Source organism: Pseudomonas sp. GW821-FHT01D09 (assembly GCF_059422465.1).
Map to the genome: position 1 here is coordinate 57,672 of NZ_JBWKWY010000009.1, position 92,432 is coordinate 150,103.

The 92,432-nt window shown below is 62.4% G+C and carries 85 protein-coding genes (1 of these 85 only partly in view); 49 read left to right on the forward strand and 36 right to left on the reverse strand.

All coding sequences use genetic code 11. From position 1 onward, the window contains the following. The 8 genes from AC07W7_RS11520 to AC07W7_RS11555 all read right to left on the reverse strand — a co-directional run. Positions 1 to 1,514, reverse strand: the 5' portion of a protein-coding gene (locus AC07W7_RS11520) for a membrane-targeted effector domain-containing toxin (RefSeq protein WP_495039345.1). Its footprint begins 4,210 nt before the window's first position; the window shows 1,514 of its 5,724 coding nt (coding positions 1–1,514); it begins with the start codon at positions 1,512 to 1,514; its stop codon lies beyond the left edge, outside the window. Between the two features lie 188 nt (positions 1,515 to 1,702). Further along, complete coding sequence (gene nagE, locus AC07W7_RS11525) at positions 1,703 to 3,400, reverse strand: N-acetylglucosamine-specific PTS transporter subunit IIBC (RefSeq protein ID WP_076962097.1); 1,698 nt, start codon at positions 3,398 to 3,400, stop codon at positions 1,703 to 1,705. Between the two features lie 26 nt (positions 3,401 to 3,426). Further along, the gene (gene ptsP / locus AC07W7_RS11530) at positions 3,427 to 5,937 is read right to left on the reverse strand and encodes a phosphoenolpyruvate--protein phosphotransferase (RefSeq protein WP_495039346.1); all 2,511 of its coding nucleotides are present in this window, start codon (positions 5,935 to 5,937) and stop codon (positions 3,427 to 3,429) included. 36 nt (positions 5,938 to 5,973) lie between these two features. Further along, the gene (locus AC07W7_RS11535; RefSeq protein ID WP_495039362.1) at positions 5,974 to 6,984 is read right to left on the reverse strand and encodes an SIS domain-containing protein; all 1,011 of its coding nucleotides are present in this window, start codon (positions 6,982 to 6,984) and stop codon (positions 5,974 to 5,976) included. After that, positions 6,977 to 8,083 (reverse strand): N-acetylglucosamine-6-phosphate deacetylase, encoded by a 1,107-nt coding sequence (gene nagA, locus AC07W7_RS11540; protein WP_076962100.1) that lies wholly within the window; start codon positions 8,081 to 8,083, stop codon positions 6,977 to 6,979. The genes AC07W7_RS11535 and nagA overlap by 8 nt, the downstream gene beginning before the upstream one ends. 9 nt (positions 8,084 to 8,092) lie before the next feature. Then, positions 8,093 to 8,851: a GntR family transcriptional regulator gene (locus tag AC07W7_RS11545; RefSeq protein WP_076962101.1), complete on the reverse strand. Its 759-nt coding sequence runs from the start codon at positions 8,849 to 8,851 to the stop codon at positions 8,093 to 8,095. A 261-nt stretch (positions 8,852 to 9,112) separates the two neighbouring features. Continuing rightward, positions 9,113 to 9,616, reverse strand: a complete 504-nt coding sequence (locus AC07W7_RS11550; protein ID WP_076962102.1) for a L,D-transpeptidase family protein — start codon at positions 9,614 to 9,616, stop codon at positions 9,113 to 9,115. 23 nt (positions 9,617 to 9,639) lie between these two features. Beyond that, positions 9,640 to 10,188, reverse strand: coding sequence for an NUDIX hydrolase (locus AC07W7_RS11555; RefSeq protein WP_076962103.1), 549 nt, complete (start codon positions 10,186 to 10,188; stop codon positions 9,640 to 9,642). A gap of 146 nt (positions 10,189 to 10,334) precedes the next feature. Between AC07W7_RS11555 and AC07W7_RS11560 the strand changes: the two genes are divergently transcribed. The 5 genes from AC07W7_RS11560 (at position 10,335) to purT (ending at position 13,573) form a co-directional block, all read left to right on the forward strand. Further along, on the forward strand, positions 10,335 to 10,937 hold the full coding sequence (locus tag AC07W7_RS11560) for a CoA pyrophosphatase (protein ID WP_029296164.1): 603 nt from the start codon (positions 10,335 to 10,337) through the stop codon (positions 10,935 to 10,937). 36 nt (positions 10,938 to 10,973) lie between these two features. After that, positions 10,974 to 11,498, forward strand: coding sequence for a gamma carbonic anhydrase family protein (locus AC07W7_RS11565; RefSeq protein WP_076962104.1), 525 nt, complete (start codon positions 10,974 to 10,976; stop codon positions 11,496 to 11,498). Beyond that, positions 11,495 to 11,710, forward strand: coding sequence for a DUF1289 domain-containing protein (locus AC07W7_RS11570; protein ID WP_495039347.1), 216 nt, complete (start codon positions 11,495 to 11,497; stop codon positions 11,708 to 11,710). Before AC07W7_RS11565 ends, AC07W7_RS11570 begins: the two co-directional genes overlap by 4 nt. 144 nt (positions 11,711 to 11,854) lie before the next feature. Then, positions 11,855 to 12,322 carry a preQ0 transporter gene (locus AC07W7_RS11575; protein WP_495039348.1) on the forward strand — a complete coding sequence of 156 codons (468 nt, stop codon included), beginning with the start codon at positions 11,855 to 11,857 and terminating at the stop codon, positions 12,320 to 12,322. Positions 12,323 to 12,391: 69 nt separating this feature from the next. After that, positions 12,392 to 13,573, forward strand: coding sequence for a formate-dependent phosphoribosylglycinamide formyltransferase (purT, locus tag AC07W7_RS11580; RefSeq protein WP_076962107.1), 1,182 nt, complete (start codon positions 12,392 to 12,394; stop codon positions 13,571 to 13,573). Between the two features lie 78 nt (positions 13,574 to 13,651). Here the strand turns inward: purT and AC07W7_RS11585 are convergent, their stop codons facing one another. The 3 genes from AC07W7_RS11585 to AC07W7_RS11595 form a co-directional block, all read right to left on the reverse strand. Continuing rightward, positions 13,652 to 14,962 carry an MFS transporter gene (locus AC07W7_RS11585; protein ID WP_197880974.1) on the reverse strand — a complete coding sequence of 437 codons (1,311 nt, stop codon included), beginning with the start codon at positions 14,960 to 14,962 and terminating at the stop codon, positions 13,652 to 13,654. A gap of 358 nt (positions 14,963 to 15,320) precedes the next feature. Beyond that, positions 15,321 to 16,559, reverse strand: coding sequence for a transporter associated domain-containing protein (locus AC07W7_RS11590; protein ID WP_169866825.1), 1,239 nt, complete (start codon positions 16,557 to 16,559; stop codon positions 15,321 to 15,323). A 12-nt stretch (positions 16,560 to 16,571) separates the two neighbouring features. Beyond that, entirely contained in the window at positions 16,572 to 17,384 is an 813-nt protein-coding gene (locus AC07W7_RS11595) for a cytochrome C assembly family protein (RefSeq protein ID WP_029296177.1), read from the reverse strand. Between the two features lie 234 nt (positions 17,385 to 17,618). Here AC07W7_RS11595 and ffh point away from each other — a divergent pair, with 234 nt between their 5' ends. The 11 genes from ffh to AC07W7_RS11650 all read left to right on the forward strand — a co-directional run bounded on the left by ffh (position 17,619) and on the right by AC07W7_RS11650 (position 31,187). Next, positions 17,619 to 18,995, forward strand: coding sequence for a signal recognition particle protein (gene ffh / locus AC07W7_RS11600; RefSeq protein WP_076962110.1), 1,377 nt, complete (start codon positions 17,619 to 17,621; stop codon positions 18,993 to 18,995). A 250-nt stretch (positions 18,996 to 19,245) separates the two neighbouring features. Continuing rightward, positions 19,246 to 19,497, forward strand: coding sequence for a 30S ribosomal protein S16 (gene rpsP / locus AC07W7_RS11605; RefSeq protein ID WP_003175899.1), 252 nt, complete (start codon positions 19,246 to 19,248; stop codon positions 19,495 to 19,497). 5 nt (positions 19,498 to 19,502) lie between these two features. After that, on the forward strand, positions 19,503 to 20,039 hold the full coding sequence (gene rimM / locus AC07W7_RS11610; RefSeq protein ID WP_010565276.1) for a ribosome maturation factor RimM: 537 nt from the start codon (positions 19,503 to 19,505) through the stop codon (positions 20,037 to 20,039). Next, positions 20,021 to 20,794 (forward strand): tRNA (guanosine(37)-N1)-methyltransferase TrmD, encoded by a 774-nt coding sequence (gene trmD / locus AC07W7_RS11615; protein WP_154220461.1) that lies wholly within the window; start codon positions 20,021 to 20,023, stop codon positions 20,792 to 20,794. Before rimM ends, trmD begins: the two co-directional genes overlap by 19 nt. Positions 20,795 to 20,839: 45 nt before the next feature. Then, complete coding sequence (gene rplS / locus AC07W7_RS11620; RefSeq protein WP_003175895.1) at positions 20,840 to 21,190, forward strand: 50S ribosomal protein L19; 351 nt, start codon at positions 20,840 to 20,842, stop codon at positions 21,188 to 21,190. A gap of 182 nt (positions 21,191 to 21,372) precedes the next feature. Next, positions 21,373 to 22,269: a site-specific tyrosine recombinase XerD gene (gene xerD / locus AC07W7_RS11625; RefSeq protein WP_076962111.1), complete on the forward strand. Its 897-nt coding sequence runs from the start codon at positions 21,373 to 21,375 to the stop codon at positions 22,267 to 22,269. Positions 22,270 to 22,410: 141 nt separating this feature from the next. Continuing rightward, positions 22,411 to 23,142, forward strand: a complete 732-nt coding sequence (gene dsbC / locus AC07W7_RS11630) for a bifunctional protein-disulfide isomerase/oxidoreductase DsbC (RefSeq protein WP_076962112.1) — start codon at positions 22,411 to 22,413, stop codon at positions 23,140 to 23,142. A gap of 127 nt (positions 23,143 to 23,269) precedes the next feature. Then, positions 23,270 to 24,574: a homoserine dehydrogenase gene (locus AC07W7_RS11635; RefSeq protein WP_495039349.1), complete on the forward strand. Its 1,305-nt coding sequence runs from the start codon at positions 23,270 to 23,272 to the stop codon at positions 24,572 to 24,574. Between the two features lie 66 nt (positions 24,575 to 24,640). After that, the gene (gene thrC, locus AC07W7_RS11640; protein WP_076962114.1) at positions 24,641 to 26,050 is read left to right on the forward strand and encodes a threonine synthase; all 1,410 of its coding nucleotides are present in this window, start codon (positions 24,641 to 24,643) and stop codon (positions 26,048 to 26,050) included. Positions 26,051 to 26,303: 253 nt separating this feature from the next. Next, entirely contained in the window at positions 26,304 to 29,885 is a 3,582-nt protein-coding gene (locus tag AC07W7_RS11645) for a transporter substrate-binding domain-containing protein (RefSeq protein ID WP_495039350.1), read from the forward strand. 72 nt (positions 29,886 to 29,957) lie between these two features. Next, the gene (locus AC07W7_RS11650) at positions 29,958 to 31,187 is read left to right on the forward strand and encodes an EAL domain-containing response regulator (protein WP_495039351.1); all 1,230 of its coding nucleotides are present in this window, start codon (positions 29,958 to 29,960) and stop codon (positions 31,185 to 31,187) included. Between the two features lie 6 nt (positions 31,188 to 31,193). Here the strand turns inward: AC07W7_RS11650 and AC07W7_RS11655 are convergent, their stop codons facing one another. Continuing rightward, a complete protein-coding gene (locus tag AC07W7_RS11655; protein ID WP_099168195.1) occupies positions 31,194 to 31,856 on the reverse strand; it encodes a response regulator in 663 nt (220 codons plus the stop codon). A 170-nt stretch (positions 31,857 to 32,026) separates the two neighbouring features. Between AC07W7_RS11655 and AC07W7_RS11660 the strand changes: the two genes are divergently transcribed. Continuing rightward, positions 32,027 to 32,311 carry a DUF3509 domain-containing protein gene (locus AC07W7_RS11660; RefSeq protein WP_090412780.1) on the forward strand — a complete coding sequence of 95 codons (285 nt, stop codon included), beginning with the start codon at positions 32,027 to 32,029 and terminating at the stop codon, positions 32,309 to 32,311. A gap of 170 nt (positions 32,312 to 32,481) precedes the next feature. On the opposite strand, the gene AC07W7_RS11665 is transcribed toward AC07W7_RS11660, so the two are convergent. Continuing rightward, positions 32,482 to 33,378: a TIGR02285 family protein gene (locus AC07W7_RS11665; protein WP_236309057.1), complete on the reverse strand. Its 897-nt coding sequence runs from the start codon at positions 33,376 to 33,378 to the stop codon at positions 32,482 to 32,484. A gap of 13 nt (positions 33,379 to 33,391) precedes the next feature. Next, positions 33,392 to 34,591, reverse strand: a complete 1,200-nt coding sequence (locus tag AC07W7_RS11670; protein ID WP_099168196.1) for a CaiB/BaiF CoA transferase family protein — start codon at positions 34,589 to 34,591, stop codon at positions 33,392 to 33,394. 148 nt (positions 34,592 to 34,739) lie between these two features. Here AC07W7_RS11670 and AC07W7_RS11675 point away from each other — a divergent pair, with 148 nt between their 5' ends. The 3 genes from AC07W7_RS11675 (at position 34,740) to AC07W7_RS11685 (ending at position 38,479) form a co-directional block, all read left to right on the forward strand. Beyond that, entirely contained in the window at positions 34,740 to 35,282 is a 543-nt protein-coding gene (locus tag AC07W7_RS11675; protein WP_032858231.1) for a YaeQ family protein, read from the forward strand. A 207-nt stretch (positions 35,283 to 35,489) separates the two neighbouring features. Beyond that, on the forward strand, positions 35,490 to 37,199 hold the full coding sequence (recJ, locus tag AC07W7_RS11680; RefSeq protein WP_495039352.1) for a single-stranded-DNA-specific exonuclease RecJ: 1,710 nt from the start codon (positions 35,490 to 35,492) through the stop codon (positions 37,197 to 37,199). A gap of 170 nt (positions 37,200 to 37,369) precedes the next feature. Continuing rightward, positions 37,370 to 38,479 carry an NADH:flavin oxidoreductase/NADH oxidase gene (locus AC07W7_RS11685; protein ID WP_076962120.1) on the forward strand — a complete coding sequence of 370 codons (1,110 nt, stop codon included), beginning with the start codon at positions 37,370 to 37,372 and terminating at the stop codon, positions 38,477 to 38,479. Positions 38,480 to 38,507: 28 nt separating this feature from the next. On the opposite strand, the gene AC07W7_RS11690 is transcribed toward AC07W7_RS11685, so the two are convergent. Then, a complete protein-coding gene (locus tag AC07W7_RS11690; RefSeq protein ID WP_495039353.1) occupies positions 38,508 to 39,689 on the reverse strand; it encodes a DUF418 domain-containing protein in 1,182 nt (393 codons plus the stop codon). A gap of 2 nt (positions 39,690 to 39,691) precedes the next feature. Next, positions 39,692 to 40,288: a TetR/AcrR family transcriptional regulator gene (locus AC07W7_RS11695; RefSeq protein WP_076962122.1), complete on the reverse strand. Its 597-nt coding sequence runs from the start codon at positions 40,286 to 40,288 to the stop codon at positions 39,692 to 39,694. 253 nt (positions 40,289 to 40,541) lie between these two features. Here AC07W7_RS11695 and AC07W7_RS11700 point away from each other — a divergent pair, with 253 nt between their 5' ends. Beyond that, a complete protein-coding gene (locus AC07W7_RS11700) occupies positions 40,542 to 40,727 on the forward strand; it encodes a hypothetical protein (protein ID WP_076962123.1) in 186 nt (61 codons plus the stop codon). Positions 40,728 to 40,775: 48 nt separating this feature from the next. Here the strand turns inward: AC07W7_RS11700 and AC07W7_RS11705 are convergent, their stop codons facing one another. Next, entirely contained in the window at positions 40,776 to 42,401 is a 1,626-nt protein-coding gene (locus tag AC07W7_RS11705) for a glucan biosynthesis protein D (protein ID WP_495039354.1), read from the reverse strand. Positions 42,402 to 42,736: 335 nt separating this feature from the next. On the opposite strand from AC07W7_RS11705, the gene AC07W7_RS11710 reads away from it, so the two are divergent. The 16 genes from AC07W7_RS11710 to AC07W7_RS11785 all read left to right on the forward strand — a co-directional run bounded on the left by AC07W7_RS11710 (position 42,737) and on the right by AC07W7_RS11785 (position 59,518). After that, a complete protein-coding gene (locus AC07W7_RS11710; protein ID WP_076962125.1) occupies positions 42,737 to 43,447 on the forward strand; it encodes a tellurite resistance TerB family protein in 711 nt (236 codons plus the stop codon). 177 nt (positions 43,448 to 43,624) lie between these two features. After that, positions 43,625 to 45,247: a methyl-accepting chemotaxis protein gene (locus AC07W7_RS11715; RefSeq protein WP_099168198.1), complete on the forward strand. Its 1,623-nt coding sequence runs from the start codon at positions 43,625 to 43,627 to the stop codon at positions 45,245 to 45,247. Further along, a complete protein-coding gene (locus AC07W7_RS11720) occupies positions 45,247 to 45,768 on the forward strand; it encodes a chemotaxis protein CheW (protein ID WP_076962127.1) in 522 nt (173 codons plus the stop codon). The genes AC07W7_RS11715 and AC07W7_RS11720 overlap by 1 nt, the downstream gene beginning before the upstream one ends. Continuing rightward, positions 45,768 to 47,036 (forward strand): CheR family methyltransferase, encoded by a 1,269-nt coding sequence (locus AC07W7_RS11725; protein ID WP_495039355.1) that lies wholly within the window; start codon positions 45,768 to 45,770, stop codon positions 47,034 to 47,036. Before AC07W7_RS11720 ends, AC07W7_RS11725 begins: the two co-directional genes overlap by 1 nt. Further along, entirely contained in the window at positions 47,033 to 47,731 is a 699-nt protein-coding gene (locus AC07W7_RS11730; RefSeq protein WP_076962129.1) for a chemotaxis protein CheW, read from the forward strand. The genes AC07W7_RS11725 and AC07W7_RS11730 overlap by 4 nt, the downstream gene beginning before the upstream one ends. Beyond that, positions 47,728 to 50,025 (forward strand): hybrid sensor histidine kinase/response regulator, encoded by a 2,298-nt coding sequence (locus AC07W7_RS11735; protein WP_169900276.1) that lies wholly within the window; start codon positions 47,728 to 47,730, stop codon positions 50,023 to 50,025. The genes AC07W7_RS11730 and AC07W7_RS11735 overlap by 4 nt, the downstream gene beginning before the upstream one ends. Continuing rightward, entirely contained in the window at positions 50,022 to 51,032 is a 1,011-nt protein-coding gene (locus tag AC07W7_RS11740; RefSeq protein WP_076962131.1) for a chemotaxis response regulator protein-glutamate methylesterase, read from the forward strand. The genes AC07W7_RS11735 and AC07W7_RS11740 overlap by 4 nt, the downstream gene beginning before the upstream one ends. A 51-nt stretch (positions 51,033 to 51,083) precedes the next feature. Beyond that, positions 51,084 to 52,085, forward strand: coding sequence for a diguanylate cyclase (locus tag AC07W7_RS11745; protein WP_169865341.1), 1,002 nt, complete (start codon positions 51,084 to 51,086; stop codon positions 52,083 to 52,085). A gap of 177 nt (positions 52,086 to 52,262) precedes the next feature. Further along, positions 52,263 to 53,358 (forward strand): peptide chain release factor 2 gene (prfB, locus tag AC07W7_RS11750; RefSeq protein WP_099168202.1). Its coding sequence is split into 2 segments (ribosomal slippage): positions 52,263 to 52,334 and positions 52,336 to 53,358, totalling 1,095 coding nucleotides; the frame shifts between segments, so codons are not numbered across the junction. 83 nt (positions 53,359 to 53,441) lie between these two features. Next, entirely contained in the window at positions 53,442 to 54,941 is a 1,500-nt protein-coding gene (gene lysS / locus AC07W7_RS11755) for a lysine--tRNA ligase (RefSeq protein WP_076962133.1), read from the forward strand. 108 nt (positions 54,942 to 55,049) lie between these two features. After that, positions 55,050 to 55,766 carry a TetR/AcrR family transcriptional regulator gene (locus AC07W7_RS11760; protein ID WP_169865343.1) on the forward strand — a complete coding sequence of 239 codons (717 nt, stop codon included), beginning with the start codon at positions 55,050 to 55,052 and terminating at the stop codon, positions 55,764 to 55,766. Positions 55,767 to 55,825: 59 nt separating this feature from the next. Continuing rightward, positions 55,826 to 56,374, forward strand: coding sequence for a hypothetical protein (locus AC07W7_RS11765; protein WP_076962134.1), 549 nt, complete (start codon positions 55,826 to 55,828; stop codon positions 56,372 to 56,374). Positions 56,375 to 56,395: 21 nt separating this feature from the next. Further along, the gene (locus AC07W7_RS11770) at positions 56,396 to 57,673 is read left to right on the forward strand and encodes a flavohemoglobin expression-modulating QEGLA motif protein (protein ID WP_076962135.1); all 1,278 of its coding nucleotides are present in this window, start codon (positions 56,396 to 56,398) and stop codon (positions 57,671 to 57,673) included. A gap of 174 nt (positions 57,674 to 57,847) precedes the next feature. Further along, a complete protein-coding gene (locus AC07W7_RS11775; protein ID WP_076962136.1) occupies positions 57,848 to 58,759 on the forward strand; it encodes an alpha/beta hydrolase in 912 nt (303 codons plus the stop codon). After that, the gene (locus AC07W7_RS11780) at positions 58,759 to 59,085 is read left to right on the forward strand and encodes a PA3694 family proteiin (RefSeq protein ID WP_038446400.1); all 327 of its coding nucleotides are present in this window, start codon (positions 58,759 to 58,761) and stop codon (positions 59,083 to 59,085) included. The genes AC07W7_RS11775 and AC07W7_RS11780 overlap by 1 nt, the downstream gene beginning before the upstream one ends. A gap of 97 nt (positions 59,086 to 59,182) precedes the next feature. Then, the gene (locus tag AC07W7_RS11785; protein WP_495039356.1) at positions 59,183 to 59,518 is read left to right on the forward strand and encodes a hypothetical protein; all 336 of its coding nucleotides are present in this window, start codon (positions 59,183 to 59,185) and stop codon (positions 59,516 to 59,518) included. Positions 59,519 to 59,606: 88 nt separating this feature from the next. Here the strand turns inward: AC07W7_RS11785 and lptF are convergent, their stop codons facing one another. Next, positions 59,607 to 60,389, reverse strand: a complete 783-nt coding sequence (gene lptF / locus AC07W7_RS11790; RefSeq protein ID WP_076962138.1) for a lipotoxin F family OmpA-related lipoprotein LptF — start codon at positions 60,387 to 60,389, stop codon at positions 59,607 to 59,609. 53 nt (positions 60,390 to 60,442) lie between these two features. After that, positions 60,443 to 60,868, reverse strand: a complete 426-nt coding sequence (locus AC07W7_RS11795; RefSeq protein ID WP_076962139.1) for a DUF4398 domain-containing protein — start codon at positions 60,866 to 60,868, stop codon at positions 60,443 to 60,445. Positions 60,869 to 61,277: 409 nt separating this feature from the next. Here AC07W7_RS11795 and ppc point away from each other — a divergent pair, with 409 nt between their 5' ends. The 5 genes from ppc (at position 61,278) to AC07W7_RS11820 (ending at position 67,011) form a co-directional block, all read left to right on the forward strand. Continuing rightward, positions 61,278 to 63,923, forward strand: coding sequence for a phosphoenolpyruvate carboxylase (ppc, locus tag AC07W7_RS11800; RefSeq protein ID WP_495039357.1), 2,646 nt, complete (start codon positions 61,278 to 61,280; stop codon positions 63,921 to 63,923). Positions 63,924 to 64,216: 293 nt separating this feature from the next. Beyond that, entirely contained in the window at positions 64,217 to 64,864 is a 648-nt protein-coding gene (adk, locus tag AC07W7_RS11805) for an adenylate kinase (protein ID WP_029300155.1), read from the forward strand. A gap of 90 nt (positions 64,865 to 64,954) precedes the next feature. Further along, a complete protein-coding gene (gene tsaB / locus AC07W7_RS11810) occupies positions 64,955 to 65,638 on the forward strand; it encodes a tRNA (adenosine(37)-N6)-threonylcarbamoyltransferase complex dimerization subunit type 1 TsaB (RefSeq protein WP_076962141.1) in 684 nt (227 codons plus the stop codon). 192 nt (positions 65,639 to 65,830) lie between these two features. Further along, complete coding sequence (locus AC07W7_RS11815) at positions 65,831 to 66,151, forward strand: hypothetical protein (protein ID WP_076962142.1); 321 nt, start codon at positions 65,831 to 65,833, stop codon at positions 66,149 to 66,151. Further along, positions 66,151 to 67,011, forward strand: coding sequence for a DUF72 domain-containing protein (locus tag AC07W7_RS11820; protein ID WP_099168205.1), 861 nt, complete (start codon positions 66,151 to 66,153; stop codon positions 67,009 to 67,011). The genes AC07W7_RS11815 and AC07W7_RS11820 overlap by 1 nt, the downstream gene beginning before the upstream one ends. A gap of 10 nt (positions 67,012 to 67,021) precedes the next feature. Here the strand turns inward: AC07W7_RS11820 and AC07W7_RS11825 are convergent, their stop codons facing one another. Then, positions 67,022 to 67,642, reverse strand: coding sequence for an energy transducer TonB (locus tag AC07W7_RS11825; protein WP_495039358.1), 621 nt, complete (start codon positions 67,640 to 67,642; stop codon positions 67,022 to 67,024). A gap of 95 nt (positions 67,643 to 67,737) precedes the next feature. Between AC07W7_RS11825 and AC07W7_RS11830 the strand changes: the two genes are divergently transcribed. Then, positions 67,738 to 68,532: a class I SAM-dependent methyltransferase gene (locus AC07W7_RS11830; protein WP_076962145.1), complete on the forward strand. Its 795-nt coding sequence runs from the start codon at positions 67,738 to 67,740 to the stop codon at positions 68,530 to 68,532. On the opposite strand, the gene AC07W7_RS11835 is transcribed toward AC07W7_RS11830, so the two are convergent. Continuing rightward, positions 68,510 to 69,145 carry a TetR/AcrR family transcriptional regulator gene (locus AC07W7_RS11835; RefSeq protein WP_099168207.1) on the reverse strand — a complete coding sequence of 212 codons (636 nt, stop codon included), beginning with the start codon at positions 69,143 to 69,145 and terminating at the stop codon, positions 68,510 to 68,512. The two genes, AC07W7_RS11830 and AC07W7_RS11835, sit on opposite strands and share 23 nt — an antisense overlap. A gap of 93 nt (positions 69,146 to 69,238) precedes the next feature. On the opposite strand from AC07W7_RS11835, the gene AC07W7_RS11840 reads away from it, so the two are divergent. From AC07W7_RS11840 to AC07W7_RS11850, 3 genes are all read left to right on the forward strand, one after another. Continuing rightward, complete coding sequence (locus tag AC07W7_RS11840; protein ID WP_076962147.1) at positions 69,239 to 70,342, forward strand: efflux RND transporter periplasmic adaptor subunit; 1,104 nt, start codon at positions 69,239 to 69,241, stop codon at positions 70,340 to 70,342. 6 nt (positions 70,343 to 70,348) lie between these two features. Then, a complete protein-coding gene (locus AC07W7_RS11845) occupies positions 70,349 to 73,414 on the forward strand; it encodes an efflux RND transporter permease subunit (protein WP_076962148.1) in 3,066 nt (1,021 codons plus the stop codon). A 138-nt stretch (positions 73,415 to 73,552) separates the two neighbouring features. Next, complete coding sequence (locus tag AC07W7_RS11850) at positions 73,553 to 73,744, forward strand: hypothetical protein (RefSeq protein ID WP_076962149.1); 192 nt, start codon at positions 73,553 to 73,555, stop codon at positions 73,742 to 73,744. An 83-nt stretch (positions 73,745 to 73,827) separates the two neighbouring features. Here AC07W7_RS11850 and AC07W7_RS11855 read toward each other — a convergent pair whose 3' ends face one another. Genes AC07W7_RS11855 through plsB form a run of 3 tightly spaced genes read right to left on the reverse strand, consistent with a single transcriptional unit; the run spans position 73,828 to position 77,494 of the window. Continuing rightward, positions 73,828 to 74,514 carry a DUF4197 domain-containing protein gene (locus AC07W7_RS11855; protein ID WP_076962150.1) on the reverse strand — a complete coding sequence of 229 codons (687 nt, stop codon included), beginning with the start codon at positions 74,512 to 74,514 and terminating at the stop codon, positions 73,828 to 73,830. A gap of 25 nt (positions 74,515 to 74,539) precedes the next feature. Then, the gene (locus AC07W7_RS11860; protein ID WP_076962151.1) at positions 74,540 to 74,941 is read right to left on the reverse strand and encodes a YbaY family lipoprotein; all 402 of its coding nucleotides are present in this window, start codon (positions 74,939 to 74,941) and stop codon (positions 74,540 to 74,542) included. A 51-nt stretch (positions 74,942 to 74,992) separates the two neighbouring features. Continuing rightward, positions 74,993 to 77,494 carry a glycerol-3-phosphate 1-O-acyltransferase PlsB gene (gene plsB, locus AC07W7_RS11865; protein ID WP_076962152.1) on the reverse strand — a complete coding sequence of 834 codons (2,502 nt, stop codon included), beginning with the start codon at positions 77,492 to 77,494 and terminating at the stop codon, positions 74,993 to 74,995. 180 nt (positions 77,495 to 77,674) lie between these two features. Between plsB and AC07W7_RS11870 the strand changes: the two genes are divergently transcribed. Beyond that, complete coding sequence (locus tag AC07W7_RS11870; RefSeq protein ID WP_003189131.1) at positions 77,675 to 77,884, forward strand: cold-shock protein; 210 nt, start codon at positions 77,675 to 77,677, stop codon at positions 77,882 to 77,884. A 178-nt stretch (positions 77,885 to 78,062) separates the two neighbouring features. Here the strand turns inward: AC07W7_RS11870 and AC07W7_RS11875 are convergent, their stop codons facing one another. The 4 genes from AC07W7_RS11875 to AC07W7_RS11890 all read right to left on the reverse strand — a co-directional run bounded on the left by AC07W7_RS11875 (position 78,063) and on the right by AC07W7_RS11890 (position 83,298). After that, a complete protein-coding gene (locus AC07W7_RS11875; RefSeq protein WP_169865364.1) occupies positions 78,063 to 78,440 on the reverse strand; it encodes a hypothetical protein in 378 nt (125 codons plus the stop codon). A gap of 72 nt (positions 78,441 to 78,512) precedes the next feature. Further along, complete coding sequence (locus AC07W7_RS11880) at positions 78,513 to 79,322, reverse strand: putative RNA methyltransferase (protein ID WP_076962154.1); 810 nt, start codon at positions 79,320 to 79,322, stop codon at positions 78,513 to 78,515. Further along, on the reverse strand, positions 79,322 to 80,473 hold the full coding sequence (gene dapE / locus AC07W7_RS11885; RefSeq protein ID WP_076962155.1) for a succinyl-diaminopimelate desuccinylase: 1,152 nt from the start codon (positions 80,471 to 80,473) through the stop codon (positions 79,322 to 79,324). The genes AC07W7_RS11880 and dapE overlap by 1 nt, the downstream gene beginning before the upstream one ends. 233 nt (positions 80,474 to 80,706) lie before the next feature. After that, positions 80,707 to 83,298: a glycosyltransferase gene (locus AC07W7_RS11890; protein ID WP_076962156.1), complete on the reverse strand. Its 2,592-nt coding sequence runs from the start codon at positions 83,296 to 83,298 to the stop codon at positions 80,707 to 80,709. 208 nt (positions 83,299 to 83,506) lie between these two features. Between AC07W7_RS11890 and tcdA the strand changes: the two genes are divergently transcribed. Further along, complete coding sequence (tcdA, locus tag AC07W7_RS11895; protein ID WP_065938764.1) at positions 83,507 to 84,316, forward strand: tRNA cyclic N6-threonylcarbamoyladenosine(37) synthase TcdA; 810 nt, start codon at positions 83,507 to 83,509, stop codon at positions 84,314 to 84,316. 52 nt (positions 84,317 to 84,368) lie between these two features. On the opposite strand, the gene AC07W7_RS11900 is transcribed toward tcdA, so the two are convergent. The 6 genes from AC07W7_RS11900 to AC07W7_RS11925 all read right to left on the reverse strand — a co-directional run bounded on the left by AC07W7_RS11900 (position 84,369) and on the right by AC07W7_RS11925 (position 88,168). After that, positions 84,369 to 84,782: a SufE family protein gene (locus AC07W7_RS11900; RefSeq protein ID WP_076962158.1), complete on the reverse strand. Its 414-nt coding sequence runs from the start codon at positions 84,780 to 84,782 to the stop codon at positions 84,369 to 84,371. Further along, positions 84,779 to 85,984, reverse strand: a complete 1,206-nt coding sequence (locus AC07W7_RS11905) for an aminotransferase class V-fold PLP-dependent enzyme (protein WP_495039359.1) — start codon at positions 85,982 to 85,984, stop codon at positions 84,779 to 84,781. The genes AC07W7_RS11900 and AC07W7_RS11905 overlap by 4 nt, the downstream gene beginning before the upstream one ends. A gap of 70 nt (positions 85,985 to 86,054) precedes the next feature. Then, the gene (gene dapD / locus AC07W7_RS11910) at positions 86,055 to 87,089 is read right to left on the reverse strand and encodes a 2,3,4,5-tetrahydropyridine-2,6-dicarboxylate N-succinyltransferase (protein ID WP_076962160.1); all 1,035 of its coding nucleotides are present in this window, start codon (positions 87,087 to 87,089) and stop codon (positions 86,055 to 86,057) included. Positions 87,090 to 87,121: 32 nt separating this feature from the next. Further along, a complete protein-coding gene (locus AC07W7_RS11915; RefSeq protein ID WP_076962161.1) occupies positions 87,122 to 87,484 on the reverse strand; it encodes an ArsC family reductase in 363 nt (120 codons plus the stop codon). A 104-nt stretch (positions 87,485 to 87,588) separates the two neighbouring features. Next, on the reverse strand, positions 87,589 to 87,891 hold the full coding sequence (locus AC07W7_RS11920) for a helix-turn-helix domain-containing protein (RefSeq protein WP_076962162.1): 303 nt from the start codon (positions 87,889 to 87,891) through the stop codon (positions 87,589 to 87,591). A gap of 10 nt (positions 87,892 to 87,901) precedes the next feature. Beyond that, a complete protein-coding gene (locus AC07W7_RS11925) occupies positions 87,902 to 88,168 on the reverse strand; it encodes a type II toxin-antitoxin system RelE/ParE family toxin (protein WP_495039363.1) in 267 nt (88 codons plus the stop codon). A 266-nt stretch (positions 88,169 to 88,434) separates the two neighbouring features. Between AC07W7_RS11925 and AC07W7_RS11930 the strand changes: the two genes are divergently transcribed. After that, on the forward strand, positions 88,435 to 90,078 hold the full coding sequence (locus AC07W7_RS11930) for a Na+/H+ antiporter (RefSeq protein ID WP_495039360.1): 1,644 nt from the start codon (positions 88,435 to 88,437) through the stop codon (positions 90,076 to 90,078). 171 nt (positions 90,079 to 90,249) lie between these two features. Here AC07W7_RS11930 and AC07W7_RS11935 read toward each other — a convergent pair whose 3' ends face one another. Then, positions 90,250 to 90,990, reverse strand: coding sequence for a M12 family metallopeptidase (locus tag AC07W7_RS11935; protein WP_169900293.1), 741 nt, complete (start codon positions 90,988 to 90,990; stop codon positions 90,250 to 90,252). Positions 90,991 to 91,112: 122 nt separating this feature from the next. Then, on the reverse strand, positions 91,113 to 92,312 hold the full coding sequence (gene dapC, locus AC07W7_RS11940; RefSeq protein ID WP_099168212.1) for a succinyldiaminopimelate transaminase: 1,200 nt from the start codon (positions 92,310 to 92,312) through the stop codon (positions 91,113 to 91,115). Between the last annotated feature and the right edge of the window lie 120 nt (positions 92,313 to 92,432).

Below are 92,432 nucleotides of genomic sequence, written 5' to 3' on the forward strand. Positions count from 1 at the left end.
AAGTCATCCTCACTGAGGTGCCCTTGCAGCAGTGCGGTGTAGGCCAGTGCGTTGATCCGCTGGTCGAGCATCCGTTCAATCGCGAGGCTGACAGCGGGCTTGGCGTGCATCTGCTGTTGCGCATCGGCAAAGTCGATACGCGGTTGCAGGGTGCCGATCAACTGTGCGAGCCAGGCAGGAGTCAGCTCCTCGTAGGCCTTGGGCAGCGGCGCGCCTTGATAGGTGAGCGTGGTTTTGTTCAGGAAGTCCGAGCCCGTCAGGGCATCGCCGGCTTGCAGTCCGCGCAGGGCCAGGTCGACCAGGGTGCGGACATGCTCGTACTCGCCGATGGGATCTACGTAGCGCCGGGTGTTGACCTCCAGATGCTCTGGTGCCAGGTCGTGGATATCCAGTTCATCGCTCAAGCGTTCGAGCAGTTGATAGCGGGCCAGGGTTTGCGGGGTGGTGACCGGGCCCAGCAGGTCCAGCAGGGCTTGGCGGGCGTCGTTATAGCCCGCCAGGTGTTCGGCCAGCAGGGCGCGGCGGGTTTCGCTGGCGCTGCGGTACCAGTCCGGCGCGCTGTGGCGCAGGTGGCGTTCCAGCAAGCGCTGGGCGCGCCATTGCAGGCGCGCGCTGATGTCGGGCAAGGCCGCCGCAATGGCATGGTCCAGGGCGTCGATCAACTGAGCGGCGTCCTGTCCGGGGTTGTCCACCAGGCTCAAGGCTCGCTCGATGTCCTGGGTACGTTTGTCGATCAGGGCATTGTAGGTGTGTTCAAACAGCGGTTTGTCGTGGATCGGGGCCAGCGCCAGCGGCCAGATTGCCCCAGGCGTTATGTCGCGATAACGCACAGGCAGCAGCTGCATGAAGGCCCGCCGCTGTGCGACCGCGTCCATGGCTTGCAGCAAATGCGTGTTCAGTTGTGCCAGGGAGCCGAAGGATTCGATCCCCCGCGCAGGGGTGAACAACATGACTTCACCCACCGGTGGGGCTGAGGTCAGGTCGCTAGCCCGTGGGCTGGCGTGTTCGGTCAGGACAAAGGCGCCGGCCAGTTCGACAGTCCGTTCCTGATAAACAAAGCTCAGGGCGTACAGGCCGGGGCGCAGCGTGCTGCCCTGGGGGACACGCTCAAGCATGGCCTGTTGTTGCGGGTGCAGCAGGCGGTCGTGGGCGCTGAGGGCGGTTTCATTGGCCAGGGCGGTGAAACCGGCTTCAAAGATCATGAAGGATTTGCGCGGCTTGCCGTCGATCTGCTCGTTGCGATCAAGCGCCAGCAGATAAGGATTGAGGGTGCTCTTGAGGGTCGCCACCCGGGCGGGCAGATCGCCCTGGGTTATCCCTTGATAAAGGGCCCGGCTCTTGCTCAGAAACTGCTGCCGGTAACGGCTCAGGATGCCGTTGAGTTTTTCCAGGTAAGCCAGTTCTGCAGCGGGTTTGTGTGCGGGCAATAGCGCTGCTTCGACCTGGAGCAGGTGATGCCCGATTTGGTTGAGATGGCCCTTGATACCTTCAAAGGCCTGGGGGGTGGTGCTCACAGGCACGCTCTCCATGCTGGGGATTAGAACCCACAGCATGGGCAGGCGTGTCTTTGGCCGGGCGGTAGATAAGTAGCGGTACGCCGATCGTTCCCACGCTCTGCGTGGGAATGCCGCTTTGGACGTTCTGCGTCCGCTCCTGACGCGGAGCGTCAGAGGATGCGTCCCCACGCAGAGCGTGGGGACGATCAGGCGTCGATCGGGCGGCTAACCAAGCGCTCCAGTGCTTGACCCATCCCCGCCGCCTTGTCGCCCATCAACAGGTGCCAGACACCGTTATCCAGCCGGCTCATGCCTTGGCAACCGAGCGCGGTCAGCTGGGCTTCAGACACCGCCGAGTCATCCCCCAGTTGCACACGCAACCGTGTTATCGCCACCGCTTCCAGCCGGTGGACATTCCCTCGGCCGCCCAAGGCACTCAGCCATTGCTCGGCTTCTTGCACATTCACCGTCACGGGCTTATCCACCGGCGCAACCGCCGCAGGCGCAGTGGCCACAAACGACGGCATGGCCAGGCGAATCTCATCGGCAATGCTGTCGGCCATCGGCCCCACCACCACCTGCAAGCTGCCGCCATTGCCGGGGCGGACCACGGCCATCGCCCCCAGGGCCTTGAGCTCGGCGTCCACGGCCTTGTTGCGGTCCACCATGTCCAGGCGCAGGCGCGTGGTGCAGGCGCCGATGCTGAGCAGGTTGTCGGCACCGCCCAGGGCCCGGATATAGGCGGCGGCGCGCTGGTTGTCGGTCAGGGCCTCGCTCTGCACCACCTGGATATCTTCACGCCCGGGGGTCTTGAGGTTGAAGCGCCGGATGCAGTAGTTGAACACGCTGTAGTAGATCACTGCGTAAGCCAGGCCCACCGGGAACACCAGCCAGCCATTGGTGGACTTGCCCCAGCCCAGCACCATGTCGATGAATCCCCCGGAGAAGGTAAAGCCCAAGTGGATATTCAGCAGGTTGGTGACCGCCATCGACAGGCCGGTGAGCAGCGCATGCAGCAGGTACAGGAATGGCGCGAGGAACATGAAGGCGAATTCGATCGGCTCGGTGACCCCGGTCAGGAACGAGGTCAGGGCCATCGACAGGAAGATCCCGCCCATGATCTTGCGCCGTTCCGGCAGGGCGTTGCGGTACATCGCCAGGCACGCGGCAGGCAGGCCGAACAGCATCACCGGGAACATGCCGGTCATGAACTGGCCGCCTTTGGGGTCGCCGGCAAAGTAGCGGGTCAGATCGCCGGTGACCACCGCGCCGGTGGCCGGGTCGGTGAAGCTGCCGAACACAAACCAGGCCATGTTGTTGAGGATATGGTGCAGGCCGGTGACGATCAGCAAGCGGTTGAACACGCCGAATACAAAGGCGCCGAGGCTGCCGCTTTCCATCAGCAGTACGCCGAAGCTATTGATACCGTGCTGCACCGGTGGCCAGACCAGCCCGAAGATCACCCCCAGGCCCACCGCCGAAAACCCGGTGACAATCGGCACAAAGCGTCGCCCGCCAAAAAACGCCAGGTACTCCGGCAGCTTGATGTCCTTGAAGCGGTTGTACAGCGCCCCGGCCATCAGGCCACTGACGATCCCGGCGAGCATGCCCATGTTGATGGTGCTGTCCATCACCTTGAGGGTGGAGACCATCACCAGGTAGCCAATGGCCCCGGCCAGCCCGGCCGTGCCGTTGTTGTCGCGGGCAAAACCCACGGCGATGCCGATGGCGAAGATCAGCGCCAGGTTGGCGAAGATCGCTTGCCCGGCGTCGTGCATGACGGCGATGTTCAGCAGGTCGGTGTCACCCAGGCGCAGCAGCAGGCCGGCAATCGGCAGGATGGCGATGGGCAGCATCAGCGCACGGCCCAGGCGTTGCAGGCCTTCGATAAACAGTTGGTACATGGCGAGTCTCCTTTTTCTTGTTGTTGTCAGCTCAACGGCCAGTGCTGTTGACAGGCTTGGCGCACGGCCCTGGCGCTGCTCAGGTTGAGCAGGCCCTGGCTCAGTTGTCGGCATTGCGCGGCGTCCAGGTGGCGCACGCGGTCTTTGATTTCGGCAATTTGCGGCGGGCTGACGGACAGCTCCAGCACCCCCAGGCCGACCAGTACGGGAGTAGCCAGCGGGTCAGAGGCCAGGGCGCCACACACGCCGACCCAGCGCCCGTGTTTGGCCGCCCCGGCGCAGGTCTGGGCGATCAGGCGCAGCAGCGCCGGGTGCAGGGCATCGACCCGCGCGGCCAGGCCGGCGTGGTCGCGGTCCATGGCCAGGGTGTACTGGGACAGGTCATTGGTGCCGATCGACAAAAAGTCCGCATGCTCGGCCAGTTGCTCGGCCAGCAGCGCAGCGGCCGGTACTTCGATCATCACTCCCAGTTCCGGGCGCTGGGTCAGTTCCAGTTCGGCGCACAGCTCATCGAGGCGCTGGCGGATATGCAGCAACTCGTCGACTTCACTGACCATCGGCAACAGGATCCGGCAGCGTTGCAACGGGCTGACCTGCAACAGGGCGCGCAGCTGCTGGTCGAGCAGTTCCGGGCGCACCTGGGCCAGGCGAATGCCGCGCAGGCCCAGCACCGGGTTGGCCTCGGCGGGCAGGGGCAGGTAGTCGAGCTGCTTGTCGCCGCCCACATCAATGGTGCGGATGATCACGGACTTATCGCCCATGGCATCCAGGACGGCTTGATAGGCCTGGCGCTGTTCCTGCTCATCGGGTGCGGTGCGGCGGTCGACAAACAGAAACTCGGTGCGCAACAGACCCACGCCATCGGCGCCGTTTGCAAAGGCAAGCTGCGCCTCGCTGCTGGAGGCGACATTCGCCGCCACTTCAATGCTCACGCCATCGAGGGTATTGGCGGCGGCCTGGGCCTGGGCCTGTTGCTGCTGGCGGCGCAGCCGTTGCGCGTCACGGAACTGATGGACCTGGGCGTGCCGTGCCTCATCCGGCATGAGTTCCAGGCGCCCATTGCTGGCGTCCAGCACCACCCGTTGGCCTTGGGGCACATCCAGGACTTCACTGCCCAGGGCGACCACACAGGGCAAGCCTTTGCCCCGCGCCAGGATTGCCACATGGGAGGTGGCGCCGCCTTCGGCCATGCAGATACCGGCCGCGTCTTGCGCGCTCAATTGCAGCAGGTCCGAGGGGGTCAGTTCATGGGCGACGACAATCGCGCCCGCAGGCAATTCAAACTGCCAGGCCTCACCCAGCAGGGCGCGCAGCACCCGTTGCTGCAAATCCCGCAGGTCGTTGGCGCGTTCGGCAAACAACGGCTTGCCCAAGCCCAGCAACACCGCGCATTGGGCCTGGATCGCATCGCGCCAGGCGTGGGTGGCGGCGCTGCCTTGCTCGATGGCGCCGGTGGCGGCTTCCAGCAGGGTCGGGTCTTCCAGCAGTGCCAGGTGGGCGGCGAAGATCTCTTCTTCCTCCACGGCCTTGCGCTGGCGGGCGTGGTCCAGGGTGTTGCGGATTTCGCCGCGTACCTGTTCCAACGCACTGTCCAGGCGCTGCAATTGCTCATCGCGCCCATGGTTGCCCGGGTCTTGCGGCAATTCGATGGTATTGAGGCGCAACAGCGGCCCGCAGACCAGCCCGGGAGCGGCACACACGCCCTGCAAGACGCCCGCTTCGCTATGGAGCGGGCGCGCAGCGGCGATCACCGGGGCCTGCACGTGTTCGCCGGGGGTGACCGACAGGGCCGCGACCAGTGCCTGCAACGCCGCGTCGCAATCTTTGCCCTGGCAGGTGACCTGTACCTCGTCCTGCTCACCAATGCCCAGCCCCATCAGGCCGATCAGGCTGGCGCACGACGCCGATTTACCGGCGAAATGCAGCTGCGACTGGCTGCTGAAACCCTGGGCGGTCTTGCGGATCAGGGCTGCGGGGCGCGCATGCAGGCCGCCGCGATGGGTGATGCGCACGCTGGCGCTGGCATGGGCCTGGGAGTGGTCGGACACAGGCTGCACGGCGGCAGGCTGACGCGCGACGATGCGCAACAGGGCTTCACCGACCTTGACCGTCTTGACGGCCACCGGGCGCAACTCGAACTGCTCGCCATTGGTGAGGATGATCAGGCTGACCAGGCTTTTGCACTGGCGAGCGATGCGGTCCAGGTCAAAGCGCACCAGGGGCTGCCCATTGCTGACCCGCGCACCTTGCTTGACTAGCAAGGCAAAGCCTTCGCCATTCAATTGGACGGTATCGATGCCCACATGCAGCAGCACCTCGGCGCCATTGTCGGCGCGGATCGTCAGGGCGTGGCCGGTACGGGCGACATGGATCACCACACCGGCGCACGGCGCATGCAGGCAGTCGTTGAGGGGGTCGATGGCAATCCCGTCGCCCATGGCGCCACTGGCGAACACCTCGTCAGGCACGTTGCCCAGGGTCAGCACCGGTCCGCTGAGGGGGGCGCTGAGGGTGAGGTCATTATTATTGTCGGGCATGGGCACGGTACTCATCAGGAAACGACAGAAATCAACTCAGTGGGTGCGGGTGACTTTGCTCAGGTGGCGGGGCTGGTCCGGGTCCATGCCCCGGGCCTGGGCCAGGCCTGCAGCCATCACATAGAAGCTCTGGATCGCCAGGATCGGGTCCAGGGCCGGGTGTTCGGCGCGGCTGAGGGTCAGGTCGCGTTCGGCAATATCGTCGGGCGCGGCCAGCAGCACCCGGGCCCCGCGTTGGCGCATCTCCGTGGCCAGGCTCAGCAGGCCCGGCTGCTCGGCGCCACGCGGGGCGAATACCAGCAACGGGTAGTTGTCATCGATCAGTGCCATCGGCCCGTGGCGCACTTCGGCGCTGCTGAAGGCTTCGGCCTGGATCGCCGAGGTTTCCTTGAGCTTGAGCGCGGCTTCCTGGGCGATGGCAAACCCGGCGCCACGGCCGATGACCATCAGGCGCTGGCAATCGCGCAGGGCGTCGATGGCCAGGTTCCAGTCCTGGGTCGCCGCTTCGCGCAGGCCGGCGGGCAGGGCGTGGCAGGCTTCGAGCAGGCCGTCTTCCTGGTTCCAGTGCCCGACCAACTGGGCGCTGGCGCTCAAGGTGGCGATAAAGCTCTTGGTCGCGGCCACGCTGCGTTCGGGGCCGGCGCACAGCGGCACATGGAATTCGCAGGCGGCTTCCAGGGGCGAATCTTCGGCATTGACCATCGACACACTCAAGGCCCCGCGCTTGCGCAGCAGGCGCAGGCTGTTGACCAGGTCCGGGCTTTGCCCCGACTGGGAGAAACCGAAGGCCACCTGGCCGCTGACTTTCAGCGGCGCCTGCGCCAGGGTCACCACCGACATCGGCAGCGACGCCACGGGCACGCCCACGTGCTGCATGGTCAGGTAGGCGAAATAGCTGGCGGCGTGGTCCGAACTGCCACGGGCCACGGTCATCGCCACTTGCGGCGGCTGGCGGCGCAGGCGCCCGGCGACCTCGGCCAGCAGCGGGCCAAGGCATTGCAATTGGGCCGCGACGGCCTCACAGGAGGACAGGGCCTCTTCAAGCATTTTTGAAGTCAATGGTTTCTCCTTCGACCATTACGTCGGTGAGGTGCAGGGAGCGGTCCAGGCGCACGCAGTCGGCAAAGCTGCCGGGGTGCAGGCGGCCGCGTTGTTCCAGGCCCAGGTAATCCGCAGGAAATTGCGACAGGCGCTGTGAGGCTTCGCTGATGGGCAGGCCGATTTTCACCAGGTTGCGCAGCGCCTGATCCATGGTCAGGGTGCTGCCGGCCAGGGTGCCGTCGGCCAGGCGTACGCCGCCCAGGCATTTGGTCACGGTGTGGCTGCCCAGCTTGTATTCGCCATCGGGCATGCCGGCGGCGGCGGTGGAGTCGGTGACGCAGTACAGGCAGGGAATCGAACGCAAGGCCACGCGCATGGCACCGGGGTGCACGTGCAGCAGGTCCGGGATCAGTTCCGCGTAGGTCGCGTGGGCCAGCGCGGCACCGACGATGCCCGGTTCGCGGTGATGCAGCGGGCTCATGGCGTTGTACAAGTGGGTAAAGCTGGTGGCGCCGGCCGCCAGGGCGGCGACGCCTTCCTCATAGCTGCCCAGGGTGTGGCCGATCTGCATGCGCACACCGCGTTGGCTGAGGGCGCGGATCAGGCCGTCATGCCCGGCGATTTCCGGGGCAATGGTGATCACCCGGATCGGCGCCAGGCCCAGGTATTGCTCGACCTCGGCCATCAAGGCGGTGTGGGCGAAGTTGGGCTGTGCGCCGAGTTTTCCCGGATTGATGTAGGGCCCTTCCAGATGCACCCCCAGTACCCGGGCGCTGCCGGCCGGGCGCTGTTCGCAGAACTGGCCGAGTTCGCCGAGTACGCGGGAGATTTCCTCGACCGGCGCAGTCATGGTGGTGGCCAGCAGTGAGGTGGTGCCGAAGCGCACATGGGTGCGGGTGATGGTCTCGAAGGCGCTGCTGCCTTCCATGATGTCCTTGCCGCCGCCGCCGTGCACATGCAGGTCGATAAAACCCGGCAGCAGGTAGGGCAGGTCGTTGTCGGCTGGGTCGCAAGGCACGCCTTCGATGGCCGTCACCTTGCCTTTGTGGTGCACCAGGCGGCCGCGGATCCAGCCGTGGGGCGTGAGGATATTGTCTTCGGACATGGCAGTTCTCTAAGGCCGCAGTTCGGCGGCAAAGTCATAGCGACGCAGCTCTGCGACAAAGTCGTAGTAGTCGTTGCGGCAGTAGGTGTCGGTGATCTCGATCGGCGTGTTGTCGGCGGTGTAGCCGACCCGGGTCATCAGCAGCATGGCGGTGCCAGGGGCGATACCCACCAGGGCGGCGAATTCGTCCGAGGCGTTGATGGCCTGGATGTGTTGCAGGGCCCGCACCACCGGTTTGCCGATGCCTTCGAGGTATTCGTAGAGCGAGCTGCCGATGGCCTGGGGGTTGGGAATGATCGAGGCGGGCAGGGTGCTCATTTCAATGGCCATCACGGTGTCATCTGCCTTGCGCAGACGCTTGAGCCGCGCCACTTTGGCGGTGGGCGACAGGCACAGGCGGATCAACTCCTCATGGGTCGGCGGGGTGATTTCCCGCTCCAGCCATTGGGAGCTGGGCACAAAGCCTTTGAGCCGCAGCATCTCGCTGAACCCCGAAAGGCGCGACAACGGCTGCTCCAGGCGCGGCGTGATAAAGGTGCCGGAGCCCTGGTTGCGACGAATCAGGCCTTGGGCGAACAACACTTCCAGCGCTTTACGGGCCGTCACCCGGGAAATGCTCAACTGCTCGCTGAGCGCGCGTTCGGAGGGCAGGGCCTGCTCGGATTTCCACTGGCCGGCATGGATCGCCGCTTCCAGGCTGCGGGCCAATTGCAGGTACAGCGGGGTGGATTGCTTGTCGTCGGGGCGCAGGGCCTGGATAGGATTCATCTGTGGGTTTCCGATGCGGTTATTGGAGTGTTGTCGCCCGGTAATGGCTGGAAATTAATACCACTTAAATACCATGTCAATGCCGCCAAAAGCGTGCAAAGCCGGGTTTTATGGGGCTTTTTCAGGGGGTGCTATCAAGTGGTATTAGAGAGGTCTGTGTCGGGCGCAGAAATGCACAGCCCCTGCCGATGAAATGGTATTCACCGGCAGGGGCTGGAGGGGGGGCAGGTTTTTTTTGAATTATTTTACGAACGGTCGCGGTTACGGGCGGATCTCGATCATCGTGCCGTCCTTGACCAGGTTCCACACTTCGCGCATGTCGACATTGCGCATGCCGATGCAGCCGTCGGTCCAGTCCAGGGTATGGAGCCACTGTTCCGGGTATTCCTCACTGTCTGGCGTGCCGTGGATCATGATCATGCTGCCGGGCTTGACCCCTTCGCGACGGGCGCGGGCAGCATCGCTGATATTGGGGTAGGAGATATGCATGGACAGGTTGAAGCGATCGCTGGTCTTGCGCCAGTCGATCCAGTAGAAGCCTTCCGGGGTGCGGCGGTCGCCTTCGATCAGTTTGTGGCCCTTGGGGTTCTTGCCCAGGGAGATGCGGTAGGTCTTCAGCGGTTTGCCATCGTTGATCAGTTGCAACTGATGGGCGGACTTGAGCACCAGGATCTTCTCGACGGTTTTACCGCCCAGGGTTTGCAGGGAGGTAGCGCACGACAGCGTGGCGAACGACAGGCAGAGCAGAGCAAGCAACCAACGCATTGCAGCGATATTCCTTTCGATTGTTATTGTGCCGGGTGAGTCAAGGGTGGCACCGATTCGCTGCGCACGGGAAACACCTGTTGCCGACGGTCGGCGAAAAAGCATTCTAAGGTACGCCTGACCGTGCGAAAAGCCAGCTCGGACCAAGGGATGTCCGCTTCATCGAATAGTCTGACTTCCAGGCTCTCGGGGCCGGCGGCAAAGTCCAGGTCGATCAGTTCGGCGCGGTAGAAGATATGCACCTGGCTGATGTGCGGGACGTCGATCAGCGTGTAGATCGTCAGGTTGCGCACCCTGGCGCAGGCTTCTTCCAGGGTTTCGCGCAGGGCGCCCTGTTCGACGGTCTCGCCGTTCTCCATAAAGCCCGCCGGCAGGGTCCAGTAGCCCAGGCGCGGCTCGATGGCACGCCGGCACAGCAGCACCTGGTTGCCCCAGACGGGCAGGGTGCCGGCGACGATATTGGGATTCTGGTAGTGAATGGTCTGACAGTGGTCACACACATAACGCAGGCGCGCGTCGCCTTCGGGAATGCGCTGGGTGACCGGTTTACCGCACTGGCTGCAGAAATTCATGCTTGGGTTCCTGGGGACTGCGCCTATCTTGGCGTGCAGGGCAGTGGCCTGCAAGTTGTCGTTTAGCGACACCGCCGGGGTTTTGGGGTTGGGCCCCCGTACGCTTTGGTGCATGATGCAAGGTAGCCAACAGATCGAGATGACTCATGCTGGACGAGCTACTTCGCCGGGTAAGCAATCACACGCCACGCACGCTGGAAACTGACGGCCGTTTCCCCGAGGCCGCCGTGCTGGTGCCGATTACCCGTAGTGACGAACCCGAGCTGATCCTGACCCTGCGTGCCAGTGGCCTGTCGACCCATGGCGGCGAAGTGGCGTTCCCGGGGGGGCGCCGCGACCCCGAAGACCCGGACCTGGTGTTCACCGCGCTGCGCGAGGCCGAAGAAGAAATCGGCCTGCCACCGGGCCTGGTGGAAGTGATCGGGCCTTTGAGCCCCCTGATTTCCCTGCACGGCATCCGCGTGACCCCGTATGTGGGGGTGATCCCCGATTATGTCGAATACCTGGCCAACGATGCCGAAATTGCCGCCGTATTCAGCGTGCCCCTGGAGTTTTTCCGCCAGGACCCGCGCGAGCATACCCACCGTATCGATTACCAGGGCCGCAGTTGGTATGTGCCCAGCTATCGCTTTGGTGAATACAAGATCTGGGGCCTGACGGCGATCATGATCGTCGAGTTGATCAATCTGCTCTATGACGATGCCGACATCAGCCTGCACCGTCCGCCGAAAAGCTTTATCAATACTTAAAGCCATCGTTTAAATGGCAAGCCGTGAGGGAAGACCATGAAATACCGCCTGGGCGATGCCCGCGTCGAGACCCATCCCCACAGCTGGGTGGCCCCCAATGCCACGCTGGTGGGCAAGGTCAAGCTGGAGGAGGGCGCCAACGTCTGGTTCAACGCGGTGTTGCGTGGCGACAACGAACTGATCCTGATCGGCAAGAACAGCAACGTGCAGGACGGCAGCGTGATGCACACCGACATGGGCTACCCGCTGACCCTGGGCACGGGGGTGACGGTGGGGCATAACGCCATGCTGCATGGCTGCACCGTCGGCGACTACAGCCTGGTTGGCATCAATGCGGTGATTCTCAACGGTGCAAAAATCGGCCGGCACTGCATCATCGGCGCCAACTCGTTGATCGGCGAGGGCAAGGAAATCCCCGATGGCTCGCTGGTGATGGGCTCGCCGGGTAAGGTGGTGCGGGAATTGACCGAGCAACAGAAAAGAATGCTGGAGGCCAGTGCGGCGCACTATGTGCATAACTCGCAGCGTTATGCCCGTGACCTGGCCGAGCAGTCGGAATGAACCCGGTTGAACGTCCCGTCGCCTCGCCCTGTGTGAGCATTTGTGCGCTGGACGACGACGATATCTGCACCGGTTGCCAGCGCACTGTCGATGAAATCACCCGTTGGAGCCGCATGGACAATGCCGAGCGCCGGGCGGTGCTGGGGTTGTGTCATGAGCGGGCGAAGGCCAGTGGGGTGTTGTGGATGATTCCTGGAAAATCCGGCGCCTGAACCACTGCTATCGCAGGCAAGCCAGCTCCCACCTTTGAAGTGCATTTCAACAGGTGGGAGCTGGCTTGCCTGCGATGAGGCCCCTCCAGACGACATCCCTTTAATTGTGTACCCTGTGCGCATTACCCACAGGTCCCTCGCCCCATGCTCTTCCTGATTGCCTATATCAGCAGCGTCGTGCTGATCAACTTCGCCTTTTCCACCGCCCCGCACCTGGATGTCATCTGGTCCGCCTGGGGTGGCCTGGTGTTTATCCTGCGGGACATGGTGCAAACGCGCTTCGGCCACGGGGCGATTATCGCCATGCTCGCGGCGCTGGTGCTGTCCTATCTCACCTCCGACCCGTCCATCGCCCTGGCCAGCGCCACGGCGTTCGCGGTCTCCGAGTGCATCGACTGGCTGGTCTTCAGCATCACCAAGCGCCCATTGCACGACCGGCTGTGGATCAGCTCGGCACTGAGCATTCCCCTGGATACCTTTATCTTTTTTGGCCTGATCGGCGCGTTGACGCCGGCCGTGGTCGGCACCGCCCTGGCCTCGAAATTTGCCGGGGTTACGGTGGTGTGGCTGGCCATGGCCTGGCGTTTGCGGCGCCAGCGTGTCGCCAACTGAGGCCAATGCGTGCCGTTCATGTAAAATGCCGGCCTTTCTCCCCCTGATCCGCTCCCCTGAGGACCTGAGATGACCCGAATCGGAACTCCATTGTCGCCAACCGCGACCCGCGTATTGATGTGTGGCTGCGGTGAGCTGGGCAAGGAAGTGGTAATCGAACTGCAACGCCTGGGCGTTGAAGTGATTGCCGTGGATCGCTACGCCAACGCGCCGGCCATGCAGGTGGCGCATCGCAGCCATGTGATCAACATGCTCGACGGCGCGGCCCTGCGTGCGGTGATCGAGGCGGAAAAACCGCACTTTATCGTCCCGGAAATCGAAGCCATCGCCACCGGCACCCTGGTGGAGCTGGAGGCCGAAGGCTTTACCGTGATCCCCACCGCCCGTGCGGCGCTGTTGACCATGAACCGTGAAGGCATCCGCCGCCTGGCCGCGGAAGAGCTGGACCTGCCGACCTCGCCGTACCACTTTGCCGACACCGTGGAAGACTACCGCAAGGCCGTCGAAGACCTGGGCTTCCCGTGCGTGGTCAAGCCGGTGATGAGCTCGTCGGGCAAGGGCCAGAGCCTATTGCGCAGCGTCGATGACGTGCAGAAAGCCTGGGACTACGCCCAGGAAGGCGGGCGTGCCGGCAAGGGCCGGGTGATCATCGAAGGGTTTATCGACTTTGACTACGAAATCACCCTGCTGACCGTGCGTCACGTGGGTGGCACCACCTTCTGCGCGCCTGTGGGCCATCGTCAGGAGAAGGGCGACTACCAGGAATCCTGGCAGCCCCAGGCCATGAGCCCGGCGGCCCTGGCTGAATCCGAGCGCGTGGCCAAGGCCGTGACCGAGGCCCTGGGTGGCCGTGGCCTGTTTGGTGTCGAGCTGTTTATCAAGGGCGACCAGGTGTGGTTCAGCGAAGTCTCGCCGCGCCCCCACGACACCGGACTGGTGACCTTGATTTCCCAGGACTTGTCGCAGTTTGCCCTGCACGCACGGGCGATTCTGGGCTTGCCGATCCCATTGATCCGTCAGTTCGGGCCTTCGGCTTCGGCGGTGATCCTGGTGGAAGGGCAGTCGACCCAGACCGCATTCGCCAACCTCGGCGCGGCCCTGAGCGAGCCGGACACGGCATTGCGTCTGTTCGGCAAGCCAGAAGTGAATGGCCAGCGCCGCATGGGCGTGGCGCTGGCGCGGGATGAGTCGATCGAGGCTGCCCGGGCCAAGGCGACCCGTGCTTCCCAGGCGGTGGTTGTAGAGCTGTAAAAGCATCGCGGGCAAGCCCGCTCCCACATTTGGAATGCGTTCCAATGTGGGAGCTGGCTTGCCTGCGATAGCGATCTATCAGGCGACACGATTCAAGTCGTTATCCCGCGTCTCTTTCAGGCACAGCACCGCAATCAAGCTGAGCAACGCTGCCGCCGACACATACCCGCCGACATAACTGAGCCCACCCATCGCCACCAGTTTGGTCGCGAAAAACGGTGCGGCCGAAGCGCCAACGATCCCGCCCAGGTTATACGCCGCCGACGCCCCGGTATAACGCACGCGCGTGGGAAACAGTTCCGGCAACAACGCCCCCATCGGCGCAAAGGTCACGCCCATCAGGAACAGTTCCAGGCACAGGAACAGTGCCACCGCCCAGGTCGAGCCGTGAGTCAGCAACGGTTCCATGGTGAAGCCCGAAAGAATCGCCAACACCGCACCGACGATCAGCACCGGCTTGCGCCCATAACGGTCACTGGCCAGGGCTGCCAGCGGCGTGGCCGCGCCCATGAACAGCACGGCAAAGCACAGCAGGGCGAGGAAGGTTTCGCGGCTGTAGCCCAGGGTGCTCACGCCGTAGCTCAGGGAAAACGCCGTGGTGATATAGAACAGCGCATAACACACCACCATCGCTGCCGCGCCGAGCAGTACCTGCAACCAATGCTGGCTGAACAGCTCCACCAGCGGCACTTTCACCGGTTTTTCCTTGGCCACGGCGTTGGCGAACACCGGGGTTTCATGCAGTTTGAGGCGCGCATACAGGCCCACCATCACCAGCGCGGCGCTGAGCAGGAACGGAATGCGCCAGCCCCAGCTGCGGAATTGCTCATCGTCCAGGTTCATCGCCAGGATCAGGAACAGCCCGTTGGCCGCCAAAAAGCCAATGGAAGGCCCCAATTGCGGGAACATGCCAAACCAGGCGCGCTTGCCCTTGGGCGCGTTCTCGGTGGCCAGCAGTGCGGCGCCGCCCCATTCCCCACCCAGGCCCAGGCCTTGGCCGAAACGCAGCACACACAGCAGGATCGGCGCCCAGGCACCAATGCTGTCGTAACCCGGCAACAGGCCGATCAGGGTGGTGCACACGCCCATCAGCAGCAATGAAGCCACCAGCGTCGACTTGCGCCCGATCCGGTCACCGAAATGGCCGAACAGCGCCGAGCCCAAGGGGCGAGCGATAAACGCGATACCGAAGGTCAGGAACGCCGCCAGCATCTGCGCGGTGCCGGAACTCTGGGGGAAGAACACCGGGCCGATCACTAGCGCGGCGGCCGTGGCGTAGATATAGAAGTCGTAGAACTCGATGGCGGTGCCGATGATGCTCGCGGTGGCGACGCGGCTGGTCGAGTTGGTCGGGGCGGCGGGAGCGGCCTCGTCATAGGTGGTGCTCATTGAGGTATCCCTGATGGTCATTGCGCCTTTGGCGCGGATTATTATTGGTCTTGCACCCATGGATCAGGGCAGTGCGCGGCGTCGGCTCGGGATGGGAGCGTACCGGTCAGACACGGTGTTGCAGTGCCTGGACACGCTCAGTGCGGATAGCACGCGGTCGGGCGGGGCTTGGGTAAGCGCGATTGATTATAGGAAGGGGTTTGCGCTGCAAACAAGGGCTGGAGCGCGGTCTTTGGGGCTGCAAAGATCAAATGTGGGAGCGGGCTTGCCCGCGATGACGGTGTGTCAGTCAGAGTTGCATTAACTGACCCGCCGCTATCGCGAGCAAGCCCGCTCCCACACAAGCCTGCTCTTACATTTAGGTAGCAATCGGTGCCGAGCCGACATGCCAGATCAACACCTTGCTTACCCGGTTGTCCTCGGTCTCGAGGATTTCCAGGCGATAACGGCCGATCTTCAGGCACACCGCGCAATCGGGAATGCTCTCCAGCGCTTCGGTCACCAGGCCGTTGAGGGTCTTGGGGCCGTCGCTGGGCAGGTGCCAGCCCAGGTTCTTGTTCAGTTCGCGGATCGACACGGCGCCGTCAATCACATAGCGCCCCTCTGGCTGGGGCTGGATCAGCGGGTTGTCCAGGCTCTGTTCGCTCTCGAATTCGCCGACGATCTCTTCCAGGATATCTTCCAGGGTGACGATACCCAGCACTTCGCCGTATTCGTCCACCACCATGCCCAGGCGGCGCTGCTGCTTGTGGAAGTTGAGCAATTGCAGTTGCAGCGGCGTGCTTTCCGGGACGAAGTACGGCTCGTGGCAGGCCGCGAGCAGGGCGTCCTTGGTCAGGCTGGCGTCGGGCAGCAGGTGCTGGATCTGCCGGGTGTTGAGCACCGCCTCGACCTGGTTGATATCACTGTGGAACACCGGCAGCCGCGTGCGCTGGGAGCTGCGCAGGTGTTCGATGATCTCCTCGATAGGGTCGTCGAGGTTGATGCCATCGACTTCGCTGCGCGGCACCAGGATGTCATTGACGGTGATGTTGTCCAGGGCGTGGATGCCCGGCATGCCCGGCATAGGGTCGTCATGCTCGTCCGTTGCCTGCTGGTCGGGGTGGTCGGGCTGTGGCTCGTCGCTTTTCTTCACGACCCCGGACTTGCGCGCGAACGGGCGCAGCAACAGCAGGCTGAGGCCATTGAGCAACCAGGCCAGGGGATAGAGGATCTTCAGCGGCACTCCCAGCAGCGTATTGCCAAACCCCAGCACCGCTTGCGGATAGCGGGTGGCGAGGGTGCGCGGCAGGTAGTCGGCCAGCACCAGCAACAGCCCGCTGGAGACCAGCCAGCCTAGCCAGGGACCGTTTTCGGCCCAGGCATAGATGGCCAGCAGGGTGCACAGAATCACTACCACTGCGCGGCACAGGGTGTTGCACAGGATCAGGCTGTTGCGCGGGAAGTTGAGGCGGGCGGCGGCCTTGTCGCCCTGACGTGTACCGGGGCGCAGGGCCAGCAAATGGTGCTGGGCCGCTTCGATGGCGGTAAACAGCGCCGACCACAACACTAGCAGCGCGACGACCGCGAGCATCGGCTCCAGGGGCAAATTGTCCATAATGGCTGCCCGTCAGATATGCAGGATGAATTCGCGAACCAGCTTGCTGCCGAAATACGCCAGCATCAGCAGGCAGAAACCGGCCAGGGTCCAGCGGATTGCCTTGTGCCCACGCCAGCCCAGGCGATTGCGGCCCCACAGCAGTACGCTGAACACCACCCAGGCCAGGCAGGCCAGCAGGGTCTTGTGTACCAGGTGCTGGGCGAACAGGTTCTCGACAAACAGCCAGCCGGAAATCAGCGACAGCGACAGCAGCGTCCAGCCGGCCCAGAGAAAGCCGAACAGCAGGCTTTCCATGGTCTGCAACGGCGGGAAGTTCTTGATCAGCCCGGAAGGGTGCTTGTGCTTGAGCTGATGGTCCTGCAACAGCAGCAGCAACGCCTGGAACACGGCGATGGTAAACATGCCGTAGGCCAGGATCGACAACAGGATATGGGCGAGGATGCCCGGCTCCTCGTCGATCACCTGCACCGTGCCGGTGGGGGCGAATTGCGCCAGCAGCACCGTGAGCATCCCCAGGGGGAAGAGCAGCAACAGCAGGTTCTCCACCGGGATCCGTGCGCAGGCCAGCAGCGTCAAGGCAATGACTGCGGCGGCAATCAGGCTGGCGGCGCTGAAAAAGTCCAGGCCCAGGCCCACCGGGGTCATCAGGTGGGTGAACAGGCTGGCAGCGTGGGCCAGCAGGGCGAGCACGCCGAGGCCGGCCAGCAGGCGTTTGTCCGCCCTGGCGCGCTGGGCCAGGCGGGTGCCCTGATAGAGGGTCGCAGCGGCATACAAGAGTGCGGCGGCGAGACTGGGTAGCAAACTGGGTGACAAAGGGAGCATAAATCCTGTTAGGCAAGCCCGAAAGCCGATGAGTTTGGCACACACCTGCGTTCCACGAAAGACCACCGGGCCAGACAGCGGGTGTGCACGGCGGCAGTCTTCGCTATAATCCGCGACCTGCCCACGCCGCAGGCTCGCCGAGCGCTGTTTTTAATAGCGATTTATCACAGCCTGGGCCGCCATTACCTCGGTCTACTAATGCATTTCGATGAATAGGGCCTGAAAGGATCGCGCATGTTTGAAAACTTGACTGACCGTCTCTCGCAGACGCTGCGCCATGTCACCGGCAAGGCCAAGCTGACCGAGGACAATATTAAAGACACCCTGCGCGAAGTGCGCATGGCGTTGCTCGAAGCCGACGTTGCCTTGCCTGTGGTCAAGGATTTCGTCAACTCGGTCAAGGAGCGTGCGGTTGGCACTGAAGTGTCCCGCAGCCTGACGCCGGGCCAGGCCTTTGTGAAGGTCGTGCAGGCCGAGCTCGAAAGCCTGATGGGTGCGGCCAACGAAGACCTGAACCTCAGCGCCGTGCCGCCGGCCGTAGTGCTGATGGCCGGTCTGCAGGGTGCGGGCAAGACCACCACCGCTGCCAAGCTGGCGCGCTTCCTTAAAGAGCGCAAGAAAAAATCCGTGATGGTGGTGTCGGCCGACGTGTACCGTCCGGCCGCGATCAAGCAGCTGGAAATGCTCGCCGGTGAAGTGGGGGTGACCTTCTTTCCGTCCGACCTGAGCCAGAAGCCGGTCGACATCGCCAACGCAGCCATTAAAGAAGCCAAGCTCAAGTTTATCGACGTGGTGATCGTCGATACCGCCGGTCGCCTGCACATCGATGAAGAGATGATGGGCGAGATCAAGGCGCTGCATGCCGCGATCAACCCGGTAGAGACCCTGTTCGTGGTCGACGCCATGACCGGCCAGGATGCGGCCAACACCGCCAAGGCCTTTGGTGATGCGCTGCCGTTGACCGGCGTGATCCTGACCAAGGTCGACGGCGATGCCCGTGGCGGTGCCGCACTGTCGGTGCGCGCAATCACCGGCAAGCCGATCAAGTTCATCGGCATGGGCGAGAAGACCGAAGCGCTCGAACCGTTCCACCCTGAGCGGATCGCCTCGCGGATCCTCGGCATGGGCGACGTGCTCAGCCTGATCGAGCAGGCCGAGCAGACCCTCGACAAGGACAAGGCCGACAAACTGGCCAAGAAGCTGAAGAAGGGCAAGGGCTTCGACCTCGAAGACTTCCGCGACCAGTTGCAACAGATGAAGAACATGGGCGGTCTCGGCGGCCTGATGGACAAGTTGCCGAACATCGGCGGTGTGAACCTGGCGCAAATGGGCAATGCCCAGGGCGCGGCAGAGAAGCAGTTCAAGCAGATGGAAGCCATCATCAACTCCATGACCCCGGCCGAGCGCCGCGACCCTGAGCTGATCAGCGGTTCGCGCAAACGTCGGATCGCCATGGGTTCCGGCACCCAGGTGCAGGACATCGGGCGCTTGATCAAGCAGCACAAGCAGATGCAAAAGATGATGAAGAAATTCTCGGCCAAAGGCGGCATGGCCAAAATGATGCGCGGCATGGGTGGCATGATGCCCGGTCGTGGCATGCCGAAGATGTAAAGAATTCGCGCAGGGGCTTGCTCTTGCGCAGACCCACAGGGATGTGGGATCTCCAGCAAACCCGCCGTTGGCGGGAGCTGACTCGCCGTTTTAACCGACGGCTCTCTAGCAGATCTGAATGGCACGCGGTCAGGCGCCGGAAAAAGACATTTGCAAAAGTCGGGATATTCCTTAGAATATGCGGCCTTTCGGGCACCCATGCCCGCTGTGCATTTAGATTTGCAGCACCGACTACAGGAACGATGTTCACATGCTAACAATCCGTCTTGCCCTTGGCGGCTCCAAAAAGCGCCCGTTTTACCACTTGACCGTAACCGACAGCCGCAACCCGCGTGACGGTTCGCACAAGGAACAGGTTGGTTTCTTCAACCCTGTTGCTCGTGGTCAAGAAGTTCGTCTGTCCGTGAACCAAGAGCGCGTAGCCTACTGGCTGAGCGTGGGTGCACAGCCATCCGAGCGTGTTGCCAAGTTGTTGAAGGACTCGGCTAAGGCCGCAGCCTGAGCAATATGAACGCGACGCCAGCTGTTGCTGATGATTTGATCGTTATCGGCAAGATTTACTCTGTTCATGGCGTTCGCGGCGAAGTGAAGGTGTATTCCTTTACTGATCCGACTGAAAACCTGTTGCAGTACAAGACCTGGACGCTTAAGCGCGAAGGGAGTGTGAAACAGGTCGAGCTGGTCAGTGGACGCGGGAACGATAAGTTCCTGGTCGCAAAGCTCAAGGGTCTCGATGATCGTGAAGAAGCGCGTCTTCTGGCCGGTTATGAGATCTGCGTGCCGCGCAACCTGTTCCCTGAATTGACCGACGGCGAGTACTACTGGTACCAGCTGGAAGGTCTGAAGGTCATTGATCAACTCGGGCAATTGCTCGGGAAAATCGATCATCTTCTGGAAACCGGCGCCAATGATGTAATGGTGGTCAAGCCTTGCGCTGGCAGCCTGGATGATCGCGAACGCCTGTTGCCCTATACCGAGCAATGCGTGTTGGCCGTCGACCTGGCCGCGGGCGAGATGAAGGTGGAATGGGATGCGGACTTCTAAGCGTGGCTAATTTGCGCGTTGAAGTGATCAGTTTGTTTCCCGAGATGTTTTCCGCCATCAGCGAGTACGGCATCACCAGTCGGGCGGTGAAACAAGGGCTCTTGCAGCTTACTTGTTGGAACCCGCGAGACTACACGACGGATCGACATCACACTGTGGACGATCGCCCATTTGGCGGTGGCCCGGGCATGGTGATGAAGATCAAGCCCCTGGAAGACGCCCTGGTTCAGGCCAAGGCAGCAGCCGGGGAGAAGGCGAAGGTCATTTACCTGTCCCCTCAAGGCCGCCAGCTTAATCAGTCGGCGGTACGCGGGTTGGCGAGTCAGGAAGCATTAATCCTGATTGCCGGTCGCTATGAAGGCATTGACGAGCGTTTTATTGAAGCTCATGTCGATGAAGAGTGGTCGATTGGGGACTATGTTCTGTCTGGCGGTGAGCTGCCGGCGATGGTCCTGATAGATGCGGTTACACGACTGCTGCCTGGAGCTTTAGGGCATGCGGACTCCGCGGAGGAAGATTCCTTCACGGATGGTTTGCTGGATTGCCCGCACTACACCCGACCGGAGGTGTATGCGGATCAGCGTGTTCCCGACGTATTGCTAAGTGGCAATCACGCACACATCCGGCGTTGGCGTTTACAGCAGTCCCTTGGTCGGACCTATGAACGACGCGCCGATCTTCTGGAAAGCCGCTCGCTTTCTGGAGAAGAGAAGAAGCTGCTCGAGGAATACATCCTCGCGCGGGACGATAGTTAACAACGTATCGATGGTAGATCCGACGATTTACCTTAGGAGCACAGCATGACTAACAAAATCATCCTTGCACTCGAAGCAGAGCAGATGACCAAAGAGATCCCTACCTTTGCCCCGGGCGACACCATTGTCGTTCAGGTGAAAGTGAAGGAAGGCGACCGTTCGCGTCTGCAAGCGTTCGAGGGCGTCGTAATCGCCAAGCGTAACCGTGGTGTGAACAGTGCTTTCACTGTTCGTAAAATCTCCAACGGTGTTGGCGTAGAGCGTACTTTCCAGACCTACAGCCCGCAAATCGACAGCATGGCCGTTAAGCGTCGCGGTGACGTACGTAAAGCCAAGCTGTACTACCTGCGTGACCTGTCCGGTAAAGCAGCTCGCATCAAGGAAAAACTGGCTTAAGTCCAGCTTCCCGATGCAGAAAAAAGCAGCCTACGGGCTGCTTTTTTGTGCCTGAAATTTGCCCCTTGCCCGGAACCTGTTCATGACCACCCGCCTTCCACAGTAGGCATGCATTTCCCTGTGGCAGCCGGCTTGCCTGCGATAGGATCTACCCGATACTACAGTCATCAGCCTGAGCCCCCATGCCCGCCATTGACCACCCCCTGATCGACCGCTTCCTCGACGCACTCTGGCTGGAAAAGGGCCTGTCGGACAACACTCGCCAGTCCTACCGCAGCGACCTGGCCCTGTTCAATGGCTGGCTGCTGGAGAAAAACCTCGAACTGAGCCACGCCGGGCGCGAGTTGATCCTCGATCACCTGGCCTGGCGCCTTGAACAGAACTACAAGCCGCGCTCCACTGCGCGATTCCTCTCGGGGGTGCGTGGGTTTTATCGCTATTTGTTGCGGGAAAAGCTGATTGCTGTCGATCCGACCCTGCAAGTCGATATGCCACAACTCGGTAGGCCCTTGCCCAAATCCCTGTCAGAAGCCGACGTCGAAGCCCTGCTGGCCGCGCCCGACCTGAGCGAAGCCATCGGCCAGCGCGACCGGGCCATGCTGGAGGTGTTGTATGCCTGCGGCCTGCGCGTGACCGAGCTGATCAGCCTGACCCTGGAACAGGTTAACCTGCGCCAGGGCGTGTTGCGGGTGATGGGCAAGGGCAGCAAGGAGCGCTTGGTGCCCATGGGCGAAGAGGCGATTGTGTGGGTCGAGCGCTATATGCGCGATGCCCGCGGCGAGCTGCTCGGCGGGCGTCCCAGTGACGTGCTGTTCCCCAGCCTGCGCGGCGAGCAGATGACCCGCCAGACTTTCTGGCATCGCATCAAGCACCACGCCAGGGTGGCCGGGATCGGCAAGTCGCTGTCCCCCCACACCTTGCGCCATGCATTTGCCACCCACCTGCTCAACCATGGCGCGGATTTACGCGTGGTGCAGATGTTGCTGGGCCACAGCGACCTGTCCACCACGCAGATTTATACCCATGTGGCGCGCGCCAGGTTGCAGGACCTGCATGCCAAACATCACCCAAGGGGCTGACAGCCCCCAATTTGGCTGCCAGCGTCTGCCCTGGCGCCCAATTGTGGTAGGCTTTGCCGGTTTGCAAAGGGGACGGTCCCACGCCGTGTTTCCAGACCGGCGCCCTGGCCTTCGTCCCTGCATCTGCCTTCAGGAGTTCCCATGCGCTTGACCCAGATTTTTGCCGCCGCAGCCATTGCGTTGGTCTCAACCTTTGCCGTCGCCGATGACGCCGCCGAGAAGACAATCCGTAAGAGCCTGGAAAGCCTCCAGCTCGAAACCCCGGTCGAAAGCATCAGCGCCAGCCCCATGGCCGGCCTGTATGAAGTCAAGCTCAAGGGCAGCCGCGTGCTGTACGCCAGCGCCGACGGCCAGTACATCGTCCAGGGCTACCTGTTCCAATTGAAAGACGGCAAGCCGGTCAACCTCACCGAGAAGGCCGAACGCCTGGGTGTGTCCAAGCTGATCAATGCCATTCCGGTTGCCGAAACCGTGGTGTACCCGGCCATTGGCGAGACCAAGACCCACATCACCGTGTTCACCGACACCACCTGCCCGTACTGCCACAAGCTGCACGCCGAAGTGCCCGAGCTGAACAAGATGGGCGTCGAAGTGCGCTACGTTGCGTTCCCGCGCCAGGGCCTGGGTTCGGCGGGCGACAAGCAGTTGCAAGCGGTGTGGTGCTCGGCTGACAAAAAGGGCGCCATGGACAAGATGGTCGACGGCAAGGACATCAAGGCTGCGGCCTGTGCCAACCCGGTGTCCAAGCAGTTCGCCCTGGGCCAGTCGATTGGCGTGAACGGTACGCCGGCCATCGTTTTGGCTGACGGCCAGGTCATTCCGGGCTACCAGCCGGCTCCACAAATCGCCAAACTGGCGCTGGGTGCCAAATAAACAGTACCGTCGAGCCTTTGACGGTCAGACCCGCCGACCCGTCGGCGGGTCATTCATCGCGAGCCGCACAACTGCGGCTGTTTTTCACGGCCGACCTTGAGTCGGCCGTTTCATGGGGAGTTCTTCAGTGAAACCGGTCAAAGTAGGCATCTGTGGGTTAGGGACCGTCGGTGGCGGCACCTTGAACGTACTTCAGCGTAACGCTGAGGAAATTTCCCGCCGTGCAGGGCGTGGGATTGAAGTGGCACAAATTGCCATGCGTACGCCAAAGCCTCAGTACCAAACGACCGGTATTGCGATGACCAACGATGTCTTCGATGTGGCCACCAACCCTGAAATCGATATCGTCATCGAACTGGTCGGCGGCTACACCGTCGCCCGTAAATTGGTGCTCAAGGCCATCGAAAACGGCAAGCACGTGGTCACCGCCAACAAGGCGCTGATTGCCGTGCACGGCAACGAGATCTTCGCCAAGGCCCGCGAGAAGGGCGTGATCGTGGCGTTCGAGGCGGCGGTGGCCGGCGGTATCCCGGTGATCAAGGCGATCCGCGAAGGCCTGTCGGCCAACCGCATCAATTGGGTGGCGGGCATCATCAACGGCACCGGTAACTTCATCCTCACCGAAATGCGCGAGAAGGGCCGTACCTTTGAAGACGTGCTGGCCGAAGCCCAGGCCCTGGGTTACGCCGAAGCCGACCCGACCTTTGACGTGGAAGGCATCGACGCGGCGCACAAGCTGACCATCCTGGCCTCCATCGCCTTTGGGATCCCGCTGCAGTTCGACAAGGCCTACACCGAAGGCATCACCCAACTGACCACCGCCGACGTGAACTACGCCGAAGCCCTGGGCTACCGCATCAAGCACCTGGGCGTGGCGCGCAGCACCGCGGCCGGTATCGAATTGCGCGTGCACCCAACCCTGATCCCGGCCGACCGCCTGATCGCCAACGTCAATGGTGTGATGAACGCGGTGATGGTCAATGGCGATGCGGCGGGCTCGACCCTGTTCTACGGCGCCGGCGCCGGCATGGAGCCGACGGCTTCGTCGGTGATCGCCGACCTGGTGGACGTGGTCCGCGCCATGACCAGCGACCCGGAAAACCGCGTGCCGCACCTGGCCTTCCAGCCGGATTCGCTGTCGGCGCACCCGATCCTGCCGATCGAAGCCTGCGAAAGTTCCTACTACCTGCGGATCCAGGCCAAGGATCACCCGGGCGTGTTGGCCCAGGTGGCCAGCATCCTGTCGGAGCGCGGTATCAATATTGAGTCGATCATGCAGAAGGAAGTCGAAGAACACGACGGCCTGGTGCCCATGATCCTGCTGACCCACCGTGTGCTGGAACAGCATATGAACGATGCCATTGCCGCGCTGGAAGCCTTGCAGGGCGTGGTTGGGCCGGTGGTGCGGATTCGCGTCGAACACCTGAACTAACGATAGGTTGCAGAGGCCGCCGAGGTTCGGCGGCCGCTGTTCAAGAATGTTGTAGAGGAGCCAGTCATGCGCTACATCAGCACCCGCGGCCAGGCACCGGCCCTGAATTTTGAAGACGTCCTGCTGGCAGGCCTCGCCACTGACGGCGGCCTGTACGTGCCGGAAAACCTGCCACGCTTTACCCAGGAAGAAATCGCCTCCTGGGCCGGCCTGCCGTACCACGAGCTGGCGTTCCGGGTCATGCGCCCGTTCGTCACCGGCAGCATCCCCGATGCCGATTTCAAGAAGATCCTCGAAGAAACCTACGGCGTGTTTTCCCACAACGCCATTGCCCCGCTGCGTCAGCTCAATGGCAATGAATGGGTGTTGGAGCTGTTCCACGGCCCGACCCTGGCATTCAAGGATTTCGCCCTGCAACTGCTCGGCCGCCTGTTGGACTACGTGTTGGCCAAGCGTGGCGAGCGCGTGGTGATCATTGGTGCCACCTCCGGCGATACCGGCTCGGCGGCCATCGAAGGCTGCAAGCACTGCGAAAACGTCGATATCTTCATCCTGCACCCACACAACCGTGTATCGGACGTGCAGCGCCGGCAGATGACCACCCTCTTTGGCGAAAACATCCACAACATCGCCGTCGAAGGCAACTTCGATGACTGCCAGGAGATGGTCAAGGCCAGCTTTGCCGACCAGAGTTTCCTCAAGGGCACGCGCCTGGTTGCGGTGAACTCGATCAACTGGGCGCGGATCATGGCCCAGATCGTCTACTACTTCCACGCTTCGCTGCAGCTGGGCGGGCCGGCGCGTTCGGTGTCGTTCTCGGTGCCGACCGGCAACTTCGGCGATATCTTCGCCGGTTACCTGGCCCGCAACATGGGCCTGCCGATCAACCAGTTGATCGTCGCCACCAACCGCAACGACATCCTGCACCGCTTTATGAGCGGCAACCAGTACGTCAAGGAAACCCTGCACGCCACTCTGTCGCCGTCGATGGACATCATGGTGTCGTCGAACTTCGAGCGTTTGCTGTTCGATATGCACGGTCGCAACGGTGCAGCCCTGGCCGGCCTGATGGACAGCTTCAAGCAGGGTGGTGGTTTCAGCGTCGATCAGGAGCGCTGGACCGAGACCCGCAAGCTGTTCGACTCCCTGGCCGTGGACGATGCCCAGACGTGCGAGACCATCGCCGAAGTCTATGCCCAGACCGGCGAACTGCTGGACCCGCACACCGCCATTGGCGTCAAGGCCGCGCGCGAATGCCGCCGCAGCCTGGATATCCCGATGGTCATCCTCGGCACGGCGCACCCGGTGAAATTCCCCGAAGCGGTGCAGAAGGCCGGTGTCGGCGAGGCCCTGGCGTTGCCGCCGCACCTGGCTGACCTGTTCGAGCGGGAAGAGCGTTGCACGGTGCTGCCTAATGACCTGAAGGCTATCCAGGCGTTTGTCAGCCAGCATGGCAATCGTGGGAAACCGCTCTGAGTCTTGGCTGACTCAAGGCTGTTCGCTTGAAAAAACGGCGTTTACCCAGGAATGGGAAACGTCGTTTTTATTTGGGGTACAGCGCTCACCGTATCACCAATGTGGGAGCGGGCTTGCTCGCGATATCCGTGTGCCAGGCGCAGTATGTGCTGGCTGACCCACCGCAATCGCGAGCAAGCCCGCTCCCACAGGGGGGTGTCGCTTCGCGTAAGGCTATGCTGTGTGCGCAATAACCAACAAGGAAACCCACACGGTGCGGTTCACGATTCGATGGCTCCAGTGCCTACTGAGCCTGCTACTGCTCGGCCACCTGCCTGCAAGCCTGGCCGCCGTCAGCCTGCCGTTCAATCTGGTGCCGGCGTTTATCAGCCTGGCGCCCATGCCCCTGGCACCCGCCGAGCAGCAATGGCTGGGGCAGCACCGCACCTTGAAAGTGGGGATCTCCATCGATGATTACCAACCCATCGACATCACCCGCGACCGCAATCGCTACCAGGGCATCAGCGCCGACTACCTGAGCCTGGTGGGCGCGCGGCTCGGCGTGCCGATGCAAGTGATGGGCTTCGCCGAGCGGGCCCAGGCCGTGGAAGCGTTGCGCGCCGGCAGCATCGATATCCTCACCAGCGCCAATGGCTATGAACGTGACGTGCCCGGCCTGGCCTTCACCGCCGACTATATGCCCGACCGTTCGGTCGTGGTGGTACGCGGTGACGACGCCACGCAAAACGACGCGCTCGCGGACAAGAAGCTGGTGTTGCTCGATGGTTATGCCAACGTCAAGAACGTGCATGCGGCCTACCCGCATAGCCATATCATGTTGGCCCCCAACCTCTACAGCGGCCTGGAAGCCCTGGAGCAGGGCGATGTGGATGCCTTTATCGGCAATGAAGTGATCGTGCGCGCCTACCAGTCCCTGCGCCCTTACCTGAATATGCAGATCAAGGAGCAAAGCCGCCTGGCACCGATTGGTTTTGCCTTTGCCACACGCCAGGCCGACCCCTTGCTGGGCAAGATGCTGGACCGCGCGCTGCTGAGCATCGAGGACTCGGTGCGCCGGGAGATCCTGGCCCGTTGGACCACGGGCCTGGGGGTGGACGTGGCCGGTGAACGTATCCCGTTGTCGGCCGCCGAGCAGGCCTGGGTACTGCAACATCCCCATGTGGTGGTGGTGGCCCAGCAGTACTCGCCTTATGTGTTCAAGGACAAGGATGGGCGTTGGGTCGGGTTGAATGTGGACCTGCTCAACCGCCTCTCGCGCATGACCGGTTTGCAGTTCGTCATGGAGGAAGTGTTTTCCACCGCCCAGACCCTGGCCGCCCTGGAAAAAGGCAGCGCGGATATGAGCAGCACCCTGGTGGAAAATACCGAGCGCCGGCGGTTCCTGGATTTCAGTCACGGGTTTGGCGGCGCCGGCTGGGTATTTGTCGAACGTCTTGATCGCCCGCCGCTGACCCATCTTAGCCAGCTCTCGGGCGAGGTGTTGGCGTTGCCGGCGCGGCATGTGCTGGAAGGTTACATCCGTCGCCAATACCCGGCGATCCGCCTGCGCTCGGTCGCCAACTACAGCGAGGCCCGCGCCCTGGTGGCCCGGGGGGACGCGGCCGCGACCATCCAGAGTGAAGTGGAGGTGCAGAGTTACCCGGCCGATGAGTTGCGGGCCGGTCGCAGCGTCGATGGCAAGTGGTCCAGTGACAGCCTGGCGGTGCGCAAGGACCATCCCGAGTTGCTGAGTATTTTGAACAAGGCCCTGGAAGCGTTGCCGGTGGCCGAGTTGAGCGCCCTGCGCCTGCGCTGGATGGGGACGGTGGCGGTGCCGGTGCCCGCCTGGCAGCGCGTGCCGCCGTGGGCCTATTGGACGGTCGCCACGGCCCTGCTGTTTGTGCTGGTGTCACTGCTGTGGAACAGCCGGCTCAAGCGCCAGATCCGCCAGCGCGTCGAGGCGCAGCGGCGGCTCAATGACCAGTTGGCCTTCAAGCGCGCCCTGTTCGACGGCATGCCCAACCCGGTGTTTGCGCGCGACCTCGAAGGCCGCCTGCTCACCTGCAACAAAAGCTATGAGCAACAGTTGGCCACCCGGCTTGAGCAGATCCAGGGCCTGACCCTGCCAGAAAGTGGAATATTGCCTAGCGCTACCGCCTGGCGCCTGCACAGGGGGCATATGGAGCAACTGGCCACGCAGCAGTCGCTGTTTATCGACCGGCAATTGGAGTTCAACGGCGGTATCGCCCATGTCTACCAATGGACCGTGCCGTTTTACGATGCGGGGGGCCAGTTGCAGGGGCTGCTGGGCGGTTGGGTCGATATCAACGAGCGCAAGGTTTTGGAAACCCAGCTGATGGATGCACGTTGCGCCGCCGATGAGGCGAACTATGCCAAGAGCGCCTTTGTGTCGAACCTCAGCCATGAAATCCGCACACCGATGACGGCGATTATCGGCCTGCTGGAACTGGAGCAAGAACGCGCCCTGGCCGCAGGCATGCCGGTCTCCGAGGGGCTGCGGGTGGCCCATCGTTCGGCCCGCGAGCTGATCGACTTGATGGGCGATAGCCTGGACCTGGCAAAGATCGAAGCCGGCCATCTGCAACTGGCGCCCCAGACCACTGACCTGAAAGGCTTCTTCGAGGGGATCCAGCGGCTGTTTGAAGCCACCGCGCAGAAAAAGGGTTTGCACCTGACCCTGGCCTTCGCCCCCCAGGCGCAGGGCTTTTACTGGTTCGACCCACTGCGCCTGCGCCAGGTCATGCACAACCTGCTGGGCAATGCGCTCAAGTTCACGCAGCAGGGCGAAGTGCGCGTGCGGGTAGCGTGCCAGGTGGATGGGGAGGGGCACGAATACCTGCACCTGTGCGTCGAAGACACCGGCCCCGGTATCAGCCCCGAACAGCAGGCGCGGGTGTTCCGGCCGTTTATCCAGGGCAGCCCGCTGACGGCTGCCGAACATGGCGGCACCGGGTTGGGCTTGAGCATCTGCCAGCAACTGGTGGACTTGATGGGCGGGCAAATCACCCTGCACAGTGCCTTGGGCGAAGGCACCACGGTGTGCATCGACCTGCGCCTGGACCGGGTCGGCAGTGACGATCTGCCCGCGCCGGCGGCCACCGTGCCTTTGCTGCCAGCAGGCCGGGCCTTGTCGGTGCTGATTGTCGACGACCTACCGGCCAACCGCCTGGTGCTGGCCCAGCAGTTGCAATTCCTCGGCCATCAGGTGGTGGGCCTCAATAGCGCCGAGGCCGCGTTGCAGCGCTGGCGCAGCGAGACGTTCGACGTGCTGGTGACCGATTGTCATATGCCGGGCATGTCCGGTTATGCCCTGGCCGAGGCCATTCGCCAGATAGAGGCCCAGGAACAGCGCCCGCGCTGCGCGTTGCTTGGCTGCACCGCCGATGCCCAGGACGACGAAGACCCGCGTGGCCAGCGGGCGGGGATGGATGCGCTGCTGGTCAAGCCGGTGACCCTGGAACAGTGGCGCCAGGTGCTGGCCCGGGTCACGGCCGTGCCGGCCTTCGACCTGCAGGCCCTGCGCAAGATGACCCAGGCCGACGGGCCGATCCTGCAAAGCATGCTGCAGGAACTGGCGAACAACCTTGAGCACGAGCACCGCCTGCTGGGCAACGCCATGGCCGAGCACGACCTGGCGCAGTTGCGGGCCAGCCTGCATCGCCTCAAGGGTATTTGTTGCCTGGTGGATGCGCTGCCATTGGCCAAGGCCTGCGTTGCCCTGGACACCTGTGCGCGGGAGCACCGTGCCGATGAACTGGCGCAGCATTGGCCAATCTTGTCTGCGACCTTGCTGACGCTGCGACAGGAAATCGAGCCGTATCTGAAGCAAGAATAGGACTCGTCCTATGGGGGCTTGCCCAGGTTTTGGCTAATGTGGGCGATCTTGCACGTAGCCCCAGAGTTTTCCATGCGCTCACTTAAAGTCCTGATTCTCGAAGATCACCCGTTCCAACTGATGGCCCTGCACCAGATGCTCAATGCCAACGGCGTGTTCAACGTACTCACGGCCGAAAGCGTCGAGATCGCCCGCCAGTCGCTGGCGAGCAAGGGCCCGGTGGATATCGCCATCTGCGATCTGTACCTGGAGCACGGCGACTCACTGGGGCTGATCCGCGAAATGGCCGAGCAGGGCCTGGCCCAGGTCCTGGTGCTGTTGAGCGACGCTGATCGCGATGTACTGGACGGCGTGGCAAGCATGGCGCGCCAGGCGGGGCTCAATGTGCTGGGGTGCATGCCCAAGCCGGCTTCCGCCACCGCCATCGGGCAAATGCTCGATGCGTGCCAACAACGCTTGCGGCCAACCCCGCAGGCCTTGTCCTGGGAGCGCGCGTGCCAGATGCTGGGGGTGAGCGAATTGGCGACGCAGCCACTGTGCACCGAGGTCGGCGAAGCCGCCATCGAGCGTTACGCCAGCCTCTGCTACCAGCCCATCGTCAATCAGGACGGTGATCTGCAAGGCGTGGAGGCGCTGGCGCGCTGGCAAGACCCGAATCATGGCCAGTTGATGCCCAGCGAGTTTCTGCCGCTGCTGGAACTGGCGGGGCTGGAGCCGGCCTTTACCTGGTTCGTGCTGCAACAGGTGTTGCGCCTTTGCGCCCAGGTGGCCCGGGACACGGGCCGGGAACTGCCGGTGTCGGTCAATATTCCCGGGCGGCTGTTGGAGCAGGAGCACTTTGCGCTCACCCTGCAAGGGCTGTTGCAGCGCTTCGCCGTGCCCGCCCGCAACCTGACCCTGGAACTGGTGGAAACCTCGCGCCTGAAGACCGACAGCGCCCATGTCACCGGTTTGCTGCGCCTGCGGATGATCGGTTGCAAGCTGTCCATTGGCGATTTCGGCATCGGCGGGACCAGCCTGCAACGCTTGTTGGAGTTGCCGTTCACCGAACTGAAGATTCCCCCGGCGTTTGCCAGCGGGATGGCGGGGGACGAGCGCAAGTGTGCGGTGGTCGCCGGGGCCATGAGCATGGCCGGGCACCTGGGCGTCAGCGTGGTGGTGACCGGGATTGAAACCCCCGCCGACCGTGACGCGGTGCGCGCCCTGGGGCCGGCGTGGCTGCAGGGTTGCCTGATCGCCCACCCGATGAGTGCCCAGGTGCTGCAACACTGGCTGGCGCAATCTGCCGCAATTGCATTGTAGGCAAACCTAGGCCAGCCCGTGTTCCTGCACATAGATGAACAACGCGGCATCGCTGATCAGCCCCAGCTTGCGCATGGCACTGACTTTCTGTGCGCTGACGGTCTGCTTGCTGCGGTTGAGGTGCGTGGCAATCTCGCCCACTGTCTTGCCACCCGCCAGCAGGCGGATCACTTCCAGTTCCCGGGGTGACAACTGGTGCTGCGAGTGCAGGCGGTCAGCCCCCACTGCGCCGGCCAGGGCCAGCGCCTGTTGAATGGTCCGGGCGACATAGGGCCGCTGCTGGCGCACCTGGTCGATGGCCTCGGGCAATTCGTCGGCCAGGCTGGCCTTGCTCAACAGGCCCATGACCCCCAGTTCCAGGATCGAGTGAAACAGGCCGGCGTTATTGAGCATGGTCACCACCACGATGGGCAGGTCCGGGTAATGTCGGCGCAGGTGTTCGATCAGGCGCAGGCCGTCGGCCTGGGGTTCGGCTGGCATCATGAAATCGGTGACCAGCACATCGCAGGGGCAGTGTTGCAGCAGGGCGGCCAGGGCCTGGGGCGAGTTGGCCTCGCCGACGATGCGCACCTGCTCGTCGCGCTCCAGCACTGCCCGCAGACCGATAAGGAAAATCGGATGATCGTCGGCAATGACAATGCGCAAGGGCTGTTCAGACGCGTCTCTCACGGTGGACTCCGGCAATAATCAGGAGATTCTAGCCTGTTGGCGGCTGTTTTCTCTCTGTCATCTTTGCCATGCATGCTCGATAGGTTCGGCACAAAGGCGAACTTTGTGCTTTGCGCGATGCTCCTACAGATGGCGGGTTTTTTGTTTTCCCATATTGAGTGGTGATCGAGATGGAAAGTATCAGCCTATTGCTCGGCGAAGCGCTGAGCCCTTATCAGGTCACGCTGACTGCCTCGGGTGTACACGGCGAGTGCCTGGTGACGGTAAAGAGCCCGACGGGCGCTATCGTGGTCGAACGCGAAGTGGATCGTGCACAGTTGAGCGACAAGCGCGCCCTGGTGGACGTGGTGGACTGCCTGCACCGCGACCTGAAAATCGCCGAAGGGCGCCTGGAACCCTCGGTGATCGCGGCCTTGCGCAACGCGGCCCAGACGCGCGCCACCGCTCAGGCATGAAGAAGTTTTTATCTTTGGAACCTTCCTACAGGAGGGTGAGTCAGACCCTGTAACAGCAAGATCAAGCATTGTGCTCCGGTGCTTGTAGCTTGTTGTACTGGTCTTTGTAGGCCACGTTTAACCCCGAGTTGTCTCCCCACTGCTCGGGGTTTCTTTTTGCCTGGGATTTATCACGGCAGCGGTGTTTCGCTGAAAAAACTCGGGTTGTCCTTGAGGTATTGCGCGCGCTTGAGCGGGTCCAGCCCGTTGGCGTAGGACTCAAGCAGCGCCTCCTGTGGAATATTCTGCAACTCGCGGTTGATATAGCTGATGGCCTGGCGCCCCAGCGCGGTGTTCGAGCAACCGATATGGATGCGCTGATAGCGCGGCATGCCCTTGATCGGATAGAACAGCAGGTCCTGGGGATCCATGCCTTGTTGCGCGGCCTGGTAGCGGATTTCCGTCCAGTACCCCAGCACCGCCTCCAACCTTCCCAGGCGCTGCATCTGCAACAGGCTGCCCAGGGCATCGTTGCCGTAATGCGGCGCCAGCCAGCGCGGGTCGGCGTGGCTCAACTGTTCATCGACACCGGGGCCGTAGCTGCGTTCGGCAACGACCCCAAGACGCAACTGCTGCGCCTGGAGCAACTTCGCCAGATCGAACGTGCCATCGGCCACATAGGGCGCCAGGGCGTCCTGCTGATTGCGGCGGATCGCAATGCCATTGCTTAACATCGCAAACGCCGGCCCTGAAAAAACGATGGTTTTTGCCCGCGCCGGCGTCCACACCAACGACGGGTCGCAGGTGAAGGAGGGCGCCAGCAGCATTTGCATGCCGCGGGCGCGGTTGACATGCAGGATCTGATGGCGGTACTGCGGCAGGTGCTCAATCAACAACGGCAGCAGCTTATCCACACTGCCCTGGCCCTTTTGCGGCCCCTCCAAAATAGTCATCGGCGGCAGGTCGCGCACCAGCCAGGTCAAGGTCTCTTGCGCCTGGGTCGATAGCGGCAGCGCCCCAAGCAGCGGGGTAATAAGCCATAAGCGCCGCAGCGCCCTGATGCAACGGCCGGCCATTATCTTGAGCATGCTCCGCACGGCATCAGATCGCGCCATCCTTGCGCAAACGGGCCACGGCGCTGCTGTCGTAGCCCAGAGCTTGCAGGATCACGGCATTGTGCTCGCCCAGCTGCGGCCCGACCCACTCGCAACTGCCTGGGGTGTCGGAAAGCTTGGGCACGATGCCGGGCATCTTGAAATCCTTGCCGTCGGGCAACTGGGCCTTGAGGAACATTTCCCGGGCCAGGTATTGCGGGTCGCCGAGCATATCTTCGGCGCTGTAGATCCGGCTGGCAGGCACCTGGGCCAGGTTCAACTGCTCCACCACCTGGGCCAGTGGCAAGCTGTTGACCCAGCGGTCGATCACGCCGTACAACTCGTCGCGCCGGCTATCGCGGCCATCGTTGCTGGCCAGTTGCGGGTCATTGGCCAGGTCCTCGCGGCCAATGGCCAGCATGAAGCGCTGGAAGATCGCATCGCCATTGGCGCCAATCTGCACATGCTTGCCGTCGCAGGTGGTATGGATCGATGACGGGGTAATGCCCGGCATGATGTTGCCGGTGCGCTCGCGGATAAACCCGAACACATCGAACTCGGGGATCATGCTTTCCATCATCGCGAAGATCGCTTCGTACAGCGCCACATCCACCACCTGGCCGAGGCCACCGTTGACCTCGCGATGGCGCAAGGCCATGAGCGCGCCAATCACCGCCCACAGCGCGGCGATGGAGTCGCCGATGGAAATCCCGGTGCGCACCGGCGGGCGGTCCTCGAACCCGGTGATATAGCGCAGGCCGCCCATGGATTCACCGACCGCGCCGAAGCCCGGTTGATCCTTCATCGGCCCGGTCTGGCCAAAGCCCGAGAGCCGCACCATCACCAGCTTGGGGTTGAGGGCGTGCAGGGTGTCCCAGTCCAGGCCGAGTTTTTCCAGGACGCCGGGGCGGAAATTCTCGATCAGGATATCGGCGTCTGCCAGCAGTTGCTTGAGGATCGCCAGGCCGTCCGGGTGCTTGAGGTTCAGGGTCAGGGACTGTTTATTGCGTGCCTGGACAAACCACCACAGCGAGGTGCCTTCATACAGCTTGCGCCATTTGCGCAGCGGGTCGCCGCCGTCGGGGGATTCGACCTTGATCACCTGGGCGCCGAACTCGGCGCAAATGCGCGAGGCGAACGGGCCGGCGATCAGGGTGCCCAGTTCGATGACTTTCAGGCCGGCAAGCGGTTTGGCGGTAAACGACATGAGGCTCCTTAACAAGCGCGGGAAGGTGTGTATTGCCTTTTAACATAGGCGAGCGGTGCAGGGATAAGGATGATGGCGCGCAGGATTCGTTGAATGGCCCCGCCATCGGTTAGACTGGCCGCCTTTCCCAGTCTCTAGAAGTCCGTTCATGGCCCAGCCGTCCACGACCTACAAGTTTGAACTCAACCTGACCGACCTCGATCGTTCGGTGTACGAGAGCGTCAAGCAAACCATCGCCCGTCACCCCTCGGAAACCGAAGAACGCATGACCGTGCGTTTGCTGGCCTACGCCCTTTGGTACAACGAGCAGTTGTCGTTTGGTCGTGGACTGTCAGATGTAGACGAGCCAGCCCTGTGGGAAAAAAGCCTGGATGATCGGGTTTTGCACTGGATCGAAGTCGGCCAGCCCGATGCCGACCGCCTGACCTGGTGTTCGCGCCGTACCGAGCGCACCAGCCTGCTGGCCTACGGTAGCCTGCGGGTGTGGGAAGGCAAGGTGGTGCCGGTGGCCAACAACCTGAAAAACGTGCACATCGCCGCCGTGCCCCAGGAGGTCCTGGAGACCCTGGCCAAGGACATGCCCCGGGTGATCAAGTGGGACGTGATGATCAGCGAAGGCACGATCTTCGTCACCGACGACCGCGGCCAGCACGAAGTGCAGCTGCAATGGCTGGTCGGCGAACGCGGCTGATGATGTCAGGACGGGTTTGTGTGGGAGCTAGCTTGTGTGGGAGCGGGCTTGCCCGCGATAGCGATGTGTCAGTCGGCTTATCTTTAACTGATCCACCGCAATCGCGGGCAAGCCCGCTCCCACCCAAGCCCCCCACACACCGTTGATGTTCGTCGTTACTCGTAGTGTTTTTTAACCGTTGTATTGCACAGAAGCCCTCATCACCCCATGCGCATCGATCCCCGCCCATTGCCCGCTGTCCTGCCGTTCCTCGGTGAATTGCCACCGTTGCTGACCCGTCTCTACGCCGCCCGTGGCGTGACCTCGCAGGATGAGCTGGATAAGAGCCTGGCGCGGCTGATTCCCTATCAGCAGCTCAAAGGGATCGAGGCTGCCGTGGACTTGCTGGTGACGGCCCTGGAGCAGCGCCAGCGCATCCTGATCGTCGGTGACTTCGACGCCGATGGCGCCACCGCCAGCACCGTGGGCACCCTCGGCCTGCGCTTGCTTGGGGCGGCCCATGTGGATTACCTGGTGCCCAACCGCTTTGAATACGGCTACGGCCTGACCCCGGAAATCGTTGCCGTGGCCTTGCAGCGTGAGCCGCAGTTGCTGATCACCGTGGACAACGGCATCTCCAGTGTCGAAGGCGTGGCGGCGGCGAAGGCGGCGGGCCTCAAGGTGCTGGTCACCGACCACCACTTACCCGGCGATGAACTGCCGGCGGCCGATGCCATCGTCAACCCGAACCAGCCCGGCTGCGGTTTCCCCAGTAAGGCCCTGGCCGGTGTGGGGGTGATTTTCTACGTGCTGATGGCCTTGCGCGCGCGCCTGCGCAGCCTGGGCTGGTACGACAAGCAGCCGCAGCCCAATATCGGCGAATTGCTCGACCTGGTGGCCCTGGGCAGCGTGGCCGACGTGGTGCCGCTGGATGCCAATAACCGCATCCTGGTCTACCAGGGCCTGGAGCGGATCCGCGCCGGGCGTGCGCGGCCGGGGATCAAGGCGATCCTGGAAGTGGCCAAGCGCGACCACGCGCGCATCACCTCCACCGACCTGGGCTTTATCCTCGGCCCACGGCTCAACGCGGCCGGGCGCCTGGATGACATGAGCCTGGGCATCGAATGCCTGCTCACCAGCGACTTCGCCCAGGCCCGGGAAATGGCCGCGCAACTGGACGGCATGAACCAAGACCGCAAGGCCATCGAGCAGGGCATGCAGCGCGAAGCCCTGGCTCAGCTCAAGGACTTGCCGCTGGAGTCGATGCCATTTGGCCTGTGCCTGTTCGACCCGGAGTGGCACCAGGGTGTCATCGGGATCCTCGCCTCGCGGATGAAAGAGCGCTATTTCCGCCCGACCATCGCCTTTGCCGATGCCGGTGATGGCCTGCTCAAGGGCTCTGGGCGTTCGGTGCCGGGCTTTCATATCCGTGATGCCCTGGCCGTGGTGGCCAGCCAGCACCCGAACCTGATCGCCAAATACGGCGGCCACGCCATGGCGGCGGGCCTGACCTTGCCTGAAGCCAACTTCCCGTTGTTCGCCCAAGCCTTCGACGCCGAAGTGCGCCGGCAACTGCGTGAAGAAGACCTCACCGGGCGCCTGCTGTCCGATGGCACCTTGGCCGTGGAAGAATTCCACCTGGAACTGGCCCGCGCCCTGCGCAACGCCGGGCCTTGGGGCCAACACTTTCCCGAGCCGCTGTTTCACGGGGTTTTTCAACTGGTGGAGCAACGGGTGGTGGGCGAGCGTCACCTCAAGGTGGTGCTCAAGAGTGAGTGCGGTGCGGTGAAGCTCGATGGCATTGCCTTTGGCATCGACCGAGAAGTGTGGCCGAACCCGACCATTCGCTGGGTGGAGCTGGCCTACAAGCTGGACGTCAATGAATTCCGTGGCCAGGAAACCGTGCAATTGATGATTGCCCACATCGAGCCGCGCTGAACCCTGTGCAATCCCCGGTTGTCGACTAGTCTCTAAGCACTGTGTGATTGGTCTTGTGACCTTGTCTGTTTTTTAGCCCGGAGGGGACGGGCTTTTCATCTTCTCGTCACGCGCACCGGTCAGACAGCACCCTGGAGCCAATGCCCACCGGATACGAGAAGAGGTGCCCCATGAGTCTGTTGCTTGAACCCTATACCCTGCGCCAATTGACCCTGCTCAACCGCATTGCCGTGTCGCCAATGTGCCAGTACTCGGCCGTCGATGGCCTGGCCAACGACTGGCACCTGGTGCACCTGGGCAGCCGCGCCGTCGGCGGCGCCGGGCTGGTTTTCAGCGAAGCCACCGCGGTGACCGCCGATGGCCGCATCACCGCCCAGGACCTGGGGCTGTGGAACGACGCCCAGATTGAACCGCTGCAGCGCATCACCCGCTTTATCAGCGCCCAGGGCGCGGTGGCGGGCATTCAACTGGCCCACGCCGGGCGCAAGGCCAGCACCCATCGGCCGTGGATCGGCAAGCACGGCAGCGTCAAGCCCGCAGACGGTGGCTGGGTGCCGGTAGGTCCGTCGCCGATCGCCTTTGACCCGCAGCACACCGCGCCCCGGCAGTTGGACGCAGGGCAAATCCAGCAGGTGATCGGCGATTTCGTGGCCGCCGCCAAGCGTGCCCTGACCGCCGGCTTCAAAGTGGTGGAAATCCATGCCGCCCATGGTTATCTATTGCATCAATTTCTCTCGCCCCTGAGCAATCAGCGCCAGGATCAATACGGCGGATCCTTTGAAAACCGCATCCGCCTGGTGTTGCAAGTCACCCAGGCGGTGCGTGACGTGTGGCCGCAAGAGTTGCCGCTGTTTGTGCGCGTCTCGGCCACCGACTGGGTGGAGGACGGCTGGAACCCCGACGAAACCGTGGAACTGGCACGCCGCCTCAAAGACCTGGGTGTGGACCTGATCGATGTGTCTTCCGGTGGCACCGCAGCCAATGCCGAAATCCCCATCGGGCCCGGTTATCAGACGCGTTTTGCCGAGCGCGTGCGCAAGGAGTCCGGCATGGCCACGGGCACGGTGGGCATGATTACCGAGCCGGCCCAGGCCGAGCATATTCTGCGTACCTGCCAGGCCGACATCATCTTCCTTGCCCGGGAACTGCTGCGTGACCCGTATTGGCCGCTGCACGCCGATGACGACCTGGGCGGGCGCAAGGCGATCTGGCCGGCGCAATATCAGCGGGCCACCCATCGCGACCAGCCGATCCATGAGTCGGATGTGCGCAACGAGTAACCCACCCAGCCGCCGCTGGCCCGGTGGGTCAGCGGGCCTCGCGTCGCCACTGTGGCCAGGCGAGCAACGTCGCGGCGCGCAACAACCACTCGAACGGCCCATATGGATGACGGCGTAGCCAGTGCGTGCTCAGCCACATTTGTAGGATAAAAATCGTGGCCGCCATCGGTAGCAACAACCACGGCTCGACCTGATTGATCCCGCCAGCGCCGTAGCCGGTGAACAACAGCCCGAGCACGATCGATTGCATAAGGTAATTGCTCAAGGCCATCTTGCCCAACGGCGCCAGGCGCGCGCATAGCCTTGCGCCGCGGGGGGTGTTGAACAGCGCCAGCATCCCTAGGCCATAAGCGGCTGTGAGCAGCGGCGCCGTCAGTTGGCCGAGGCCGAAGGCAAAGGTTTCCAGGCCGCCACCCGGTCTATAAGCGGCGGCCAGGGCGTAGACCAGCGCACCGAGCAGGCCCAGTGGGGCAGTCATTAGCAGCAGGCGCCCGGCACGGGGTTCCCAGGCCTGTGGCGAGGCCAGCCATTGCTGTCGCCCGGCCGCATAGCCAAACAGGAACATCGCCAGGGCACTGGGCCCTTGCAGTAGCCATAAGGCGGGCACGGTGTTCCACACCTCTCGGCTATGAAATTGCAGGGTCTGCAGGGCCCCAGCGGAAAATGCCGCGAGTTTTGCCTGGGCCTCGTCGTGGCCAGCGCCGACCCATTCACCTTCCAGCCCCTGCAAGATACCCAACACCATCCACAGTGAGCAGGCGACCACTACCAGGCCGATAGCCCAGCGCCGGGCGCGGGCCGCTGCCAGGTTGCGGGCCGCCAGCAGCACCAGGCCCAGCAGGGCATAAGTCGAGAGAATCTCCCCGTAATACAGTAGGGCGCCATGGGCCAGGCCCAATGCCAGCAGGGCCAGTTGCCGGCGCAGCATACGTGGGACGAACGCGGCCTCGGCCCGCTCGGCGGCGGCCATTTGCAGGGTGAAGCTGTAGCCAAACAAAAAGGAAAACAGCAGGTAGAACTTGGTCTCGAACAGCAAGGCCACCAGCAGCCGCACCCCGTGATCGAGCAGGCTGGCGTAGGCTGGATTGCTGGCGGTCGAGGCGTAATAGGGGTCGGCAAAGGCCCAGATATTGACGCTGAGAATGCCGAGCAAGGCAAACCCGCGCAGTGCGTCGACCTGGACCAAACGGGCATTGGCCGTGGCTGGCATATTCAGCGCCCTTGCAGCAGGTGAACCACCAGGCCTTGCAGGACCGGGGTCTGCTGCGCGGGGTGAAAGTCCGGGTCGGCCGCCACGCGGGCGAACATGCCATCGATCAAGGCGGCCAGCCAGTTGGCCGCCTCGGGTGCGCTCAACGAGGTGTGCAACTGCCCGGCCTTGTCCGCCGCCCGCACCAGTGCTTCCAGGCCGTCGCGCAGGGCGCGGTCATTGGCTTTTACCAGGCGTGCGACGGCTTCGTCGCGATGGCCCAGGGCCGAAATTTCCAGCGCCAGGCCGGCGTAGTGGCGGTCGCAGGCCAACTGGCAGACATGATCGAGGAAGGCCAGCAACTGCGCCAGCGGATCAGCCGCCTTGGCCAAGGGCGCCATGGCCTGTTGGATCTCTTCACCTTCGCGGGCCACCAGCGCCAGCAACACCTCATGCTTGCTGGCGAAATAGTGGAACAGATTGCCCGCACTCATACCGGCCAGGGCACAGATATCGGCGGTGCGCGTGGCAACAAAACCGGCTTCGGCAAAACACTGGGACGCCGCATCCAGCAGGGCCATGCGTTTGCTTTCGCGTTGTTGGGGATCGGGGGTGCGCATGCCTGTCTCATTAATTAATTGAGCGGTCAATCAATTTATGAGGTGTAAGAATTTTCCGCAAGCTTTTTGCTTCAAGGTAATTATTTAAGTGAATACTCTAAAAAAATCTCACACGCGCCTGGATAGTTTCTACGCTTGGAGTAAGACGACTTCTGGCCCAGGAAGTCAGTCTGTTTGCTCGCTGAGGCATTGCACTTCGCGGACAGGGTTATGGGCATCAGGAGTTGTTGTTTATTACACGGAGAAACATTCCATGGCCAAGTCCATTGGTGTCGCAGGGGTTCTGATGCTTTTTTTCAGCCGCAAGCTGTCGTTGCATGGCCGCCGGTTGAGTTCGGATGAGGCACAACTGCTGGAGCAGTACCGTGCCTTGACCGAAAACGATCAGGTTGCAATGCGCTATCTGATTGGCGCGATGAAGAGTATTTCGCGCTTTTGAGCCGGCAAGGGCGTTCCCACGCCGCCATGCGCGTGGGAACGCTTGGCATCAGCTGTACTTGCGCTTGTCCGGTGCCGGCGGGAAGTACTGGTACAACCAGGTTTCACTCAAGGTGCGGTCATTGGTGCGAATGAACAGGCGCATCTCCACCGGCGCCACGCTGTCGCTGGTCGGGTACCAGTCGAAGAGGATGCGGTAGCCCTTGATGTCATCGAGCACCAGCACGCTGAAGTCTTTCACTTGGCCATGGGAGCAGGTGACCACCGGCTCGATCCCGGTGCCTGCGGGCAGGCGGTCGAGGCCGCCGCCCTTGAAGTCCACGGCAAAGCGGCGGGCCCAGACCGGCGGGTAATGCTCGCCCGGCGCCCAGCCTTCGGTGAAACCGCCCATGCCGGAACGGGTCGCATTGACTTGCGCCAGCGGCGTGCTGACCGGGGGCAGGGCGCTCCAGTAGAGCTTGTAGCCAAAGTTCAGGGAATCACCGGCGGCCACCGGTTTTTTGGGCGACCAGAAGGCGACGATGTTGTCCATGGTCTCGCCGGTGGTAGGAATTTCCAACAGGTCGATAGAGCCTTCGCCCCATGCCGTGGTCGGCTCCACCCACAGGCTCGGGCGCTTGCTGTACCAATCGACGGTGTCCTGGTAGCTGGCGAACTCATGGTCGGTCTGCACCAGGCCGAAACCTTTCGGGTCTTTATCGGCGAAGGCATTGAACTGCAGGGTGGCCGGGTTGTTCAGCGGCCGGCAGATCCACTCGCCGTTGCCGCGCCACATTGCCAGGCGGTCGGAATCGTGGATTTGCGGGTGAATGGTGTCGCACATGCGCCGCTCATGGGTGCCGCAACTGAACATACTGGTCATCGGCGCGATGCCCATCTGCTGGATCGCGGTGCGCGCATTGATATGGGCATCGATGGCCATCACCACCTGGGTCGCCTGGCAGTCGATGTCAAAGCGATAGGCCCCGGTGGCGCTCGGTGAGTCGAGCAGGGCGTAGACCACGAAACGGGTGCTGTCCTTGTCCGGCGTCTCGAACCAGAACTGGGTGAAATCGGGGAATTCTTCGCGTTTGCTGGCGTAGGTGTCGATGGCCAGGCCGCGCGCCGAAAGGCCGTACTGGCCGGTGTTATCCACCGCGCGGAAATAGCTGGCGCCGAGGAAAGACACCACGTCGTGGCGGTCCAGTTCCGGGGCCTTGAACAGCTTGAAGCCGGAAAACCCCAGGTCGCCCTTGAGCTGCTTTGTATCGACCGTGGTTTTTTCATAGTTGAACAGCGACGGGCGGAAATGCACCTCCCGCGCCTGGCGGGTCTTGGGGTCGACACTGTGCATGCGCACCGGGGTCTTGAAACCCATGCCGACGTGGAAAAACTGCACGTCCAGCTGGCCTTTGAGGTCTTTCCACAGCGAATGGTTGCCGTCGTAGCCAATGGCATTGAAATTCTGCGGGGTCATGGTCGCCAGGGTTGGCGGCAGCACCTGGCGGGTGTCCTGGTACTGTTTGCCGGCCAGTTGCTTGGCCTGCCGCTTGAGCCAGTCGAAGTCGAACGCCTTGGCATCGCCATCGGCGGCACGATTCCCGGCCCAGGCCTGGGCGGCCAGCAGGCCACTGGCCGACAGCCCGGTGTAGGCCGCGATGGCCATGGACGCTTTGAGCAAATTCCTGCGGTGCATAAATACAACCTGTGGTGAGCAATCCCGTGCCGTTCCTGGCGCGTGCTGGATCAGAAATTACGGTTCGGACATGCCTTCGGCCAAACGCAACGGACATTAAACAGATGCCCGATAGCTTAAGGGGTTCGCTGGGGAAGGAAAATTGATTGATGGCGGGATGATAGCGTTGGATATGAAACAAGACGTGTCTGTGGGGGCGTCACCGATCAGGCAGGCTGTCGGGGCCCCTGCCAATTGAGTTACATCTGGAAGCACTCTATATCCAGGAATATTGGCACTTAGTTTTACGCTGAGAGCCTATTGATCCTATGAACCCAAGTCTCTGGAGGCTATGAATGAATACCCGTGGATTGCTTGATCAGTTGCTCAAGTCCGGCCAGGACATGTTGCAAAACAAGGCTGGCGGTCAACGTAAAGGCGATGACAAAGGCGCACTGGGAGGCCTGCTCGGCGGTGGCGGGCTCGGCAGCCTGCTCGGCGGCGCAGGTGGCGGGGCGTTGGCAGCCGGGGCCATGGGCCTGCTGCTGGGCAACAAAAAAGCCCGGAATTTTGGCGGCAAAGCCCTGACTTATGGTGGTCTTGCCGCATTGGGCGTGATTGCCTACAAGGCTTATGGCAACTGGCAGGCACAACAGGCCGGCGCCCCCAAGGGCGAGCCGCAGACCCTCGACCGCCTGCCACCGGCCCAGGTCGAGCTGCATAGCCAGGCCATCCTCAAGGCCCTGGTGGCCGCCGCCAAGGCCGATGGCCATGTGGACGAGCGCGAGCGTGCCTTGATCGAAGGCGAATTCGTCAAGCTGGACAACGACCAGGAACTGCAACACTGGCTGCATGCCGAACTCAACAAGCCCCTGGACCCCACCGATGTGGCGCGCGCCGCCAGCACCCCGGAAATGGCTGCCGAAATGTACATCGCCAGTGTGATGCTGGTGGACGAGGAAAACTTTATGGAGAAGTCCTACCTCGACGAACTGGCCCGCCAGCTCAAGTTGGAACCGGGCCTCAAGGCCGAGCTGGAAAAACAGGTACGCCAGGCCACCGCATGAGTTGCAGCTGATCCTTCCCACGCAGAGCGTGGGAAGGATCGACATCAAACACCCCGCCGCCATCAAGGTTGCGGGGTGTTTTTGTATTCCTTGAGACTTGGCCCACAACCCATTGATAAATGATGGCACTGCCTCAGCTATACTCCCGGGCATTTGATCGGCCTTCGAGGAAGTACTGTGAAAAACTGGACCTTGCGCCAACGCATCTTGGCGAGCTTTGCGGTCATTATCGCCATCATGCTGTTGATGGTCGTGGTCTCGTATTCACGGTTGCTGAAAATCGAATCGAGCGAGAACTCGGTGCGCGACGACGCCGTGCCAGGGGTGTTTTTCAGCTCGATGATCCGCAGCGCCTGGGTCGACAGCTACCTGCAAACCCAGGAGCTGATCGGTTTGCGCGAGCATCAGGGCATTTCCGACGCTGACCGCCAGGATTACAAAACGTTCGAGGCGCGGCTGGACCAGCATATGGCCAGTTACGCCAAGACGATCAATCTCGACCAGGATCGTAACGAGTTCGACACCTTCGAGGCCCTGCACCAAAAGTACAACCAGGTGTTGGTCCAGGTCCTGGAGCTGCATGCAGCCAACAAGGAAGCCGAGGCGGTCAAGCTGTTCGACGAGCAACTGACCCCGGCCTGGACCGCAGGGCGCATGAAGCTCAATGACATCATCAACGCGAACAAAAAAGTCGCGGACAGCGCCACCGCCGCCATCGATGAAGCCGTGGATGCCGCCAAAATCAGCATGGGCGTGTCGCTGCTCCTGGCGATCCTTGCCGCCGGCCTGTGCGGGTTGCTGCTGATGCGCGCGATCATGGCGCCGATGAAACGCATCGTCGATATCCTCGACACCATGCGCACCGGCGATCTGAGCAAGCGCCTGAACCTGGAACGCAAGGACGAGTTCGGCGCCGTCGAAACCGGCTTCAACGACATGATGACCGAGCTGACCGCCCTGGTATCCCAGGCCCAGCGTTCGTCGGTACAGGTCACCACCTCGGTGACCGAGATTGCCGCCACCTCCAAGCAGCAACAGGCCACGGCCACTGAAACCGCCGCCACCACCACCGAAATCGGCGCCACCTCGCGGGAAATCGCCGCCACGTCCAAGGACCTGGTGCGCACCATGACCGAAGTGTCCACCGCCGCCGACCAGGCCTCGGTGGCCGCCGGTTCCGGCCAGCAAGGCCTGGCCCGCATGGAAGAAACCATGCACTCGGTGATGGGCGCCGCCGACCTGGTCAACGCCAAGCTGGCGATCCTCAACGAGAAGGCCGGCAACATCAACCAGGTGGTGGTGACCATCGTCAAGGTGGCCGACCAGACCAACCTGCTGTCCCTCAACGCCGCCATCGAGGCCGAGAAGGCCGGTGAATACGGGCGCGGCTTTGCCGTGGTCGCCACCGAAGTGCGGCGCCTGGCCGACCAGACTGCCGTGGCCACCTACGATATCGAGCAGATGGTGCGCGAGATCCAGTCGGCGGTCTCGGCGGGCGTGATGGGTATGGACAAGTTCTCCGAAGAAGTGCGTCGCGGCATGTTTGAGGTGCAGCAGGTCGGCGAGCAGCTGTCGCAGATCATTCACCAGGTACAAGCCTTGGCGCCGCGTGTGCTGATGGTCAACGAGGGCATGCAGGCCCAGGCCACCGGTGCCGAACAGATCAACCATGCGCTGGTGCAGTTGGGCGATGCCAGTAGCCAGACCGTGGAGTCCCTGCGCCAGGCCAGCTTTGCCATTGATGAACTGAGCCAGGTTGCGGTGGGTCTGCGCAGCGGCGTGTCGCGTTTTAAAGTCTGATGAGTGATCCAGCGGCGAAACGCGACGCGGTGACGGCCGCCAAAAAAGCCTTGTTCCTGGTGTTTCATATCGGCAGCGAGCGCTACGCCCTCAAGGCCACGGAAGTGGCTGAGGTGCTACCGCGCCTGCCGCTCAAGCCCATCGCCCATGCGCCGGCGTGGGTCGCCGGGATCTTTGCCCATCGCGGCTACATGGTGCCGGTGATCGACCTCAGCGCCCTGACGTTTGGGACCCCGGCCCAGGCCCGCACCAGTACGCGGCTGGTGCTGGTCAACTACCGTCCCCAAGCCTGGCAGGCGCCGCGCTGGCTGGGGCTGATCCTCGAACAGGCCACCGACACCCTGCGTTGCGACCCGGCCGACTTCCAGCCTTACGGCCTGGACAATCGCCAGGCGCCTTATTTGGGGCCGGTGCGCGAAGACGAACGGGGGCTGATGCAGTGGATCGGCGTCGCCGACCTGCTCACTGCCGAGGTCCGCGCCTTGCTGTTTGCCACCGACCTGAGCGCTGGGGAGGCTTGATGAGCAATGACCAACGCTTCTTCGACTTTCTCAAGGAACGCATCGGCCTGGACGTCGCTTCGGTGGGCGAAGCGATTATCGAGCGCGCCGTGCGCCAGCGCAGCCAGGCGTTGCAGGGGCTGAATGCCGATCAGTACTGGCAGCGCCTGCAAACCTGCAACGAGGAACAGCAGGCGCTGATCGAAGCGGTCATCGTTCCCGAGACCTGGTTCTTTCGCTATCCCGAATCCTTTGCCACCCTGGCGCGGCTGGCGGTGACGCGGCTGGGCGAGATCAAGCAGATGCGCGCCTTGCGCATCCTCAGCCTGCCGTGCTCCACCGGCGAGGAACCCTACTCCATTGCCATGGCCCTGCTCGATGCGGGCCTTTCGCCCCACCAGTTCAAGGTGCAGGGCATGGACGTCAGCCCGCTGTCGGTGGAGCGGGCGCGGCGTGGGGTGTATGGCAAGAACTCCTTTCGTGGCCAGGACATCGAGTTCCGTGAACGGTATTTCACTGCCGAGAGCGACGGCTATCGCGTCGCCGACCGGGTGCGCGAGCAAGTGCGCCTGCAAGTGGGCAACCTGCTGGACCCGCAGTTGCTGGCCAATGAGCCGACCTATGACTTTGTGTTTTGCCGCAACCTGCTGATCTACTTCGACCAGCCAACCCAGAAGCAGGTATTTGAAGTGCTCAAGGGCCTGACCCATGTCGATGGCGTGCTGTTTATCGGCCCGGCCGAAGGCAGCTTGCTGGGGCGCCTGGGCATGCGTTCAATTGGGGTGCCGCAGTCGTTTGCCTTCAGCCGCCACGCTGAAGCCGCGCCGCCCGCGCCGGTCTTTACGCCCATGCCGGTGCCGCTGCCCCAGCGCAGTACGGCGCCGATCCCGGCCCGGCCCCGGCCGTTCAGTGGGGGCAGCGTGCCGGCGGTGGTACTCAAGGCGCCGCCGCTGCAGTCGGATGCCGCCGATCTGCTCGGGCAGATCGCGACCCTGGCCAATGAGGGCAAGAGCCTGGAAGCCCGGGCGGCCTGCGAGCGCTACCTGCAAAACCATCCACCGGCGGCCCAGGTGTTCTACTGGCTGGGCCTGCTCAGCGATGTGGCGGGTAGCGCCCTGGAGGCCCAGGGGTATTATCGAAAAGCCTTGTACCTGGAGCCCCAGCATCCGCAGGCCTTGATGCACCTGGCTGCGCTGCTGGAGTCTCAGGGCGATACGGCGGGGGCGCGGCGCTTGCAAGCCCGTGCCGCCCGTAGCGAGCGAGCCGCTGACAGTGAGCCTAAACGATGAGTAGCTCCCCATCCCCGGACACCGACCTGGACCTGACGGTCGCCGATACCCAGGCCATCGACGATTGCTGGAACCGCATCGGGATCCACGGCGATAAAACCTGCCCGTTGCTGGTCGAGCATATCCACTGCCGCAATTGCGCGGTGTATTCGGCGGCCGCCACCCGCCTGCTGGATCGCTACGCCTTGCAGCAGGAAGACCGACATCCCGCGGCCGCCGCGCAGGCCGACGACGAGGTGGTCACCCGTTCACTGCTGATGTTCCGCCTGGGCGAGGAGTGGCTGGGCATCGCCACCCGGTGCCTGGTGGAAGTGGCGCCCCTGCAGCCGATTCATTCCTTGCCCCACCAGCGTTCGCGGGCGCTGCTCGGGGTCGCCAATGTGCGCGGCGCGCTGGTGGCCTGCCTGTCCCTGGTGGAACTGCTCGGGCTCGACAGCACGGGCGGCGGCCCCAGCGGCGGGCGGATCATGCCGCGCATGCTGATCATCGCTGCGCAGGACGGCCCGGTGGTGGTGCCGGTGGATGAAGTGGATGGCATCCATGCCATTGATGAGCGCACCCTCAAAGCGGCGTCTGCGTCCGGCACCCAGGCCAGTGCGCGCTACACCCAGGGCGTGTTGCCGTTCAAGGGCCGCAGCCTGCGCTGGTTGGACGAGACGCAACTGCTGTCTGCCGTGACCCGGAGCCTCACATGACCCCCGACCAGATGCGCGACGCCTCGCTGCTGGAACTGTTCAGCCTGGAAGCCGATGCCCAGACCCAGGTGCTCAGTGCCGGTTTGCTGGCCCTGGAGCGCAACCCGACCCAGGCCGACCAGCTTGAAGCCTGCATGCGCGCGGCGCATTCGCTCAAGGGCGCGGCGCGGATTGTCGGGGTCGATGCCGGCGTCAGCGTGGCCCACGTGATGGAAGACTGCCTGGTCAGCGCCCAGGAAAGCCGGCTGTTTCTGCAACCCGAACATATCGACGCGTTGTTGCAGGGCACCGACCTGCTGATGCGCATCGCCACGCCGGGCAACAGCGTGGGCCCGGCCGATATCGAGGCCTATGTGGCGCTGATGGAGCGCTTGCTGGATCCGTCGCAACCCATGGCCAAGGTGGTTGCACCGCCGCCCGTGCCGGCGTCGCTCCCGGAGCCACTGGCGTCCCTTGAAGAATCACTGTTATTGCCCCCGGAACCGGAGACCGCGCCGCCCATCAGCAGTGATGCGCCGCGCCAGAACAAACGCATGACCGAAGGCGGCGAGCGCGTGTTGCGGGTCACGGCCGAGCGCTTGAACAGCCTGCTGGACCTGTCCAGCAAGTCCCTGGTGGAAACCCAGCGCCTCAAGCCGTACCTGTCCAGCCTGCAACGCCTCAAGCGCCTCCAAAGCAACAGCGCCCGGGCCCTGGATAACCTCGATGGCCAGCTCAAGACCGTCGACCTGAACCTCGAAGCCCAGGAAGCCCTGGCCGATGCCCGCCGCCTGTTGAGCGAAGCGCAACTGCTGCTGGCGGAAAAGACCGCCGAGCTCGACGAGTTTGGCTGGCAGGCCGGGCAACGGGCCCAGGTGTTGTATGACACCGCGCTGGCGTGCCGTATGCGCCCGTTTGCCGATGTACTGGCGGGCCAGGTGCGCATGGTGCGTGACCTGGGCCGCAGCCTGGGCAAGCAGGTACGCCTGGAAATCGAAGGCGAGAAGACCCAGGTCGACCGCGATGTGCTGGAAAAGCTTGAAGCGCCGCTGACCCATTTGTTGCGCAATGCCGTCGATCACGGCATCGAGATGCCTGAGCAGCGCCTGCTGGCGGGCAAGCCGGCCGAGGGCCTGATCCGCTTGCGCGCCTCGCACCAGGCGGGCCTGTTGGTGCTGGAGTTGAGTGATGATGGCAACGGCGTGGACCTGGCGCGCCTGCGCGGCAGTATTGTCGAGCGCAATCTGTCGCCGCTGGAAACCGCTCAGCGCCTGAGTGAAGAGGAGTTGCTGACGTTCCTGTTCCTGCCGGGCTTCAGCCTGCGCGACAAGGTGACCGAGGTCTCCGGGCGCGGGGTCGGCCTGGATGCCGTGCAACATATGGTCCGCCAATTGCGCGGCGCGGTGCTGCTGGAGCAGACGGCGGGGCAGGGCAGCCGCTTCCATCTGGAAGTGCCGCTGACCCTGTCGGTGGTGCGCAGCCTGGTGGTGGAGGTCGGCGAAGAAGCCTACGCCTTCCCCCTGGCCCATATCGAGCGCATGTGCGACCTGGAACCCGACGAAATCGTGCAACTGGAAGGCCGCCAGCATTTCTGGCACGAGGGCCGGCATGTCGGCCTGGTCGCGGCCAGCCAGTTGTTGCAGCGCCCGCCCGGGCAAAGCAACCAGGACACCCTCAAGGTCGTGGTGATCCGCGAGCGCGATGCGGTGTACGGGATTGCCGTGGAGCGCTTTATCGGCGAGCGCACCCTGGTGGTGCTGCCCTTGGATGATCGCCTGGGCAAGGTGCAGGACATCTCTGCCGGTGCGCTGCTCGATGACGGTTCGGTGGTATTGATCGTCGATGTCGAGGACATGCTGCGCTCGGTGGACAAGCTGCTCAACACCGGACGCCTGGAGCGCATTGCCCGCCGCGCCCTGCAAACCGTCGAGGCCGCGCGCAAGCGCATTCTGGTGGTGGATGACTCGCTGACCGTGCGCGAATTGCAGCGCAAGCTATTACTTAACCGTGGATATGACGTGGCGGTCGCCGTCGATGGCATGGATGGCTGGAATGCTCTGCGTTCCGAAGACTTCGACCTGCTGATTACTGACATTGATATGCCTCGCATGGACGGTATTGAATTGGTCACACTTTTGCGCCGTGACACTCGCCTGCAATCGCTGCCGGTGATGGTGGTGTCCTACAAGGATCGTGAAGAAGACCGGCGGCGTGGCCTGGATGCCGGCGCCGACTATTACCTGGCCAAGGCCAGCTTCCATGACGACGCCCTGCTCGATGCGGTGGTGGAACTGATTGGAGGCGCCCGGGCATGAGGATCGCCATCGTCAATGACATGCCCCTGGCAGTCGAGGCCTTGCGCCGTGCCTTGAGCTTCGAGCCGGCCCATGAAGTGGTGTGGGTCGCCACCAATGGCCTGGAAGCGGTGCAGCGCTGTGCCGAGGTGACCCCGGACCTGATCCTGATGGACCTGATCATGCCGGTGATGGATGGCGTCGAGGCCACCCGGCAGATCATGGCCGAGACGCCATGCGCTATCGTTATCGTGACGGTGGATCGCCAGCAGAATGTCAGCCGCGTGTTTGAAGCCATGGGCCATGGCGCCCTGGATGTGGTGGACACCCCGGCACTGGGGGTTGGCGATGCCAAGGAGGCGGCGGCACCGCTGTTGCGCAAGATCCTCAATATTGGCTGGCTGATCGGCCAGCGCGGCAGCCGGGTTCGGGCCGAACCGGTCCCCCCGCGCAGTACGGGCAAGCGCCAGAGCCTGGTGGCGATCGGTTCTTCGGCGGGTGGCCCGGCGGCGCTGGAAACCTTGCTCAAGGGCTTGCCTCGGGACTTTGCGGCAGCCATTGTGCTGGTCCAGCATGTGGACCAGGTGTTTGCCGCCGGCATGGCCGAGTGGCTGAGCAGCGCCTCGGGCCTGCCGGTGCGCCTGGCGCGCGAGGGGGAGCCGCCGCAAAGCGGCGTGGTATTGCTGGCCGGCACCAATCATCATATCCGGCTGCTGAAAAACGGCACGCTGGCCTATACGGCAGAGCCCGTGAACGAGATTTATCGACCGTCCATCGACGTGTTTTTCGAGAGCGTCGCCAGCCATTGGAACGGCGATGCTGTCGGCGTCTTGCTGACCGGCATGGGACGCGATGGAGCCCAGGGACTCAAATTGATGCGTCAGCAGGGCTATCTGACCATCGCTCAGGATCAGCAGAGCTGTGCAGTTTACGGCATGCCCAAAGCGGCGGCGGCAATTGATGCCGCTGTTGAGATTCGCCCATTGGACAGAATTGCGCCACGATTGCTGGAGGTATTCGCAAAATGACCGAGATAACTCGCTGTCCTGGCCTGCACGTAGTAATTCAGGTGACCGCAAATGAATGATTTACAGCTCGACGACTTCAAAACCGACGAAAATGCCGCCATGGTGTTACTGGTCGATGACCAGGCGATGATCGGCGAAGCCGTGCGACGCGGTCTGGCCCATGAGGACAATATCGACTTCCACTTCTGTGCCGACCCCCACCAGGCCATCTCCCAGGCGATCCGCATCAAGCCGACAGTGATTCTCCAGGACCTGGTCATGCCCGGGCTGGACGGCCTGACCCTGGTGCGGGAATACCGCAACCACCCGGCGACCCAGAACATCCCGATCATCGTGCTCTCGACCAAGGAAGACCCGCTGATCAAGAGCGCCGCGTTTGCCGCCGGGGCCAATGACTACCTGGTGAAACTGCCGGACAACATCGAACTGGTGGCGCGTATCCGCTACCACTCGCGCTCCTACATGACCCTGTTGCAGCGGGATGCGGCCTACCGTGCGCTGCGGGTCAGCCAGCAACAACTGCTGGACACCAACCTGGTGCTGCAACGCTTGATGAACTCCGACGGCTTGACCGGGCTGTCCAACCGCCGGCATTTCGACGAGTACCTGGAGCTGGAATGGCGGCGTGCCATGCGTGACCAGACCCAGTTGTCGTTGCTGATGATCGACGTGGACTTTTTCAAGACCTACAACGACAGCTTTGGCCACTTGGAAGGGGACGAGGCGTTGCGCAAGGTGGCGGCGAGCATCCGTGACGCCAGCAGCCGTCCTTCGGACCTGCCGGCGCGCTACGGGGGCGAGGAGTTTGCCCTGGTGCTGCCCAACACCTCGCCTGGCGGTGCGCGGCTGGTGGCCGAGAAACTGCGCCAGGCCGTCGCCGCGCTGAAAATCCCGCATATCGCGCCGTCTGAAGGGGCGAGCCTGACCATCAGCATTGGCCTGGCGACCATGACGCCGCTGCTGGGGACCGATTGCCGGCAATTGATCTCGGCGGCGGACAAGGGGTTGTACCTGGCCAAGCATAATGGGCGTAACCAGGTGGGGATCGAATAGCTTGCAGAACACCGCCAGCCCAATGTGGGAGCAGGCAAGCCAGCTCCTACATTTGATCTTTATCGGACTGTAGATATCACACAAACCCAGCCTTTTCGGCCAAGCGGACTGCCGTTTCCGACCTTTTGCCGTTATACTCGCCGGCTTTCAAAAGTTCGCCAACGAGTGCTGCCCGCCATGGAAATCAACCCGATCCTTAACACCATCAAGGACCTGTCCGAGCGCTCCGAAACTATTCGGGGGTATCTTTGACTACGATCAAAAGCATGAGCGTCTGACCGAAGTCAATCGCGAGCTTGAAGATCCGGCTGTCTGGAACAAACCTGAATACGCCCAGGAACTGGGGCGTGAGCGCGCTGCGCTGGCGCAGATCGTCGACACCCTCGACGAATTGAACACCGGTCTGGGCGACTGCCGCGACCTGCTGGACATGGCCGTCGAAGAAAACGACGAAGGCGCAGTGGGCGATATCGTCGCCGAGCTGGCCCGTCTCGAGGACAACCTCGCCAAACTCGAATTCCGCCGCATGTTCAGCCACGAAATGGACCCGAACAACGCCTACCTGGATATCCAGGCCGGTTCCGGCGGCACCGAAGCCCAGGACTGGGCCAACATCCTGCTGCGCATGTACCTGCGCTGGGCCGACAAGCGCGGCTTTGAAGCGACCATCATGGAACTGTCCGCCGGTGAAGTCGCCGGTATCAAGGGCGCGACCGTGCATATCAAGGGCGAATACGCCTTTGGCTGGCTGCGTACCGAGATCGGCGTGCACCGCCTGGTGCGCAAGAGCCCGTTCGACTCCGGCAACCGTCGCCACACCTCGTTCTCTGCCGTTTTCGTCTCCCCCGAGATCGACGACAAGGTGGAAATCGAGATCAACCCGGCCGACCTGCGCATCGACACCTACCGCTCCTCCGGTGCCGGTGGCCAGCACGTAAACACCACCGACTCGGCCGTACGGATCACCCACGTACCGAGCAACACCGTGGTCAGTTGCCAGAACGAACGTTCCCAGCACGCCAACAAGGACACCGCCATGAAAATGCTGCGGGCCAAGTTGTACGAGCAGGAAATGCAGAAACGCAACGCCGCGTCCCAGGCGCTGGAAGACACCAAGTCGGATATCGGCTGGGGGCACCAGATCCGTTCGTATGTGCTCGATGCCTCGCGGATCAAGGATCTGCGCACTAACATCGAACGCAGCGACTGCGACAAGGTACTCGACGGCGATATCGACGAATACCTGGAAGCCAGCCTGAAGTCCGGCCTGTAACACCCTCTGTGGGAGCGGGCTTGCCCGCGATCCCCAGGCCGAAGGCCTGGGGGCAACGAACCTGTGATGGAAAATTTAAAGACATGAGCGACCAACAACTCGACCAGGCCCTGCAACAGGAAGAAAACTCCCTGATCGCCCTGCGCAAGGAAAAGCTTGCTGCCGAGCGCGCCAAGGGTAACGCCTTCCCTAACGACTTCCGCCGCGACAACTACTGCGATGTCTTGCAGAAGCAATACGCGGACAAGACCAAGGAAGAGCTGGCCGAAGCGGCGATCCCGGTCAAGGTGGCAGGTCGCATCATGCTCAACCGTGGCTCGTTCATGGTGATCCAGGACATGACCGGGCGTATCCAGGTCTACGTCAACCGCAAGACCCTCTCGGAAGAAACCCTGGCCGCGGTGAAAACCTGGGACATGGGCGACATCATTGCCGCCGAAGGCACCCTGGCCCGTTCCGGCAAGGGCGACCTGTACGTCGAAATGACCAACGTGCGCCTGCTGACCAAGTCGCTGCGCCCGCTGCCGGACAAGCACCACGGCCTGACCGACACCGAGCAGCGTTATCGCCAGCGCTACGTCGACCTGATCGTCAACGAAGAAGTGCGCCAGACGTTCCGCGTGCGCTCGCAAGTGATCGCGCACATCCGCAGCTTCCTGATGGCGCGTGACTTCCTTGAAGTCGAGACGCCGATGTTGCAGACCATCCCGGGCGGCGCGGCCGCCAAGCCGTTTGAAACCCACCACAATGCCCTGGACATGGAAATGTTCCTGCGTATTGCGCCGGAGCTGTACCTCAAGCGCCTGGTGGTCGGTGGCTTTGAGAAGGTGTTCGAGATCAACCGCAACTTCCGTAACGAGGGTGTCTCGACCCGGCACAACCCGGAATTCACCATGTTGGAGTTCTACCAGGCCTACGCCGACTACGAAGACAACATGGACCTGACCGAAGAACTGTTCCGCGAGCTGGCGCAGCTTGTTCTCGGAACTACCGACGTGCCGTACGGCGACAAGGTGTTCCACTTCGGCGAACCGTTCGTGCGCCTGTCGGTGTTCGATTCGATCCTCAAGTACAACCCTGAGCTGAGCGCTGACGACCTGAACGACATCGACAAGGCGCGCGCCATCGCCAAGAAGGCCGGGGCCAAGGTCCTGGGCTTTGAAGGCCTGGGCAAGCTGCAGGTGATGATTTTCGAGGAACTGGTGGAGCACAAGCTGGAACAGCCGCACTTCATTACCCAGTACCCGTTTGAAGTGTCGCCGCTGGCCCGTCGCAACGACGACAACCCGAACGTCACCGACCGTTTCGAGCTGTTTATCGGTGGCCGCGAAATCGCCAACGCCTACTCCGAGCTTAACGACGCGCAAGACCAGGCCGAGCGCTTCATGGCCCAGGTGGCCGACAAGGACGCCGGTGACGACGAAGCCATGCACTACGACGCCGACTTCGTGCGCGCCCTGGAATACGGCATGCCGCCAACGGCCGGCGAAGGGATCGGTATCGACCGCCTGGTGATGTTGTTGACCAACTCACCGTCGATCCGCGATGTCATCTTGTTCCCGCACATGCGACCGCAAGCGTAACCGTAGCAAATCATCAAGCCGCCTTTTATAAGGCGGCTTTTTTGTATGGCCTGTACTAACGTCAAGCATACGGCGCCAGGCTTCTGCTGAGTGAGAGGACGATTTTTCGTGAAGCGCGAAATGGCTCAAGAAGGCGCCGCTGGCATTGCTGCCGCCGTGGCTGAAAGTGTTCAGTACCAGGGTCGCAAGGCCATTCGCCAGGGCAGCGAGCAGCGTCGCCAGGACATTCTCGACGCGGCCATGCGCATTGTCGTGCGCGATGGCGTGCGGGCGGTGCGCCATCGGGCGGTGGCCGCCGAGGCCGGGGTGCCGTTGTCGGCCACCACATACTACTTCAAGGATATCGATGACCTGCTGACCGACACGTTTGCCCAGTATGTCGAGCGCAGTGCGGCGTTCATGGGTAAATTGTGGGTACGCAACGAGGGCCTGTTGCGGGAGATGGTGGCCTACGGTGATGGCAGTGCCGAGTCGCGCTCGCAACTGGCCGATGATATCGCGCGGTTGACCGCCGATTACGTCCTGCGCCAATTGCTCAGCCGTCGCGAGTACCTGATGGCCGAACAGGCGTTTCGCCAGGAAGCCTTGTTGAACCCGCGCCTGGCAGACCTGGTGCGCTCTCACCAACAGATTCTGCTGCAGGGGACCTGCCAGTTTTTCCAGGTACTGGGCTCCCGTGAGCCGCAACAGGATGCCAAAGTCTTGACGGCGATTATCAGTCGGATGGAATATCAGGGCCTGCTGTTCGAGCCAGAGGCCCTGACTGGCGAAGAAATGCTGGAGATTCTCAAGCGTTACATGCACCTGGTACTGGCTTCGGTCTAGTAGTGGGAAGCTGGCTTGTGTAGGAGCCAGGCCCCCCCCAAAGAGCTGTGGAGTGATCGATGAAAACCTGGCGTGTGCTTGTAACCGCAATGGCCTTCCTGCTTCTGGGCGGGTGCCTGGTGACTTTCAAGGAGCCCTTGCCGGCCAGCGAGGCTGCACCTGATGCGCTGCTGGGCAAGTGGGCCAGCACGAATGCCTGGGGTGAGCCGCTCGACCTGCAGATCAGCCGGGCGGGCCAGCATCGCTACAAGGCGGTGAGCACCTCGCAGAGCCAGCCGGTCAAGCGCGATGAGTATCTGTTCAGCGTGTCCCGCCATGGCAACCGCTGGTACCTGTCGGCGCCGCTGCCGGGCAAGCTGGGCGGGCACTTTATCCTCGCGGGCTTTGAATTGAATAAAGCCCGTGAACTGGTGGTCTACAACCTCGACCCTGAGGCGATCAACCAGGTCATCGCGCAGAAAATCCTGCTGGGCAGCCGCGTGGAAACCGCCGAAGGTGACGCAACATTGATCGACAGCCCCATGAGCCAGGTCCTGCCTTACCTGGATGATCCGGCCAACGCCGATGTGTTTGTCGAAGCCGTGCGCTATCAGCGCGTTGGCAAATAACGTTTAAAGAGGGAGCACCGGGTGGACGATTACCAGCAGACGATACGCACCTTGTCCGATCGCATTGTGCTGGCGCAAACACCGATTCGCGTCCTCGACGCCGTGAAGTGGGACGACAACATTCGCAAGGGCTTCCTCCAGGGCAAGGGCAAGCACATGCCGGCCGTGGACCGCGACTATTACCTGAACCGGCCATTGTCGTTCGATTCGAGCAAGGTGAAGCTGGAGTTCCAGAACATCGAGCGCGATATCACCCGCCAGTTGGGCCAGTTCAACCCGGTCGGGCAGATCATGCGGCGCATGTGCAAGGAATACCGCATGGTGGTGCGCATGCTTGAAGCCCGTGGCACCGAGGATTTCGGCCTGATTTCCCAGGAGCTTTATGGCGCGGCGTCGGATGCGTTCCATGCCGGCGACCCGACCCTGGCCGACCTGGGGCTGATGCTCTCCGATTACCTGAACAATATCGACGGCCGTGGCGACCTCAAGGACGAAGCCAAGACCCTGACCGCCAAGGACGCCGTGAGCCTGCTGCAAAGCCGCTTGAACAAGGTGTTTGGCGAGGCCGAGGAAACCATCCGCGTGTTTGAGTCCGACGGCATCGTCGCCGACGCGGCGGCGGGCGCCGACTACATCAAGATCCGCGCCGATGCGATGTTCAACGAGCGCGATGTGCGGGCCCTGGAGGTCCACGAAGGGCTGGTCCACGTGGGCACTACCCTCAATGGCCAGAACCAGCCGATCTGCACCTTCCTGTCCAAGGGGCCGCCGTCATCGACCGTGACCCAGGAAGGCCTGGCGATCCTGATGGAAATCATCACCTTTGCCTCCTACCCCAGCCGCCTGCGCAAGCTGACCAACCGCACCCGCGCGATCCACATGGTGGAAGAGGGTGCCGATTTCCTGCAGGTGTTCGAGTTCTTCCGCGAGCAAGGCTTTGAAATGGCCGAGAGCTACGGCAACGCCAGCCGGGTGTTCCGTGGCTCGACGCCGACGGGGCTGCCGTTTACCAAGGATCTGTCGTACCTCAAGGGCTTTATCATGGTCTACAACTACATCCAGCTGGCCGTGCGCAAGGGCAAGCTGGAGCAGGTGCCGCTGCTGTTCTGCGGCAAGACCACCCTGGAAGACATGCGCACCTTGCGCCAGTTGGTGGACGAAGGCCTGGTGGTGCCGCCCAAATACCTGCCGGAGCAGTTCCGCGATATGAATGCGTTGTCGGCGTGGATGTGCTTCTCCAACTTCCTCAACCACCTGAGCCTGGACCGGATCGAGGCGGATTACTCCAATATCCTTTAAGGCAATGTCCCTGAAGGAACCTAATCCAAAATGTGGGAGCGGGCTTGCTCGCGATAGCGGTTTATCATCTAAGCATGTGTTGACTGACCCACCGCTATCGCGAGCAAGCCCGCTCCCACATTTTTGATCGCCATTGGTCTGTAGACTTCCAACCCATTTACGAGATTTCAACGGATGAGACTCCTCGGCATCCTATGCCTGCTCCTGACCCTCAATGGCTGCAGCTCGTTGCTGTTCTATCCCGAGCCCGGTCTGCCATTCACCCCGCAGCAGGCACGGCTGGAATACCGTGACGTCACCCTGACCACCGCCGATGGCCTGAAGCTGCGGGCCTGGTGGCTGCCGGCCAAGGCTGGGGTGCCGCTCAAGGGTACGGTGCTGCACCTGCACGGTAATGGGGGCAACCTGTCCGGGCACCTGGGTGGCAGTTGGTGGTTGCCGGCCCAGGGCTATCAAGTGTTGATGCTGGACTATCGCGGCTATGGCGTGTCCGAAGGCAAGCCTTCGTTGCCGGCCATCTACCAGGACCTGGACGCCGCCTTCCAGTGGCTCGACCAGGCCCCCGAAACCCGGGGCCAGCCGCTGGTGGTGCTTGGCCAGAGCCTGGGCGGGGCGCTGGCGGTGCATTACCTGGCGGCGCATCCCGAGCGCCAGCCCCGGCTCAAGGCGCTGGTGTTGGATGGCGTGCCCGCCAGTTATCGTGATGTAGGGCAATTCGCCCTGAGCACTTCCTGGCTAACATGGCCGTTTCAGGTGCCGTTGTCGTGGCTGGTGCCGGACGCCGACAGTGCGATCCACGGCATGCCGCAGCTGACCGGCGTGCCGAAACTGCTGTTCCACAGCCTGGATGATCCGATCGTGCCGCTTTCCAACGGCATCCGTCTGTATCAAGCTGCGCCGCCGCCGAGGGTGCTGCAATTGACCCGTGGTGGGCATGTGCAGACCTTTGCCGACAAGACCTGGCAAACCGTGATGCTGCGTTATCTTGATGATCCGCAGCATTTCAATGGCCTGCGTCGCCTGGGGGAAATCCCCAATTACCCGGCGGCTTCCCATTTAAAAGTTGAATCATCAGAGAGTCCGTAATGAGCGAAGAACGCAACATGATCCCCCTGATCCTCACCGGTATCGGCACCATCATCGGCACCGTAGGCTGCCTGTGGTACTACGGCTACCTGCACTTCGCCAAGCCCGAGGATGCGTTGTTGCTCAGCGACTACACCATGCTCAAGACCGTGCCCGGCGAGGACTATAAAGTCTCCCTGACCCCGGCTCCCCAAGTGGCGCAGTGCGTCGACGGTGTGCTGGTGCTGTTCGATACCGAGCAGAAGGGCTTGACCGGTGTGCTGGTGAACAGCAAGAAGCAAGCGGTGCGTTGCATGGGCCAGGAAACCCCACAACTGCAGCAGTAAGCCGGCCGGTAGTTTTTGGAACCATATTGGGTATGACACCACTGAATGGGTTGTCAGCAGCGCTGACGAATAACCCTTAATTACGTGGAGTATCACTATGAGTATTGATGGAGTTAGTGGTGGTAGTCGCGGCGGTGGCTTTTCCGTCGACGGTGGCATGGGTGAGCAGGGCAATCAGGGCAATCAGGGCAATCAGAGCAATATAGTTAAGGAAACCGCGTTGGGTCAGCAACAGGGTGGTGCTCTGGACCATGAAACCCTGACGAAAATGCTGGCGCAAATGTTGGCCAAGGCGGGTCGCACAGGGGGATCCCCGGACAGTGGCGACAGTAGTGGCGGCGATGAGGATAATCAACGCCAACAGATGAGTGGCCAACAACCGCAAGGCATACAAATGCCCCCAGAGAACAACAGCTCCGTCAACTTTGGCTAATCAAAAGCACTCTGTCGCAGAGGGTTTTGTATAAAAAAGCCCTGCCTGAAACCCAGGCAGGGCTTTTACATTGCTGTACGTCAGTCGATTATTGAATCGAAGAACGCGGCTTGACCGGCTGGTTGTCGTTGGAGATGGTCACTTCAACGCGGCGGTTCATGGCACGGCCCGACACGCTGGCGTTATCGGCAACCGGGTATTCCTTGCCGTAGCCGGTGGTCACGATACGGCCTGGGTTAACGCCCATCTTGATCAGTGCAACCTGCACCGAAGCCGCGCGGCGCTCAGACAGGGTCAGGTTGTAGGCATCGCTGCCGGTGCTGTCGGTGTAGCCTTCGACAATCACTTTGCGATCCGGGTTTTCCTGGAGAAATTGCGCCAGTTTGTTGATGTTCACCAGGCCGCTGGATTTCAGGTCAGCCTTGTTGGTGGCAAACAGCACGTCACCGAACGTTACCAGGGTACCGCGCTCAGTCTGCTTGGCATTCAAGCTGCCTTGCAGTTGCTTGATCTGTGCGTCGCGGGCTTCGAGCAGGGCGCGGGCACGTTCGTCGCCGGCGTTTTTCAGCTTGGCTTCGGACTCGCGCAGGGCGATGGTGTCCTTGGCCACTTCAACGCGCTGGTTGGTCAGGTAGGCCAGTTGGTCGACCTTCTTCTCGTCTTCCTTGTCGCGGTAAGCCTTGTCGGCCTTGTCCAGCCATTCGCTGGCGTCCTTGGTTTCCAGGGCGGCGATTTTGGTCGCCTGCGGGTTGGCTTGCAGGGCCGAGAAGTTGGTCCGTGCGTTTTCCAGGTTCGCGTTAGGCGGGGTGGAGCAAGCCGCCAGTGCAACGCTCATCGCCAGCAGGGCAGGGATCATCAATTGTTTACGCATAGTGGTGTCGTCCTTTCAATTCGATTTCGAGTGCGATGCAAACAAGGCGCTGCTTACTTATGCTGGATCACAGCAGGGCGCATGCCTTCCTGACGCAGCTCCTGAACAGCCTTCTGAGAGTCCTTCAGGGCCAGATCGGCCTTGGCAGCCTGGGCCTTGCGCTCTGCAACGCGTGCGTCCCACTCGGCCTGTTCGGCCAGGCGACGGGCTTCGTCGTACTTCTTGTCATGCATGGCCAGTTCGGCTTGCTTGAGCTTGTCCTGGGCCGCTTTCATTTCCACGGCGGCGTATTCGGTACCGCCAGCGCTGACGGCGCTGTTCACGGCCGATTGGGTCACGGCGTACTGCTCGGTTGGCGGGTTGCCGGCGCAGCCCGCGAGGACGAAGCTGGTACCGATTGCCAACGCGGCCAATTTAAGCCCGCGCAGGTGGTTAAACGAGGATTTGGCAGTGCTGGTCTTCATCGTCTTCAACTCCATTGGGTAACTCCTGAAAAAACATCAAATCCATCTACGGTGTTCAGCGTCTGCGTTTTGGCGGTGAAGCTCAGTGTGCCTTTTCAAACGCCTGTTCCAAGTGATGGCTTACTGGCTGTGACCCAAGGCTTTTTTGAATAGTTCAGCAAAGATGGCGATTTGCCCGAAAAAACATCTGAACAAATCTGACCCGATAGTCAGCGTGTAAAAAATGGAACTTTTGCTGCGCGCAGTAGTACTCAAAGGCCCTGAAAGGCCCGGAATAGAAGGGGGAATGCTCTTCAGTGAATAAGCAAAGAAATAGTGGCGAGCGGGCTTGCCACAGAGATGCCGAACATTGCTTGTAAGCGCGAGGCTTGAACGGCACTCTTGAGGATCAAAGCGTCCCGGATTCCTGGCTGGAGATTGGCTGATGAGCGATATCGATGCACGTTTGCGTGAAGATGTTCACCTGCTGGGTGAACTGCTGGGCAACACGATTCGAGAACAGTACGGTGATGAGTTCCTCGACAAGATCGAGCAGATCCGCAAGGGCGCCAAGGCCGATCGCCGGGGCGGGGCAACGGAGGCGGCGGCTGGCGAAGAGCTCAGCGCCAGCCTCAACCAGTTGCAGGAAGACGAGTTGTTGCCGGTGGCGCGTGCGTTCAACCAGTTTCTCAACCTGGCCAATATCGCTGAACAGTACCAACTGATTCACCGGCGCGATGAGTCCCAGCCGGCTCCGTTTGAATCGCGGGTGCTGCCCGAGTTGCTGGCGCGCTTGCAGCGTGAAGGCCATAGCAGTGAATCCCTGGCCCGCCAGTTGGCGCGGCTGGAGATCGAGCTGGTGCTCACCGCCCACCCGACCGAAGTCGCGCGCCGCACCCTGATCCAGAAATACGACGCTATCGCCGCGCAACTGGCCTTGCAGGATCACCGTGACTTGACCAGCGCCGAGCGCGAGCAGATTCGCCAACGCCTGCAACGGCTGATCGCCGAAGCCTGGCACACCGAAGAAATCCGCCGCACCCGGCCCACCCCGGTGGACGAAGCCAAGTGGGGCTTTGCGGTGATCGAGCATTCGTTGTGGCACGCGATCCCCAACTACCTGCGCAAGGCCGATCACGCCTTGCACGCCGCCACCGGCCTGCGCCTGCCCCTGGAGGCGGCACCGATCCGCTTCGCCTCGTGGATGGGCGGCGACCGTGACGGCAACCCCAACGTGACGGCGCCCGTGACCCGTGAAGTCTTGCTGCTGGCGCGCTGGATGGCGGCGGACCTGTACTTGCGCGATATCGATCAGTTGGCCTCCGAGCTGTCGATGCAGCAGGCCAGCCCCGAGTTGCAGGCCAGGGTCGGCGATAGCGTCGAGCCTTATCGGGCCTTACTCAAGCAACTGCGCGAACGCCTGCGCGCCACCCGCAATTGGGCGCACGCGGCGTTGGCCGGCAGCCTCCCGGCGCCGGCCGAGGTGCTGCAAAACAATCGCGACCTGCTGGAGCCGCTGGAGCTGTGCTATCAGTCCCTGCACGCCTGTGGCATGGGCGTGATTGCCGACGGCCCGCTGCTCGATTGCCTGCGCCGTGCGGTAACGTTCGGCCTGTTCTTGGTGCGCCTGGATGTGCGCCAGGACTCCAGCCGGCATTCGGCGGCGATGAGCGAAATCACCGACTACCTGGGCCTGGGTCGCTATGAGGACTGGGACGAAGACGCGCGCATCACCTTCCTGATGCAGGAGTTGGCCAACCGTCGCCCATTGTTGCCGGGGTATTTCAAGCCATCGGCCGACACCGCCGAAGTGCTCAATACCTGCAAGGAAATTGCCGCCGCGCCCGCCGCCTCCCTGGGCTCCTACGTTATCTCCATGGCCGGCGCGGCGTCCGATGTGCTGGCGGTGCAGTTGCTGCTCAAGGAGTCCGGGGTGCAGCGGCCGATGCGTGTGGTGCCGCTGTTCGAGACCCTGGCCGACCTGGACAACGCCGGCCCGGTGATCGAGCGCCTGCTGCTGTTGCCCGGCTATCGCGCGCGTCTGCAAGGCCCGCAGGAAGTGATGATCGGCTATTCGGACTCGGCCAAGGACGCCGGCACTACTGCGGCGGCCTGGGCCCAATACCGGGCCCAGGAACGCCTGGTGGATATCTGCCGCGAGCAGCAGGTGGAGTTGCTGTTGTTCCATGGTCGCGGCGGCACCGTTGGCCGTGGCGGCGGCCCGGCCCACGCGGCGATTTTGTCGCAGCCACCGGGCTCGGTAGCCGGGCGGTTCCGCACCACGGAGCAGGGCGAGATGATTCGCTTCAAGTTCGGCCTGCCGGATATCGCCGAGCAGAACCTCAATCTGTACCTGGCCGCGGTACTGGAGGCGACCTTGTTGCCACCGCCACCCCCGGAGCCGGCCTGGCGCCATTTGATGGATGAATTGGCGGCCGATGGTGTCAGCGCCTATCGCGCGGTGGTGCGGGAAAATCCGCAGTTCGTCGAGTATTTCCGCCAGTCCACGCCGGAGCAGGAACTGGGCCGCTTGCCCCTGGGCAGTCGCCCGGCCAAGCGTCGTGCCGGGGGCATCGAGAGCCTGCGCGCAATCCCGTGGATTTTCGGCTGGACCCAGACGCGCCTGATGCTGCCGGCCTGGCTGGGCTGGGAAGCGGCCTTGAGCAAGGCCCTTGAGCGCGGCGAAGGCCAGTTGCTGGGGCAGATGCGTGAGCAATGGCCGTTCTTCCGCACCCGCATCGATATGCTGGAAATGGTCCTGGCCAAGGCCGACGCCGATATCGCCCGGCTGTATGACCAACGTCTGGTACACGCCGACCTGCTGCCATTGGGCGCGCATTTACGCGACCTATTGTCGCAGGCGTGTGTCGTGGTGCTTGGCCTGACCGGCCAGTCGCAGTTGCTGGCCCACAGCCCCGACACCCTGGAGTTCATCCGCCTGCGCAACACCTACCTCGACCCGTTGCACCTGTTGCAGGCCGAGCTGCTGGCCCGCTCCCGCCAGCAGGAGGCGACACAGGACAGCCCTCTGGAACAGGCGCTGCTGGTGTCCGTGGCCGGTATTGCCGCCGGGTTGCGTAACACTGGCTGACATTTGTCGCGTGTTCTCAAGGGCTTGCAGACAAAACCGCCGGCCGACCCGAAAGGGCGGTGCCGGCGGTTTTGGGGCGGGGTTGCACCAAGGGATACCGCGACCAAAAGGCTTGTGTGGTGCGGGTTCTTCCGACTTTTGGCGGCTTGTGTGGTTAGGGCTCGCTGTGTATCTTGATCAGCCTTTGGCCGGTTGGGCGGCCTGGATTCGTATTTTTACGAGCATATTCTACGAGATTGGCCCCACGCGGCGAATCCGAGCGTCATCTCTATAAAAAATTGAGGAGCACATCGATGCGCGTCATTCTGCTGGGAGCTCCCGGGGCCGGTAAAGGTACTCAGGCAAAGTTCATCACTGAAAAGTTCGGCATTCCACAAATCTCCACGGGCGACATGTTGCGCGCTGCCGTCAAGGCCGGCACCGAGCTGGGCCTGATCGCCAAGAGCGTGATGGACAGCGGTGGCCTGGTTTCCGACGACCTGATCATCAACCTGGTCAAGGAACGCATCAGCCAGGAAGACTGCAAGAACGGTTTCCTGTTCGACGGTTTCCCCCGCACCATTCCCCAGGCCGAAGCCCTGGTGAAGGCCGGCGTCGAGTTGGACGCGGTGGTTGAAATCGCCGTTGAAGACGAAGAAATCGTGCAGCGTATTGCCGGTCGCCGCGTTCACGAAGCCTCGGGCCGCGTCTACCACATCGTCTACAACCCGCCAAAAGTGGCAGGCAAGGATGATGTGACCGGTGACGACCTGGTACAGCGCAAGGACGACACCGAAGAAACCGTGCGTCATCGCCTGTCGGTCTACCACTCCCAGACCAAGCCACTGGTAGAGTTCTACCAGAAGCTGTCGGCGGCCCAGGGCAAGCCGAAATACAGCCACATCCCGGGCGTTGGCTCGGTGGAAGCCATCACCGCCAAGGTGCTGCAAGCGCTGAACTGATCTGACGATCGGCTTGACGTTCAACGGCCCGCTTGCGGGCCGTTGTTGTTTATACTGGTAAACATTTTTTCGATTTGGACACCCCCACCGATGAGCACCCTGCTGGCCCTGGACACCGCGACTGAAGCTTGCTCCGTTGCCCTGCTGCATGACGGCAAGGTCACGAGCCACTATGAGGTGATCCCCCGCTTGCACGCGCAAAAGTTGCTGCCGATGATCAAGCAGTTGTTGCTCGATGCCGGCACCACCTTGTCGGCGGTGGACGCCATCGCCTTTGGCCGCGGCCCGGGGGCGTTCACTGGCGTGCGCATCGCCATCGGCGTGGTGCAGGGCCTGGGGTTTGCCCTGGAGCGCCCGGTATTGCCGGTGTCCAACCTGGCCGTGCTGGCCCAGCGCGCACTGCGTGAGCATGGCGCGGCCCAGGTGGCGGCAGCCATTGATGCACGGATGGATGAGGTCTACTGGGGCTGCTACCGCGAAACCGCTGGCGAGATGCGCCTGGTCGGCGTTGAAGCGGTGCAGCCACCCGAAGCCGCCGCGTTGCCGGCCGATGCCAGTGGCGACTGGTTTGGTGCTGGTACGGGTTGGGGGTATGGCGAGCGGATCGCCGTGGCAACGGTCGGCCAGGATGCCGGGATGTTGCCCCATGCCGAAGACCTGCTGACCCTGGCGCGTTTTGCCTGGGAACGCGGCGAGGCGATCCCGGCTGATCAGGCCGCTCCGGTGTACCTGCGCGATAAAGTGGCGCAGACCAAGGCTGAGCGCGGGCTCTAGGTTTATTGCGGTCAGCCTCTAATGTGGGAGCTGTCGAGCCCCACCGTTGATCGCAGGCAATCCTCACCAATCGTCAGAATTTCCCCCTGGGTTTAAACCTTTGCCCATTTATGTGTTCTAGTTGTCACCAGAGCATTTGCGTGCCAAGGAAAGTGCCGCTAAATTGCCATTACTGATCATGGATCTGCATGCATGCGTATAGACGGCTTTTCTTCCCAGCCCTACCCCCTCAAGCGCAAGCCACGCAAGGCGAACGTGACGGTAGACGAGTCCGTCGAAGAGTCCCCCGACTTTATTGAAGTTCAGCCAGAAACCTCCCAAGGCGCGACGCCTTCCGCGCGCTCCCAGGGCGCCAGCGGCGCACGTATCAGCGGCGTTCCGGCGCGCCAGCAAGACATGGTCTTCCCGCGCTCCATGAGCCGCAACGTTGCCACGGCCCTGGCCAGCTACCTGACCACGGCAGGCTTTGTCGAATGGGATATGGAAGTGCTGGGTCTCGATATCCATATCTGATGCTGTTGCCTTATTTCCTCGGTTGCCCGTCCTGGAGTGAAAACGCCTGGCGCGAGTACCTGTATCCACAAGATGCCCGCGCCACGGATTTTCTCGGGCTCTATTGCCAGGTGTTCAACGCCTGCGAAGGCAACACCACCTTCTACGCGCGGCCCTCGGTGGCCACCGTGCAGCGCTGGGCCGAGATCATGCCCGCGCACTTTCGGTTTACCGCCAAATTTCCCGGTGATATCAGCCACAGTGCTGACCTGCGCGAACAGTTGCCCGCCGCCGAAAGCTTCCTCGGCCTGATGAGCCCGCTGGGCGAGCGGGTTTCGCCACTGTGGCTGCAACTGCCGGCCAGTTTCACCCCGCAGCGGCTGGGGGAACTGGCAGGCTTTATCGACGGCCTGGAGCGCCCGCTGGCGGTGGAAGTGCGTCACCGCGAATTTTTCGCCAAGGGCGACGCCGAGCGCAGCCTCAACCGCTTGCTGCGTGACCGTGGTGTCGAGCGCATCTGCCTGGACCCACGGGCGTTGTTCAGTTGCACTTCAACCTCGGCCGCCGTGCTCCATGCCCAATCGAAAAAGCCCAAGGTCCCGCCCCGGCCGGCGGCGTTGACCCAGTTCCCCCAGGTGCGCTTTATCGGCCACCCGGAGCTGGAAGCCAACGATCCGTTCCTGGTGCCGTGGGTGGAAAAAGTCGCCGGCTGGATTGAGGAAGGGCGCACGCCTTACGTGTTCCTGCACACCTCGGACAATCGCCTGGCGGCCCAACTGGCCATGCGCTTTCACCAGCAATTGAGGGTGCGGTTGCCGGGGTTGCCGGCGTTGGCGCAGTTGCATCGGGAGCCCGCTGTGGAGCAACTGGGGTTGCTCTAGGCGCGCGGGATCAAGCCGCCAGGCGCAGGTTCTGCAGGATCAGCGGGCGGGCCCAACCACAATCGAAGTCCAATGCCTTTTGCTGCAGCGCTAGTTCTTCATCGGGATACGGTTCGGCGGCGGGTGGCAGCAGGTCCAGTTCGAGCTCGGCAATCGGCAGGAACAACGGCTTGGCTTGCGGCGCCGGGCCCGGGGCGGGCAATGGCTGGCCGGCAGTGAGGACGATGGGGCGTACCCAGCCACTCTCGAAGTTCTGCTGGCGCTGTTGGGCGACGATTTCATCCTCCGGGAACGGTACGGCCGCCGGTGGCAGCAACTCCAGTTCAAACTCGGCAATCGGCAGGAGCAGCGGTTCAGGCGGGGCGACCTCGGTGTCCTGGACATTGCAATGACGCTGGGTGACGATTTGCGTCAGCAGGTCGCTGCCGGCGCTGGGTTCGATCGAGGCATCCACCGGCACCGGGTCTGCGGCCAACTGCGCCCCTGGCTCCTGGCCAAGCTGCTCGGCCAACGCCCGGGCGAAGAAGTCCTGCCACACATGACTGACGCCGGCCAGCGCTTGGGTATTGCGCAGGCCGAAGTGGTTGTGGGTCGGCAGGACACCGGTGAATAGGGAATGAATGTCTGACATTTCTCTCGGTCGACGCTCAGGGTCTGGCAAAATGCCTGATCCTTTTTTATCGGCCGCTTTTGGCCGATCCTTAATATTTTTGAGCGTAGCAAACGATGAGCGAACAACCCGCGGCCAGCCGCATTCGGGTCGAGGCCTTGGCCGACGGTTTCCAGGCCCGCGCCCAGCACTGGGCCGAGCAGCTTGGCTTGCCTGTGCAGCTGGCGGATGCTGAGTTTGCCCTGCAAGTGGGCGAGCATGGCCTGCAACTGCAACAGCTGGGCCCCGATGCGCCTGGCCCGGTGCGGGTGGATTTTGTCGAGGGCGGTGCGGCCCATCGCCGGCTCTATGGCGGTGGCAGCGGGCAGATGATCGCCAAGGCGGTGGGGGTGTCCCAAGGTGTGCGTCCGCGGGTGCTGGATGCCACGGCGGGCCTGGGCAAGGACGCGTTCGTACTGGCCAGCCTGGGCTGCGAGATGAGCCTGATCGAGCGTCAGCCGTTGATCGGGGCCTTGCTCGAAGATGGCCTGGCGCGTGGGGCGGATGATTTTGAAGTGGCGCCCATTGTTGCGCGGATGACCCTGCTCAAAGGCAACTCCATCGAGGTGATGCGCCATTGGGAGGGGGAGCCGCCGCAGGTGATCTACCTCGACCCGATGTTTCCCCACCGTGAGAAAACCGCCCTGGTGAAGAAGGAAATGCGCCTGTTTCGCCCGCTGGTGGGCGACGACCCGGATGCCCCGGCGTTGCTCGCGGCGGCCTTGGCCCTGGCCAGCCATCGGGTGGTGGTAAAGCGCCCACGCAAGGCGCCGTGCATCGACGGGCCCAAGCCGAGCCATGCGCTGGATGGCAAATCCAGCCGGTACGATATTTATCCGAAGAAAGCGCTCAAGGCCGGTACGCCCGCATAAAAAACCCTACCACTTCCTGCACATGCTCTTCGGCGGCGGCTTTGCTCAAGCGTTCGCCACAGCCATACAGCAAGCGGAAATTGGCCGTGCCCTTGAGCATGCAAAAGAAGTGTTCGGCCGCAGTAAACGGCTTGTCGATGCTCAAGGCACCACTCTGGTTGATCTTGCCCAGCAAGCGCTCCATGCCCTGCAACATCCGCATGGGGCCGGCTTCAAAGAAGATCTGCGACAGCTTCGGATCTTGATTGCCCGAGGTCATCATCAAGCGATGCAGGTTCACCGACTCTTCACTGTTGATCAGCAGGTGAAAGCCCCGGGCGATGTTCAGCAGCACCTTCTCCACCGGCACACCGTCGGGCAGCTCGAAATACATCACCGGCAGTTGCGCTTCGCACTTGGCCTCGACGGCGGCGGTGAACAGGGTTTCCTTGTCGGTGAAGTGGCTGTAGACCGTCAGTTTCGACACCCCCGCCTCAAGGGCCACGGCGTCCATGCTGGTGCTCGCGTAACCGTTGCTCAAGAACAGGATTTTCGCTGCGTCGAGGATTGCCTGGCGCTTTGCCATGTCCTTGGGACGCCCGGGGCTATTGGTGGTTACAGGATTGTCAGACATTTTTACTTTAAATAGTGGACTGGTGAGTTTGGTATTAATAACATACCGGTCAGTATAATTACTCCAAGCACTATTTGCGAAAGGTCCTTCAGCATGCGCAGCATTTTCCTGCCCCTCGCGTTGCCTGTCAGCCTTGCTCTTTTATTGGCTGCCTGCGGCCATGAAGAGGCGGCTCAAACCACCGTCCGTCCGGCCATGGTGGTGCAACCACAGCCTTCGGCGCTGGCAATGGACAGCTACCCCGGCGAGGTTCGTGCCCGTTATGAGCCGGACCTGGCCTTTCGCATTGGCGGCAAAGTCAGCCGCCGGCTGGTGGAAGAGGGCGAGCGCGTCAAGGCCAACCAGCCGCTGGCCGAGCTCGACCCCCAGGATGTACGCCTGCAACTGCAGGCCACGCGTGCCCAGGTCACGGCAGCCGAGGCCAATCTGAGCCTGGTGCGGGCCGAGCGTGATCGCTACAAGACCCTGATGGACCGTCAGATGGTCAGCCGCTCCCAGTACGACAATTCCGAAAACCTCTACCGCGCAGGCGTCGCCCGCTTGCAGCAGATCAAGGCTGAATTCGACGTGGCCAACAACCAGGCCGGCTATGCCGTGCTGCGCGCTCCTCAGGATGGGGTGGTGGCCAAGCGTGCGGTGGAAGTCGGGCAAGTGGTGTCTGCCGGGCAGACCGTGTTCACCCTGGCCACCGATGGCGAGCGTGAAGTGTTGATCAGCTTCCCAGAGCAAAGCTTCGGCCGCTTCAAGGTCGGCCAGCCGGTCTCGGTGGAGTTGTGGAGCCAGCCCGAGCAACGTTTCGCAGGGCGCATTCGCGAGCTGTCGCCAGCGGCCGACCCCAAGTCGCGCACCTTTGCTGCCCGTGTCGCCTTCAACGCCGGTAAGGTCCCGGCGGAGCTGGGGCAGAGTGCGCGGGTCTTCATCCAGGCCGACGGTGTGATTCCCTTGGCGGTGCCGCTGTCTGCCCTCAGTGCGGAGAATGGTGTGTCCTACGTCTGGTTGGTCAAGCCGGATAACACCCTCAAGCGCACGGCGGTGCGGATCGGCGCCTTCGGCGAAAAAAGCGTGCCGGTGCTCGAAGGCCTGGCCCCCACTGACTGGGTGATTGCCGCCGGTGTCCATGTGCTCCATGAGGGCCAGCAAGTGCGCCCGGTGGATCGCTCCAACCGGGTGGTGAATCTGGCGGCCAACAAGGAGTAGTCCCCGATGGGTTTCAATCTTTCCGAATGGGCGTTGCGTAATCGCCAGATCGTCCTGTTCCTGATGCTGTTGCTGGCGGTCGTCGGCACGTTGTCCTACACCAAGCTGGGGCAAAGCGAAGATCCACCGTTCACCTTCAAGGCCATGGTCATCAAGACCAACTGGCCAGGCGCCACGGCCCAGGAAGTGTCGCGCCAGGTCACCGAGCGCATTGAAAAGAAACTGATGGAAACCGGCGAGTACGAGCGCATTGTCTCGTTCTCCCGCCCGGGCGAATCCCAGGTCACGTTTATCGCCCGGGACTCGATGCACTCGGCGCAGATTCCCGACCTCTGGTACCAGGTGCGCAAGAAGATCAGCGATATCCGCCAGACCCTGCCACCGGACATCCAGGGCCCGTTCTTCAACGATGAATTCGGCACCACCTTTGGCAATATCTACGCCCTGACCGGCGAGGGTTTTGACTACGCGGTGCTCAAGGACTACGCCGACCGCATCCAGATCCAGCTGCAACGGGTGCCGGATGTGGGCAAGGTCGAGCTGCTGGGACTACAGGACGAGAAGATCTGGATCGAGTTGTCCAACCTCAAGCTCGCCACCCTCGGCCTGCCCCTGGCGGCGGTGCAACAGGCATTGCAGGAGCAGAACGCGGTGTCTACCGCCGGCTTCTTTGAAACCCCGAGCGAGCGTGTGCAGTTGCGGGTGTCGGGTAACTTCAAGGCGGTGGAAGAGATCCGCAATTTCCCGATCCGCGTGGGCGACCGCACCTTCCGCATCGGCGACGTGGCCGAGATTCACCGTGGCTTCAATGACCCGCCGGCGCCGCGTATGCGCTATATGGGGGACGACGCGATCGGCTTGGCCGTGGCCATGCGTGATGGTGGCGACATCCTGGTGCTGGGCAAGGCCCTTGAGGCTGAGTTCGCACGCCTGCAGAAGAACCTTCCGGCCGGCATGCAGCTGCGCAAGGTGTCGGACCAGCCGGCGGCGGTGAAGACCAGCGTGGGCGAATTCGTCCAGGTGCTGGCCGAGGCCCTGGCGATTGTGCTGCTGGTGAGCTTTTTCTCCCTGGGCGTGCGCACCGGCATGGTGGTGGCCCTGGCGATTCCGCTGGTGCTGGCCATGACCTTTGCCTGCATGTATTACCTGGGGATCGGCCTGCACAAGATCTCCCTCGGTGCCCTGGTATTGGCCCTGGGTTTGTTGGTCGACGATGCGATCATCGCCGTGGAAATGATGGCGATCAAAATGGAGCAGGGCTACGACCGCCTCAAGGCGGCCAGCTTCGCCTGGACCAGTACCGCGTTCCCGATGCTCACCGGTACGCTGATCACCGCAGCCGGCTTCCTGCCGATTGCCACCGCGCAATCGAGTACCGGCGAATACACCCGCTCGATTTTCCAGGTGGTGACCATCGCGCTGCTGGCCTCGTGGGTCGCGGCCGTGGTGTTTGTGCCCTACCTGGGGGAAAAGCTCCTGCCGGACCTGGCGAAGATTCACGCGGCCAAACACGGCGCCGATGGACCGGATCCCTACGGTACGCCGTTCTATCAGCGCGTACGGCGCTGGGTAGAGTGGTGCGTACGCCGGCGCAAAACCGTGATTGTGCTGACCGTGCTGCTGTTTATCGGCTCGGTGGCGCTGTTCCGTTTTGTCCCGCAACAATTCTTCCCGGCGTCCGGGCGCCTGGAGCTGATGGTCGACCTGAAGCTGGCCGAAGGCGCCTCGCTGAGTAATACCGCCGATCAGGTCAAGCGTCTCGAAGGCCTGCTCAAGGCGCATGCCGGGATCGACAACTATGTGGCCTATGTCGGCACCGGTTCGCCGCGCTTCTACCTGCCCCTGGACCAGCAACTGCCGGCGGCCAGCTTTGCCCAGTTCGTGGTGCTGGCCAAGACCATCGAGGAGCGCGAAACCCTGCGCACCTGGTTGATCGAGACCCTCAACGAGCAATTCCCCGACCTGCGTTCGCGGGTCACGCGCCTGGAGAACGGCCCGCCGGTTGGTTATCCGGTGCAGTTTCGCGTGACCGGCGAGCACATCGAAGAAGTGCGGGCCCTGGCGCGCAAGGTGGCGGCCAAGGTGCGTGAGAATACCCATGTGGTGAATGTGCATCTGGATTGGGAAGAGCCGAGCAAGATCGTCTACCTCAATGTCGACCAGGACCGCGCCCGCGCCCTGGGCGTGAGCACGGCCAACCTGTCGAAATTCCTCCAGAGTTCCCTGACCGGCTCCAGTGTCAGTCAATACCGGGAGGACAACGAGTTGATCGAAATCCTCCTGCGCGGCACCGTGCATGAGCGTACCGAGCTGTCGCTGCTGCCGAGCCTGGCGGTGCCGACCGATAATGGCACCAGCGTGGCGCTGTCGCAGATCGCCACTCTGGAATATGGCTTCGAGGAAGGCATTATCTGGCATCGCAACCGCCTGCCAACCGTGACTGTGCGCGCCGATATCTATGGCAAGGAGCAGCCGGCGACCCTGGTCCAGCAGATCCTGCCGACCCTGGCCGCGGTGCGTGCCGAACTGCCGGACGGTTACCTGCTGGACGTGGGCGGCACCGTGGAAGACTCCGCCCGTGGCCAGAACTCGGTGAAAGCCGGCGTGCCGCTGTTTATCGTGGTGGTGCTGACCTTGCTGATGCTGCAACTGCGCAGCTTCTCGCGCACGGCCATGGTGTTCCTTACCGCGCCGTTGGGGCTGATTGGCGTGACGCTGTTCCTGCTGGTGTTCCGCCAGCCGTTTGGTTTCGTGGCCATGCTGGGGACTATCGCGTTGTCGGGGATGATCATGCGCAACTCGGTGATCCTGGTGGACCAGATCGAGCAGGACATCAAGGCCGGCCTGGAACCCTGGCAAGCGATTATCGAGGCCACCGTGCGGCGCTTCCGGCCGATTGTGCTGACCGCACTGGCGGCGGTGCTGGCGATGATCCCGCTGTCGCGCAGTGTGTTCTTCGGGCCGATGGCGGTGGCGATCATGGGCGGGTTGATTGTGGCGACGGCGCTGACGTTGCTGTTTTTGCCGGCGTTGTATGCGGCGTGGTTCCGGGTCAAGCCGAGATCCGCATAACGTGGAGTAAATAGGCTACACGGTTTAGGAACTGTTTTTTGCGCACCTGCCACTCAGGGATTACCTGGGTTTCAGGTGCCTTTTCCTGGCGGCGGGGTTGCTCCAGGAGGAGGTTTCATTAAATGTGAGGAATGACCTATGGGCATGTTTGGGCTAGCAGGGTTCGGTATGATGCCGATGATGGCCTTCAAAATGGGGAAACACTTCGGCAAGGGCAAGGGCAAATCCAAATGTAAGCCACCGCCCTGCCAGCAGCACCACCATCACCACGCTCAACCACAGCAGTTCTCCAGTACCATCAAGTACGAGGGCAAAATCACCTACAGCTGATGGTAGTGAGGTGCATATCTGCTGGGCAATAACACCAACGCCCCGATTATTCGGGGCGTTGGTATTTGTTGCCGACGGTGTGCCTAGAGGGCGCCGAACACTTTCTTCGCCAGGCTGGTGGCGGCGGCTGCCGGGTTCTGGCGGATGCTTTCTTCCTGTTGGGCAATCATCTTGAACAAACCGTCCAGCGCTTGTTCAGTCACGTAGTTTTCGACGCTGTCGCTCTTGCCGCCCAACAACCCCATGGGCGCTTTTTTGGCCAGCGCGTTGTACTGCTGGGCAACACCGACCTTGTCCGTGGATTGCTTGACGATTGGCAGGAACTTGGCGCGGATCTGCTCGCGGCTGCTTTTGTCCAGATACTGGGTCGCTGAATCCTGGCCGCCGCTGAGGATGCCCTTGGCGTCGCTCACGCTCATGTTTTTCACGGCATTGACCAGAATCGGCTGGGCCTGGGTCACAGCGGACTCGGCGGCCTTGTTCATGCTGGCTTCAAGTTGGCTGATCTGATCGCCCATACCGAGCATTTTCAGGGCGCCGGCGGCTTTTTCCAGCTTGCCCGGCAAACCGATTTTCACCTCGGGGTTATTGCTGAAACCACCGGGAGCCCCCAGTTGCTTGACGGCAATCTGCGCGCCTTGGGTCAGCGCGTCCTTGAGGCCGCCCGTGGCGTCGCCCTGGGACAGGTCGCCGAGGGACAGGGCCATGGCGTTGGCACCGAGCAGCAGGCCCGCGCACAGGGCGCTGAGGCGAAGAGAGTTGCGGAGCATGGGCGCTTCCTTTTTATCGACTGGATCAGTGGGTAACGGCGTCAACGCGCAGGCGAAGCGGCTGGGGATCCTGGCCGTTCAACTGCACCGAATGGCGCTCGGTGGTGATAAACATTAGCTTGCCATCCAGCTCGATGCGAGCGCTGACCGAATAGCTGTGGCCGGGCTTGACCTGGGCCGGGTCGTAGTTCAGGTGGAAAGGCAGCGGCACCTGGCCGTTGACCGGGCCTTTCTGCTCGGCCAGGGTCACGGCGGGGGCGTCGGCCAGGGACACATCCTGTAGGCTGACGCTCAAGGTGGCGGCAGGCGGCAGGGCAATGCGTTGCAGGTAGAACACTTCGCCATCAAGGCTGGCTTTGGGCGCGGGATTCATCGAGTGACAGGCTCCCAGCAGGGCGGTCAGGCCCAGGAGAATGATTTTTTTCATGGTACAGCTCCTTGTCAACGGCGCCAGAAACACCCTGGCGCCCTGGTAAATCTAGCGGGTTTCGTCCGCGGCGTCCGGCGCGGGCGCTTCCTCGTTGCGGTGCAGCGCCACCTGGCGGATCGACAGGCGAATCTCCGCCGGCAGCACCCGCTTGGCCGCGCCTTCGGCCAACTCGCCGAGCAGGTCGTGGTAACTCAGCTTGCCGGCTTCATCGCGGCGCAGCACATCTTGCTCCAGCAATGTCTGGATGAAATGTCGGAAAAGGCTCTTATCGAAGAACTCCGGGGCATTCAGGCCATGCAGGATCGACAGGCGCTGGGCCATGACTGTGCACAGGTCTTCCAGTTCTTCGGCGCTGATACTGTTCTGGCCACTGTTGAGCAACAGGGAAATGGCCATATAGAAGCGTTGCAGGGTCTGGGCAATGCTCTTGGACAGCAGGGTCAGCAGCACAAAGTTGCGCGAACTGGGGGCCGGGCGCAGGTAGATGTTGTTTTCAAAGCGCAGCAGGCCTTGTTCCACCAGGGCTTCGAGCCACTGGTCGACCACCGCGTCCAGCTCGTCCAGGGACCAGCGGATAAACAACTCCGATTGCAGGTACGGATACAGCGCGCGGGTGTAGCGCAGGATCTGTTCGCGGCTCATGCGCGAACTGCTCTGGAAGAAGCTGGCCAACAGCGCCGGTAGGGCGAAGATATGCAGCACGTTGTTGCGGTAATAGGTCATCAGGACCGCGTTTTGCTCGTCCAGGTACAGGATCTTGCCCAGGGCATCGCTCTGTTCCGACAGCAGGTGCATATCCTTGACGTGCTTGATCAGGGCCTGGCCGTCACCCTCGGGCAACGTGGTATGGGGCGAGTAGGGCACCCGGCGCAGCAGCGCCAGGTACAGGTCCAGCACCCGCGCCATGGCCTGGTCGTCCAGGGCCAGGCGGCTGGTGGACAGTAGCGCCAGCGCCACCAGGTTCACCGGGTTGATCGCCGCGGCCTCGTTAAGGTGCTGGGCCACCCGTTCGCCGAGGCGGTTGGTGGTCTCGTTGAGCCAGGCCGGCTTGTAGTGGGGCGCCAGTTCCTGGGTGCGCCAGTCCGGTTGCTCGTGGTCGAGAAACTCCGCCAGCTTGATCGGCTCGCCGAAGTTGACCGCCACCTGGCCAAAGCGCTGCTTGAGCGCGCCAATGACCTTGAAGATATCGAAGATCGACTCTTTCTTTTTTGTCGCCCCGCGCAGTTCGCCCAGGTAGGTGCGGCCTTCCAGCACCCGTTCGTAGCCGATGTACACCGGCACAAACACGATCGGCATGCGTGAGGAACGCAGGAAGCTGCGCAGGGTGATCGCCAGCATGCCGGTCTTGGGCTGCAGCATGCGCCCGGTACGCGAGCGCCCGCCCTCGACGAAGTACTCCACCGGGAAACCCTTGGTGAACAGGGTGTGCAGGTATTCGTTGAACACCGAGGTGTACAGCGGGTTGCCCTTGAACGTGCGGCGCATGAAAAACGCCCCGCCACGGCGCAACAGGCTGCCGATCACCGGCATATTGAGGTTGATCCCGGCGGCGATGTGCGGCGGGGTCAAGCCGTTCTTGAACAGCAGGTACGACAGCAGCAGGTAGTCGATATGGCTGCGATGGCAGGGCACGTAGATCACTTCGTAACCCTGGGCGACCTTTTGCACACCTTCGATATTGTTGACCTTGATCCCGTCGTAGATCTTGTTCCAGAACCAGCTCAGCACCACTTCGAGGAAGCGGATGGCGGTGTAGGTGTAGTCCGAGGCGATCTCGTTGCCGTAGCGCAAGGCCAGGGCCTTGGCTTTTTCCGGGCTGATGTTCTCGCGCTCGGCCTCATCGAGGATCGCCTGGCGCACCAGCGGCATGTTTACCAAGCCCTTGACCAGGTTGCGCCGGTGGGACAGGTCGGGGCCGATCACGGCGGTCTTGAGGTTGCGAAAGTGCACCCGCAGGATCCGTTGGGCCATGCGTACGGTGCGTTCGTGCCCTTTATTGTGCTCGATCAATTCACGCAGGTTGATTGGCGCCGAGAATTGCACCCGGGTCTTGCGCCCCAGGATCAGGATACTCAACAGCCGGCGCAGGCGCCCGGTGACGGCCCAGCTGTCGGCGAACAGCAGTTTCCAGGGGCTGGACTCGCTGGCTGGCGACTGGCCCCAGAACACGCTGACCGGGATGACCTGGGCATTTTCCTCGGCGTGCTCGCTCAGGGTGTTGACCAGGCGCGTCAGGGTCGGCGGCGCGCCGCGCTTGTCCTGGCGGCCGAGCCAGTCCGGGTCCGGGGTCAGGTAGAAGAACGCCGCCGGTTCCATCAACGGGCCAACGGACACCGGCAGCACCGGGCGCGGCAGGCCGGCCTTGGTGCACTCGGCATCCACCACGGCCAGTTCGGTCAGGGAGGGCGATTGCAGGACGTAGAACACCGGCCGGCTGCGGTCCAGGTTTAGGGTGAGGGACGACTGGTTGATCGTTTCCGAGCGAACCCAGAGGTACAACAGTCGGCGCAAGGTGCCAAATACCAGACGGCGGAACGGGGAGCGGGTCATAGGTGTGCTGCTTTGAGTGGGAAAAACCGAGCAGGCGCTCGGGCGGGTAGTGTGCCGTATTCGCCGAAAATCGGCAAAAAAGCAGCGAAGTAAAGTTGAGTTGATCGTTTTTGAGCCTGTCTTATACTCGGCAGTTCAATTGGGCTGACTCAACAATAAAAAACCAGTGGGAGCAAACAGATGACAACGCGCGAAACCGGCAATGTGAAGTGGTTCAACGACGCCAAGGGCTATGGCTTTATCCAGCGGGAGGACGGCAAGGATGTGTTTGTGCACTACCGCGCCATCCGCGGGGAAGGCCACCGCTCCCTGGCCGAGGGCCAGCAGGTGGAATACGCCGTGGTGACCGGTGAGAAGGGCTTGCAGGCGGAGGATGTGGTCGGTCTTTAAAGCCGATTTCTGCAACGCCGCTGAACCCATGTGGGAGCGGGCTTGTGTGGGAGCTGGCTTGCCTGCGATACAGGCACCTCGGTCTCTCTGTCAGACCATGGTGATGCTATCGCAGGCAAGCCAGCTCCCACACAAGCCAGCCCCTACACAAGCCAGCCCCCACACTGACCAGGTTGGGTCAGGCAGTTTTCCAGGTGATCTGTTCTTCACCATCGGCGCTGATGCGAATCCAGGTGTCGGCGCTTTCCTCACCTTCTTCCTCGACCCACGTTCCCGGCGCGCAGCGCACTTCAACGTTCAGCGCGGCAAACGCCGCACGGGCGCAGGCGATGTCGTCTGCCCACGGGGTCTGGTCGCTTTCCAGGTACAGGCTGTTCCACTTGCCCACGGCCTTGGGCAACCAGGTCACTGGCACATTGCCGGCCTTGCACTTGTAGGTCTGGCCCTTTTGTACCCAGTCGGTACATGGCCCCAGGGCCGCGCCCAGCCAGGCGGCGATGGCCTTGTAGTCGACGTCGGCGTCCTTGAGGTAAATCTCGATATCGGGTTGGCGCATGGATGTTCCTCGTTGCGGGATTCGAAAATCCATTCGCGGATTCAGGGTGGGCACAAATGCCCGTAAAGTCGGTTATTGAAGCACGAAATAGTCGTAGCGCATGGACACGGTGACCAGCAGCGGTCCGGCCTGTTCGATCACCTGGGCGCGGCGCTCGGCACTGGCGCGCCAGCCGTGGGGGGTCATCGCCAGCAGGTTGGCGCGGTCCTTGGGCTCGGCCAGGCTGAGCTGGAATTCCAGCACTTCGCTGTGTTGCAGGCTCATGCCGTCCGGCACCAGGGCCAGGTGCTTGTCGTCGGTGTACTCGCGCACTTCGTCGTACAGGCGTTCGCGCAGTTCCATCAGGTGGCCGCTGGTCGGGCCGACCTTCATCAAACCGCCGCCAGGGCTGAGCAGGCGCTTGGCTTCCTGCCAGTCCAGCGGGCTGAATACGCTGGCGAGGAACTGGCAACTGCCGTCGGCCAGGGGCACGCGGGCCATGCTGGCAATCAACCAGGTCAGCGTCGGGTTGCGCTTGCACGCGCGCTTGACCGCTTCCTTGGAGATATCCAGGGCATAACCATCGGCACGCAGCAGGGCATCGGCGATTTGCGCGGTGTAATAACCCTCGCCGCAGCCGATATCCAGCCAGCGCTGAGGCTTGCGCTCAGCGGCCAGTGCCGCCAGGCGTTTGGCCACCGGGGCGTAATGCCCGGCATTGAGGAAGTCGCGGCGCGCTTCCACCATCGCCAGGTTATCGCCCGGGTCGCGGCTGTTCTTGTGCTGTACCGGCAACAGGTTCAGGTAGCCCTGGCGGGCCCGGTCGAAACGATGACCGGCCGGGCATACCACGCCATTGTCCAGCTCATTGAGTGGCGCACTGCAAAGGGGGCACGCGAGCATCAGGCGAGCAACTTGATCAGGGTCTGGTAGTAGATTTCGGTCAGCACGTCGAGGTCGCTGGCCAGGATACGTTCGTTGACCTGATGGATCGTCGCGTTGACCGGGCCCAGTTCCACCACTTGGGTGCCGAGGGTCGCGATAAAGCGCCCATCGGATGTGCCGCCGCTGGTGGACGCCTGGGTCTCGCGGCCGGTGATGGCCTTGATGCTGGCCGACACCGCATCCAGCAGAGCGCCCGGCTCGGTCAGGAACGGCAGGCCCGACAGCGCCCACTCCACATGCCAGTCCAGGCCATGCTTGTCGAGAATCGCCGCAACCCGTTGCTGCAGGCCTTCGACGGTGGACTCGGTGGAGAAACGGAAGTTGAACACCGCCGTCAGGTCACCCGGGATCACGTTGGTGGCGCCGGTGCCGGAGTTGAGGTTGGAAATCTGGAAGCTGGTGGGCGGGAAGAAGGTATTGCCGTCGTCCCAATGCTCGGCGGCCAGTTCGGCCAGGGCCGGGGCGGCCAGGTGGATCGGGTTTTTGGCCAGGTGCGGGTAGGCCACGTGGCCTTGCACACCGCGCACGGTCAAGGTCGCACCGAGGGAGCCGCGCCGGCCGTTCTTGACCACATCGCCCACCAGGGTGGTGCTCGACGGTTCACCGACGATGCACCAGTCCAGGCGCTCCTTGCGTGCTGCCAGGCGCTCGATCACCGCCTTGGTGCCGTGGTGCGCCGGGCCTTCTTCGTCGCTGGTGATCAGGAAGGCGACCGAGCCCTTGTGGTCCGGGTAATCCTTCACAAAACGCTCGGACGCCACCAGCATCGCAGCCAGGCTGCCTTTCATGTCGGCCGCGCCACGCCCGCAGAGCATACCGTGCTCGTCGATCAGCGCGTCGAACGGGTCATTCTGCCAGGCCTGCAGCGGGCCGGTCGGGACCACGTCGGTGTGGCCGGCGAAGCACAGCACCGGGCCCTCGTGCTGGCCGTGGGTGGCCCAGAAGTTGTCCACATCTTCGATACGCATCGGCTCAAGCGCAAAGCCGGCGTCGCCCAGGCGCTGCATCATCAGCTTCTGGCAGTCGGCGTCGATCGGCGTCACCGACGGGCGGCGGATCAAGTCGATAGCGAGTTGGAGGGTCGGCGAAAGGTCGGCGTGGGCCGTCATGGGAAAACTCCGAAGGTGTGTCAGGGCGCAAGACGAGAGTGAAAGAGATCCAGTGTGGGAGCGGGCTTGCCCGCGATGGCATCGCTGCGGTGCAACTGATACACCGCGGCGCCTGCATCGCGGGCAAGCCCGCTCCCACAAGGGGGATCAGTGGCTGCCTGAACCCATAAAGGGCCGTTATCTTATAGCAAAACGGCGACCAGAGGCCGCCGTTTAGTGCATTGCGCAAGTTTTTACGTCGCCGTTGCAGGCTCCGCGGCCACCGCCGGTTTAGGCAGCGACGAGAGGAACGCCATGATCAACGCCGCCACATACGGCAGCGATTGCACCAGCAACATCACCACCCAGAAGCGCATGTCATTGCTCGGCAGGCCCTGCACCAGGTAGATCCCCAGCGCCGCGCCCCACAGTAGCAACATGATGAACATCTCTTCGCGGGCTTCGGAAATCGCTACCCAGAAGCCGTGGTTATCCGCGTTTTTCGGTGTACGAAAGAACGGAATACTGGTGGTGAAGAAGCCATACAGCACCGCCTTGGCGATGGTGTGGGACAGCGCCAATCCGGCCAGGGCCGCGCAGAACGCATCCTTGAGGTTTACGCCCACGGCGCGACGGTAGAGGAAGATGATCTTGCCGACCTTGAACACAAACAGCGCCAACGGCGGGATTGCGAAGATCAGCAGCGGCGGGTCGACCCGGGTCGGCACAATGATCATCGCCGCCGACCACAACAGGGCACCGACGGTGAAGAAGATGTTCATGCCATCCGCCACCCACGGCAACCAGCCCGCGAGGAAGTGGTAGCGCTGGCCACGGGTCAGTTCGGTGTCCTTGCCGCGCAGCAGGCTGGCGGTGTGGCGCTTGATGATCTGGATTGCACCATAGGCCCAGCGGAACCGCTGTTTCTTGAAGTCGATAAAGGTATCGGGCATCAGGCCCTTGCCGTAGCTGGTGTGGTAGTACGCAGCCGACAGGCCTTTCTCGAATACCCGTAGGCCCAGTTCGGCATCTTCACAGATGCACCAGTCGGCCCAGCCCAGCTCTTCGAGCACCGAGCGGCGGGTCATGGTCATGGTGCCGTGCTGGATGATCGCGTCGCGGTCGTTGCGGGTAACCATGCCGATATGGAAGAAGCCTTTGTATTCGGCGTAGCACAGCTTCTTGAAGGTGCTTTCGTTCTGGTCGCGGTAATCCTGGGGCGACTGCACTACGGCGATTTTCGGGTCGGCGAAGTGCGGCACCATGTGTTTGAGCCAGTTGGGCGATACGCAGTAGTCCGAGTCGATCACCGCGATCACTTCGGCGTCCTTGGCGGTGTGCGGGATCAGGTAGTTCAGTGCGCCGCCCTTGAAACCGGCCAGGGGCGCGACGTGGAAGAACTTGAAGCGCGGGCCCAGGATGGCGCAGTAGTCGCGCACCGGCTCCCACACCGCCGGGTCCTTGGTGTTGTTGTCGATGATCAGGACTTCGTAGTCCGGGTAATCAAGGGCGGCCAGGGCGTCGAGGGTCTGTTTGACCATCTCCGGCGGTTCGTTGTAGCACGGCACATGGATAGATACTTTCGGGCGGTAGTCCGAATCCCCTTCAACCGGCAGGAATTCACGCCGACGCTTGTGGGTCCAGACCGCTTCCGCCAGCTCATGGGCCTCGGTCAGCAGCACGATAAACACGCCCAGGGCGCCCAAGGCGAGTAAGAAGCCGACGACCAGGCTGAACCAGGTGCTGTATTGCTGGCTGTAGTCGTAGCCGATCCACACCAGCACCGACCCGCACAGGAACGCGATAAAGGTCAGGAAGGTGCGGCCACGCTGGCGCAGGGCCGAGCCGTCGATCATCAACAGGGTCAGCGACAGCAGTGCCAGCACTACCGAGCCGATGGCCAGCACCCGCCATTGCGGGATGGCCACGACCGGGCCTTCAAAGTTGAATTTCTGCTGGCGCGCGGCGTTGAACACGCCCCAGTAGGCGCCCACCGAGCCTTCGTCACTGGCTTTCCAGGGTTGGTCGAAGGCTTCGATCACAAAGTAGTTGTAGCCCTGGCGGTTCAGCTTGTTGACCAGGGTGCGCAGGTAAATGGCCTGGTCGGCCGGGGAGGCGTCCGCGCCACCGCGCATGCGCCCATTGCTCGGCCAACCGACTTCCGACAGCAGCAGTGGCTTTTTCGGGAAGGTCTTCTTCAGATCCTTGGCCCGATCAAGGACGAATTGCCCGGCCTGGGCCATCGGCACATGTTCCCAGTACGGCAGGACGTGCGCGGCGATCAGGTCGACATGCTTGCCCAGTTGCGGGTTGTGTTCCCAGATATGCCACTGCTCGGAGGTGGTTACCGGTACTTTGACAGCTGCGCGCACCCGATCCAGCAGGACGATCAACTCCTCGGGGGTGATTTCCTTGCGGAAGATGGCCTCGTTGCCCACCACCACGCGTACCACGCTGCGCGAGGTGTTGGCGATCTCGATGGCCCGCTGGATCTCGCGCTCGTTGCGCTCAAGGTCCGGGCTGATCCAGATCCCCAGGGTCACGCGCAGGCCGAACTCTTCCGCCAGCTTGGGGATATTCCCCAGGGGGCCGTCGACCGAATAGGTCCGAATGTTGTCCGTCAGCTTGCTCATGATCGCAAGGTCCTGACGCATTTGTTCGTCGTTCGGATACTGGTCTTTCTGCGGGTACTGGCCTTGCTGGAACGGCGAGTAGGAAAACCCGGAAATCTGCTGGGGCCAGTTGGGGGTAGTGACCGGGCGGTTGATCAGCGCCCAGAAACCGGTGAACAGCGCGGCAATTGCCAGCACCACCACCAGGTTGAGTCCAAATTTACGCGATGACATAGCTGTTTCGGGTTCCAAAGGGTGTGGAACGAATGGAGGTGTCGAACGGCGCGCATCCTACACCGGCCCTTCCCTGGGCGTACAGCAAGCCCGGAAAAACCGGGCATTGGGCAGCGAAAGCGTCGGTAAGTTCTTTAGTTATAGCTTGTAGCTTAGAACTTATCGCTGCGTAGCCCTATAATGCGCGCCGGTTTTTGGGGTAATGGTCATGAGTACAGAAGATCCACGGTTTGCCGGCGTCGCCCGCTTATATGGCATTGAAGGTCTGGAACGCTTGAAAGCGGCCCATGTGGCCATCGTCGGCGTGGGCGGTGTCGGTTCGTGGGCGGCGGAAGCCATGGCCCGTTGCGGGGTGGGCGAGATCTCGCTGTTTGACCTGGACGACGTGTGCGTCAGCAACAGCAACCGCCAGTTGCACGCCCTGGACAGCACGGTGGGCAAGCCCAAGGTCGAAGTGATGGCCGAGCGCCTGCGCGCGATCAACCCCGATTGCACGGTGCATGCCGTGGCAGACTTCGTGACCCGTGACACCATGGCCGAATACATCACGCCAACCATCGACTGCGTGATCGACTGCATCGACGCGGTCAACGCCAAGGCGGCGCTGATTGCCTGGTGCAAGCGCCGCAAGATCCAGATCATCACCACCGGCGGCGCGGGCGGGCAGATTGATCCGACGCTGATCCAGGTGTGCGACCTGAACCGCACGTTCAATGACCCGCTGGCCTCGAAAGTGCGCTCCACCTTGCGCCGCGACTACGGGTTCTCGCGCACCGTGACCCGGCACTACAGCGTGCCTTGTGTGTTCTCCACCGAACAGCTGCGTTATCCCAAGCCCGATGGCAGCATTTGTTTGCAGAAGAGTTTTGTCGGGGATGGGGTGAAGCTGGACTGCGCCGGTGGGTTTGGCGCGGTGATGATGGTGACCGCGACGTTCGGCATGGTCGCGGCGACCAAGGCGGTGGACAAGATCGTGGCCGGGGTGCGCAGGCCTTCGGAACGGGTCAAGCCTGCATAAATATCACTGCCCTGCATCAATCAAAAATGTGGGGGCGGGCTTGCTCCCACAGTTAGTTTTGCGTATGGCTCAAGTCGCGCATGCGCTGCAGGACTGCATTCAGGCCATTGCTGCGCGATGGCGACAATTGGCGGGAAAGCCCCAGTTGGTTGAACCAGTCAGGCAGGTCGACCGCCTGTAACTCGGCTGCCGACAGCCCATTGACCCGCGCCAGCAACAACGCCACTAACCCTCGAATCAAGCGAGCTTCGCTGCTGGCAGCAAACTGCCAATGGCCGTCGTGCAAGTGCCCCACCAGCCACACCAGGCTTTCACAGCCCTGTACCAGGTTGGCATCGATTTTATCGGCCTCGGCCAAGGCTGGCAGTCGCTCGCCCCATTGCATCAGCATTCGCGCGCGTTGCTCCCAACTGCCCACTGCCTGAAAGGCTTGCAGTGCGGCAACGGCCTCTACAGGCAGGCTCATCGCAGCATGTCCAGCGCCTGGTCCAGGGCTTCAAAGAAGCGCTCCAGGTCATCGGAGTCGTTGTACAGCGCCAGGGACACCCGGATCGCCCCCGAGAGCTGCAGGCCTTTGAGCAAGGGCATAGCACAGTGATGGCCGGCGCGTACCGCGATGCCTTGCTCGGTCAGCAGGTGGGCGAGGTCGGCGTTGTGCACACCCTCCACCACAAAGCTGGCCAGGGCCACCTGCGGCGAACCCAGCAGACGCACACCATTGCGGGCCTGCAAGCCGCGCAACAGGTAGTCATGCAGCGCCGCTTCGTGGGCGTTCACCGCCTGTTGATCCAGCGAGCTCAGGTAATCCAGGGTCGCTCCCAGGCCAATTACCCCGGCAATCGGTGGCGTGCCCGCTTCAAAACCCAGGGGCGCCGGGCGGAAGCTGGCGCTGTGGTAGTCCGCCTGTTGCACCATCTCGCCACCAAACTGCCAGTGGCGTAGCCGATGCAGGGCCTCGTTGCGCCCATACAGCACGCCGACACCGTCGGGGCCGTAGAGTTTGTGGCTGGAAAATACATAGAAGTCGCAGCCCAGGGCCTGCACGTCATGGCGACCGTGGACAACCCCCTGGGCGCCATCCACCACGGTCAAGGCGTCGTGGGCCTTGGCCAGTGCCAGCAACTGCGGCAATGGCTGCCAGACACCCAGCACGTTGGACAACTGGCTCACCGCCAGCAGCCGGGTGCGTGGCCCGATCATCGCGGCGGCGGCTTGCAGGTCGATCAAGCCCTCGTTGTCGAGGGGCAACACCACCAGCGTGAGTTCGCGACGCTTGGCCAGTTGCTGCCAGGGCAGCAGGTTGGCGTGATGTTCCAGGGCGCTGATGACAATCTCATCGCCCGGGTTGAAAAGGTGCTCGAGGCCATAGGCCAGGAGGTTCAGCGCAGACGTCGCGCCGTGGGTAAAGATGATCTGCCCGTTGTCACCTGCGTTGAGCCATTGCGCCACTTTGCTGCGACTGTCCTCGAACCCTTGAGTCGCATGGGCGCCCGGCAAATGCTGGGCACGGTGCACATTGGCCGCGCCATTGGCGTAGTAATGGCTGAGGGAGTCCAACAGGGCTTGAGGTTTTTGCGTGGTTGCGGCGTTGTCCAGGTAGGTCTGGTCTTGCCGTTGCAAGGTAGCGATGGCCGGGAAATCGGCGCGCCAGGGCGAGGGCACAAGCATGGGATTGAAGACTCATATGAACCGGCCGCGTTGGCAAACGCGGCCGGTTCCGGTGGCATCGAGTCGCTGCTTAGTTGTGAGCGTGCAGCGCTGCGTTCAGTTCGATGGCCGACTTGTGGGTTTTGCACTCCACGGCACCGGTCTCGGAATTGCGGCGGAACAGCAGGTCGGGCTGACCGGCCAATTCACGGGCCTTGACCACCTTGACCAGTTGGTTCTGCTCGTCGAGCAGCGCCACTTTGGTGCCGGCGGTCACATACAGGCCCGATTCCACGGTGTTGCGGTCGCCCAATGGGATACCGATACCGGCGTTGGCACCGATCAGGCAGCCTTCGCCGACCTTGATCACAATGTTGCCGCCGCCCGACAGGGTGCCCATGGTGGAGCAACCGCCGCCCAGGTCCGAACCCTTGCCGACGAAGACACCCGCCGATACACGGCCTTCGATCATGCCCGGGCCTTCGGTGCCGGCGTTGAAGTTGATGAAGCCTTCGTGCATCACGGTGGTGCCTTCGCCCACATAGGCACCCAGGCGCAGGCGCGCGGCATCGGCGATACGCACGCCAGCCGGCACCACGTAGTCGGTCATTTTCGGGAACTTGTCCACCGAGAACACTTCCAGCAGTTCGCCACGCAGGCGTGCTTCCAGCTGGCGCTCGGCCAGTTCGCCGATGTCGATCGCTCCCTGGCTGGTCCAGGCCACGTTCGGCAGTTGCGGGAACACCCCGGCCAGGCTCAGGCCATGGGGCTTGACCAGGCGGTGGGACAGCAGGTGCAGCTTGAGGTAGGCCTCTGGGGTGGAGGTCAGCGCGGCGTCTTCGGCCAGCAGGGTGGCGACCAGCGGCTTGTGGCTTTCGGCCAGGCGCGTCAGCAGGGCGGCCTGGGTGGCATCTACATTTTTCAGGGCGTCGACCAGTTGCGAGGCCTGGGCAATGGTAAACGTGATGGCCTGGTTGCCTTCGCTATAGCCAAGGATCGGCGCGATGGCGGCGACGATTTCGGCCGAAGGGTTGAGCAACGGTTGCGCGTAAAATACTTCCAGCCAAGCACCTTGGCGGTTCTGGGTGCCGACGCCGAAGCCCAGGCTGAACAGGGAATTGGACATGCTGTTACCTCTGCAAAAATGAAGTGGCTGGCCTACTTGAGGGCCGCCGAATAACTATCTGGCTTGAAGCCAATCAGGGTTCTGTCACCGAGATCGAGCACCGGGCGCTTGATCATCGAGGGTTGTGCGAGCATCAGTTCAATAGCTTTCGCCTGGTCGAGATCGGCTTTGCGTTCGTCTTCGAGTTTGCGAAAGGTCGTGCCTGCACGGTTCAAAACCACCTGCCAACCGTGCTCGTTGCACCATTGGGTCAAGTGTTCGCGGTCAATACCGGCCGTCTTGTAGTCATGAAACGTATAGCTGATGGCATTTTCATCGAGCCAGGTACGGGCCTTTTTCATGGTGTCGCAGGCTTTGATGCCGAAAATTTGTAACTGTTTGTTTTTATTGGGCATATTTCATTCCTAAAAATCGCCCCAATAGGGTCGCAAAAAATCAGCCAAGGATTATGCCACGTAGAACCACTGCGCGCAGGCTACCTGGCCCAAAGGCGGTAAGGTCACGCGTAGGCTGCTTGATCCTCTGGAACCAGGCGGATTTCCACGCGCTGGCCCAGGGCCCGAGCGGCGCTGGCTAAAGTGGCGAGGGTCATGCCCGAGTCATTTTGATCAAGGGCACGGTCCACGGCGGTTCTGCTGGTATGCATCCGTTCTGCCAGCGCTTTTTTGCTGACTCGCTGATGCTTCATCGCCTGGCTGAGCTGCCAGGCGATAACACGCTTGAGGGCCGCCGCGCAGACCTCTTCGCCGAGCCCTTGCTCAGCGAGGAAGTCATCAAAGTCAGAGCCTATATGTTTGTTCATGTGTTGTACCTCATAACCTTGCCTTGCGCTGCTTGGCGGTTGCCATGTCGTGCGCCGGTGTTTTTTGGCTTTTCTTGATGAAGCCATGGAGTAGCACCATGTTGCTGCCGACCACCGTGAAGATAATGCGGGCGATGGTGTCTTCCAGGTCAGCCCTGACCTCCCATAGCCCGGAATCGAGCTTGCGCACCACGGGCATGCCGATTGGCCATCCCAGTTGCACAGTTTTTATTTCCACTCCAATGAGTCGTCGATGTTCACGAGGTAAGTTTGTCAGCCATTCACGTACCGGCTCGTTACCTGCGTCAGTGCGAAAAAACTCACATGTAAAGTGAGTGGGTTTTTACTCATGTGTCGAAGTGTACCTAAAATGGTGCATTTTTCAATGTGTCGCTCTCCAGTCCGCCATCCATGGGGCTTGGCCCTGGCTGCGACTTATGTGCAACGGTCATGGAGCAGCATAGGCAGCTAATATGGCACTTCAAAGGCGCGTTGCTGCCTCAAGTGTGTCATCGCAAGTCGATTGTCCGGGAACCCCGCTTTATGCAAACCGCCTACACCGTTCTTATCCTGCTGATGCTGGTCAGCGTTTCGCGTCTGGTCGGGCGTGTGATCCCTTTGCCGTTGCCATTGGTGCAGATTGCCGCCGGTGCCTTGCTGGCATGGCCGACCCTGGGGCTGCATGTGGCCCTGGACCCGGAATTGTTTCTTTTTCTGTTCCTACCGCCGCTGCTTTTTTCTGATGGCTGGCGCATGCCCAAGCGTGAGCTGTGGCGCCTGCGTGGGCCGATCCTGACGCTGGCAGTGGGGCTGGTGCTGTTTACCGTGGTGGGCGCCGGGTATTTTATCCACTGGCTGCTGCCGAGCATTCCGCTGCCGGTGGCCTTCGCCCTGGCGGCCGTTTTATCGCCGACGGATGCGGTGGCCGTGTCGGCGATTTCCCAGAACCGCTTGCCCACCCCCTTGATGCACATGCTCCAGGGCGAAGCCTTGATGAACGATGCGTCGGGCCTGGTGACCTTCAAGTTCGCCCTGGTGGCCGCGCTGACCGGGGTGTTTTCCCTGGCCGATGCCAGCCTGACGTTTGTGCTGGTGGCGGTCGGTGGCCTGGCCATCGGCGTGGCCCTGAGCTGGCTGGTGGGGCGCCTGCGGGCCTGGATGATTGCCCGGGGTTGGGATGACCCGGCGACCCATGTGGTGTTTATGTTGCTGCTGCCGTTCGCTGCTTATGTACTGGCCGAGCGTCTGGGGGCGTCGGGGATTCTGTCGGCGGTGGCGGCGGGCATGATGCAGAGCTGGCTGGACCTGCTGCCACGCCAGACCAGTACGCGCTTGCTCAATCGCAGTGTCTGGTCGCTGTTGGAGTTTGCTTTCAACGGTTTGATCTTCCTGCTGCTGGGCCTGCAATTGCCGGACATCATCAAGGCGGTAACCAGCCACGAAGCCACGCTGTGGCCGACCTTGCTCTATCGCTGCCTGGATGTGATCGCGATCTTCCTGGTGCTGCTGGTGCTGCGGTTTATCTGGGTGCAGAGCATCTGGCGCCTGTCCGGCCTGCTGCGGCGCCTGCGCGGTAAAAGCGAGCTGACCCTGGTGCCAACCGCCCGGTCCTGCTGGCTCTTGACGGTTGGCGGCGTGCGCGGGGCAGTGACCCTGGCCGGTGTGATGTCCGTGCCGTTGCTGCTGGCACCCGGCCAGGCGTTTCCCGAGCGTGACTTGCTGATCTTTATTGCCGCTGGGGTGATCCTGTTGTCGTTGGTCGCCGCCTGTATTGCCTTGCCGCTGTTGCTGCGGGGGATCGAAAAGAGCCCGGATGACAAGCGGCGTGGCGAGGTGCGCGATGCCTGGAAAAAAACTGCCGAGGCGGCGATTCATGCCCTGGAGGTGGAGGAAACCGCCGACGCGGTGCCCCTGGACGCGACCCAGGCCGCATTGGCGGCGGAGCTCAAGGCCCGGATCATGTCGGAATACCGCCATCAGCTGGAGGTATTCAACGACTCGGCCGAAGCCCAGGCACTGGCGCTGCAGATGGATCACCTGGAGCGTAAATGGCGGCTCAAGGCTTTGCGCGCGCAACGCTTGGAGCTGTATAGCCTGAGCCGTCACCACCAGATTGGTGATGACGTGCTGCGCGAAGTGTTGGCGGACCTGGATATGAGTGAGGCGAACCTGGGGACTCAGAAATAGCCCCCATGCGTTCGGCAGGCGTGTCGTTGCGGGTGGGCACGAGTCGATGGATGGGGATGTCAGGGGATAACGGGGTTATCAGGCTCATGGTCTCTGCTCGCTGGGCGGTTCCCAGGTAGTGGAGAGTCAAAGGGGTTTGGTTCCCGGGTTTCAGGTAAAGCGGCTGTACCTTCAGGTATTGATCAAGCTCCTGATTGCGGTATTCAGCAGTTTGCCCAGGGGGGAGTTGTCGGGTGGGTACAGTGAGCGGATGAACTGTTTGTCACCGTCAGACAGTTGCGTGTTAGTGAAGATCGCATGGCCGTCGTTCATGACCTCTTTGGAATACCCGTAATGCATGATGGAGGCTCGGTCATAAGCGCTGACTTTGACGTCGTTGTGGTGAAAGGGGTCGATGATGTCGTGATCGGCCTGGCGGCGGGTTTTATCCCGTGACTTATAGTCTTCGTAGATTTTCTCTTTGTTGATATCCAGCTGGCGGTCCGGGTGTTTGTGCTCGTGCCTCAAGCCCAGGGCGTGGCCGAATTCGTGCTGTATTTTGCCGGCCGTGTAGATTGACGGTGTGGCAAATCCGATACTCATGGTCGGTTCCGAGGCGGGTGCTTTTTTTGCGCTGGTGCCCTGCCACGACCAGCCCGCGTTGGTGTTGTTGTCTGCGGCGATGCGGATGTCGCCGTTGGGGCTGTCGATAAACTTGAAGTACAGGTTGGTGTGCGGCGCCCATTTGTTGATGTTGTCTTTGATCAGGGCCTTTTGCTCATCGGTCATGTCCAGCAACGAGATTTTCAGCACGGAATGTTGCGGCCACAATTTTTCGGGGGAGGCTACCCCGCGTTTGTTCCGGCTGAGGCCGGGCGTAGGGGCATCGAGGGGTTGTTGCGCAGGAATGCGGGTTGAAACAGTGAGTGCCATATTCTTCCACCCATTATGGTCAATGCTTGACAGGCGTTGGGTGGCGTTCTTGTGCGTTTGTGTTCCTGCTCAACGGTGTCCAAATGTGGTCGCCCCCCACATGGGGAGCGGCCCACCAGGCATCAACGACGGCGCTGGATAAAGTCACGAATCCGTTCAGCCGCCTCGACGCATTCGGCCAATGGCGCAACCAATGCCAGGCGTACCCGCCCGGCACCGGGATTAAAACCGTCCACTTCCCGCGACAGGTACGAGCCCGGCACCACGGTCACATGCTCCTCCACGAACAAGTCGCGGCAGAACGCGGCATCGTCACCCTTGACGTTCGGCCACAGGTAGAAACCACCGTCCGGGTTCTGCACGTCCAATACCGGCTTGAGAATCGCCAGCACGGCGTCGAATTTCTGCCGGTACAGGTCACGGTTGGCCTGGACATGGGCCTCGTCCTGCCACGCGGCGATGCTCGCCAGCTGGGTTTGCACCGGCATGGCGCAGCCGTGGTAGGTGCGGTACAGCAGGAAGGCCTTGAGGATCTCGGCATCGCCGGCCACAAACCCGGAGCGCAGGCCCGGCAGGTTGGAGCGCTTGGACAGGCTATGGAATACCACGCAACGCTTGAAGTCCTCGCGCCCCAGCTCCACGCAGGCGCTGAGCAGGCCTGGCGGTGGGGTTTGCTCGTCGAAGTACAGCTCGCTGTAGCACTCGTCGGCGGCGATCACGAAATCGTACTGGTCGGCCAGGGCAATCAGTTTTTTCAGGGTCTCGACCGGGATCAGCGCGCCGGTCGGGTTGCCGGGGGAGCACAGGAACAGGATCTGGCAGCGTTTCCAGATAGCCGGCGTCACCGCATCGAAGTCCGGGTTGAAGCCGTTTTCATCCAGGCACGGCAAGTAATGCGGCTTGGCCCCGGCGAGGAACGCTGCGCCTTCGTAGATCTGGTAGAACGGGTTCGGGCTGACCACCAGGGCATCGTCGCCACGGTTGACCACGGTCTGGGTGAAGGCGAACAACGCTTCACGGGTGCCATTGACCGGCAGGATATTGCGCGCCGGGTCCAGCCAGCCCTGGGGCACGCTGAAACGTCGCTCGCACCAGGCGCCAATCGCCTCGCGCAAGGCGGGAATGCCCAGGGTGGTGGGGTACACCGCCATCTGGTCCAGGTTGTTGGCCAGGGCCTGGGCGACGAAATCCGGGGATTTGTGCTTGGGTTCGCCGATGGACAGGGCAATCGGGCGCTTGTCCGGGTTCGGCGTGACACTGCCCAGCAAGGCGCGCAGTTTCTCGAACGGGTAGGGCTGCAGTTGGTTCAGGGCGTTGTTCATCGCAAATCTCGTTCAATTCGGTTGTAAGCATGCGGTCTGTCGGGCGCAGCAGAACTAAATGTGGGAGCGGGCTTGCTCGCGATAGCGGTGTGTCAGGCGAACCGCCATCGCGAGCAAGCC

Excerpts from the sequence above, each read along its gene's own strand:
- AC07W7_RS11780 (WP_038446400.1), top strand. The coding sequence starts at position 58,759 with ATGAGCGAAGAACGCAACATGATCCCCCTGATCCTCACCGGTATCGGC.
- AC07W7_RS11545 (WP_076962101.1), bottom strand. The coding sequence starts at position 8,851 with ATGAATCCTATCCAGGCCCTGCGCCCCGACGACAAGCAATCCACCCCG.
- AC07W7_RS11595 (WP_029296177.1), bottom strand. The coding sequence starts at position 17,384 with ATGCTCCCTTTGTCACCCAGTTTGCTACCCAGTCTCGCCGCCGCACTC.
- AC07W7_RS11670 (WP_099168196.1), bottom strand. The coding sequence starts at position 34,591 with ATGTCGTTTACCGCCAAACCGCTTGCCGGCCTGAAAGTCATCGAACTG.
- AC07W7_RS11845 (WP_076962148.1), top strand. The coding sequence starts at position 70,349 with ATGGGTTTCAATCTTTCCGAATGGGCGTTGCGTAATCGCCAGATCGTC.
- AC07W7_RS11840 (WP_076962147.1), top strand. The coding sequence starts at position 69,239 with ATGCGCAGCATTTTCCTGCCCCTCGCGTTGCCTGTCAGCCTTGCTCTT.
- AC07W7_RS11900 (WP_076962158.1), bottom strand. The coding sequence starts at position 84,782 with ATGAGCCTGCCTGTAGAGGCCGTTGCCGCACTGCAAGCCTTTCAGGCA.
- AC07W7_RS11775 (WP_076962136.1), top strand. The coding sequence starts at position 57,848 with ATGAGACTCCTCGGCATCCTATGCCTGCTCCTGACCCTCAATGGCTGC.
- adk (WP_029300155.1), top strand. The coding sequence starts at position 64,217 with ATGCGCGTCATTCTGCTGGGAGCTCCCGGGGCCGGTAAAGGTACTCAG.
- AC07W7_RS11795 (WP_076962139.1), bottom strand. The coding sequence starts at position 60,868 with ATGGAGTTGAAGACGATGAAGACCAGCACTGCCAAATCCTCGTTTAAC.
- AC07W7_RS11535 (WP_495039362.1), bottom strand. The coding sequence starts at position 6,984 with ATGCTTGAAGAGGCCCTGTCCTCCTGTGAGGCCGTCGCGGCCCAATTG.
- nagE (WP_076962097.1), bottom strand. The coding sequence starts at position 3,400 with ATGTACCAACTGTTTATCGAAGGCCTGCAACGCCTGGGCCGTGCGCTG.
- recJ (WP_495039352.1), top strand. The coding sequence starts at position 35,490 with ATGCGCATCGATCCCCGCCCATTGCCCGCTGTCCTGCCGTTCCTCGGT.
- lysS (WP_076962133.1), top strand. The coding sequence starts at position 53,442 with ATGAGCGACCAACAACTCGACCAGGCCCTGCAACAGGAAGAAAACTCC.
- AC07W7_RS11705 (WP_495039354.1), bottom strand. The coding sequence starts at position 42,401 with ATGCACCGCAGGAATTTGCTCAAAGCGTCCATGGCCATCGCGGCCTAC.
- AC07W7_RS11735 (WP_169900276.1), top strand. The coding sequence starts at position 47,728 with ATGACCCCCGACCAGATGCGCGACGCCTCGCTGCTGGAACTGTTCAGC.
- AC07W7_RS11550 (WP_076962102.1), bottom strand. The coding sequence starts at position 9,616 with ATGCGTTGGTTGCTTGCTCTGCTCTGCCTGTCGTTCGCCACGCTGTCG.
- AC07W7_RS11660 (WP_090412780.1), top strand. The coding sequence starts at position 32,027 with ATGGAAAGTATCAGCCTATTGCTCGGCGAAGCGCTGAGCCCTTATCAG.
- plsB (WP_076962152.1), bottom strand. The coding sequence starts at position 77,494 with ATGACCCGCTCCCCGTTCCGCCGTCTGGTATTTGGCACCTTGCGCCGA.
- AC07W7_RS11850 (WP_076962149.1), top strand. The coding sequence starts at position 73,553 with ATGGGCATGTTTGGGCTAGCAGGGTTCGGTATGATGCCGATGATGGCC.
- AC07W7_RS11920 (WP_076962162.1), bottom strand. The coding sequence starts at position 87,891 with ATGAACAAACATATAGGCTCTGACTTTGATGACTTCCTCGCTGAGCAA.
- AC07W7_RS11555 (WP_076962103.1), bottom strand. The coding sequence starts at position 10,188 with ATGAATTTCTGCAGCCAGTGCGGTAAACCGGTCACCCAGCGCATTCCC.
- ppc (WP_495039357.1), top strand. The coding sequence starts at position 61,278 with ATGAGCGATATCGATGCACGTTTGCGTGAAGATGTTCACCTGCTGGGT.
- AC07W7_RS11835 (WP_099168207.1), bottom strand. The coding sequence starts at position 69,145 with ATGTCTGACAATCCTGTAACCACCAATAGCCCCGGGCGTCCCAAGGAC.
- AC07W7_RS11870 (WP_003189131.1), top strand. The coding sequence starts at position 77,675 with ATGACAACGCGCGAAACCGGCAATGTGAAGTGGTTCAACGACGCCAAG.
- nagA (WP_076962100.1), bottom strand. The coding sequence starts at position 8,083 with ATGTCCGAAGACAATATCCTCACGCCCCACGGCTGGATCCGCGGCCGC.
- rpsP (WP_003175899.1), top strand. The coding sequence starts at position 19,246 with ATGCTAACAATCCGTCTTGCCCTTGGCGGCTCCAAAAAGCGCCCGTTT.
- AC07W7_RS11930 (WP_495039360.1), top strand. The coding sequence starts at position 88,435 with ATGCAAACCGCCTACACCGTTCTTATCCTGCTGATGCTGGTCAGCGTT.
- ffh (WP_076962110.1), top strand. The coding sequence starts at position 17,619 with ATGTTTGAAAACTTGACTGACCGTCTCTCGCAGACGCTGCGCCATGTC.
- AC07W7_RS11745 (WP_169865341.1), top strand. The coding sequence starts at position 51,084 with ATGAATGATTTACAGCTCGACGACTTCAAAACCGACGAAAATGCCGCC.
- AC07W7_RS11690 (WP_495039353.1), bottom strand. The coding sequence starts at position 39,689 with ATGCCAGCCACGGCCAATGCCCGTTTGGTCCAGGTCGACGCACTGCGC.
- AC07W7_RS11570 (WP_495039347.1), top strand. The coding sequence starts at position 11,495 with ATGAACCCGGTTGAACGTCCCGTCGCCTCGCCCTGTGTGAGCATTTGT.
- AC07W7_RS11855 (WP_076962150.1), bottom strand. The coding sequence starts at position 74,514 with ATGCTCCGCAACTCTCTTCGCCTCAGCGCCCTGTGCGCGGGCCTGCTG.
- purT (WP_076962107.1), top strand. The coding sequence starts at position 12,392 with ATGACCCGAATCGGAACTCCATTGTCGCCAACCGCGACCCGCGTATTG.
- dapD (WP_076962160.1), bottom strand. The coding sequence starts at position 87,089 with ATGTCCAATTCCCTGTTCAGCCTGGGCTTCGGCGTCGGCACCCAGAAC.
- AC07W7_RS11565 (WP_076962104.1), top strand. The coding sequence starts at position 10,974 with ATGAAATACCGCCTGGGCGATGCCCGCGTCGAGACCCATCCCCACAGC.
- AC07W7_RS11720 (WP_076962127.1), top strand. The coding sequence starts at position 45,247 with ATGAGTGATCCAGCGGCGAAACGCGACGCGGTGACGGCCGCCAAAAAA.
- AC07W7_RS11830 (WP_076962145.1), top strand. The coding sequence starts at position 67,738 with ATGAGCGAACAACCCGCGGCCAGCCGCATTCGGGTCGAGGCCTTGGCC.
- AC07W7_RS11730 (WP_076962129.1), top strand. The coding sequence starts at position 47,033 with ATGAGTAGCTCCCCATCCCCGGACACCGACCTGGACCTGACGGTCGCC.
- AC07W7_RS11880 (WP_076962154.1), bottom strand. The coding sequence starts at position 79,322 with ATGCTCGCGTGCCCCCTTTGCAGTGCGCCACTCAATGAGCTGGACAAT.
- AC07W7_RS11695 (WP_076962122.1), bottom strand. The coding sequence starts at position 40,288 with ATGCGCACCCCCGATCCCCAACAACGCGAAAGCAAACGCATGGCCCTG.
- AC07W7_RS11590 (WP_169866825.1), bottom strand. The coding sequence starts at position 16,559 with ATGGACAATTTGCCCCTGGAGCCGATGCTCGCGGTCGTCGCGCTGCTA.
- dapC (WP_099168212.1), bottom strand. The coding sequence starts at position 92,312 with ATGAACAACGCCCTGAACCAACTGCAGCCCTACCCGTTCGAGAAACTG.
- AC07W7_RS11875 (WP_169865364.1), bottom strand. The coding sequence starts at position 78,440 with ATGCGCCAACCCGATATCGAGATTTACCTCAAGGACGCCGACGTCGAC.
- AC07W7_RS11685 (WP_076962120.1), top strand. The coding sequence starts at position 37,370 with ATGAGTCTGTTGCTTGAACCCTATACCCTGCGCCAATTGACCCTGCTC.
- AC07W7_RS11820 (WP_099168205.1), top strand. The coding sequence starts at position 66,151 with ATGCTGTTGCCTTATTTCCTCGGTTGCCCGTCCTGGAGTGAAAACGCC.
- AC07W7_RS11815 (WP_076962142.1), top strand. The coding sequence starts at position 65,831 with ATGCGTATAGACGGCTTTTCTTCCCAGCCCTACCCCCTCAAGCGCAAG.
- tcdA (WP_065938764.1), top strand. The coding sequence starts at position 83,507 with ATGAGTACAGAAGATCCACGGTTTGCCGGCGTCGCCCGCTTATATGGC.
- rimM (WP_010565276.1), top strand. The coding sequence starts at position 19,503 with ATGAACGCGACGCCAGCTGTTGCTGATGATTTGATCGTTATCGGCAAG.
- AC07W7_RS11765 (WP_076962134.1), top strand. The coding sequence starts at position 55,826 with ATGAAAACCTGGCGTGTGCTTGTAACCGCAATGGCCTTCCTGCTTCTG.
- AC07W7_RS11725 (WP_495039355.1), top strand. The coding sequence starts at position 45,768 with ATGAGCAATGACCAACGCTTCTTCGACTTTCTCAAGGAACGCATCGGC.
- tsaB (WP_076962141.1), top strand. The coding sequence starts at position 64,955 with ATGAGCACCCTGCTGGCCCTGGACACCGCGACTGAAGCTTGCTCCGTT.
- trmD (WP_154220461.1), top strand. The coding sequence starts at position 20,021 with ATGGGATGCGGACTTCTAAGCGTGGCTAATTTGCGCGTTGAAGTGATC.
- AC07W7_RS11665 (WP_236309057.1), bottom strand. The coding sequence starts at position 33,378 with ATGCTCAAGATAATGGCCGGCCGTTGCATCAGGGCGCTGCGGCGCTTA.
- AC07W7_RS11575 (WP_495039348.1), top strand. The coding sequence starts at position 11,855 with ATGCTCTTCCTGATTGCCTATATCAGCAGCGTCGTGCTGATCAACTTC.
- AC07W7_RS11560 (WP_029296164.1), top strand. The coding sequence starts at position 10,335 with ATGCTGGACGAGCTACTTCGCCGGGTAAGCAATCACACGCCACGCACG.
- AC07W7_RS11585 (WP_197880974.1), bottom strand. The coding sequence starts at position 14,962 with ATGAGCACCACCTATGACGAGGCCGCTCCCGCCGCCCCGACCAACTCG.
- AC07W7_RS11710 (WP_076962125.1), top strand. The coding sequence starts at position 42,737 with ATGAATACCCGTGGATTGCTTGATCAGTTGCTCAAGTCCGGCCAGGAC.
- AC07W7_RS11860 (WP_076962151.1), bottom strand. The coding sequence starts at position 74,941 with ATGAAAAAAATCATTCTCCTGGGCCTGACCGCCCTGCTGGGAGCCTGT.
- AC07W7_RS11915 (WP_076962161.1), bottom strand. The coding sequence starts at position 87,484 with ATGCCCAATAAAAACAAACAGTTACAAATTTTCGGCATCAAAGCCTGC.
- AC07W7_RS11890 (WP_076962156.1), bottom strand. The coding sequence starts at position 83,298 with ATGTCATCGCGTAAATTTGGACTCAACCTGGTGGTGGTGCTGGCAATT.
- thrC (WP_076962114.1), top strand. The coding sequence starts at position 24,641 with ATGCGCTACATCAGCACCCGCGGCCAGGCACCGGCCCTGAATTTTGAA.
- ptsP (WP_495039346.1), bottom strand. The coding sequence starts at position 5,937 with ATGCCCGACAATAATAATGACCTCACCCTCAGCGCCCCCCTCAGCGGA.
- dsbC (WP_076962112.1), top strand. The coding sequence starts at position 22,411 with ATGCGCTTGACCCAGATTTTTGCCGCCGCAGCCATTGCGTTGGTCTCA.
- dapE (WP_076962155.1), bottom strand. The coding sequence starts at position 80,473 with ATGACGGCCCACGCCGACCTTTCGCCGACCCTCCAACTCGCTATCGAC.
- AC07W7_RS11740 (WP_076962131.1), top strand. The coding sequence starts at position 50,022 with ATGAGGATCGCCATCGTCAATGACATGCCCCTGGCAGTCGAGGCCTTG.
- lptF (WP_076962138.1), bottom strand. The coding sequence starts at position 60,389 with ATGCGTAAACAATTGATGATCCCTGCCCTGCTGGCGATGAGCGTTGCA.
- xerD (WP_076962111.1), top strand. The coding sequence starts at position 21,373 with ATGCCCGCCATTGACCACCCCCTGATCGACCGCTTCCTCGACGCACTC.
- AC07W7_RS11785 (WP_495039356.1), top strand. The coding sequence starts at position 59,183 with ATGAGTATTGATGGAGTTAGTGGTGGTAGTCGCGGCGGTGGCTTTTCC.
- AC07W7_RS11935 (WP_169900293.1), bottom strand. The coding sequence starts at position 90,990 with ATGGCACTCACTGTTTCAACCCGCATTCCTGCGCAACAACCCCTCGAT.
- rplS (WP_003175895.1), top strand. The coding sequence starts at position 20,840 with ATGACTAACAAAATCATCCTTGCACTCGAAGCAGAGCAGATGACCAAA.
- AC07W7_RS11650 (WP_495039351.1), top strand. The coding sequence starts at position 29,958 with ATGCGCTCACTTAAAGTCCTGATTCTCGAAGATCACCCGTTCCAACTG.
- AC07W7_RS11825 (WP_495039358.1), bottom strand. The coding sequence starts at position 67,642 with ATGTCAGACATTCATTCCCTATTCACCGGTGTCCTGCCGACCCACAAC.
- AC07W7_RS11675 (WP_032858231.1), top strand. The coding sequence starts at position 34,740 with ATGGCCCAGCCGTCCACGACCTACAAGTTTGAACTCAACCTGACCGAC.
- AC07W7_RS11905 (WP_495039359.1), bottom strand. The coding sequence starts at position 85,984 with ATGCTTGTGCCCTCGCCCTGGCGCGCCGATTTCCCGGCCATCGCTACC.
- AC07W7_RS11700 (WP_076962123.1), top strand. The coding sequence starts at position 40,542 with ATGGCCAAGTCCATTGGTGTCGCAGGGGTTCTGATGCTTTTTTTCAGC.